Annotated in this window: 104 protein-coding genes and 7 pseudogenes (1 of these 111 running past the window's edge); 35 read left to right on the top strand and 76 right to left on the bottom strand. The window is 41.5% G+C overall.

Translation table 11 applies throughout. The features are described 5' to 3' along the window. From FTU91_RS00570 to FTU91_RS00590, 5 genes and pseudogenes are all read right to left on the bottom strand, one after another. Positions 1–156: helix-turn-helix domain-containing protein (locus FTU91_RS00570; protein ID WP_180080239.1), on the bottom strand; the 156-nt coding region annotated here is incomplete at its 3' end. A gap of 87 nt (positions 157–243) precedes the next feature. Further along, positions 244–888 (bottom strand): annotated as a pseudogene (locus tag FTU91_RS00575) (peptidase); the annotation flags it as partial. Positions 889–915: 27 nt separating this feature from the next. Further along, positions 916–1,695, bottom strand: a complete 780-nt coding sequence (locus FTU91_RS00580) for a transglutaminase family protein (RefSeq protein ID WP_180042980.1) — start codon at positions 1,693–1,695, stop codon at positions 916–918. Further along, a complete protein-coding gene (locus FTU91_RS00585) occupies positions 1,692–2,294 on the bottom strand; it encodes an alpha-E domain-containing protein (protein WP_180042979.1) in 603 nt (200 codons plus the stop codon). Before FTU91_RS00585 ends, FTU91_RS00580 begins: the two co-directional genes overlap by 4 nt. A 24-nt stretch (positions 2,295–2,318) precedes the next feature. After that, a complete protein-coding gene (locus FTU91_RS00590) occupies positions 2,319–3,878 on the bottom strand; it encodes a circularly permuted type 2 ATP-grasp protein (RefSeq protein ID WP_166168961.1) in 1,560 nt (519 codons plus the stop codon). 234 nt (positions 3,879–4,112) lie between these two features. On the opposite strand from FTU91_RS00590, the gene FTU91_RS00595 reads away from it, so the two are divergent. Then, complete coding sequence (locus tag FTU91_RS00595; RefSeq protein ID WP_180080245.1) at positions 4,113–5,114, top strand: YafY family protein; 1,002 nt, start codon at positions 4,113–4,115, stop codon at positions 5,112–5,114. 530 nt (positions 5,115–5,644) lie between these two features. Further along, positions 5,645–7,315, top strand: a complete 1,671-nt coding sequence (locus FTU91_RS00600; protein ID WP_180080248.1) for an FMN-binding glutamate synthase family protein — start codon at positions 5,645–5,647, stop codon at positions 7,313–7,315. Positions 7,316–7,396: 81 nt separating this feature from the next. On the opposite strand, the gene FTU91_RS00605 is transcribed toward FTU91_RS00600, so the two are convergent. The 4 genes from FTU91_RS00605 to FTU91_RS00620 are packed head-to-tail and all read right to left on the bottom strand — an operon-like array spanning position 7,397 to position 11,145. Next, positions 7,397–8,440 (bottom strand): alpha/beta hydrolase, encoded by a 1,044-nt coding sequence (locus tag FTU91_RS00605; protein WP_180080252.1) that lies wholly within the window; start codon positions 8,438–8,440, stop codon positions 7,397–7,399. Beyond that, the gene (locus FTU91_RS00610) at positions 8,440–9,567 is read right to left on the bottom strand and encodes an ElyC/SanA/YdcF family protein (protein WP_180080255.1); all 1,128 of its coding nucleotides are present in this window, start codon (positions 9,565–9,567) and stop codon (positions 8,440–8,442) included. The genes FTU91_RS00605 and FTU91_RS00610 overlap by 1 nt, the downstream gene beginning before the upstream one ends. A 6-nt stretch (positions 9,568–9,573) precedes the next feature. After that, on the bottom strand, positions 9,574–10,608 hold the full coding sequence (gene murB / locus FTU91_RS00615; protein WP_180080258.1) for a UDP-N-acetylmuramate dehydrogenase: 1,035 nt from the start codon (positions 10,606–10,608) through the stop codon (positions 9,574–9,576). Between the two features lie 12 nt (positions 10,609–10,620). Further along, a complete protein-coding gene (locus FTU91_RS00620; protein WP_180080261.1) occupies positions 10,621–11,145 on the bottom strand; it encodes a low molecular weight protein-tyrosine-phosphatase in 525 nt (174 codons plus the stop codon). Between the two features lie 116 nt (positions 11,146–11,261). Here FTU91_RS00620 and FTU91_RS00625 point away from each other — a divergent pair, with 116 nt between their 5' ends. After that, positions 11,262–12,422 (top strand): iron-containing alcohol dehydrogenase, encoded by a 1,161-nt coding sequence (locus FTU91_RS00625; RefSeq protein ID WP_180080265.1) that lies wholly within the window; start codon positions 11,262–11,264, stop codon positions 12,420–12,422. A gap of 165 nt (positions 12,423–12,587) precedes the next feature. Next, positions 12,588–13,025, top strand: coding sequence for a thioesterase family protein (locus FTU91_RS00630; protein WP_180042992.1), 438 nt, complete (start codon positions 12,588–12,590; stop codon positions 13,023–13,025). A gap of 2 nt (positions 13,026–13,027) precedes the next feature. On the opposite strand, the gene dnaX is transcribed toward FTU91_RS00630, so the two are convergent. The 5 genes and pseudogenes from dnaX to FTU91_RS00655 all read right to left on the bottom strand — a co-directional run bounded on the left by dnaX (position 13,028) and on the right by FTU91_RS00655 (position 19,547). Next, on the bottom strand, positions 13,028–15,160 hold the full coding sequence (gene dnaX, locus FTU91_RS00635) for a DNA polymerase III subunit gamma/tau (protein WP_180080267.1): 2,133 nt from the start codon (positions 15,158–15,160) through the stop codon (positions 13,028–13,030). Between the two features lie 134 nt (positions 15,161–15,294). Beyond that, positions 15,295–15,744 carry a copper resistance protein NlpE N-terminal domain-containing protein gene (locus FTU91_RS00640; RefSeq protein ID WP_180080270.1) on the bottom strand — a complete coding sequence of 150 codons (450 nt, stop codon included), beginning with the start codon at positions 15,742–15,744 and terminating at the stop codon, positions 15,295–15,297. 76 nt (positions 15,745–15,820) lie between these two features. Beyond that, a pseudogene (locus FTU91_RS00645) lies at positions 15,821–17,084 on the bottom strand (serine hydrolase domain-containing protein). Between the two features lie 77 nt (positions 17,085–17,161). Continuing rightward, the gene (locus FTU91_RS00650) at positions 17,162–18,016 is read right to left on the bottom strand and encodes a MaoC/PaaZ C-terminal domain-containing protein (RefSeq protein WP_180080273.1); all 855 of its coding nucleotides are present in this window, start codon (positions 18,014–18,016) and stop codon (positions 17,162–17,164) included. 139 nt (positions 18,017–18,155) lie between these two features. Next, on the bottom strand, positions 18,156–19,547 hold the full coding sequence (locus FTU91_RS00655; protein ID WP_180080276.1) for a 3-oxoacyl-ACP reductase: 1,392 nt from the start codon (positions 19,545–19,547) through the stop codon (positions 18,156–18,158). 240 nt (positions 19,548–19,787) lie between these two features. On the opposite strand from FTU91_RS00655, the gene FTU91_RS00660 reads away from it, so the two are divergent. Beyond that, a complete protein-coding gene (locus FTU91_RS00660) occupies positions 19,788–21,305 on the top strand; it encodes an acetyl-CoA C-acetyltransferase (protein ID WP_180080280.1) in 1,518 nt (505 codons plus the stop codon). 170 nt (positions 21,306–21,475) lie between these two features. On the opposite strand, the gene aceI is transcribed toward FTU91_RS00660, so the two are convergent. Next, entirely contained in the window at positions 21,476–21,910 is a 435-nt protein-coding gene (aceI, locus tag FTU91_RS00665; protein WP_180080284.1) for a chlorhexidine efflux PACE transporter AceI, read from the bottom strand. Between the two features lie 84 nt (positions 21,911–21,994). Between aceI and FTU91_RS00670 the strand changes: the two genes are divergently transcribed. The 4 genes from FTU91_RS00670 to FTU91_RS00685 all read left to right on the top strand — a co-directional run bounded on the left by FTU91_RS00670 (position 21,995) and on the right by FTU91_RS00685 (position 26,012). Further along, the gene (locus FTU91_RS00670; RefSeq protein ID WP_180080287.1) at positions 21,995–22,885 is read left to right on the top strand and encodes a LysR family transcriptional regulator; all 891 of its coding nucleotides are present in this window, start codon (positions 21,995–21,997) and stop codon (positions 22,883–22,885) included. An 88-nt stretch (positions 22,886–22,973) separates the two neighbouring features. After that, positions 22,974–23,963: a transaldolase gene (gene tal, locus FTU91_RS00675; protein WP_180080290.1), complete on the top strand. Its 990-nt coding sequence runs from the start codon at positions 22,974–22,976 to the stop codon at positions 23,961–23,963. An 80-nt stretch (positions 23,964–24,043) separates the two neighbouring features. Continuing rightward, on the top strand, positions 24,044–24,694 hold the full coding sequence (gene leuE / locus FTU91_RS00680) for a leucine efflux protein LeuE (protein WP_180080293.1): 651 nt from the start codon (positions 24,044–24,046) through the stop codon (positions 24,692–24,694). Between the two features lie 136 nt (positions 24,695–24,830). Continuing rightward, a complete protein-coding gene (locus FTU91_RS00685; protein ID WP_180080296.1) occupies positions 24,831–26,012 on the top strand; it encodes a benzoate/H(+) symporter BenE family transporter in 1,182 nt (393 codons plus the stop codon). A gap of 349 nt (positions 26,013–26,361) precedes the next feature. Here the strand turns inward: FTU91_RS00685 and FTU91_RS00690 are convergent, their stop codons facing one another. After that, positions 26,362–27,405, bottom strand: coding sequence for an alpha/beta hydrolase (locus FTU91_RS00690; protein WP_180080416.1), 1,044 nt, complete (start codon positions 27,403–27,405; stop codon positions 26,362–26,364). Positions 27,406–27,630: 225 nt separating this feature from the next. On the opposite strand from FTU91_RS00690, the gene FTU91_RS00695 reads away from it, so the two are divergent. Together FTU91_RS00695 and FTU91_RS00700 are read left to right on the top strand one after the other, a co-directional pair. Beyond that, the gene (locus FTU91_RS00695; RefSeq protein WP_166168925.1) at positions 27,631–28,074 is read left to right on the top strand and encodes a universal stress protein; all 444 of its coding nucleotides are present in this window, start codon (positions 27,631–27,633) and stop codon (positions 28,072–28,074) included. Positions 28,075–28,205: 131 nt separating this feature from the next. Next, positions 28,206–28,649, top strand: coding sequence for a universal stress protein (locus FTU91_RS00700; RefSeq protein WP_131274561.1), 444 nt, complete (start codon positions 28,206–28,208; stop codon positions 28,647–28,649). A 165-nt stretch (positions 28,650–28,814) separates the two neighbouring features. On the opposite strand, the gene FTU91_RS00705 is transcribed toward FTU91_RS00700, so the two are convergent. After that, entirely contained in the window at positions 28,815–29,030 is a 216-nt protein-coding gene (locus tag FTU91_RS00705) for a hypothetical protein (protein WP_086195449.1), read from the bottom strand. 297 nt (positions 29,031–29,327) lie between these two features. Next, positions 29,328–31,934: an aminopeptidase N gene (gene pepN / locus FTU91_RS00710; protein WP_180080299.1), complete on the bottom strand. Its 2,607-nt coding sequence runs from the start codon at positions 31,932–31,934 to the stop codon at positions 29,328–29,330. Positions 31,935–32,367: 433 nt separating this feature from the next. On the opposite strand from pepN, the gene FTU91_RS00715 reads away from it, so the two are divergent. The 3 genes from FTU91_RS00715 (at position 32,368) to thiM (ending at position 34,947) form a co-directional block, all read left to right on the top strand. Further along, positions 32,368–32,631, top strand: coding sequence for a hypothetical protein (locus FTU91_RS00715; RefSeq protein WP_180042958.1), 264 nt, complete (start codon positions 32,368–32,370; stop codon positions 32,629–32,631). A 255-nt stretch (positions 32,632–32,886) separates the two neighbouring features. Next, a complete protein-coding gene (locus tag FTU91_RS00720; protein ID WP_086195452.1) occupies positions 32,887–34,050 on the top strand; it encodes a hypothetical protein in 1,164 nt (387 codons plus the stop codon). 75 nt (positions 34,051–34,125) lie between these two features. Next, positions 34,126–34,947: a hydroxyethylthiazole kinase gene (gene thiM, locus FTU91_RS00725; RefSeq protein WP_086195453.1), complete on the top strand. Its 822-nt coding sequence runs from the start codon at positions 34,126–34,128 to the stop codon at positions 34,945–34,947. 111 nt (positions 34,948–35,058) lie between these two features. Here the strand turns inward: thiM and FTU91_RS00730 are convergent, their stop codons facing one another. Then, positions 35,059–35,790, bottom strand: coding sequence for a hypothetical protein (locus FTU91_RS00730; protein WP_086195454.1), 732 nt, complete (start codon positions 35,788–35,790; stop codon positions 35,059–35,061). Positions 35,791–36,068: 278 nt separating this feature from the next. Next, positions 36,069–37,595: a transporter associated domain-containing protein gene (locus FTU91_RS00735; protein ID WP_180080303.1), complete on the bottom strand. Its 1,527-nt coding sequence runs from the start codon at positions 37,593–37,595 to the stop codon at positions 36,069–36,071. Positions 37,596–38,487: 892 nt separating this feature from the next. Here FTU91_RS00735 and FTU91_RS00740 point away from each other — a divergent pair. The 3 genes and pseudogenes from FTU91_RS00740 to FTU91_RS00750 all read left to right on the top strand — a co-directional run bounded on the left by FTU91_RS00740 (position 38,488) and on the right by FTU91_RS00750 (position 40,182). After that, on the top strand, positions 38,488–38,955 hold the full coding sequence (locus FTU91_RS00740) for a MarR family winged helix-turn-helix transcriptional regulator (protein ID WP_086195456.1): 468 nt from the start codon (positions 38,488–38,490) through the stop codon (positions 38,953–38,955). A 145-nt stretch (positions 38,956–39,100) separates the two neighbouring features. Beyond that, positions 39,101–39,565, top strand: coding sequence for a MarR family winged helix-turn-helix transcriptional regulator (locus FTU91_RS00745; protein ID WP_166168911.1), 465 nt, complete (start codon positions 39,101–39,103; stop codon positions 39,563–39,565). Positions 39,566–39,718: 153 nt separating this feature from the next. After that, positions 39,719–40,182: pseudogene (locus tag FTU91_RS00750) on the top strand (MarR family winged helix-turn-helix transcriptional regulator). Positions 40,183–40,192: 10 nt separating this feature from the next. Here the strand turns inward: FTU91_RS00750 and FTU91_RS00755 are convergent. The 5 genes and pseudogenes from FTU91_RS00755 to FTU91_RS00775 form a co-directional block, all read right to left on the bottom strand. Further along, the gene (locus FTU91_RS00755) at positions 40,193–40,852 is read right to left on the bottom strand and encodes an SOS response-associated peptidase family protein (protein WP_180080306.1); all 660 of its coding nucleotides are present in this window, start codon (positions 40,850–40,852) and stop codon (positions 40,193–40,195) included. A 53-nt stretch (positions 40,853–40,905) separates the two neighbouring features. Beyond that, a pseudogene (locus FTU91_RS00760) lies at positions 40,906–42,363 on the bottom strand (aldehyde dehydrogenase family protein). 142 nt (positions 42,364–42,505) lie between these two features. Then, complete coding sequence (locus tag FTU91_RS00765) at positions 42,506–44,668, bottom strand: malate synthase G (RefSeq protein WP_180044572.1); 2,163 nt, start codon at positions 44,666–44,668, stop codon at positions 42,506–42,508. A 361-nt stretch (positions 44,669–45,029) separates the two neighbouring features. Continuing rightward, entirely contained in the window at positions 45,030–46,178 is a 1,149-nt protein-coding gene (gene zapE / locus FTU91_RS00770) for a cell division protein ZapE (RefSeq protein WP_180080310.1), read from the bottom strand. A 96-nt stretch (positions 46,179–46,274) separates the two neighbouring features. Next, a complete protein-coding gene (locus FTU91_RS00775) occupies positions 46,275–47,282 on the bottom strand; it encodes an AraC family transcriptional regulator (RefSeq protein ID WP_086195463.1) in 1,008 nt (335 codons plus the stop codon). A gap of 184 nt (positions 47,283–47,466) precedes the next feature. Here FTU91_RS00775 and FTU91_RS00780 point away from each other — a divergent pair, with 184 nt between their 5' ends. Both FTU91_RS00780 and FTU91_RS00785 read left to right on the top strand, forming a co-directional pair. Continuing rightward, positions 47,467–48,951 carry an NAD(P)/FAD-dependent oxidoreductase gene (locus FTU91_RS00780; RefSeq protein ID WP_257221630.1) on the top strand — a complete coding sequence of 495 codons (1,485 nt, stop codon included), beginning with the start codon at positions 47,467–47,469 and terminating at the stop codon, positions 48,949–48,951. A 49-nt stretch (positions 48,952–49,000) separates the two neighbouring features. Beyond that, entirely contained in the window at positions 49,001–49,909 is a 909-nt protein-coding gene (locus FTU91_RS00785) for a lysine exporter LysO family protein (protein WP_180080316.1), read from the top strand. A 127-nt stretch (positions 49,910–50,036) separates the two neighbouring features. Here FTU91_RS00785 and pyrF read toward each other — a convergent pair whose 3' ends face one another. The 28 genes from pyrF to FTU91_RS00925 all read right to left on the bottom strand — a co-directional run bounded on the left by pyrF (position 50,037) and on the right by FTU91_RS00925 (position 72,239). Next, positions 50,037–50,717, bottom strand: a complete 681-nt coding sequence (gene pyrF / locus FTU91_RS00790) for an orotidine-5'-phosphate decarboxylase (RefSeq protein WP_086195465.1) — start codon at positions 50,715–50,717, stop codon at positions 50,037–50,039. 237 nt (positions 50,718–50,954) lie between these two features. After that, positions 50,955–51,320 carry a lipopolysaccharide assembly protein LapA domain-containing protein gene (locus FTU91_RS00795; RefSeq protein WP_086195466.1) on the bottom strand — a complete coding sequence of 122 codons (366 nt, stop codon included), beginning with the start codon at positions 51,318–51,320 and terminating at the stop codon, positions 50,955–50,957. A 21-nt stretch (positions 51,321–51,341) separates the two neighbouring features. Then, complete coding sequence (locus tag FTU91_RS00800) at positions 51,342–51,644, bottom strand: integration host factor subunit beta (RefSeq protein ID WP_180041642.1); 303 nt, start codon at positions 51,642–51,644, stop codon at positions 51,342–51,344. Positions 51,645–51,804: 160 nt separating this feature from the next. Then, positions 51,805–53,481 carry a 30S ribosomal protein S1 gene (gene rpsA, locus FTU91_RS00805; RefSeq protein ID WP_086195468.1) on the bottom strand — a complete coding sequence of 559 codons (1,677 nt, stop codon included), beginning with the start codon at positions 53,479–53,481 and terminating at the stop codon, positions 51,805–51,807. Positions 53,482–53,587: 106 nt separating this feature from the next. Next, positions 53,588–54,271 carry a (d)CMP kinase gene (gene cmk, locus FTU91_RS00810; RefSeq protein ID WP_180080319.1) on the bottom strand — a complete coding sequence of 228 codons (684 nt, stop codon included), beginning with the start codon at positions 54,269–54,271 and terminating at the stop codon, positions 53,588–53,590. Between the two features lie 17 nt (positions 54,272–54,288). Then, complete coding sequence (locus FTU91_RS00815; protein ID WP_166168897.1) at positions 54,289–54,720, bottom strand: SRPBCC family protein; 432 nt, start codon at positions 54,718–54,720, stop codon at positions 54,289–54,291. A gap of 58 nt (positions 54,721–54,778) precedes the next feature. After that, positions 54,779–55,300, bottom strand: coding sequence for a tRNA adenosine(34) deaminase TadA (gene tadA, locus FTU91_RS00820; protein ID WP_180080322.1), 522 nt, complete (start codon positions 55,298–55,300; stop codon positions 54,779–54,781). Between the two features lie 4 nt (positions 55,301–55,304). Next, a complete protein-coding gene (locus FTU91_RS00825) occupies positions 55,305–56,429 on the bottom strand; it encodes an enoyl-CoA hydratase/isomerase family protein (protein ID WP_086195472.1) in 1,125 nt (374 codons plus the stop codon). Further along, complete coding sequence (gene ung, locus FTU91_RS00830; RefSeq protein WP_180080325.1) at positions 56,426–57,139, bottom strand: uracil-DNA glycosylase; 714 nt, start codon at positions 57,137–57,139, stop codon at positions 56,426–56,428. Before ung ends, FTU91_RS00825 begins: the two co-directional genes overlap by 4 nt. A gap of 48 nt (positions 57,140–57,187) precedes the next feature. Continuing rightward, positions 57,188–57,784, bottom strand: coding sequence for a 6-carboxytetrahydropterin synthase (locus FTU91_RS00835; RefSeq protein WP_180080328.1), 597 nt, complete (start codon positions 57,782–57,784; stop codon positions 57,188–57,190). Between the two features lie 172 nt (positions 57,785–57,956). Further along, complete coding sequence (gene gspK / locus FTU91_RS00840; protein ID WP_180080419.1) at positions 57,957–58,904, bottom strand: type II secretion system minor pseudopilin GspK; 948 nt, start codon at positions 58,902–58,904, stop codon at positions 57,957–57,959. An 18-nt stretch (positions 58,905–58,922) separates the two neighbouring features. Continuing rightward, the gene (gspJ, locus tag FTU91_RS00845; RefSeq protein ID WP_180080331.1) at positions 58,923–59,606 is read right to left on the bottom strand and encodes a type II secretion system minor pseudopilin GspJ; all 684 of its coding nucleotides are present in this window, start codon (positions 59,604–59,606) and stop codon (positions 58,923–58,925) included. Further along, complete coding sequence (gene gspI / locus FTU91_RS00850; protein WP_300043586.1) at positions 59,603–59,998, bottom strand: type II secretion system minor pseudopilin GspI; 396 nt, start codon at positions 59,996–59,998, stop codon at positions 59,603–59,605. The genes gspJ and gspI overlap by 4 nt, the downstream gene beginning before the upstream one ends. Positions 59,999–60,125: 127 nt before the next feature. After that, entirely contained in the window at positions 60,126–60,686 is a 561-nt protein-coding gene (locus tag FTU91_RS00855; protein ID WP_086195476.1) for a type II secretion system protein, read from the bottom strand. A gap of 9 nt (positions 60,687–60,695) precedes the next feature. Continuing rightward, a complete protein-coding gene (locus tag FTU91_RS00860; protein ID WP_086195477.1) occupies positions 60,696–61,310 on the bottom strand; it encodes a TetR/AcrR family transcriptional regulator in 615 nt (204 codons plus the stop codon). A gap of 45 nt (positions 61,311–61,355) precedes the next feature. Continuing rightward, a complete protein-coding gene (locus tag FTU91_RS00865) occupies positions 61,356–62,129 on the bottom strand; it encodes a TatD family hydrolase (protein WP_180080334.1) in 774 nt (257 codons plus the stop codon). 26 nt (positions 62,130–62,155) lie between these two features. Further along, positions 62,156–62,497 carry a PilZ domain-containing protein gene (locus FTU91_RS00870; RefSeq protein ID WP_180080337.1) on the bottom strand — a complete coding sequence of 114 codons (342 nt, stop codon included), beginning with the start codon at positions 62,495–62,497 and terminating at the stop codon, positions 62,156–62,158. A 21-nt stretch (positions 62,498–62,518) separates the two neighbouring features. Then, a complete protein-coding gene (locus tag FTU91_RS00875) occupies positions 62,519–63,502 on the bottom strand; it encodes a DNA polymerase III subunit delta' (protein ID WP_180080340.1) in 984 nt (327 codons plus the stop codon). A 13-nt stretch (positions 63,503–63,515) separates the two neighbouring features. Beyond that, a complete protein-coding gene (kdsB, locus tag FTU91_RS00880) occupies positions 63,516–64,277 on the bottom strand; it encodes a 3-deoxy-manno-octulosonate cytidylyltransferase (RefSeq protein ID WP_180080343.1) in 762 nt (253 codons plus the stop codon). A 12-nt stretch (positions 64,278–64,289) separates the two neighbouring features. After that, a complete protein-coding gene (gene lpxK, locus FTU91_RS00885; RefSeq protein WP_180080345.1) occupies positions 64,290–65,297 on the bottom strand; it encodes a tetraacyldisaccharide 4'-kinase in 1,008 nt (335 codons plus the stop codon). A 3-nt stretch (positions 65,298–65,300) separates the two neighbouring features. After that, complete coding sequence (gene msbA / locus FTU91_RS00890; protein WP_180080347.1) at positions 65,301–67,028, bottom strand: lipid A export permease/ATP-binding protein MsbA; 1,728 nt, start codon at positions 67,026–67,028, stop codon at positions 65,301–65,303. Beyond that, entirely contained in the window at positions 67,025–67,450 is a 426-nt protein-coding gene (locus tag FTU91_RS00895; protein WP_092818364.1) for a biopolymer transporter ExbD, read from the bottom strand. The genes msbA and FTU91_RS00895 overlap by 4 nt, the downstream gene beginning before the upstream one ends. Before the next feature lie 11 nt (positions 67,451–67,461). After that, positions 67,462–68,100 carry a MotA/TolQ/ExbB proton channel family protein gene (locus FTU91_RS00900; protein WP_180080352.1) on the bottom strand — a complete coding sequence of 213 codons (639 nt, stop codon included), beginning with the start codon at positions 68,098–68,100 and terminating at the stop codon, positions 67,462–67,464. Between the two features lie 28 nt (positions 68,101–68,128). Continuing rightward, a complete protein-coding gene (locus FTU91_RS00905) occupies positions 68,129–69,016 on the bottom strand; it encodes a ParB/RepB/Spo0J family partition protein (RefSeq protein ID WP_086195486.1) in 888 nt (295 codons plus the stop codon). Continuing rightward, positions 69,013–69,795: a ParA family protein gene (locus tag FTU91_RS00910; RefSeq protein ID WP_180080356.1), complete on the bottom strand. Its 783-nt coding sequence runs from the start codon at positions 69,793–69,795 to the stop codon at positions 69,013–69,015. Before FTU91_RS00910 ends, FTU91_RS00905 begins: the two co-directional genes overlap by 4 nt. A 24-nt stretch (positions 69,796–69,819) precedes the next feature. After that, complete coding sequence (rsmG, locus tag FTU91_RS00915; RefSeq protein ID WP_180080359.1) at positions 69,820–70,452, bottom strand: 16S rRNA (guanine(527)-N(7))-methyltransferase RsmG; 633 nt, start codon at positions 70,450–70,452, stop codon at positions 69,820–69,822. An 84-nt stretch (positions 70,453–70,536) separates the two neighbouring features. Continuing rightward, the gene (gene murU, locus FTU91_RS00920) at positions 70,537–71,226 is read right to left on the bottom strand and encodes an N-acetylmuramate alpha-1-phosphate uridylyltransferase MurU (RefSeq protein ID WP_180080362.1); all 690 of its coding nucleotides are present in this window, start codon (positions 71,224–71,226) and stop codon (positions 70,537–70,539) included. Further along, positions 71,226–72,239 (bottom strand): aminoglycoside phosphotransferase family protein, encoded by a 1,014-nt coding sequence (locus tag FTU91_RS00925; RefSeq protein ID WP_180080365.1) that lies wholly within the window; start codon positions 72,237–72,239, stop codon positions 71,226–71,228. The genes murU and FTU91_RS00925 overlap by 1 nt, the downstream gene beginning before the upstream one ends. A gap of 120 nt (positions 72,240–72,359) precedes the next feature. Between FTU91_RS00925 and FTU91_RS00930 the strand changes: the two genes are divergently transcribed. Together FTU91_RS00930 and FTU91_RS00935 are read left to right on the top strand one after the other, a co-directional pair. Next, the gene (locus tag FTU91_RS00930) at positions 72,360–74,807 is read left to right on the top strand and encodes an LPS-assembly protein LptD (protein WP_180080368.1); all 2,448 of its coding nucleotides are present in this window, start codon (positions 72,360–72,362) and stop codon (positions 74,805–74,807) included. Continuing rightward, entirely contained in the window at positions 74,807–76,117 is a 1,311-nt protein-coding gene (locus FTU91_RS00935; RefSeq protein WP_180080371.1) for a peptidylprolyl isomerase, read from the top strand. Before FTU91_RS00930 ends, FTU91_RS00935 begins: the two co-directional genes overlap by 1 nt. Positions 76,118–76,327: 210 nt before the next feature. Here the strand turns inward: FTU91_RS00935 and hfq are convergent, their stop codons facing one another. From hfq to tsaE, 4 genes are all read right to left on the bottom strand, one after another. Continuing rightward, positions 76,328–76,843: an RNA chaperone Hfq gene (gene hfq, locus FTU91_RS00940; protein ID WP_086195493.1), complete on the bottom strand. Its 516-nt coding sequence runs from the start codon at positions 76,841–76,843 to the stop codon at positions 76,328–76,330. Between the two features lie 90 nt (positions 76,844–76,933). Beyond that, positions 76,934–77,878: a tRNA (adenosine(37)-N6)-dimethylallyltransferase MiaA gene (gene miaA, locus FTU91_RS00945; protein ID WP_180080374.1), complete on the bottom strand. Its 945-nt coding sequence runs from the start codon at positions 77,876–77,878 to the stop codon at positions 76,934–76,936. Positions 77,879–77,884: 6 nt separating this feature from the next. Next, positions 77,885–79,858, bottom strand: a complete 1,974-nt coding sequence (gene mutL, locus FTU91_RS00950) for a DNA mismatch repair endonuclease MutL (RefSeq protein WP_180080377.1) — start codon at positions 79,856–79,858, stop codon at positions 77,885–77,887. Beyond that, on the bottom strand, positions 79,851–80,327 hold the full coding sequence (gene tsaE / locus FTU91_RS00955) for a tRNA (adenosine(37)-N6)-threonylcarbamoyltransferase complex ATPase subunit type 1 TsaE (protein ID WP_180080434.1): 477 nt from the start codon (positions 80,325–80,327) through the stop codon (positions 79,851–79,853). Before tsaE ends, mutL begins: the two co-directional genes overlap by 8 nt. A 150-nt stretch (positions 80,328–80,477) precedes the next feature. Between tsaE and FTU91_RS00960 the strand changes: the two genes are divergently transcribed. The 3 genes from FTU91_RS00960 to FTU91_RS00970 all read left to right on the top strand — a co-directional run bounded on the left by FTU91_RS00960 (position 80,478) and on the right by FTU91_RS00970 (position 82,370). Then, positions 80,478–81,383 (top strand): pseudouridine synthase, encoded by a 906-nt coding sequence (locus FTU91_RS00960; protein WP_180080380.1) that lies wholly within the window; start codon positions 80,478–80,480, stop codon positions 81,381–81,383. A 115-nt stretch (positions 81,384–81,498) separates the two neighbouring features. After that, entirely contained in the window at positions 81,499–81,834 is a 336-nt protein-coding gene (locus FTU91_RS00965; protein WP_180080382.1) for a type II toxin-antitoxin system RelB/DinJ family antitoxin, read from the top strand. 92 nt (positions 81,835–81,926) lie between these two features. Next, a complete protein-coding gene (locus FTU91_RS00970) occupies positions 81,927–82,370 on the top strand; it encodes an N-acetyltransferase (RefSeq protein WP_180080386.1) in 444 nt (147 codons plus the stop codon). 3 nt (positions 82,371–82,373) lie between these two features. Here FTU91_RS00970 and FTU91_RS00975 read toward each other — a convergent pair whose 3' ends face one another. After that, a complete protein-coding gene (locus tag FTU91_RS00975; protein WP_180080413.1) occupies positions 82,374–83,084 on the bottom strand; it encodes a pseudouridine synthase in 711 nt (236 codons plus the stop codon). Between the two features lie 136 nt (positions 83,085–83,220). Here FTU91_RS00975 and FTU91_RS00980 point away from each other — a divergent pair, with 136 nt between their 5' ends. Next, positions 83,221–83,676 carry a DUF441 domain-containing protein gene (locus tag FTU91_RS00980; RefSeq protein ID WP_180041859.1) on the top strand — a complete coding sequence of 152 codons (456 nt, stop codon included), beginning with the start codon at positions 83,221–83,223 and terminating at the stop codon, positions 83,674–83,676. A gap of 53 nt (positions 83,677–83,729) precedes the next feature. On the opposite strand, the gene FTU91_RS00985 is transcribed toward FTU91_RS00980, so the two are convergent. Together FTU91_RS00985 and FTU91_RS00990 are read right to left on the bottom strand one after the other, a co-directional pair. Continuing rightward, on the bottom strand, positions 83,730–84,896 hold the full coding sequence (locus tag FTU91_RS00985; RefSeq protein WP_257221633.1) for a CynX/NimT family MFS transporter: 1,167 nt from the start codon (positions 84,894–84,896) through the stop codon (positions 83,730–83,732). Positions 84,897–85,073: 177 nt separating this feature from the next. Further along, positions 85,074–85,994 carry a LysR family transcriptional regulator gene (locus FTU91_RS00990; protein WP_086195502.1) on the bottom strand — a complete coding sequence of 307 codons (921 nt, stop codon included), beginning with the start codon at positions 85,992–85,994 and terminating at the stop codon, positions 85,074–85,076. Between the two features lie 177 nt (positions 85,995–86,171). On the opposite strand from FTU91_RS00990, the gene metE reads away from it, so the two are divergent. Further along, positions 86,172–88,463, top strand: a complete 2,292-nt coding sequence (metE, locus tag FTU91_RS00995; protein WP_180041701.1) for a 5-methyltetrahydropteroyltriglutamate--homocysteine S-methyltransferase — start codon at positions 86,172–86,174, stop codon at positions 88,461–88,463. A gap of 65 nt (positions 88,464–88,528) precedes the next feature. Here the strand turns inward: metE and FTU91_RS01000 are convergent, their stop codons facing one another. From FTU91_RS01000 to hrpA, 7 genes are all read right to left on the bottom strand, one after another. Next, positions 88,529–88,891, bottom strand: a complete 363-nt coding sequence (locus tag FTU91_RS01000; RefSeq protein WP_180041704.1) for a hypothetical protein — start codon at positions 88,889–88,891, stop codon at positions 88,529–88,531. A 181-nt stretch (positions 88,892–89,072) separates the two neighbouring features. Then, positions 89,073–90,056 carry an ion transporter gene (locus tag FTU91_RS01005; protein WP_086195505.1) on the bottom strand — a complete coding sequence of 328 codons (984 nt, stop codon included), beginning with the start codon at positions 90,054–90,056 and terminating at the stop codon, positions 89,073–89,075. Between the two features lie 110 nt (positions 90,057–90,166). Continuing rightward, entirely contained in the window at positions 90,167–91,882 is a 1,716-nt protein-coding gene (locus tag FTU91_RS01010) for an AAA family ATPase (protein ID WP_180041706.1), read from the bottom strand. 88 nt (positions 91,883–91,970) lie between these two features. Continuing rightward, on the bottom strand, positions 91,971–93,977 hold the full coding sequence (locus FTU91_RS01015) for a hypothetical protein (protein ID WP_180080443.1): 2,007 nt from the start codon (positions 93,975–93,977) through the stop codon (positions 91,971–91,973). Between the two features lie 217 nt (positions 93,978–94,194). Then, on the bottom strand, positions 94,195–94,953 hold the full coding sequence (locus FTU91_RS01020; RefSeq protein ID WP_180041708.1) for a lysophospholipid acyltransferase family protein: 759 nt from the start codon (positions 94,951–94,953) through the stop codon (positions 94,195–94,197). An 11-nt stretch (positions 94,954–94,964) separates the two neighbouring features. Continuing rightward, on the bottom strand, positions 94,965–96,074 hold the full coding sequence (locus tag FTU91_RS01025) for a beta-ketoacyl-ACP synthase III (RefSeq protein WP_086195508.1): 1,110 nt from the start codon (positions 96,072–96,074) through the stop codon (positions 94,965–94,967). Between the two features lie 28 nt (positions 96,075–96,102). Then, a complete protein-coding gene (hrpA, locus tag FTU91_RS01030) occupies positions 96,103–100,023 on the bottom strand; it encodes an ATP-dependent RNA helicase HrpA (RefSeq protein ID WP_180041710.1) in 3,921 nt (1,306 codons plus the stop codon). A gap of 517 nt (positions 100,024–100,540) precedes the next feature. Between hrpA and ahpC the strand changes: the two genes are divergently transcribed. Then, the gene (gene ahpC / locus FTU91_RS01035) at positions 100,541–101,104 is read left to right on the top strand and encodes an alkyl hydroperoxide reductase subunit C (protein WP_166168833.1); all 564 of its coding nucleotides are present in this window, start codon (positions 100,541–100,543) and stop codon (positions 101,102–101,104) included. A gap of 375 nt (positions 101,105–101,479) precedes the next feature. Continuing rightward, entirely contained in the window at positions 101,480–101,686 is a 207-nt protein-coding gene (locus FTU91_RS01040) for a KTSC domain-containing protein (protein WP_086195511.1), read from the top strand. A 48-nt stretch (positions 101,687–101,734) separates the two neighbouring features. On the opposite strand, the pseudogene FTU91_RS01045 reads toward FTU91_RS01040, so the two are convergent. Both FTU91_RS01045 and FTU91_RS01050 read right to left on the bottom strand, forming a co-directional pair. Next, positions 101,735–102,325 (bottom strand): annotated as a pseudogene (locus tag FTU91_RS01045) (O-methyltransferase). Between the two features lie 62 nt (positions 102,326–102,387). Continuing rightward, entirely contained in the window at positions 102,388–102,609 is a 222-nt protein-coding gene (locus tag FTU91_RS01050; RefSeq protein WP_131288113.1) for a DUF1653 domain-containing protein, read from the bottom strand. Between the two features lie 263 nt (positions 102,610–102,872). On the opposite strand from FTU91_RS01050, the gene ahpF reads away from it, so the two are divergent. From ahpF to FTU91_RS01065, 4 genes and pseudogenes are all read left to right on the top strand, one after another. Next, positions 102,873–104,438 (top strand): alkyl hydroperoxide reductase subunit F, encoded by a 1,566-nt coding sequence (ahpF, locus tag FTU91_RS01055; protein WP_180041712.1) that lies wholly within the window; start codon positions 102,873–102,875, stop codon positions 104,436–104,438. Between the two features lie 188 nt (positions 104,439–104,626). Further along, positions 104,627–104,971 (top strand): hypothetical protein, encoded by a 345-nt coding sequence (locus FTU91_RS01060; RefSeq protein ID WP_131288119.1) that lies wholly within the window; start codon positions 104,627–104,629, stop codon positions 104,969–104,971. Between the two features lie 120 nt (positions 104,972–105,091). Further along, a pseudogene (locus tag FTU91_RS16515) lies at positions 105,092–105,247 on the top strand (VIT family protein); the annotation flags it as partial. Beyond that, a pseudogene (locus FTU91_RS01065) lies at positions 105,241–105,426 on the top strand (YeeE/YedE thiosulfate transporter family protein); the annotation flags it as partial. The pseudogenes FTU91_RS16515 and FTU91_RS01065, both read left to right, overlap by 7 nt. 95 nt (positions 105,427–105,521) lie before the next feature. Here FTU91_RS01065 and FTU91_RS01070 read toward each other — a convergent pair. Genes FTU91_RS01070 through FTU91_RS01080 form a run of 3 tightly spaced genes read right to left on the bottom strand, consistent with a single transcriptional unit; the run spans position 105,522 to position 108,131 of the window. After that, positions 105,522–106,040 carry a hypothetical protein gene (locus FTU91_RS01070; protein WP_180041714.1) on the bottom strand — a complete coding sequence of 173 codons (519 nt, stop codon included), beginning with the start codon at positions 106,038–106,040 and terminating at the stop codon, positions 105,522–105,524. A gap of 52 nt (positions 106,041–106,092) precedes the next feature. Continuing rightward, entirely contained in the window at positions 106,093–106,872 is a 780-nt protein-coding gene (locus FTU91_RS01075; RefSeq protein ID WP_180041716.1) for a TIGR03915 family putative DNA repair protein, read from the bottom strand. Then, positions 106,872–108,131, bottom strand: coding sequence for a putative DNA modification/repair radical SAM protein (locus FTU91_RS01080; RefSeq protein ID WP_180041719.1), 1,260 nt, complete (start codon positions 108,129–108,131; stop codon positions 106,872–106,874). Before FTU91_RS01080 ends, FTU91_RS01075 begins: the two co-directional genes overlap by 1 nt. Before the next feature lie 219 nt (positions 108,132–108,350). Here FTU91_RS01080 and FTU91_RS01085 point away from each other — a divergent pair, with 219 nt between their 5' ends. After that, positions 108,351–109,394 carry a nitronate monooxygenase family protein gene (locus FTU91_RS01085; protein ID WP_180041721.1) on the top strand — a complete coding sequence of 348 codons (1,044 nt, stop codon included), beginning with the start codon at positions 108,351–108,353 and terminating at the stop codon, positions 109,392–109,394. Positions 109,395–109,458: 64 nt separating this feature from the next. Here FTU91_RS01085 and FTU91_RS01090 read toward each other — a convergent pair whose 3' ends face one another. Then, a complete protein-coding gene (locus FTU91_RS01090) occupies positions 109,459–110,010 on the bottom strand; it encodes a hypothetical protein (protein WP_257221632.1) in 552 nt (183 codons plus the stop codon). 283 nt (positions 110,011–110,293) lie between these two features. Beyond that, the gene (gene dusB, locus FTU91_RS01095) at positions 110,294–111,319 is read right to left on the bottom strand and encodes a tRNA dihydrouridine synthase DusB (RefSeq protein WP_180041724.1); all 1,026 of its coding nucleotides are present in this window, start codon (positions 111,317–111,319) and stop codon (positions 110,294–110,296) included. 82 nt (positions 111,320–111,401) lie between these two features. Here dusB and FTU91_RS01100 point away from each other — a divergent pair, with 82 nt between their 5' ends. Next, positions 111,402–112,610, top strand: coding sequence for a DUF1615 family protein (locus FTU91_RS01100; RefSeq protein WP_180041726.1), 1,209 nt, complete (start codon positions 111,402–111,404; stop codon positions 112,608–112,610). Continuing rightward, positions 112,577–113,230 carry an HAD-IB family hydrolase gene (locus tag FTU91_RS01105; protein ID WP_180041728.1) on the top strand — a complete coding sequence of 218 codons (654 nt, stop codon included), beginning with the start codon at positions 112,577–112,579 and terminating at the stop codon, positions 113,228–113,230. The genes FTU91_RS01100 and FTU91_RS01105 overlap by 34 nt, the downstream gene beginning before the upstream one ends. 231 nt (positions 113,231–113,461) lie before the next feature. Here the strand turns inward: FTU91_RS01105 and FTU91_RS01110 are convergent, their stop codons facing one another. Together FTU91_RS01110 and FTU91_RS01115 are read right to left on the bottom strand one after the other, a co-directional pair. Beyond that, positions 113,462–114,556, bottom strand: a complete 1,095-nt coding sequence (locus tag FTU91_RS01110) for an acyl-CoA desaturase (RefSeq protein WP_131288163.1) — start codon at positions 114,554–114,556, stop codon at positions 113,462–113,464. A gap of 14 nt (positions 114,557–114,570) precedes the next feature. After that, a protein-coding gene (locus FTU91_RS01115) for a ferredoxin reductase (protein ID WP_131288166.1) crosses the window boundary here: on the bottom strand, positions 114,571–115,343 show its 3' portion. Its footprint extends 298 nt past the window's final position; 773 of the gene's 1,071 nt are visible here — the last part of the coding sequence; the start codon falls outside the window, past its right edge; the stop codon is at positions 114,571–114,573.

Here is a 115,343-nt window from a genome sequence, read left to right on the forward strand (position 1 = left end):
TACAAGATTTGTATTCAATCCATGTTGCAAAGCGACTGAAGCAATTGAAACGTCCGGTGCTTTACAAGCCTGAACGATCTGCTGTTTAAATTCAGCACTGTATGTTCTTCGTTTTTTCGCAAGAGATACGATGGATGTCTGATTATTTGTAGTCATAAATTTAAGTCCCCACTTGTTTCTAAGTGGGGACTAAATTAAGGCTTATAGGATGAATTCAGAAGGTGTGTTCAGCGGACGCTTACCTTCTTCATAAATTCGTTTGCCATTCGGAATATGCAAAGAATCTTTTCTATACACGACCGTATCAAGTGGCATCCCTACAGAAACATTGGAACGCAAGGTAGAATCAAAAGAGATTAAACAACAGCGTACGGCTTCATCTAAAGGCATTTCATAAATTAAAGCCCGGTCGAGTATGGGCTTGCCATATTTACTTTCACCAATCTGAAAATACGGAGTATCTTCTGTGGCACAAATAAAATTGCCTTGCGGGTAAATATTATACAGTTGCATTTCTGACCCTTGAATCTGCCCGCCCAGCAAAATGCTGCAGTAATAATTACTTTGTTCATGCGTGTGAGCATCTTCAACCACATCGGCAATCACTTTTTTCAAGGTATGGCCCACCAGTTCCGCCATCTCAAACATGGTGTTGACACTATATAAGTTCGGTTCCTGTTTAAGTTCCAGATGGTTGTTTAAGTGACCAATCACTGCTTGAGTTGTGGCTAAATTCCCTGATGTTTGGATGGTTAAAAACCGTTCTCCTTCCACACCAAAGATATAGAGCTTGCGAAATACCGAGATGTGATCAACTCCGGCATTGGTACGGGTATCACTTACAAAAACCAAGCCGTCTTTTAACCGTAGCGCACAACAATAAGTCATTAGAAACTCCTTATGACTTTAAAATTTTCAGCAAGCGAGCACTTGAACAATAGAGCTCATGGATTCAATACCTCCACGCTCTCGTATCCCTCGCACTGGCGCAACATCCCAGTAATCCCGGCCTATGGCGACATATATATGTGCATTAGGCGTAAATAACTGGTTGCTGGTATCAAAACAATACCACGTATTTTCAAAAAAAACCTCTGCCCAAGCATGACTGGCAAGATGAGAGGTATAGGGTACAAATAAATAACCTGATACATAACGTGCCGGCAAGCCTAAATATTTACACATGGCAATAAAGACATGGCTGTGATCCTGACATACCCCCTGTCGGCATTGAAAAGCCTCGATTGCAGAGGTATGGACCGAAGTTTGCTCAGGTGTATAGGGAATATAATTCAAGATGGCTTCAGACAGCACAATCAAGTTAGCCCGATTAATGCGAGGAACATAGCAATCTGCAAAACTTTTCATGTCGGCATTGCACAGCGTACTTGTGGTAGGCTGCAAAAATAATTGCGGATTGATGTGTGTATCAATTCCAAATTGCGTCGTAGGATTAATCTCGACAATGCCCTGTGCCATGATGGTCATCTGGCTGTAAGGCTGTCGCTGCGAACTGGTAATCCAGATATTGTTAAAAGCATCACTTTTAATTTCTTTTAACCCCGGCACGCTGACATCCCAACAATGTACCTGCTGATGAGCATTGCTGCCTGGCGTCATTTTAATATACTGAATGCTGTTACAGGCATGATCACTATATTGATAATGCGTTTGGTGATTGATCATCAACTTCATACATCCACCTCAAACAGCTGTTGAATATGATCACTAAAGTGATAAAAATTCATACTATCCGGGTTTAATTTAAGCTGCTGCCAGGCAGCATCCAGCTTATCCCAGCCAATCTGAGCCAGCAGATCAACAATTTTATCAATATTGTCTAAAGTTGTGTTTTGTTCCTGTTTTAGACGAATTTGTCTGTCCAACTGCTCAATATTCTGTCCCAAACTAAAAAACAGAAACACATCTGCCGATTCAGCCTCTATCACATCATGGCAATCTGCTGCCACGTCACATATATAGCTCGCATTCGCATGAGCATTTTTAATTAGCTGATTCAGCTCTGCATAAGTCTTGGCTGAAAGTATGCCACGCAAGTCCTGTATGTTGTCTTTGGCATATTGAAATTGTTGATGAAAAGACGACGGCTGTTCAGCATCCAGCAATAATGCATTGAGTGAACTCGCATCAAAAGCCGGCAAGCAAAAAGCATGGGCATATTGCAATGCCTCCTGATCTTCCACAAACGGAAACTGGCTACAGGTATATTGAATCCGGGTTAAATAACGACCTAACCAAAAAATGTGCTGAGCATTACTATTTAATAAAATCATGATTTCCTTCCCATGGTTAAAGGTCTATGAATGCAGATTATCGACAACCCAGGTGTCTTTAATGCCACCACCTTGTGAAGAATTCACCACTAGCGACCCTGCCTGCATGGCTACCCGTGTCAAGCCACCCGGTACAATCTCGGTTCGATATGGTGAGCTAAGGACGAATGGGCGCAAATCGATATGACGCTCTGCCACGCCAAAATCGGTTAAAGTCGGGCAAACCGATAAATCTAGCGTCGGCTGCGCAATATACAAATGCGGTGCCGCACTAATTTTGTCTCTAAAAGATTCAATCTGGCTGTTTGAGGCATGTGGGCCAATCAACATTCCATAACCGCCTGAACCCTGTGCTTCTTTCACCACCAGTTGTTCCAGATTGGCTAAGACATATTCCAGATCTTCACTTTCCCGACACAGATAAGTCGGTACATTTTTTAAAATGGCCTGCTCGCCCAGATAAAAATGGATCATTTTATCCACGTACGGATAGATCGATTTATCATCAGCCACTCCGGTACCCGGCGCGTTGGCAATCACCACATTGTGATTTAAATAAGCTGACATTAAGCCAGGCACACCCAAGGTGCTATCCGGCAAAAAGCATAAAGGATCGAGATATGCATCATCGACTCGCCGATAAATTACATCAACCCGCTGTCTGCCACGAATCGTTTTGACATAAACCTTATCGTTCTCTACAAAAAGGTCACGTGATGTCACTAAAGGCACATCCATTTCCCTTGCCAAAAAGGAATGTTCATAATATGCGCTGTTATAACGACCCGGAGTCAAGACCACAATAAAAGGCTTATCTACATAGGCATTTTCAACAAGGATCTCTTTGAGTAACTGAGGATATTGTTCAATACCCAAAACGTTATTTTGCTGGAACAGCTGTGGCATTATTTTTTGGCTAATTTTCCGGCTTTCCAGCATATAAGACACACCGGATGGCGTTCTTAAATTATCTTCCAGTACATAAAATTCACCATGACGGTCACGGATAATATCGATCCCACTGATTTGACTGTAAATTTTTCCTTTTAGGTCATGTGCATACATATGTGGCTGATAGGCTTCATGAGCTAACACCTGCAACTCAGGCACAATATTGGCTTTCAAAATGTCCTGTTGATGATAAATATCGTGTAAAAATAAATTCAGCGCGCGCACTCTTTGTGCACAGCCAAGTGACACCTTGTTCCATTGTTTTTTCTCAATGACACGCGGAATCAGATCATAGGGAATGGTTCGTTCAATTCCTTCAGATTCGCCATAGACAGTAAAAGTAATACCATCATATAAAAAATGCTCCTTGGCGGTCTGGTTAAGCGACTTTAACTCTTCCAGAGTATGCTGTGATAACCAATGTTCTATCTTTTGGCAGGTTTCCCCAGACATGGCTCGATCATCAACCAGCTCATTAAAGAAATGTGATTTGAACTGTTGAAATAATGCATTTACCTTATTTTGTGGCTTTACTTGATTTACCGTAGTCACGCTACTATTAGTCCCGATATCACTGTGAGCAAAATTTTCTAATAAAGAAATTGAATTTGTATCTTGATTCTCTTTAAGCATACAAACCTCGTCATTGTTTTCTATTGTGATTAGACTCTAGCAACAAACATGCCAATCATTCTTTAAGTTATTGAGCTATGATGATTTTATGCATTCAACGGCATTTTTTGCATAAATCTGGAGCAAAATATGCAGAGTTACAGACACCCATGCTTGCGAAAATAATTCAGTTTTTTTATTGTGTTCATCATTTAATGGATATATAAACACTCTACTGGTTCTTTAATTTTAGTTATGTCTTCACAAGAAAAAGAAACGTCAAATAGCCTGTATCGTCAGTGGCAAATTTTATCTCGTCTTTCTACCGGGAAATGGATGGGCACCCGTGAATTACAGGAAATTTTACAGCGTGAAGGCATTGATATCAGCCTGCGTACCATTCAACGTGATTTAAATCAAATCTCGCTACGTTTTCCGATTGAAAGCAGTAAAACCGTGCCTCAAGGCTGGCGCTGGCGTTCAGATGCGCCTATTCAAAGTTTGCCGCATATGACCAGCTCGCAAGCAGTCACCTTTATGATGGTCGAAGAACATTTAAAACACCTGTTGCCGCCTAGCCTGATTGAAGAGATGAATCCATGGTTTGATCTGGCACGTCGCAGCTTGTCGACCCAAAACAATGTACGCCAATGGATTAACCGTGTGCGTATTGTCCCGGGGACTCAACCGCTGATTCCCCCTGTCGTCGACAAACTGGCACAACAGTCCATTTATGAAGGCTTGCTGCAAGACAAACAGCTGGAATGTGTTTACCAGGGACGCAGCCATTCTGGCGAAGAAAAAACCTATATTTTAAATCCCTTAGCGTTGGTACAAAAAGGTGCGATTATTTATTTGATTTGTACCCGCCATGATAAAACCGATATTCAGACCTTTGCCCTGCATCGTTTTAAATCGGCTGTAGTGCTAAATTCGCGCGCGATGCATCCGGTTAACTTTGATATTGATGCCTATATTGAATCCGGTGCCTTAGGCTTTAGGGTCGACTATAACAAACCGACCCAAAATGTGACATTAAAACTGACCATGACAGAAGAAGATGCACATTACTTTGATGAAAGCCAGCTCAGCACGGACCAGGTAATTGAAAAATTAGAGAATGGTTTGGCCCAAGTCACTGCAACCGTGCCTTTCACTTCACAATTGGCATGGTGGTTAAGGAGTTTTGGCAACAAGATTCAGCACATCGAGCCAATTGATGTTTCAAATGCAGTTCGTCAAATCGCGGATGAATAAAAGCACTGAAATAAACAATAAAAAAAGTCCCAATCTTTGGGACTATAAAATATTTCTGCTTGGATCTATTTTTAGTATTGTCTGGTAGGCCTCTAGAACATCAAGCTTTATTTTCTCACCCCGACATAAAGCTTGATGGTGACGGATTTTACACGTGGAGAAAAACCTATTGTGCTTTAGCACGCCAGTTCTCCACTGTTATAGCGAATGGATTTCATCGTCATATAAATTACCTCTGTGGCTTAGATAAAACCAATGTAATTCAAACTCTCCGCTTTGTGAAAGCATAAGATCAGCAGTGTTAATCTGATTATTGATTAAGCATTTATTCTGAATTTCTATTTCCCTATGTTTATATACTCTTCTGTAGTGTTCAGTCCGACTTTTATTAAATTCAATAATGCCTGTACTCAACCTTAACAGCTGAGATTTACTCTTATTTCCCCTTAACGGTTTTACAAATCAGAACTTGTACAGTGTATATAAACTAGGCAAATTCATATTATGAACCATTTGATGGAAACATGAAAATGCCAGTTCCAGCCCAAGCCGTCAGACATAGACTTTTAAATACTTTTTTCTCACGATACTCGGTTTGGTTTAGCTGTATTTTTATTACTTTAACGATTAGCTGGTTTCGAATTATCTATGAGCCTCAATCTATTCATTATTTTCTTTCCGATCCCTTTCTGAATTCTTTATGGCTGATTACAGGAATCCTGACCCTTGTTGGCGTATATGATATCTTGCAAAATCAGCATTCAATCCTGAAAAATTATCCCATCATTGGACATTTTCGCTTTATTTTTGAAGAGTTTCGTCCTGAAATCCGGCAATATTTTATTGAAGACGATCAGGATGCCCTGCCATTTTCACGGATGCAACGCAGTCTGGTTTATCAACGTGCCAAGAATAAAAATGCCGATAAACCGTTTGGTTCCCTGATTGATGTCTATCAGCAAGATTATCGCTTTATCACCCATTCCATTACGCCATGCAAACCTGCCGATCCTGAAAGCTTCCGTATTCAAATCGGCAATGATCAATGTCGACAGCCCTATAGCGCCTCCATTATGAATATCTCGGCTCTGAGTTTTGGCAGCCTGAGCGCCAATGCGATTCGGGCGTTGAATCTGGGGGCGAAAATGGGAAATTTTTACCATGATACCGGTGAAGGCAGTATCAGTCCTTACCATCTGGAAAATGGCGGAGATATTGTCTGGGAACTCGGCAGTGCCTACTTTGGCTGCCGTACTCTGGAGGGTCAGTTCGATCCGGAAAAATTTACCAAGCAAGCACGATTACCGCAAATCAAGATGATAGAAATCAAGCTGTCTCAAGGGGCAAAACCGGGTCATGGAGGAATTTTGCCTAAAAGCAAAATTTCAGAAGAAATTGCCCAGATACGCGGAGTGAGTCGGGAACATGATTGCGTATCTCCAGCACAACATTCTACATTTAGCACTCCGATTGAAATGATGCATTTTATACAGCAACTGCGTGAACTGTCTGGCGGTAAACCGGTGGGCTTTAAACTCTGTATTGGCCAGCCTTGGCAATTCATGAGTATCGTCAAAGCCATGCTTGAAACTCAAATTGTGCCGGACTTTATTGTGGTAGATGGCTCTGAAGGTGGTAGTGGTGCTGCCCCGATTGAACTGATTGACCATGTGGGTACGCCTTTACGTGAAGGTTTACTGTTTGTCCATAACACCCTGGTCGGTGCAGGTTTAAGAAATCGAATCAAGATAGGCGCAAGCGGTAAAATTATCAGTGCATTTGACATTGCTAGTACCATGGCAATTGGGGCAGACTGGGTCAATTCAGCACGTGGCTTTATGTTTGCCGTAGGCTGTATTCAGGCGCAAAGTTGTCATACCAACCAATGCCCGGTTGGTGTTACCACCCAGGACCAGGAACGGCAAAAAGCCCTGCATGTTCCCAGCAAGGCAGTTCGTGTTTTGAATTTTCAAAAAAATACCCTGCGTGCCTTATCCGAAATGATTGCAGTCGCAGGCTTAAAACATCCAGCGGATATCAAGCCGCATCATTTAGCCCAGCGCATTAATGACCGGGAAATTAAGAACTATGCCCAGTTACACTTCTGGTTAAAAGAAGGTGAATTACTCAACTGCAAAGCTGAGGATACTGAAAACTTCTATTATCGCATCTGGAATTTAGCCCATGCGGATCGATTTTAATCACGGCACAAATTCAGAGAGACTTATTTAAAAAATAAAGAGGCCCATCTGGCCTCTTTGACGTATTGATGCAATCGAAAATCAATAATAACCAGATGAACTTTGAGCATGTAAAAAAGCTGGAATCAAACCGGTTAAGGCAGCACGAATATCGGCACGTTCATTGATCAACTGATGTGACCCTTCTTCCAGCATCAATAAGGTCTGCAAACGGAACTTGCGACGAATAAACTCGATATTATAACGCCAGTCCACAGTCTGATCCTGCGCTCCCTGTGCCAGCCAGACAGGAATGCGGCAAGCAGGACGCGCTTCCATTTCCTGCATCCATTTTGACATGGCCAGAATCCAGTCCATTCCCATCATACGGGGCTGTAACGGATCTTTTAAACGAACAAAACGCAGAAATTCAGGATTGTGGTTATTGCGTCTAAAATGCCGTGGTACCTGACGCTTAATACGCCGGATAATACCCAGACCGACCGAATTATGCCACCACGCCGTCTTGGCCGGTCGAATCAGGGGTGAAAGCAATAAAACACGGTCTACATAGGGATTTTCACGACGTTGAGCAAATTCCAGCAAATGATGCATCCAGATGGCACCACCCGTACTCTGCCCGATGCCTAACCAAGGTTTCGGCAATTGTTCAGCATTTTTAATGTAGTGATAAACCGCATGCAATACCTGCTGGTAATGGTCAAAATTCTTGATGTTTGCCGGAGAACCATCACTGAGGCCATGACCGGGCAAATCATAAGTAATGACACTAAACCCCTGTTCCAGCAATTCACGAATAATCGGCTGGTAAATTCCGCTATGTTCCAGATAGCCATGCAATAAAAATACCGTACCGCGTATTTTCGGCAAGGCAATTTTTTCCAGATGTGGTTGAAACACCTGTACATGCAATTTAAACAAAGGCATTTGTACATAGCCTTGCCAATGCTCACAATCCAGCAGATGCAAACCATATAACTGGCGATAGGCCTGAATTTCGACTGAAGGCTGATAAAGCTTGTTCAGATTTAATGCTTCAAGTAACTGAGGTGTGGTTTCACGGCTTGGAACGGGTAAATCCAGCTGTTTTAAAATGGCAGGATTTAAGAATGGAATATCGGGCATTAAGGTACCTCTCGGCAATCACTGGAACCAAACCAGATATCACGGATAGTGGCTAACATTTCATAATTGGCACGGCGACTATGATCATAATTCTGTTCACTTGGACGCCACCGGGTCAATTGAGTCGGCATGGGTGCTTCTACGGGTACAGTTTCAATACCATTTAAGGCAAATAAACGACGGGTCCGCGGCATATGATAACGGTCGGTAATCAGAATCACCCGTGGAGCTCCACCTTTTTTCTGCAATAGCAATGAGCTAAAACGCGAATTTTCACAGGTATTCATGCTGCGGTCTTCCAGCAGTTTCGCATCGACATTATATGCTTTTAACCAGCGCTGCATATACGGTGCTTCAACGCCACTCAGCACAATCGGTAAATGGTACTGTTGTTCTATTTCTAAGGTTTTTTCTAAACGCAGACGGGTATATTTGTTTACCACAATATCCTTGCTATTTTTATCCAGTGTCAACCCACCACCCAGGACCACAATCGCATAAGGTTTAGAGCTTTGAGGCTGTGCTTGTTCATTTTGCTCATGAATCAGGGCAATATCCTGATAAATGCTTTCGTCTACCGGTTCTTCAGCGACCTTTTCCGGTTCTATTTCATGCGTGCGCAGAAAATCCAGATATTTTTCCATTAAGGCTTTATTTTCAGTACTGTTCAAATCCAGCAAGTCTTTAACGGTTTGAGTTGGATCTTCTGCTTCAGAGGCAGCTTCGACCGGATTTGCCAGCAGCGGAATTTGCGGTTTGTCCTGTTGTTCTTTTTCCTGGAGTTGTGCATCTTCAATCGTTTGTTGCAAGGCTTTATAACGCGCTTGAATCAATACCAGATCCTGTGAATTATGGCTTTGTATCGCCTCTTCCATCAATTTCAGATAGGCTTGACGGGCAATCCAGACTTTAGAACCAGGTTCCAGATCTTCATGTTCACTTAAAGCTGCCATTTGCTGGCTTTTTGCCGCGACCTGATTCACTTCTACAGGCACAAAACTGTTTAATGCACTCACCACCCAACCAGAATAAAAGGGTGAATAAAGCAAAACCATGAAACAGCCGAACAGTACAAATAGCACTGAAGCAATTTGTACCAGTCGAACCATCCAATGTGATTTCGCCATTGTCTTTTATTCCATATGTGAACGAATTAAGCCTGTTTCATCAAACAAGACTGGTTCTGGTTCTAACAAAATATCAAATTTTTGCTGCACATCGTGTTGTACAGCATGATAGGTGGTCTGAACATCTGCCAGATTGGCCTGATCATAATTGACCAGTACCAAAGCTTGCTTATGGAACATACCCACCACACCCAGTCTTTTACCCTTCCAGCCGGATTGATCGATCAACCAACCTGCTGCAATTTTAACCCCACCTTTGGCCTGAGGGTAATGGGGCAAATTCGGAAATGTCTGTACTAAATGGTCAAAAAGCTGTTCTGAAATAATCGGATTTTTGAAGAAACTTCCCACATTAGGATATTCTTTTGGATCTGGCAATTTGCTTTGACGAATCTGAATAACTTGTTTTTGCAGGTTTTCAGCAGTCTGTTCCTCTCCCACAGCTTGTTTAAGATCCCCATAATTCAACATTAAATGGGCTTGCTTAAGCAACTTAAAAGTCACATGAGTAATCACAAAACGGTTCGGGTCGTCTTTAAAAATACTGTGCCGATAGGAAAAATCACAATCTTGAGCCAGAATGGTGCTGAATTGTTCCAGCTGACGGTCATAAACTTGAACCGACTCGATGAACTCGCCCGCTTCTACTCCATAGGCACCAATATTCTGTACCGGAGATGCACCGACCAAACCTGGAATAAGTGCCAGATTCTGCAGGCCATATAAATGATTTTCTGTAGTCCAGAGTACGAAATCATGCCAGACCTGACCTGCACCCACGCGAATGGTTTTGCTGTAATCATCTTCAGTCACATATTCAATGCCTTGAATATCCATATGAATCACAAGCGCATGGACTTTTTCCGGCAAAAGCATGTTGCTGCCACCGGAGAGAATCAAAACATTTAACTGCTGTTGCTTAGCATAATTTAAAGCATCCACCAATTCAGCTGTGGACTGAACTTTGCAGTAATGCGATGTGGTTGCATCAAGACTTAAGGTATTAAAAGGCTTAAGTTGAATTTGAGTTTGAATATTCATGTGCTTAAACCTTTATTTCACATCGATCTGTTGTTTGAACTGCTGTTTAAAAATGCTGACCCAAGCCAAGCTGCTCGATTCACACTGATCGAGTACACGCTCAAACCCATTTGCTCCGCCATAATAAGGATCTGGCAACGCCTGTTTGGGATAAGTTTGATCGTATTCACTCATCAATGCAATTTTTGCCCGAATCTGGCGGGCCGCATATGCGGTTTGAGTCTGTTTTAAAAGCATTTGAATATTGAATAAATTTTCATGATCCATCGCCAGAATAAGATCAAATTCAAGAAAATCTTGCGCTTTTAACTGGCGCGCCCGTAACGATGATAAATCATAGCCCCGTTTTAAGGCATGTTTCTGGCTACGCTCATCTGGTGCTTTTCCGGGATGGTAATTACTGGTTCCTGCAGAGTCGATCATAATATTCAGTTGCTGTTTATCACAAAAATGTCTAAGAACAACTTCTGCCGTGGGGGAGCGACAAATATTTCCTAAACATACACATAACACCTTATAGGGCGTTTTGGATGACATAACAACCTCAATTACTGCTTTATTTTCAGGTGTCTTATGTTAAGTTATTTACAGGATGAATCCTATAGAACACTAAAACAATAATCTTGATTTTGATATCAAAAAGGAAGCAATAGATGAGCCATTTTCAATTTCAAACCGTCTCGAATATTATTTCAGGACTGGGCTCGATCTATGAGTTAAAGCCATTATTGCAACAACACGCTTGTAAAAAACTGTTGCTGGTCACCGATGCCGGCATCATTCAGCAGCAACTGCATATGCTGATTATTGAAATTTTAGAAACCATTCGACTGCCCTATGCAATTTATTCAAACGTTCAGTCCGATCCTCCTGAACATATTGTATTGGACGCCGTACAATTCGCCAAGAATGAAAAAGCAGACATCATCTTGGGTTTTGGTGGTGGCAGTTCGCTCGATGTCGCGAAAATCATTGCAATACTGGCCCATCCCGAACAGCAGCAAAGCTTGCAAGACTTATACGGGGTTAATAATGCCAAATCACCTCGACTACCTTTGCTTTTAGTCCCGACCACTGCCGGTACAGGTTCCGAAGTCACTCCCATCTCGATTGTCACTACAGCTGAAACCACCAAAACAGGCATCGTTGCTCCAGTTTTATTTGCCGATGTCGCCATTTTAGATGCGACTTTTACCCAAAACTTACCTGCACATATTACCGCGGCAACCGGTATTGATGCGATGGTGCATGCGATTGAAGCCTATACCTCAAAAATCAAAAAGAATCCCTATGCCGACATGTTAGCTAAACAGGCTTTAAGATTACTCAATAAAAATCTAAGTTTAGTCTTAGCAGATGGGCAGAATTTAGAAGCACGTCAAAATATGCTAGTTGGATCAATGCTCGCCGGACAGGCATTTGCCAATGCTCCTGTGGCAGCAATCCATGCACTGGCTTATCCCTTAGGCGGACATTTTCATATTTCACATGGCCATAGCAATGCTCTGGTTTTGACCGAAGTATTAAAATTCAATGCACCAAATGCCAAACAGTACTATGCCGAACTGATGTGCTGGTTGGACCCGAAAAGTACTGGCAGTACAGATGGTTTGTGTGATTTATTTATTGATCATATGCAAAATCACTTAGACCAAAGTGGCCTGATTTTAAAGCTGAAAGATTTAAATGTTCCTGAAAATATGCTGGATCAATTGGCAAGTGATGCGATGCTGCAAACCCGGCTGTTGCAAAATAACCCGCGTGACCTGATTCAACAGGATGCACGGGAAATTTACCAAGCTATTTATGCATAAATTTCTATTTATATTTGTGATAAAAACAGATTTAAGTGATATCAAAATAACCAAATAATGATTTATTACAGGTCATCCCATTTTATTGAGATGATCTATTTTTTCACTTGTATTTTTATGGACTTCACAGTAAAAACAAATGAAATCATCAAAACAACTATGCCAATGAAACAAATACCCAAACATCGTGCCGATTTTTCATACTTTTTACCTATTCAAACCCGCTGGTCGGATAATGATATTTATGGACACGTCAACAATGTGACTTATTACAGTTATTTTGATACAGCTGCCAATGCCTTACTGATTGAAAAGGCCGACTTTGATATTCGCTATTCGCCAGTCATTGGCTTGGTGGTCGATTCGGCATGTAGCTTTTTTCAGGAACTGTCTTATCCTGAAATCATTGAGGTCGGCGTAGCTATTTCGAAACTGGGAAATTCATCCGTACAATATGATTTAGCGATTTTTAAACAGGGTCATGAAGTGGCTTCTGCACAGGGTCATTTCGTACATGTATTTGTAGACCGACAGACACGAAAAAGCACCCCGATTCCAATTAAAATACGGGATGCTTTATATCTATATAATGTGAATGAATAAGCTTATTTGAGCTGGATATTCTGTATTTCACCCTCAAAGTTTTGCAGAAGCTCTTTGACCGCTGGTTCTGCATGCAGTAGCTCTGCCGCACGTGCATAGGCTTTTTCTTTACGCTCACTTTGCATGCTATACGGCGTTGTGGTTTCTACATCTGCATAATGAACCTGAAAATGAGTACTCGACCATTCTGTTTTTAATGCCTGCTCCAAGGCATGCTGCAACTGGGTCAACAGAGCTTCATATTGTTTTGGAATATGGAAGATTGAATCACCATTAATTTGCCCCGTCATCACGCCATGTTGAGCCAATTCTTGGACTGCCGGTGAAAGATCACTGTTACGGAACCAATACTCCCATTTATCCACCGTCCACTCGCCTTCAAGAACTTGAGGCTTTAGTCTTAAAATATCTTGTGGCATCAGTTTCGAGGAAACATCTGACAGATTGCCTTGTACATCTTGATGTGCAGGAACAGCCGGTTCAGCTGCCAAATCAAATAATGAATCTTGTGCTGTTTCTTCTATAGGTTGCTGAACTTGCACCTGAACTTCCGCTGGAGCTTTGACAGGCGTTGATTGATTGGCTGCTAAAGGTACTAAGGGTACTAGTTCATCAAACAGAAAGTCATCACTGCTTGCTTCATCAGCTGTAGTACTTATTGCTTCAGGCTCATCATCAAAGCCAAATAAAGCATCGTCACTCGATGGATCGAAGATAATTTTTTCCGACTGTACTTGAGCTGGATGCAATGAAGAATCTGATGGAGTAGATCGCACTTCAGCTTCTACAGTTTCTTTCTCCAGGAAATCATCCGAACTTGGTTCATCTACAGAAACAGATTGAGCTGTAACTTCATTAAATGAGTCATCATCATACTGAGCATCATCAAAATCATCATATACAGCTGCTGATTCAACAGGTGTGTCCTGTTCTACCATTATATTTTGAGCTGCTTGCTGCTGAACCTCATGTTGAATCGACTGTTGTACTACAGGCTGAACGCTCGGTGTAACAACTTGTTGTACTTGTGATAGCGGAACTTCATTGGGCTGTAATGGACGGAACGCCAATAAGCGCAATACGCACATTTCAAAGCCCTGCTCTTGCGTCACCGCCAGTTGCAGGTCAGCACGGCCTTTACAGGCCACCTGATAATACAATTGCAAATCTTGTGCTGAAATGCGTTGCGACAACTGCATAATCTTTTGATTGATTTCAGCACTGTATTTCAAGCTCAGCTCAGGCAAATACTGCAGTAATGCCAGTTCATGCAGGGTTGAAATCAATTGATCCAGAACCAGTGACACATCCAGCGCCTGTTGTCTAAATTGCATCAGCAATTCACTGACACGGGTTTTCTGGTTCTGATGAATGGCCAAGATCAAATCATAAATGATGGTACGGTCAATCAGACCCAGCATGTCTTTGACATCTTGATGCTGGATTGCGCCCTGACCATAGGCAATGGCCTGATCGGTTAAAGATAAGGCATCACGTAATGACCCCTGGGCAGATTCAGCAATTTGCCAGATGGCATCCTGTTCGGCTTTTATTTCTTCTTTGTTTAAGATACTGGTGAGATGTTCGGTAATTTCATCGACTGCTAGTGGACGCAAAGTAAATTGCAAGCAACGGGAAATAACAGTAATCGGTAATTTTTGTGGATCAGTGGTAGCAAAAAGGAATTTTACATGTTCAGGTGGTTCTTCTAATGTTTTCAGTAAGGCATTAAAGGAATGCGTCGAAAGCATATGCACTTCATCGATCAAGTAAACCTTGAAACGACCTTGCGTAGGCGCATAGGGAACATTATCTAACAATTCACGTGTATCTTCTACTTTGGTACGTGAAGCCGCATCAATCTCGATTAAATCGATAAAACGGCCTTCATTCACCGCTTTACAGGTTGCACACACTTCACAAGGCGTTGAGGTCACGCCAGTTTCGCAGTTCAGACATTTCGCCAAAATACGGGCAATCGTGGTTTTACCTACTCCGCGAGTCCCGGTAAACAAATACGCATGATGCAACCGACCACGTTCCAAGGCACTCGTCAGTGCGCGCGACACATGGTTTTGCCCCACCAATTCATTAAAATTACGTGGACGGTATTTTCGTGCAAGTACTTGATACATGTATGCTCCTTTTTACAGGTCTAAGCATACTGTTTTTTTATAAAATAGTGAAATAAATGGCGGAGGTATGAACAATAAAAATCTTGTATTCTGCCGAAACAAAGACGAAATTTTTATTTATACATTCAATAAAATTAGCTCAGTTTTCCCAAAAGAAAATCACTTTGCATCTGATAGCTTTTACCGCTTTGATCTTCACGAATTTCAAGAACTTTTTCATCTAAATTTACATAGAGTAAATTACGCGTTGCCACATTGATCAGCTCAATTCTTTGCTTTGATTCATCTATAAAACGCAGCTTACCTTTCAAGGTTTCGACTTCACTATGACCACTTAAACTTTCACGGGTTAAGGTATAGGTTTGATCTTCATACAATGCCAAAGTCACAGCCATACCTGGACAATCTTCGCAACGGGATAAACAGCTCATGCACGGTGTTGTACCCTCATATTCTCCTGCCCATGCTGCCAGTTGCTTTTTCGACTCTATAGATGCATTGCCTTGCGTATTCGATTGCTTGGCATCCTGACATCCCAATAATGCAGTACTTGCCAGCAAAGGAATTAACACGACATTTTTCATGAAATATCAACAGCAGCTAGAATCTCAGGCAAAGTAGCATATTTTCCCGTTATTTTCCTCAACAACATGTTGCACATTAAAACCAACCCTTACGACCTGCCAAGATACGATCCGCGCAGCGTAGTGTTTCCTGGGTCAAGCCCCACAGCCGGTAATCGCCTGTGATGGAAGCCGTGGAAAAATTATGGGTATAGGCAAAACTTAAACCACGCTCCGGGTCACACCATGCACCAGAGCCATTAAAGCCCATATGCCCAAACCCTGATGATGATTTGCCTAAAGTTAAAATCCGGTGATAACCCAATCGCCAATGCATCGGTAGTGGCATAATCCGGTCACGTCGGGTGTACTGAATTTGGCTTAACTGTTTAAAGATTTCAGTGCCTATCAACTGCTGCCTTTGCCACTCCCCGCCATTGGCAAGCATGGCATAAATTCGAGCTAGGCTATTGGCACTAAACACACCTGTTGCCGCAGGAATTATAGCTTGTAAACCTTGATCACTAAAAAAGCTGAAATTTTTCATTCCTTTTGGAATCATCGCATCCTGAAAGTCTTGAGGTTTTTGGCCGGATAACTCCAATAATTTATCGAATGGAGATGCTTTGCGTGCCTGTGCAGGTTACTTTAGGTTTGGAATTTTGAAGCTTATCTTTTGAAACTTTTTGTTGAGGAATAATCCTGGCAACTTCAGCCAGTTTTTCCTTCGGCACGCCAAAATAGGCAGCATCTAATTGCAATGGATCAATCAGATAGTGTTGCATCAGTTCTGCCAATGTCTTCCCTGTAGCTTTTTCCAATACCCCGCCCACTTGCCAACCAAAGGTTAAGGGCTGATATGCTGCATCTGTCGCGACTTCAAAACGTGGTTTGGCCTGGGCTATAACAGCAAGCATATGCTGCCAATCCGCCATTTCCGAGGCATCAGCAACAAGATTGCGAATATCATATAAACCGCTTTGATGACTCAGCATATGCCTTAAGGTAATTTGATCTTTACCCTGTTGGGCAAATTCAGGCCAGTAAGTTGCTACTGGAATATCATAATCAACAAAACCTTCACTGACTAAAATATGCGCTAAGGTAGATAAAACCCCTTTCCCGGTGGAATAGCAGAGCGACAAGGTATTTGCTTGCCAGCTTTCGGTTTCAGACTTTTTCCCGGTCCAGATATCAACAACTTTTTGACCCTGAAAATAAATCACCAGAGCAGCGCCACCTAACTCTGTCCGTACATCCTGCATCCGGCTGAACTGTCTGGCAAGGTCGATAAAGCGTTCATCGACGTGACCTTGATAATTTGCCGTATTGGCAAAAAGGTAATCTTTTAGTTGCTGCATCCTTCCATCCCTAGAAATCTGTTTTCCATGAGCTTAAAACAAAAAAGCCTAAATCGACAGTGACTTAGGCTTTGGTCTTAAAGTGCTTTGACACTTCCCGTGACATGCGGTTTTTTGTTTTTACCGTTTCGGATGACAAACTCGGTATCTTGTCCTTCCTGAGCAGTCAAGAACTCCACTTTTGAAGGGAGATACATCGGGAGCTTAAACCAGACATCAGCTTCGTAGGCATCTGGCAAAGTTAAGCTGGCCAGTGCTTTCGCTTTGCTCCACATACCATGGGCAATCGCCTGTTTAAAACCGAATGCTTTTGCCGTGATGGCATGGATATGAATCAGGTTAAAGTCACCAGACGTTAAAGCATAACGGCGACCGGTATTTTCAGATACATTCCATTCGGCATTGAGTTCATAGGCTGGCGTTTTATTGTCTACCAGTTTAGGAGTAGCTTTAACACTGGTTTTTTGACGGGCTAAATAGGTAGTTACCCCTTCCATCACCACGTCATTGCCGACTTTCGCCGTGGTCATAAAGTCAAACTGCACGCCCTTATCATGAGGTTGTACATCACCAAACTTGCAGGACAATGTTAATGCTTCATTAGTACCCACTTTGCGGTTTTGTTTAATCTGGTTGCGAATATGTACCAGACCTAAAATTGCAAATGGGAAAGTCTCAGTCGTCATCATATGCATTTGCAGGCTTTGCGATAGCACCGCTAAATAAATGGCTGGAATATAACCATTATTCTTGAAGCCGCACACTTCGTTATAAGCTTTAAGATGCTTTTGATCGACCTTGAATGAATCCACCACATATTCAACTTGCGGCAGCACTTGTTCACCTTTAGGCTTTTTAAAAATCAAGCCTTGAATCACTTTCGGATAGGCTAAATAAGGTTTTGGAAGTTGACTAAAATGGCGAGTATTCATACTGAACCTTTGGAAGTTTTTCTAATTTATTTAATGGAGTTCTCTCTCCCTCTGGGAGAGAGCTAGAGAGAGGGTTAATAATATATCCCCTTATCTCCCTCTCCTAAATCCTCTCCCCAAGGGAGAGGACTTTAATGTGTTAAGCCCCTAACAAGCTTTGACCACACACACGAACCACGTTACCATTTAAACCTGTAGACGCTGAAGATGCAAATAATGCAATTGTTTCAGCAACATCAACCGGTAGACCGCCTTGACTCATTGAGTTCATACGGCGACCTGCTTCACGAATCGCAAATGGAATTGCCGCTGTCATTTGCGTTTCAATGAAGCCCGGTGCTACGGCATTAATGGTTACGCCATTTTTCAAAATAGGTGCCGTAAATTTCACCACACCAATCACGCCCGCTTTAGAAGCAGCATAGTTGGTTTGCCCTAAATTACCCGCAATACCTGAAATTGACGATACGCAAACAATACGACCGTTGCTGTTCAACCCTGCATTTTCAATAAGGTAATCATTGACACGCTCAATTGCAGACAAGTTAATGTTGATCACCAAATCCCAAAGCTCTGGTTTCATATTGGCCAAAGTTTTGTCACGGGTAATTCCTGCATTATGTACGATGATATCAAGACCGCCCTTCGCCGCTGCTGCAGCCTTAATTTTTTCACCGGCATCCGCAGCCGTGATGTCAATTGCTAAAGTTGAACCGCCAATGGCACCCGCAACACGGTCCAGATCCGCCTGCTGTTGGGGAACGTCCAGGCAAATGACATGTGCGCCATCACGTGAAAGTACATGGGCAATTGCTTCACCAATCCCGCGGCTTGCACCAGTGACTACAGCAGTTTTTCCAGCAAGAGGTTTGGCCCAGTCTACATCGACAACTTCAGCTTTAGAAACCCGAATAACTTGACCAGAAACATAAGCAGAACGCGGAGATAATGCAAAACGCACTGTAGATTCAAGGTTTGCTTCAGCACCTTGATCAACATAAATCAGATTTGCCGCTATACCTTTCTTAAACTCTTTACCGACTGATTTTACAAAACCTTCAAGTGCACGTTGGGCAATGGCCTGTTTTAGCGTTTTTGCAGTCTCAGGGCTAATCCCTACAACGATGACACGGCCTGAAGCCTGGATTTGACGCGCAATCGGGTTAAAGAAGTTATAAAGTTCTTTTAGCTGTTCAGAGTTTTGGATACCAGACGCATCAAAAATGACTGCTTTAAATTTAGACTCTTTATCGCCCGGGTGAAAAGCGCCCAGATTTAAACCTGTTTTTGCAGCTGCTTGCTGTAATTCGGAGTTGTTACCTGCGTAGCTATTGGCATGAATATTGGCCAGAACCTGTGCGATTGCACCAGATAATGTACTTGATGATGCAGCACCAAATAACACCGCCCCTTTCACTACAGGTGTCGCAGACTCAAAACGCTCTAAAAAAGTTGGCGATGGCAAGCCTAAATTTTTGATGACAAATTTACCAATAGGAGATTTTGCAAAGGTTTGGTATTGATCAGTCATATTTATTATCTCTCATACAAATTAATTTTTGATGGTTTTGAAAATATCTTTTTAACTTCAATATGATGTCAGGCACTTATATTTCAATACATCCATCAGTTTCCATAGAATCATACTTGAGTTAAATTATAGATGTCTTGACCTGAATGCTTTGCCTAATGTCATTTTAGTCAATTCAGCTGTTTTTAGATTATGTTAATGTACACGCCAAGAATACTGTAAAATGCTTGGAAAAGCCTGATGAGCAAAACAACTCAAGAAAATCCGGCAGTCGATAATTCTGCTACGGAAACTGTGTCAAAACCATCAAAAAGTACTGCGCGCACAACTAAAACTTCTGGCCCGGCGGCCACGTCAGCAGATGCTGCGCCTAAAACACCCCGTACCCGTTCCACATCGGCACGTAGTAAAACTATAGCTTCAACGACAATAACACCCGAATCTACACCTCAAACGTCTGTTCAACAGGATAACACCATGAGCCAAAACACAGTTCGCCGCGTTGCAATTATCGGTGGTAACCGTATTCCTTTCGCCCGTTCAAACGGTGCTTACTTTACTGCTTCTAACAGCGACATGTTTACTGCAGCATTAAATGGTCTGATTGAGCGTTTTAATTTACAAGGTCAACGTTTAGGCGAAGTCGTTGCCGGCGCAGTTTTAAAACACAGCCGTGACTTTAACATGACCCGTGAGTGCGTGTTAAATACTGAACTTGCTCCAGAAACACCTGCTTACGATATTCAGCAAGCCTGTGGTACAGGCTTGCAAGCAGCATTCCAGATTGCCAACAAAATTGCACTGGGTCAAATTGAAGTCGGTATTGCGGGTGGTGTAGATACGACTTCTGATGCGCCAATTTCTTTCGGTGATGGCTTACGTAAGGCATTGCTTGAACTGAACATTGCGAAAACCGCGAAAGACCGTTTAAAAGCATTAACCAAAATTAATGTTAAAGACTTGATGGATGCCCCTAAAAACGGTGAGCCACGTACCGGTCTTTCTATGGGTGACCATCAGGCGATTACTGCACTTGAATGGGGTATTTCTCGTGAAGCACAGGACGAACTTGCAGCGTCATCTCACCAAAAAATGGCGGCTGCATACGAAGAAGGCTTCTTCGATGACCTGATCACACCATTCATCGGTTTAGAACGTGACAATAACTTACGTGCAGATTCTTCTGTAGAAAAACTTGCAAAACTTAAACCGGCTTTTGGTAAAGGTGATGCACGTACCATGACTGCGGGCAACTCAACTCCACTCACTGATGGTGCATCTTGTGTATTGTTAGCTTCTGAGGAATGGGCTAAAGCCAATGGTCACGAAATTTTAGCTTACTTAACATTCCAGGAAACTGCAGCAGTTGACTTTGTTGAGAAAAAAGAAGGCTTGTTGATGGCACCTGCTTATGCCGTTCCACGTATGCTCGAACGTGCCGGTCTTACCCTGCAAGATTTCGACTACTATGAAATTCATGAAGCATTTGCATCACAGGTTCTTTCTACCCTTAAGGCATGGGAAGACCCAAAATTCTGTAAAGAACGTTTAGGCTTGGATGCTCCACTGGGTTCAATTGACCGTTCCAAGCTTAACGTTAAAGGTTCATCTTTAGCAGCGGGTCACCCATTTGCAGCCACTGGCGGTCGTCTTATCGCAACCGCAGCAAAACTGATTCACCAAAAAGGTTCAGGCCGTGTTTTAGTCTCGATTTGTGCTGCGGGTGGTCAAGGTGTAACAGCAATTATTGAAAAATAATCTGAATCTTTGGTTCAGGAAAGCTCCTCGAGTGAGGGGCTTTTTTATTATCATCTTATTATTTGGCTATTTATATGCTCACTAATATCTTGAATATGCGAAAATACAAATAAGATGAGTGTCTATCAAAAACCATACATCAGCCATGCTTTTTAGATCACAGATTTAAATTAGGCTGTAGATTTCACATGATGACTAATGTTCAATTTAGCTTCAATATAGTCATAACACCACTGGAAAATAAAAGTATAGACCAGAATACACAAAGTCATACTGAGATCAGTCAAAATTGCCTGCCAAATTGACATCTCCAAAGCATAAGCCACCATTGGAATGGTCGCCAGCATCAAACCACCTTCAAAACCAATAGCATGTAAAACACGTACACCGACTGTTCTTTTCAGTTGACGTTTGGCTTCAAAGTTTTCAAAAAAATGATTGAAAGTCATATTCCAAATCACGGAAGTCACGGCCATTGCAACACCTAAGCTACCGGTCACCTCCATAGGCATTTCAAAAATAAAGCTTAATGCAATTGCAATGATCACCAGTAGGATCGTTTCATAGCTTAGCGCATGGATTATCCTTCTTTTTGACATCAACATTTTAAAACTCTTTCATTTGGATGCAGACATTTTATTTTGATAATATTGATTAATCGAATTAGATTCTTTCAAAAGTTTTGATAGATGAATATTAATCAAGAACAACTGATCATATTTAAAACCGTGATTGAAAGCGGCTCATTCTCTGCGGCTGCCAGACAGCTCGGCAAAGTACCTTCGGCAGTTAGTATGTCGATTGCCAATCTGGAAGTTGATCTTAATTTATCCCTCTTCACCCGTGCTGGCCGTGAGCCTGTACCGACCCCACAAGCGCTAACCTTATATGAAAAAACCGAACAGCTCTTAATTGAAATCAATCAATGGAAACAGCAAGCTTTTGCCCTGAGTCAAGGTCTGGAATCTGCTTTAAATATTGTGGTGGTCTCTGAACTGTTGCACACAAAATGGATTGACTATATTTCATTGCTGGAAAAACAGTTTCCAGAACTGCAAATCAATATTTTTTCAGCTCCGCAGGAAGATGCCTTAAAGATGCTGCTCAACCAGACTGCGCAGTTAGCACTCATGTTTGAACGCGAACAGCTGGAAACGCGCGAACAGTTTGTCGAACTCAAGCGTGAGGCTTTGGTGCCGGTTACGGCTATTGATTCCCCCTTGGCCACATTTGAACAGGTGAGCTATGAGCAAATTTTGCAAAGCCGGCAAATTGTAGTGGCAAGTCGCGATCGCAGCATCAAGCCGGAATTGTTATTTTCAAAAAAATACTGGCGTACAGATAACCATTTATCTGCCTGTGCCATGATCCAGCAGGGTCTGGGATGGGGAGTTTTACCTTTAGAAATGCTAAACCAGAATCCGCATATTCAACAACAACTTAAGATTCTTAACTTTTTGGATTTCACTCCAAAATTTGAATATTTTGTTGATCTGGTCTGGAGTCGTGAAAGCCAGCTGGGTGCTGCTGCTCATTTTTTGATTAATCACATCCGAAATTCAAGAAAAAACATAAAATAGACAGGTCTTATACGCGCTTTTTACTTTGGATAACAGGAGATTGTGATATAACAAATAAACGGGAAATAACTTTAAGAACCAGACGACAATGACTCAATCAGCCTTAAATCAATTAAAAAACCTTACTACCATTGTTGCCGACAGTAGCGATTTTTCCGCAATCGAAAAATTTCGCCCTCTTGATGCAACAACAAATCCTTCACTGATTACAGCTGCAGCGAATCAGCCTGAAAATAAAGAACTGATTGAAGCTGCCTTTGAACAGGCGAAATCTGAAGGGTATAGTGGCGATCTTCTGGTTGAACGTACCATCGATATCCTGACAGTCAAGTTTGGTGTGGAAATTCTAAAACTGATTCAAGGACGTGTTTCTACCGAAGTCGATGCAGCACTTTCTTACGATACTGAAGCCACCATTGCCAAAGCCAAAGAACTTCTGGAATTATATAAAACCTATGGGATCGATCAGAACCGTATCCTGATTAAAATCGCTTCCACCTGGGAAGGCATTCAGGCAGCCAAAGCATTAGAAGCTGAAGGCATTCATTGTAACTTGACCCTGTTATTCGGCTTGCATCAGGCTCAAGCCTGTGCGGACGCCAATGTCACCCTGATTTCACCTTTTGTCGGCCGTATTCTGGACTGGTATAAAAAAGCGGAAAATGTCGATCATTATCCAATTGATAAAGACCCGGGTGTACTTTCAGTCAAACAGATTTATCATTTCTACAAGCAGCATTGCATCAAAACAGAAGTAATGGGCGCAAGTTTCCGCAGTATAGATCAGGTACTTGGATTGGCTGGCTGTGATCTGCTTACCGTTTCTCCTAACCTTCTGGCAGAACTGAAACAGGACCAGCGTGAAGTGGTGGCCCAGCTTAGCAACGATCATACTCAGGCCCATTGCCAGCATCAGGTTGAGCCTTTAACCCAAGAAAGCTTTAAAGCTCAGATTGAAAAAGATTTAATGTCTTCTCAACTGTTACAAAGCGGCATTGACGGATTTATTAAAGCGCGTGAACAGTTAAATACCTTACTGCGCCAATCTTTCGGCTTGGATGCTGAAATTAAAGCTTAATTTATTCCTATCTTTCCCTAAAAAAAGCCGATTTTGTTATAGTGAACAGGTCGGCTTTTTTGATGATTTGAGAGTATATTTTGTTCGGCATAACCGATCTTAGCACCTATATTATTGGCACTACCCTAATCGTATTACTACCCGGTCCAAATTCACTGTATGTGATGTCCATCGCTTCACGTTTCGGTATTAAAGCCGGCTATAAAAGTGCTTTTGGTGTCTATACCGGTGACCTGATTTTAATTCTACTGACAGCATTGGGTGCAGCCTCATTACTGCATGCTTTCCCTTGGGTATTTACCTTACTAAAGATTATCGGTGCAATTTACTTAAGTTATTTGGGCATAAAATTGCTGATTGCTGCCTATCACACCTGGAATGTCCTGCACTCCACAACACAAATAGCAACAGTAGAAAAAAATATTGAACAGCTGCAACCCTTTAAAACAGCATTAACCATCAGTATTTTAAACCCCAAAGCCATTTTATTTTATTTGTCCTTTTTTGTGCAGTTTGTCGATCCGGCCTATCCTTATCCGGCCATTACCTTTACTGCACTTGCAGTCATCTTGCAGCTCATTAGCATGAGTTATTTAACCATCCTGATTTTTTCCGGTGCAAAACTGGCATCTTATTTTACTTCGCGTTATAAAGTAACGGCCTCATGTGTAGCAGCTGTGGGACTGTTATTTTGTGGTTTCGGGATTAAACTCGCGACCTCAACCCTGTAGTTCTACGGTCTAAAGAAGCAAATTAAACCTGTAAAAAGCCTATAAATTGAGGCAATAATTTCTTTCCGCTTATTAACCACAGGCGTATGATTATTACACTTTTCAAATTTTAACAAATCCAGCACGCAAAGGATGTATGCACAAATTTCTCCAAGACTTTTCCGTTCCTGCGGTATTTGCAGGTTTCATTACCTTTCTGATTGGTATCAGTGTTTCGGCAGTTTTGGTCATTCAAGCTGCACAAATATTAGGGGTTACGCCAGAGCAAATTAGCTCCTGGTTTTGGGCATTAGGTTTAGGGATTGGACTGTCTGGTTTAATTTTGTCCTGGAAATTTAAATATCCAGTTGCCACGTCATGGTCAACTGCTGGACTGGCCCTGATTTTAGCCACTGGCAATGGTTATAGCTTGCACGAAGCCATCGGTGCATTTCTGGTCTGTGGTTTACTCAGTGCCATTTTAGGTTTTTCGGGTATTTTTCAGAAAATTTTATCTTATATTCCACAAAGCTTAACTAGTGCCATGTTGGCAGGTGTGTTACTCAAATTCGGCATTGCCCTGTTTGCCAGCATGCAAAATGACTGGGGCTTTATCATTTCATTGTTAGCAGCGTATGTTCTGTCTAAACGTCTGTCTCCACGTTACAGCATCGTCATTACCGTGATTGCCGGACTTGTGCTCTGTCCAATGTTTATGCAGTTTCATCCTCCAGTTTTACAATGGAGTTTGGCGCAACCGGTATGGATTAGTCCTGTATTTAGCTGGTCCGCCCTTTTGGGTTTGGCCTTGCCATTATTCGTCATTAACATGGCATCACAATATTTACCCGGTATTGCCATGATCAAAAGCTATGGCTATCAGCCCCATGTCAATCAGCTGATTGGCTGGACCGGAGTTACCCAGACCCTGCTGGCTCCATTTGGCTGTTACACGGTCAATATTGCAGCCATTAGTGCAGCCGTCAGTCTGGATGATCAGGTTCATCCTGACCCAGAGAAACGCTATATTGCCGGCATAAGCTGTGGATTTTTCTATATCTTGATGGGGGTTTTCGCGGCGACACTGACCAGTTTGCTGATGTCTTTCCCAGCCATTTTTATTGTTGCTCTGGCCGGCATTGCCTTACTGGGCACCATTAGCCACAACATAGCTATCGCCTTTCAGGATGTCCGCGAACGAGAAGCCGCATTATTGACCTTTTTATTCAGCGCTTCCGGCATTCAGTTTTTTGGGATTGGTTCAGCCTTCTGGGGTTTAATTTTTGGTATTGTCGTATCCATTATATTCAAGTTTAAAGTAGTGCAATCCTGCAAATAATTTTTGCGGTTTATTAATCAGGCTATGGATATTCCTGCACAGGGTAAGCCAGAATCAGGTTTATAATTGTGTGCTTGACATGCAGGATGATAATTTCTTAATCTTCCTGCTAACCCCGCCCGATGAATTTAGAACACACAATCACCAGCAAACTCGATCCCTGTTTGCCAGAATCTTCCATTTTGAGCAAAAAGTGAGTTCTGTTTCTTCTAAAATAATAGCTAAACCCAGTAAGGGATAAGCTAACAAAACAGAATTCTAATCATCTTTTGCTCAATTTACATTAAAGTATTATTTTAAATAATTTAAGGGCTGTCCCATTTTTAGATATGACCTGTCTAAAACGAAGCTACAAAGCTGAATCACTATATTTTTGAATAAACTGGATGGTTTGCTTAAATGTCTGCTGACTGGCCCTTTTACTCATCATAAACTGATATTCATGGACCAAAAACTCTTTAGACTCAGGATAAAAAACTTCGGTTACCGGTATCTTCTGATTAAGCAAAGCACTTACAAAAGGGATAGACTGAGTCCTGGTCAAAAAGTCTTTATTGCCGCCACTAATGAAAACAGGCGGATAATTCGCAGTTAAATATTGAATGGGAGAAATGCTTTTTAAGAAATCTGTATCATCTTTTTTATTGCCGGTATAGGCCTGAACCAGATTAAACACTCCCCATTCAATCAGTTTTAATTCATCTGGAGCCGTTTTGATAAAGGCATTCATATCATAAATACCACAATGCAGGATCAACCCTTTAATTTGCTCACGCTGGATTAACGGTGAAATCGCAGACTTTCGGGCAAAATCAGGATTACTGAGTAAAGCTGCATAATGACTGACTAAATTTGCACCTGCCGAGTCACCCGCCAGATACAGGTGCTGGGCATTAATATGGTAAGTCTCGGCATGCTCGCTAATGAATTTTAGGGCCTGATTAATTTGCAGCAGCTGCTCAGGATAAATCGTTTGCGGAGCAAATTGGTATTCGACTGAAACCACGTTATAGCCTTGATCAGCAAGACGTTTAAAGTAGCCTCGAGCATGTTGTTTAGAACCGGAAATCCAGCCACCGCCATGAATCCAGACCACCGTCGGCCGGTTTCCCAACTCTGCAATATCACGGGGTTGGTAAAGATCCAGATGCAGCGCCGGATTTTGCAGATATGCAATATTGGTTTGAGCTAAAACTTCAGGAGCATGCCGATCAATAAACTTTTTTTGAACATTGGTCGAGGCATTAAATACACTGGCAATGACCTTGCTATTGCTTTGTATATTCTGGCAAGCACTACTGGATAGTGCAGCAATGAGGCATACACTTAGACTAAAAGATTTCGAATACACAATTTGCCCTATCAACTTTTCCACAAAATTGAGAAAAATCATCATATTTTGCAGCATTTTAATGACTGTTTAAACATTTAGAAATACAAGCCCAAATGTTGATTTTTAAACTCGGTTTTTGAATGTCACAGTGAATACAGTTATATTTATAATTTGTATATAATTTAATGAATTTTAAAACATTTTTTACAGAGTAAATTGATCAATTCAATACAATGTGCTATGTATAAACAATAGCTACATAATAAATGCTAAGGAATCATGCTTATGTCTTATCAAAATATTTTAGTCCCAGTTGATGGCTCAGAAATTTCTTTCTCTGCAGTTAAAAATGCAGCTCAAATTGCTAAAGCATTTTCCAGTCAGTTAACATTGATCAGCTTGGTTACTGAAGACCCATTTTCTCAAGCAGATTTTTATTATCCATCTCCAATCATGAAAGAATATTTTGTGCAGGCTTATGCCAATGCCGAAAAAGCCTTAGAAAAAGCCAAAGCAATTGCCGCTGAAAATGGTGTCATTGCAACACCTCAAATCATTAAGGGCAATATTTCAGAAGAAGGTATTCTGGAAACTGCGGAAAAATTGAAAACTGACCTGATTGTGATGGGTTCTCACGGTCGTAAAGGTTTTCAAAAATTCCTTCTGGGCAGCTTTGCTCAGGATGTTCTAAAAACCACCAAGCTTCCTGTTTTAGTGGTCAAAGAATAAGTTTTTTAATGAGCCTCTCCATAGATGAAAGGCTCATTTTATCAATTTCGGCAATTGGTAAAATGATCATCATAACTGATTATAAATCTCCATCACACTTATCCATTCAGCAATATTCATAAGGTAATTTCATGACTTATAAACATATTTTGGTTCCAGTAGATGAATCTCCTATTTCTTATGCCGCTGTTGAACAGGCTCTGGCTTTGGCCAAACCTTTAAATTGCCAGGTCACCATTACCAGTGTGATTGCGGTTGATCCTTTTGTTGGAGTTGATTTTTATAAAGTCGCACCGGCAATTACCGATTACTTTATCGAAGCTGAAAAAAATGCACAGTTGAACCTGGCAGAAATCAAGCAATCTTTCATTCGTGATGGCATTGCGGTCGATACCAAAATCGTTCGGGGTGTATCACCTGCTGAAGGTATTATGCAGGTTGCCGATGAAGTGGGTGCCGATCTGATTATTATGGGCTCACATGGTCGTACCGGATTTAAGAAATTAGTGTTGGGAAGTGTGGCCCAAGAAGTCTTGACTCAGTCTCCTATTCCAGTACTGATTATGAAAGTCTAAGCAATAAAAAAGTCCCTGTAGTACAGGGACTTTTTTATATAAGCATATCTATCATGTGCTTCTGCTGCCGCCATCCATGCACTTGATCTCAAGCTGGTAAACTGAATGGGGCGTATTTGCCAAAGAAACTGTTTTTAATCAGCATTGAAGTAACCTCAACACCCTTTATGTTTTGGAAATATGTTGATGTAAATTTTGCAGGTAAATTTCTGCTTCAAGTTTGCTGGCAAAGTTTTTTTGATAGCTTCCCGTCGCCTGAATATTATTCGGTGTATATTCAATCAGCACAGCAAAATTTCCGTCAGTCGCATTTTTTGAAACCCGAATTGCAATGATATGCTGAGAATTTAGGTAAAAACCATCTTCAATTTTAACTAACAAAACCAATCTCCAGTCTATTTAGTAAAATGACAGGCTAATGCAATCACAGTCTGTAAATGATAAAAGCTCACCTTAAGATGAGCTTTGACATGGCTATTTTAAGCCATAACAGTGATTTATTCGACACTTTTAAAGTAATTATGCAATATAAATTATGTCTTACTATTCCAGTATTCAACTAAGACAATCTAAACATAAGCAGCATTTTCAGCCCGCACAATACTTGAAATATCAACAAAAAAAGCCTTTTCTTAGTTTGCACCAAGAAAAGGCTTTTCATGATTAATGGATGCTCAGTTAGATACTCAACATACTATTCAAAGTTTCCGATACGTTTTTGGATTTCACTTGTGGCTTTAAGGCTTCCAGTGCATTTTTCACTTCTGTACATTGTGGCTCTGCCAAGGTGTACCAGCGAGAAAGCACTTGTAATAAGCGTGAACCGACAATCGGGTTTTTCTCATCCAGATATTTAGCCAGATCAATAAAGTGTTGCACACCAAAACTCCAGGTATTGACTGGATTGGCATTTAAACCGCCACTTACTGAACGAATACGGTTAGGGTTACCCAAATCATAGTCAGGATGTGAAGTTAAGTATTTGATGGTTTCTGCATTTGCTTTCGGATGCGCTGCCTGAACCATAAACCATTGATCTAACGACAAGGCTTCATCTTCAAAGCGGCTATAGAAGTCTGCTAAAGCTTCTTTGGCTTGTGGCGCATCATTCCAAACCAAGACTTTAAGTGCACCCAAACGTTCAGACATATTGCCTGTATGATACTGTTCATACGCTAAATCAAAGGCAGAGGCATCACCCTGACGTGCAATCATACCAAGCATGATATTTCTGAGGGCACGTACACCCATCGCCTGAGAGAATTCGCTCTGATTATCCGGATCTAAGTCCAGGTAAGTCTGTTTACAGAATGCACCCAAGTCACGTGCCAATGTATCCAACAAAGCATTACGCTGTTCCTGAATTTTAGCAGGTTGATAATCGGTATCAATACGGCTACCCAAATAGCCTTCAGTCGGTACATCAAACAGACGTGAAGCCAAGAGCGGATCTTTTTTAATGACTTCAGGCAAAGTATTTTTCATAGCTTGAATATAAATATCAGCATCATGCTCTTCCAGCAAAATACGTTCCAGCAGGGTTTGAGTGGCCTGCCACTGGTTAAAACCATTGGTTTCATATTGCATCAAGAAGGCCAGTTCTTCATCTGAATAGTTGAATTCAAGATTGACCGGTGCAGAGAAATTACGCAGCAATGACACCACAGGTTTTGCCATTACGCCGCTAAATTCAATGCTTGCCTCATTTTGATCAAATAAATACACGCCATCTTTTACGCCATTTTCAAACAGTGCTTCAGATTGCAAGGTATATTGCTCACCTGTTTCGGCATTAAACAATGCTAATGCAACAGGAATAGGAACCGCTTTGAGGTTAGGATATTTTGCATTCGTTTTTAAACTTTGTTTAAAGCTTAAGCGATAGGTTTGAGTTGCAGCATCATACTCGCCTGTGGCTTGCAGTTTTGGCGTGCCCGGTTGGTTATACCAGATCAGGAATACCGATAAATCCACGCCTGAACCGGCAGTGAGCGCAGCCACCCAGTCCTCAACGGTTACTGCCTGACCGTCATGACGGCGGAAATATTCGTCTGTACCTTGACGGAATTTTTCCTTACCCAGTAAGGTCGACATCATACGGTTAATTTCCGCACCTTTTTCGTACACCGTCGCCGTATAGAAGTTATTAATTTCGACAAAATGATCTGGACGTGGCGGATGCGATAATGGACCAGAATCTTCAGGGAACTGGTGGGCTTTAAGTACAGCTACATCATCAATACGTTGTACCGCTGCGGACTGTAAATCTTCCGAGAAAGACTGATCACGGAATACCGTCAAGCCTTCTTTCAGGCACAACTGGAACCAGTCACGGCAGGTAATCCGATTCCCGGTCCAATTATGGAAGTATTCATGGGCAATGACCGACTGTACTCGCATGATGGCAGCATCGGTGGTGTATTCTTCATCGGCAAGCACACAAGACGTATTGAAAATATTCAGACCTTTATTTTCCATGGCACCCATGTTAAAGGCACTGGTCGCCACAATCATGTAATTGTCCAGGTCATAGGGACGACCATAATGTTCCTCATCCCATTGCATTGAATGTTTCAGGGCTTCCATGGCAATGTGGCATTTTGGAATGTCTTTTTCTTCGGCATAAATTTCCAGCGAAACGTTCCGACCTTCAGAGGTCACATAAGAATCTTTTAGTACCGCCAAATCACCAATCACACAGGCAAACAGATAGCTTGGTTTTTTGGTCGGATCTTGCCAGATAGTATAATGACGACCTTCACCAGCCTCACCAGCTTCCATCAGGTTACCATTGGCTAACAGTACCGGAAATTTTTTATCGGCTTCGACACGGGTAGTAAATACAGACAGGACATCCGGACGGTCTGGATAGAAGGTAATTTTACGGAAACCTTCAGGCTCGTTTTGCGTTACGAATAAATCACCACTGGCCTGATACAAACCTTCAAGCTGGGTATTGCTTTCCGGATGAATGACCACTTCAGTTTCCAGAATGACCTGATCTGGTGCATTGGCAATCACCAATTGTTCTGAATCAAGCGTGTAATCTGCCTCAGTCAGCAACTTGCCGTTTAAAGTAATGGATTTTAATTCCAGATCACGGCCCAGCAGCACCAAATCGCCGGCAGTCTGGCGTTTCATCACCAGGTTTGCATTGACCTGGGTATGATCTGAATAGACTCGAATATCTAAGTTGATTGAATCCACCAAAAAAGAAGGTTTTTGATAGTCTTTTAAATAAACAGTCTGGTCTGCTTCAACCACCGGGTTTGCCGCGATATTCATATAATGTCCTAATCCTGTCGTTCTTAAGCCAAGACGTTGTTGTTGTGAAATGCTTCGATCATACGACAACTTTCGCAATCTGTCTGTGCCATTGATTTAAGTCTTATATGGGCATATTGCTGCCTGTTTTCAATTCAGATTACGCACATTGGTACAATTAATGTCCTCATTGACCACTAAAGATGCATGAGTGCAGTACATGAACCATGTCAATCTTGATATGAACCTCACTTTCCGACATATAACCATCTACGGCGGAAATGATGCTTTCCATATATGTTTGTATAAATTCAATTTTTTCAGATTGACTAAAATGACTTAACCCAAATTGACACTAACTTTCAAGATGACTACATTTTGAGCACGATTTTTGCTTGTATTCATCTGTGTAAAGCGCACTATAAAATTAAAACAAAACGAGAAGAGGTGTATTATGTATTTAAAAGACCATATTGTTCGCGTTGAAAATATCAAAACCATGCAAACGCTTGATGCTGCCGGAATTGATCACAAAGTGATTGCCATGTTTCTAAGCTGTGAAGGTATTCCAATGAAATCAGCGGATATTTGCGCAATTTTAAATAATTACGATGCTCTAGGAAGCAAAAAAGTTCCATCTAAAAAAGTTCAGGCCTTGATTAATGCAAAGCAGCTAGGCGAGGAGGATGAGTCTCTGCCTTGTCCTGCCTCTTATTAACCGAAAACTTACCTTCTGATTCAATCCCATCCTTCTGATGCCCTCTATCCTTTATTGTGGAGATGAAAGATCAGGTCTTCACCTCCACATATTTCAATGTATTGTAAAACTTAGGCTATTTTTTCAGTATCCTACTTTCTGGCCAGCTTGTGCTTAGCGAATTATTTTCCATTCAGTACTATTCCATCACGTCCTGGCAAAAGACAGGTGTATAATCTCTGCAATGATTAACCCGACTTGTGATCGACCCATTCCATGCTTCTTCAAATTCTGCAAAAACAGCTCGATGAAAGTACATCATGTCCTTTATGTCAGGCATCCATGTTCTGGATAGAGGCTGAACAGTACGATCAAGCAATGAATTTTCATGAATGCAGCCACTGTCATCATCGCCTGTTTCAAGATGGACGTGGCAACTGCCACTGTGAAACATGTCTGTCCAAGCGTAAAAAAATGCTGGCTGAAACACGGCTGCAAGAACAGCGTAAGCTGAAGTCCAAAGACAAAGATGCTGTTGAATACCGGCTGGATCAAATCAGTTTTTTAAATAAATTGTTTTTACTCAGTATTCTGGATAATCAGGTTCAGGAACATACTACGCATCATGAATATATAGACTGGGAAAACATTAAATATCATTCCCTTACACCAAATTATCTGTTCCAGAATTATTTGATCAAGCAACTGGTAAAAGAACAGATCCTGATTGCCAAGGATTTTGCATCCGAAGCCCATCATTATTACGTCAATGTCCGTTTGGACGGTTATTCGGAACCGAGTCTGTTCAGTATTACCCAGCAACTGAGAAACTGGTTCTATGAAAATTTAACCTTGGGTGTGCCTTTTAAAAATGCCGATGAAGTCAAAAATACGCTTTATCTGGTGCTGTATCAGGAAATTATTCAGTTCGCCCAGTTTTATTGTCGGACTTGGGGCATTCAAATTGCAGGGAACAACAGCTTTCAGACCTTCTGCTATCGCCTGATGGATTCTCTGGCAGTAGGTCAAATCTACTATTTAGTACAAACTGCTTTAGAATATTTGCATCAGCAAAAAGTACTACAAGCACGCAATGAAAACTTCATTAACACCAATTTGTTAAAGAAAACCTTACAACAATATCGTGAACGTTCCGTAACTGAAAAATGGGAAACCTCCACCCTGCCTCGTCCACACAACATTCCTTTTAGCAAGATGAGCGAAATCCTGTTGTTCCGCTTTCTGGGCTATGATGAAAGTATTTTTTTCCAGCCCATCTGGAAGTTATGGAAAAAAATTGAACCGCGATTAAGTTTTTATTCACAAAAACGCTGTATGTATTGTGGTTCTAATGAACTTACTGTCGATTATGATGCTGAAAATTATGTGACACTCTGCTGTCGAACCTGTAAGCATCAAGACCACTATTTTACCCAATAGAATTTCACCCACTAGATGGTGATTGATATGTCCAGTTTCTCCGACTCTACCCTGTACAATTCAAGGAATAATCCCATGAATCAAACGTCAACATTGGTCGAGCAGATTGTTGAAGCATGGACACAACTGCAAAGCCGGCAGCCTTTGGTGCAATGTATTACTAACAGTGTTGCAGCAAATTATGCAGCCAATGTATTGCTGGCCGCAGGTGCCTCTCCGGCTATGATTGACAATCCATTTGAAGCGGAAAGTTTTACTACGATTGCCGCTGCACTCAGTATTAATCTGGGTACACCCACCCATGAACAGATGCAGGCCATGCAAATTTCTGCACAAACAGCACAGCATACCCATACCCCATGGGTGCTCGACCCAGTAGGTTATGGACCTATTCTAAAATGGCGTTCGGATATGGTAGATAAATTACTGCAATATCATCCCACGGTCATTCGAGGTAATGCTTCAGAAATCAGTACGCTTGCAGGCAACCAGGTAGAATCCAAAGGCGTGGATAGCACTTTGGATAGTGCCGATGTCTATCATCAGGCTAAAGTACTGTTAGCCCATGCTGACTGTATTGCCATTTCTGGTGAATCCGATTTTATTTTGACTAAAGAGCTAGATGTCGTAATTCAGGTCAATGGCGGTTCTTATTTACAGCCCAAAGTCACTGCGACAGGTTGTGCACTGGGTGCATTAATCGCAGCTTATTGCGCTGTTACATCACCAACTATTGCGACGATTGCAGCCCATACCCATTTTGCCATTGCAGGAAAACTGGCCTTCGATCAAGCTCAAACGGTCGGACGTTTTAATGTGGCCTTTATGGATCAAATTCAAAGTTTAAATCCGGATTTAATCCAGCAATATGCGGATCTTAAAATTCTTAGCCTTTAAGTTTAGTCTACATTCCGGTTACTAAGGTTGACCTGGTTCAGATTGTAATGACCGGGTCTGGGCTTATATTCATGCCAGTATCGGTATAAAAAAGTGAATGACGACGGAAATTTAATAGATTTTTCGACCTGTAAATAAATTAAATACCGTTTCCAAAATCGTTGGCAAATCCAATTTGCAGATACAGAGCAAGCCCATGCCATCAAAATAGTCCGGCACATGCTGCATAAAAAAATTGCTATGCGGTGTTGCCTTATTTCTAAGACGTTGAATGTGCTCAGGTGTAGTGCGAGGCATCACATAGGGATAGACAAAAATATCTTCGCGACGTTTATGCACTTCAGATTTACGCTGCTGAATCATCTGTAGAACTTTTAAATATTGTTGGGGAATTTCTTTGCATCTACGTGGAAAGAAATTCTGTGAGCGAGACGCAAAATAAGTATAAATTTTAGGCTGTATGATGGTCGGTACAAACCATAATGGAATGGAGGGATGTCGAATTCGCTGATTGATTGCCACTCGGATTGCGGTTTTAAGTGTTCTGTTACCTTTACGATAAGCGGGTAAAATACTCGCCCGGTAACTCACCACAAAGATAGGCTGTCCCTCTAGAGAAAGCTTAAGCACAGGAATAATATTTTGTCCGACCAGTGTGTCCTTATGGTAATAATGAACGACCAGAACTGAAACAGCATCCTGATCATAGACAAAATTATAAATTTCTTCTTCGCAAGAATCCGGAAAAATGTGCTGATCAAACTCACAGACCAGTTTAAAAAAACGATGCTTTTCTTCAGATGCAAGTTTTGCAAAATCGAAAATCGTTTCTGTAATACGCATCAAATTGATCCAATTTTTTGATATATTAATTATTCCTGATTCCAATCTACTTAAATATCACTAGAAATAGGGATTTAAACTCAATTCATCCATTTTTTATCTTGTTGCAGTATTTCAGGAAATTTTTTGTATAAAAATACGGCAAAGCACAATAAAAAAGCCCAACAGATCGAGTCTATTAGGCTTTTTCAATAGGGAAAAAGAGGGATTAAAAGATATAAATCTCGAGTTTAAATCCTGAATCACCTTCTTTACCAAACTCTACCCAAGCATATTCTCTAAGGATAGGTAATGAGTACGGACTTAATCCGGTTATCTTCCAGTTCAGTCACTTCAAAGTGAATACCGTGATATTCCAGTTGCGCCCCAAGACTGACTTTGCCATGAGTTTTCTCTAAAATCAGACCGGCAAGACTGATATAACCAGCCTCGTCTTCAACTAAATCCAGCATGCCCAGCTCCAGTTCAAGCTGATACACATCAAGCATACCAGAGGCTTTCCAAGTATGATCATCAATTTTTACCAAGTCGAGCTGCTCATCAGCATCCGGGAATTCACCTGCAATCGCCTCAAATACATCCAGAGGAGAAATCAAACCTTGCACATTTCCAAACTCGTCACTCACCAATACCAATGAACCTTTCGAGCTACGCAAGGTATTAATGGCATCAATCACTTTCATTTTTTCAAAAATATAAATCGGACGATGGCGTTTGATTAAAGCCCTGAGCTGTTCTGGCTCTTCAATGACATCAAGGAGTTCTTTGGCACGAACCACACTCAATACTTTATCCAGGCTACCACGACAAACTGGAAACAAGCTATGCGGTACAGCAAGTACCTGTTCACGAATCTGTTCAGCACTGTCATCCAAATTCACCCAGGAAATCTGGCTGCGCGGAGTCATGATCGAAGCAACTGACCTTTCTGCCAGGGTTAATACCCCACCAATCATATAACGCTCTTCATCAGCAAATGCTTCTTGCGCTTCAAAGTGCTGAGCACTGTTAGTGACCGTTTCCATTTTGCCGCCCATCATTTTCAAGATGGAATCTGCAGTACGGTGACGTAATGGAATTTTAGATTCATGTTTGGCTACATTACGTTGACCAAACTGGTTAAATGCTTCAATTGCAATGGCAACACCAATACCTGAATAAATATAACCTTTCGGAATATGGAAACCAAAACCTTCTGCAATTAGGCTAATACCAATCAGCAACAAGAAACTTAAGCACAGAATCACGACAGTCGGATGTCTGTTTACAAAAGTAGTTAACGATTTAGAAGCCAGCAACATCACAGCCATGGCAACAATCATGGCCACCATCATCACATAGATGTTGTCGACCATGCCGATTGCGGTAATCACCGAATCTAGAGAGAATACCGCATCTAGCACTACAATTTGTGTAACAACTGCGGTAAAACTTGCATAAACAATATTGGTGGTAACTTTAACTTCAGGCTTGCCCTCAATTTTTTCATGCAGTTCAGTCACAGCTTTATAGACCAGGAATAAACCACCGAATAAAAGAATAAGATCTCGCCCTGAGAATGTCCAATCAAAGACGGTAATAAGCGGTTTGGTCAAAGTGACTAACCAAGAGATAGCAAACAATAAGCCCAAGCGCATGAATAAAGCGAGGGAAAGACCTACTACACGTGCTTTATCACGTTGTTCTGGAGGAAGTTTTTCGGCCAAAATGGCAATAAATACTAGGTTATCAATACCTAAAACAATTTCTAAAACAATAAGGGTAAGCAAACCAACCCAAATTCCCGGATCTAATAAAAACTCCATTAGTTTATATCTCCGTTTTCAAGAATTTGGTTAAAAAAAATTTAAACCGGCACGGCGACGGATCCATATAAGTGACCTTTTCAACAATAGATAAATTTATTATGCACAATCTATTAAATTTGTAATCAAATTTTTGTATTTTGAACAGTTTCATCTTAGCCTGCCATGCAATTTAGCTTACTTTTGACGCTTTTATTTCGACCTCATCCGATTTTTAGATTAAGAAAATTAAGATTGATCCTTCAATGAATAAATTATTCAAAAAATATTATTAAACAATTATTTATTTAAAGACTTATTTAGAGGATTTACTTGCATACATAGGATTGACTTATTGTATGTACAATCCCAATGTCGAAAATATTTTATTAACAAGACCCGTTCCCCAGCCTTTTTCATTCGAATCAAGGATGATCAAAATTATTGAATTGAATAAATGATAGCTAAACTTAAGATAGGCAAGCTTCTAATTCTATTATTAAAATTTACAGGATGATGTGCAATACCTCATAAATAAGATCATGTTCAGGCATACTGCCCAAAAGTTTGAAATGCTTAAGCCTGCCACTTTACAATACAATATCCCCAGAACAACGTTATCTTCAGAACTTATCAAAATCCTGAAATCTAAGTACACGTATTGAATTTCGTTCAAAATATTGTCGGATTTCATCAAGACCAAGACAGCTCTACCCTGTCTTTTCTAATCCTTATGCTCAAATTTTAATTCTTTTGTAAGGAAATTTATAAATATAAGTTTCCTTATTGCAATATAAAAAACTTGAGATATATTAATAACAATAAAAATAATGTGCGTTGTTAGGCAAAATTGGATTTAAATAAGACGCTTTTCAACAAATTAAATACAACAATCTTAGGGAGGCTTTTCTCCATGACTAAAAAGTACAGTAAATTTTTACCTTCTATTGCAGAAGATTTCTCTCTGGAAAATTTTCCTTATTATTGGGTCACTCAAGTGCATGCCCAATATATACAAAATGTAGATCACGCTTTGAAAAAATACGGACTGGACAATTCACGTCGCCGTATTTTACTGTCACTAAAATCCAAACCTCATGCCAGCGTATCAGATCTCTCAGAAATGGTCATTTCCAAAATGTCGACCACCACCAAAATCGTCTATCGCTTAAAAGATGAAGGACTGGTTGAAACCTATTCATGTGAAGATGATGCCCGTATTACACGAGTTGTCTTAACCGAGAAAGGACAACAAATGGCACATAAGATTAATGACCTGACCAATGTGGTTTTGGAACAATCTTTTGAAGGTCTGACTCCCCTACAAATTGAAAAAATGATGGAAAGTTTAAAATATATTTTTAAAAATTTAGCCCATTAAGTCGGGTTAAATTCGAAAGTAAACAAATGATTTTTAAGTTTTACTTTACAATATTTTAAAAGATATCGTTTTCACTTTAAATTTATTAAAAATAAGTTACAATAATAAAATACAATTACAACAATTATTATTGGGAAGAGTATAGATGACAAAAAAATACAGTAAGTTTTTACCATCTACAGATAATTTTGAGCTGGAAAATTTTCCATATTACTGGGTAAGTCAAGTGCATGCTCAATACGTACAAAATGTTGACCATGCACTGAAAAAATATGGTTTAGACAATTCACGTCGCCGTATCTTGCTCGCTTTAAAATCCAAACCTCGTGCCAGCGTGTCAGATCTATCAGAAATGGTGGTGTCTAAAATGTCAACTACCACCAAAATTGTCTATCGTTTAAAAGATGAAGGACTGGTTGAAACCTATTCATGTGAAGATGATGCCCGGATTACCCGAGTTATCTTAACCGAGAAAGGACAACAAATGGCTCAGAAAATTAATGACCTGACCAATGTGGTTTTGGAACAATCATTCGATGGTTTAACCCCTTTACAAATTGAAAAAATGATGGAAAGCCTGCAACATATTTTTAAAAATTTATCACGATAATGTAATAAAGCTGTAAATTTAAAATTTCGGTTTAATACTGAATTTTTCTTTTGGACTTTACAGATAATATACAATTCATGCATTTTTTACATTTTCTAAAAAATGTTGAAGCAATAAATTATAAATAAAAAATTAATGGGGAGAAAATAAACAATGCCCAAGAAATATAGTAGATTTTTACTTCTATCTGGTGAAAATTTTGATTTAGGAGACTTCCCTTACTACTGGATTACTCAGGTTCATGCACAAAGTGTAAAAAAACTAGATCACGCTTTGAAAAAATATGGTCTGGACAATTCACGTCGCCGTATTTTACTGTCACTAAAATCCAAACCTCATGCCAGCGTGTCAATCTATCCGAAATGGTCATTTCGAAAATGTCGACCACCACAAAAATCGTCTATCGTTTAAAAGATGAAGGACTGGTTGAAACCTATTCATGTGAAGATGATGCCCGTATTACCCGAGTTGTCTTAACCGAGAAAGGACAACGAATGACCCTGAAGATTAAAGATCTGAGCAATATAGTTCTCAAACAATCTTACCAGGGCCTAACTCCATTACAAATTGAAAAAATGATGGAAAGCTTGCAACATATTTTTAAAAATTTATCGTAATCATCTTAGCTTAATCGAAAAAATTAAGTTGGGGACTAATTTTTTCGATTTTTGCCTTTGGAACATGTAAACATTCAAAATCTACCTCCGGAAACCCTTCTACGAAAGAACGAATATCTGATGAATTAAAACTTAGCCATTCCTCTAAACGCTCGTGAGGAATAATAATCACTGAGCGTTTTACATTTCCAGGTTCATGAAAATCTTTCATCATAGGGTGATTTATGGCATCCATCGTAAGCATGGTTGCTGAACGAATAATTTCATCTCCAATTCGGCAAATTTCATAGAGCGCTGCAATATAAAAAGCATGGCCGTCCTTTCGGCGTACCCCCCAACGTTGAGGCTTATTCTCAATATATTTTGACTCATAAAACTCACTCACCGGCATCACGCCAAATTTGCATTTTGAAGCAGCATTTATAAATGTCGGTTTTTGTAGCAAAGTTTCATTTCGAGCATTATAGGTTTTTAGGGCAATAGTTTTATCTTCAGCCCATTTAGGTACCATCCCAAAATTAACCTTGCGCCACTCCAAACCTTGCGCTGATTTGAACAGCAAGGGCAACTCATAATTTGGATAGACCTCATCCGGATATTCAAAAGGAATATCCGGAAGATTCAACTCATGAAGCTGCTTTAAAGTAAGCGGTTTAAAATTAGCGCACATACAATAAGATTTAAATTAAAACTTATTCCATTATAACTTTAATCACATCATTTCTACTTCACATGACTATTCGGAAGCGTTAACCAATGTGTACGGCTGAACTCATCCAATATCCACTGTCCATTAAAGCGCCCCAAGCCTGAATTTCGCTCTCCGCCAAAGGGTGCATTCGGCTGATCTGCCACGGTTATGGAATTGATATGTGTCATACCTGCATCAATCTGCATTGCAAAACGAGTTCCGCGCTCGAGATCGGTGGTACATACTGCGCTGGATAGCCCATAGGCTGTGTTATTAGCCAAACGCAAAGCATCGGCTTCATCTTGAGCCTTAATGATTGGTAAGACTGGCCCAAAACTTTCTTCTTTCGCTAAACTAGATTCAGGATTGACATCAATAAAAATATGCGGTGGCACCACATTATCTTGAATATCGCCTCTCACGATAAGTTTAGTCCCCTCTTTCAGTGCCTGAGCAATAATGTGTTTTATTTTTTCAACTTGTGTCCCATTAATAATCGGACCAATGAGAGTATCCTCTTGCTCAGGGTCACCGTAGACAATGTTTTTAGTGCGAATGACCAGTTTTTCAACAAAAGTATCATAAACTTTAGCATCGACAATCACCCGATTGGTACTCATGCAAATTTGTCCCTGATGCAAAAAACGTCCCACCACAGCGAGTTCCACTGCCAGATCCAGATCAGCATCATCCAGCACCACTAAAGGCGCATTACCGCCCAGTTCCAGCGCCATTCGCTTCAGATGGCTACCACCAACTGCCAATTGCCCGACACGTTTTCCAACTAAGGTTGAACCTGTAAATGAAATCATTTTAGGGGTATCGTGCTCAACAAAGTAATCCCCTATTTCACCACCTAAACCGGCAACCACACTGAATACCCCCTCAGGGAGACCCGCTTCTTCAAAAATTTTGGCAAGTAGCATTCCTCCTGTAATAGGTGTATCACTTGCAGGCTTTAACACCACACAATTTCCAATCGCTAGGGCTGTGACTACAGAACGCATACTAAGATGAAATGGAAAGTTCCAAGGACTAATTACTGCAATCACGCCGAGCGCTTTTCGTACAACATGGCTTTTGCGAGTAGGGTCTATAGATTGCAATTTCTGGATTTCCATTCTTTCAGGAAATGTGATGGCCTCATTGATAATACCCAATACAGCGTCTACTTCAATATTGGCTTTAAAATGTGTGCTGCCAGACTCCTGAATGAGCCAGTCAATGATTTCTTCGCGTCTATTTTTGACCACATCCAAAACTCAGAGGATAATGCTTTTACGCTCGGATGGAAGCGTTTGCGACCAGGTAGTAAAACTACGCTCTGCAGCCGAATAAGCACTATCCACATCGACAAGGCTGGCAGCCTGCAATTTTAAAATAAGTTCTTGAGTATAAGGATTGAGATTATTAAGCGTATGGGTTGACGTTCCTTTTAGCCAGTGCCCTGCTATAAATTGTTCATCATTAAATTGATAAGCTTGCATCATCAAATCCTTTAGTTATTTTGCTTTGAAGATTAATGTATAACTGAATGTATTAAAGTGCCAGAATAAAAGGATTTTTGTTACTTTTAGACAATAAAAAAGCCTCCGAAGAGGCTTTTTTATATGGTAGCTTGATTACGCAGGATTAATCACCTGTGTAACCTTTTAATTTCAAACGGTATGCATGAAGTAGCGGTTCAGTATAACCAGAAGGTTGTTCAGCACCTTTAAAGACTAAGTCATATGCAGCTTTGTAAGCACAGCCATCAAAACCTGGTGCCATTGGTGTATAAGCTGGATCATTTGCGTTTTGCTCATCAACCACTTTAGCCATACGTTGCATCACTTCTTCCACTTGCTCTTTGCTTACAATACCGTGACGCAACCAGTTTGCCACGTGTTGAGAAGAAATACGTAAGGTTGCACGGTCTTCCATCAAGCCAACATCGTTGATGTCTGGCACTTTAGAACAACCTACACCCAGATCAACCCAACGAACTACATAACCCAAAATACCTTGAAGGTTATTTTCAAGCTCTTTAGTTTTCTCTTCAGCAGTCCAGTTAGTATCTGTCGCTAAAGGCGGAGTTAACAAGTCATCTAATGATAACGGCTGAGTATTCAACAATTCTTTTTGACGCTCAGACACGTTGCATTGATGGTAATGGATCGCGTGAATCACAGCGCCAGATGGAGACGGAACCCATGCACAGCTTGCGCCAGCTTCTGGATGCTCAATCTTGGTTTTGTACATGTCTGCAAGCATATCTGGTTTTGGCCACATACCTTTACCGATTTGTGCCTTACCACGTAAACCTGCTTGAAGACCGATCATCACGTTACGGTTTTCATAAGCCGGGAACCAGATTTGTGACTTCACTTCACCTTTACGAACAAATGGACCTGCTTCCATAAACGTATGGATTTCATCGCCTGTACGGTCCATGAAACCGGTGTTAATGAAGATGGTACGGTCTTTCGCCTGAGCGATAGAGTTTTTCAGGTTCACAGATGTACGACGTTCTTCATCCATGATGCCAATTTTTAAAGTTTTCGCAGGTAAACCAAGTGCCTGTTCAGCACGTTCAAATAACTCAACTGCAAATGCAACTTCTTCTGGACCATGCATTTTTGGCTTCACGATATACATAGAACCTTTACGCGAGTTCTTGATCGTGTTTTCGCCTTTAATGTCAGCAAAAGTCAATAACGGCGTGATTAACGCATCCATGATACCTTCGTAGATTTCTTGACCATCTACCAAAATCGCAGGGTTTGTCATCAAGTGACCCACGTTACGAAGCAACATCAATGAACGGCCATGAAGCGTCGTTTCACCACCAATCAGGTTTTTATGAGTACGGTCCTGGTTCAATGTACGAGTCACGGTTTTACCGTTTTTCTCGATTGATTCAGAAAGTGTACCGCGCATCAAGCCCAACCAGTTACGGTAGCCTTCAACTTTCTCTTCAGCGTCTACAGCTGCGATAGAGTCTTCCAAGTCTTGAATAGTGGTTACAGCAGCTTCCAGTACAAGATCTTTTACGCCAGCAGCGTCAGTTTGACCAATCGGGCTGGTTGCATCAATTTCAATAATAACGTGTAAGCCATTGTTTAGAAGTACGATTTCAGTTGGTGCTGCTTCATCACCATTGAAACCTACAAATTGCCCTTCTTTTGCTAAAGTCGTTGTTGAACCATCTTTTAGCATCACAACTAATTTTTTGCCTTCAACCGCATATTTGGTTGCATCTGCATGCGAACCATTTGCCAGAGGGAAGGTTTCATTTAAGAAGTTTTTAGCAAATTCGATAACTTTTGCGCCACGAACCGGGTTATAGCCCTTACCTTTTTCCGCGCCACCTTCTTCAGAGATTACGTCGAAACCGTAAAGCGCATCGTATAGAGAACCCCAACGTGCGTTTGCCGCATTCAAGCAGTAACGTGCATTACGCACAGGTACTACCAATTGCGCACCAGCCAATAATGCGATTTCTTCATCTACATTTTCTGTGCTGATTTGGAAATCTTCTACTTCTGGTAATAAGTAGCCAATTTCAGTAAGGAAAGCTTTGTAAGCTTCGAGTTCAAATTTGTTGTTGCGGTGCCATTCATCAATTTTAGCTTGAAGGTCATCACGCTTAGCCAATAGTGCTTTGTTCTTTGGACTAAGATCGACAACGACTTGTTCAAAGTTTTTCCAGTATGTTTCACTGTCCAAACCAGAACCTGGTAATGCTTCATTTTCGATGAAATCGTAAAGTTCTTTAGCAATCGCTAACTTGCCTTTTTGAATACGTGCAGTCATTGTCTTTCCTGATATTGCTACTTTTTATAACAAGAGATTCTAGTATACCGATTTATACCTAGCTGAATAGTATTATCACATTCCTAAATAATGATCATTTTCTAATAAATGAATGTAAACATCACTCAATAAAATAAAGATCACAAATGCAACATTATTATCTGCCTGAATACCTTTTTATAGTCTATAAAGTTTTTAAAATGTCGAAATTAGACTTAAGTGCAGAATTTTGTTTTAAAACCAACCAAAAACGCTATTTCTATCACTGTCGAGCAAAGATTAAGCCACGAATAGAACAAAATGTCGATAAAACACTCAAACAATTTATGTAAAAAAAAGCGCCTGTTTAGGCGCTTGATCTTTAGCTGGCTTCTGAGGCCGACCCCTGTATTTGTCTATGTTCAGAGTTCAGATAATCGTCAGACTGCATTTCCAGTAAACGTGAACGCGTACGTTCAATTTCAAAGGCCAGTTTTTCACCTTGATAAATGTCAATAATACTGTCTTCCGACGTCAGCAATAGTTTGACCCCACGATCGTAAAACTCATCGACCAGATAGATAAAACGGCGTGTACCTTCCGATAGATAATCGGTCAAATGCGGCACATTACTGACCAGTACAGTATTATAGATATTGGCGATTTCAATAAAGTCAGCCGGACTGCGCGGTTTTAAACACAGCTCTGAATATTCACACCACAACACATCTTCAGTATGACCAATGGTTTCAACAATACGGTTATTGATGATAATCGGTTCTTGGGATTGAGTTTGAGTCTGGGTTAAAGCAGTAAAGCGCTGCGCAATCCAGAGTTTATGCTCATGTGTTAATGGATGTTTAAATAATTGTGCCTGTTTCAGCACACGTAAACGATAATCCACACCGGCATCCACATTGAGAACTACACAATATTTTTTCACCATTTCAATAGTGGGGATAAAACGGTCACGATGGATTCCATTTTTATATAAACCATCGGGTGCAATATTTGAAGTCGCCACCAAGGTAATGCCACGGGTAAACAGTTTCTGGAATAACTCGCTCAGAATCATGGCATCTGTGACATTGGAAACAAAAAATTCATCAAAACAGATGACCACTGCCTGCTGGTAAATCTGGTCTGCAACCTGATCCAGCGGATTTCGCTGCCCTGATAATTTATTCAGCTCACGATGTACATGTTGCATGAAATGATGAAAATGCATGCGCGTTTTACGGCGAAACGGAATCGACTCAAAAAACTGGTCCATTAACCAGGTTTTACCTCGCCCCACACCACCCCACATATATACACCTCGTGGTGAGGTTTGACGACGAAAACGGCGAAACGCTTTTTTTGAAGCTTTGAAACGCTGAATCAACTCTTGCCAAACGCGATCCAGCTCATGTACAGCTTGCGCCTGTGCCTCATCCGGCATGAACTGACCAGACGCGATGGCCTGTGCATAGCGCTCCGCAGGTGATAAGGGAATAAAGGCTGTACTGTGCTTAGAATTTAAATCTGACATAGGATTGAATACTATTTTAGGCTATTGAAAGTATAGCGAAGGTTGAGGTGAAATATATAACACTTTGGCATTAATATACTTAGGCTATTTACAAAACTACTTAAAGTACTGGCGTGGACTTTGTCCAAACCAGCGTTTAAAGGCATGATTGAAAGCTGCAGGCTCTGAATAACCCAGCAACTCTGCAATCATTTCAATGGAATATTCTTTATATTCCATCAATCTTAATGCCTTGTCTTTAATCAATTGTTCACGTATCTGTTTATAACTGCTTTGTAACTGTTGCAGTTGATGCCGCAACGTACGTTCTGGAATTTGCAGCGCTTGTGCCGTCTCTGCCATGCTAGGCATTACACCTGCTTGCAGCTCCAGATAATCTTGCACACGCTGCACCAGGGAGGGTACAGATTTATTCATCTTTAAACGCTCCAACTCAGCAATACATTTGCTCTCATAAAGATTAAAGGTCATTTTATCTGCTGAAGGAATTTGTACATTTAACACGGCATCATCAAACCAGAATGCCGCCGACTCAGCAGCAAACTGTAATTCAGTACCATAGTAATCCTGATAGACATCTAGATCCTGCTGATTTTCAGGCAGCACAAACGGTAGTTCAATCTGCATTCGGGGAATACTTAAGCCCATCATGTTATACAGATCTTGAATAAATTTATAAGTTCCCGATATTTCACATTGTGCTCGCAACAGTCCGAGGTCACTGTTTAAATCTTCAGGTACATAGCACAAAGCCACCTTTTGAGCTTTATATTTTAAACTCAACACACCTGTTAAATGAGTTAATGCCTGATAGCGAATCCCCTGCTCTAAAGCAGTACGGATATTTTCACTGGTAACCAATAACATCAGTAAAGGACCATAACCCGCAAGTGCATAATGCTGCCCAATAAACAGACCTTTTTCTGGTGCCACATCCTGCCCAATAACTTTAAGCACATCCCATTCCAGACCTGGATGAATAATTGAGCTAGGATCCAATGCATCCGCACGCAGTCCAATACTTTGAAGTTTTGGATCAACAGCAATCCCAGCTTTACGCATGCCTTGAATTAAATACATCAAGCCGAGAATGGAACGTTTCATAGCAGGATCACATCAAAATAACTTCTTAATTTTTACTATAATTTTTCATGCTTGCAAATTGCCGAAACTATCAATTTTTCTGTCATGGCTATCATGTCGGTTATCTCACCCTTGCTATAAGATACAAAAATAATAGAAGCAATAAGGCCAATAAAAAATGCACAATCAAACACTGCAGCAATCTATGCCAACACAAACAAAAATCGCTATCATTGGTGCAGGCTTTGGCGGTTTGGCGATGGCTATACGTCTACTACAAAGCAATATGCATGATTTTGTGATCCTGGAAAAAGCCAGTGATGTAGGGGGAACCTGGCGCGAAAACCAATATCCCGGTGCAACCTGCGATGTCCAGTCCCATATGTATTCCCTTTCTTTTGCCCCCAAAAGCGACTGGTCAAAACGCTATGCTGAAGCACCCGAAATCTTTAAATATATACAAGATTTAGTCACTGGCTTTAACCTGGAAAAATATTGCCAATTTAATCGTGAAGTTCTGGCTGCCCAATACAATGAACAAAGTTGTGACTGGAAACTCATCCTCAATAATGAACAAACTTTAATTGCTCAATTTGTGGTTTTTGCATCCGGCCCTTTACATGTACCCCATATCCCTCATATCAAGGGCATTGAAAAGTTTCAGGGTAAAGTTTTTCATTCCTCACAATGGGATCACCAATATGACTTGACAGACAAAAATGTTGCTTCAATTGGGACAGGTGGGAGTGCAATTCAATACATTCCAGAAATTGCAGCTAAAGTTAAGCAACTCTATGTGTTCCAGCGTACTGCGGCTTGGGTCATTCCTAGAGATGAACGCCGCTATTGGAATGTTGAAAAGAAATTATTTAAAAAACTAGACTGGTTTAGGAAACTGCACCGGGCACGCTTATATTGGTCCAATGAATCTCGCGTGGTTCCCATTGTTCAACCTGCAGTGATGAAATACACCCAAAAACTGGCAGAAGCTTTTATCAAGTTTCAGGTCAAAGACAAAAATCTGGTGCAAAAACTGACACCTGATTACATCATGGGATGCAAACGTATTTTGGTATCCAATAAGTACTATCCCACTTTTAACCGAAGCAATGTTGAACTGGTGACCGAGGCTATTCAGGAATTTACTGAAAACAGCATCATTACCAAAGATGGCAAAGAACGTAAGATTGATTGCTTAATTTATGGAACCGGTTTTATTACCGATCCACGCATCTATCTAAAATCATTTCAATGTAGTGGTGAACACGGACAAGATTTGCGCGGTGCCTGGCAGGAGGGTGCAGAAAGCTTCTATGGGATGTGTACCAAAGGCTTTCCCAATTTATTTCAGTTGCTGGGACCTAATACGGTTTTGGCACACAACTCCGTGATTTTTATGATTGAATCTCAGGTGAACTATATTCTACAAATGATTGAACTGGTTAAAAACACGCAAAGTCATGCCATTGTGGTTAAAGATCAGGTACAAGACCGATTCAACCAGCGTGTACAAAAATTGCTTGATGGCACAGTCTGGCAATCTGGCTGTGTGAGCTGGTACCAGCAAGATAGCGGCAAGAACTTTGCCCTGTGGCCTACTTATACCTGGAAATACTGGCTACAGACAAAAAAGCTTAATCCTGCTGACTTCCGTCTGCTAAATAAAACAGCTGGAAGTCGTGCAGCCTAAATATTTAACGGTCATAATAAACAGGTATTTATTAGCTGCTTAATTCTTTATGCAATCCTTTTGGTTGATTTTCCAGTTACTGCTTTGTTTAGTGCTCGGATTTGTTTTGGCAAGACGCTTACCTCACTGGCTTGTGCATCTTGCTTTTAAGATTCTGCCCTATTTTACCTATATTCTGCTGATTGCTATTGCCATTGAGTTTAGGCAAACATTGCATACGGTTGCTCAGCCTTGGCAAATCCTGAATCAGGCCGCTGTTTTAGCCATACTCACCAGTCTCGGCGCATTCCTCTGCTGTTATGTGTTATTCAGGCTTTTGGGTTATCAACCGAGTCACGGCAAAGTGTCTATGAGCCTTGTGAGCAAATCCCTGATCAACATCAGTTATGCTTTTATTGCCTTGGCATTAGGCTATGTACTTTCTGAATCTAAAGCCCACATGGGCTACACATTGCATATAAGTACCTGGAACCTATTGCTGGCGTTCATGTTCATGATTGGCTTGGATCTTGCCTATTCACCCTTAGACCGATCTTGGTTGAATTGGAAAATTTTACTGGTGCCATTGGGCTGTATAGTCGGTTCACTACTGGGTGCTTTCGTTACAACTACACTGATTCAAGACATTAGTTTAAAAGATCTCATCATGCTGTCCCAAGGTTATGGCTTTTATTCCATGACCGGTATTGTGGTCACAGAACTCAAAAATGCCCATCTTGGCAGTATTGCACTGATGAATGACTTGTTTCGAGAAATTCTGGCAATTGTGTTTATGTATATTATCGGTTGGCGTTATCCACGCTCTGCAATTTCTTCAGCAGGAGCAACAGCAATGGATGTCACTTTGCCGATGGTAAAACAGGCATGTGGCAATGATTTCATTCCACACGCCATGGTCAGTGGCTTTATTCTTTCTATACTAGCGCCCATATTGGTGAGTGTGCTGGCAGCAGTTTAATTTTTATATTTATCCCTCTCTTACCTCCTCTCCCAGAAGGAGAACTTGTCCATTTTTACAATAATGAGACGTTCTCTCTCCCTTTGGGAGATGAGGAACACTGCTCCGCAAGGGAGAGGGTGTAAAGTTACAAGGTCGCCAAAATATCTTTTAGCATTTGACGCGGATTGTCCGACTTAGTAATTGGTCGTCCAATCACCAAATGTGTAGAACCATCCAGCATGGCTTGCTTAGGTGTGACAATACGTTTTTGGTCATCTGCCGCAGCACCCGCCGGACGAATGCCCGGAGTGACTAAAGCAAAGCCCTGGCCTAAAGTTTCACGCAGCATTTTGGCTTCCTGAGCAGAACAAACCACCCCATCCAGACCACTTTCCTGAGTGAGTTTTGCAAGACGTTGCACTTGTTCAAATGGTTCAACATCTAAACCAATATCTTTTAAATCTTCACGGCCCATTGAAGTCAACACAGTCACTGCAATCAGCTGCGTATTATAGTTACCCGCTTTTAAGCGCTCTACACAGGTTTCCATCATCTTACGGCCACCTGATGCATGCACATTCACCATCCAAACACCTAGGTCTGCTGCTGCACATACGGCTTGAGCCGTAGTATTGGGAATATCATGAAACTTCAAGTCCAGGAAAACTTCAAAACCCTTGTCATGTAATGCCTTTACCACATTTGGGCCTTCATGAGTAAATAGCTCTTTACCAACTTTCACCCGACATAATGCAGGGTCTAACTGCTCTGCAATCGTTAATGCGTCATATTGGCTTTTAGCATCCAGTGCAACAATGATACTCAAGAGACTTACCTTCGCTCAGACAAAAAAGAAAGCTTATTATAAAAGGTATTCCAAGGTTTAACAAAGTGATAAAAAATTAGTTCATTGACGTTATTGCTTTAAATTTTCCTTATAAGGTTAGCTTGTAAAAATAAAAAACACCCTGAAGCATTTACTTTAGGGTGTCCCAAAATTTATTCAATGTTTCGGTTTCAAGCTGGCTGGCTAAAACCCAAACATTATCACTAACACACAGCACTACAAGGGATTAGACGAACGATCATTCGAATGAATGTCTAAAACTGTTTTTTCATGTCTGCTATGAGCTGCTGCCTCAGCTGCTGCCAGTTGTGCCGCCTGTATTTGTTCTTTTCGAAGATGTTCGATGTCTTTACGTAGTCGCTTAATTTCCCAATTATTTTGAAATACCCGGAAAATTTGTACCCCTAACAACAAACCCAATGCCACACCTAATGCCAAGGTTAATAACAGCAATAAACCTAAACGCATTGCCGGTACCTGTGTAAACAATAGGTCAACTGAAAGTTCAGTACCATTTTGCAGCACAAGAGCCAATGAATAGCCAAAAAGTACAATGAGCAATGCGACTAAAATGTAACGCATAAACACCCCATAAATTTTTTATTACTGTACCGATTCGTTTACTGCATCACGCAATGCTTTGCCAGGTTTAAAATGCGGAACTGCTTTCGCAGCTACTTCAACAGATCGACCTGTTTTAGGATTACGCCCCAAACGTGGATCACGGTGATGCAAAGCAAAACTGCCAAAACCCCGGATTTCAATACGATTATCAGATGATAATGCGGCTATCATTTGATCAATCATAATCTTAACAGCTTCTTCAACCAAAGGTTCTGCCAAGTGTGGATTTTTTAGGGAAATTCGCTCTATTAAGTCAGACTTATTCAGTGCTTCAGTAGTCATCTGCGACCTCTTTAATTATCAAGCTACTTTGTAGATGAAACGATAATAACCTGTTTAAATACAAAACGGTAGCGTAATAAGTTAATACTACGCTACCGTTTACAGTATTTGTGTAAAAAGTATTAGTTAATTTACATTAACAATACATTTTAACATCTACTTAGTTACCCATTTGAGCTTTGATCAAATCACCAATAGTCTTAGGACCATTGTCTTGACCAGCTGCAGCTGTTTTCAAGTTAGCAACCGCTTCTTTCTCTTCAGCTTCGTCTTTCGCTTTGATAGACAAGTTGATAGAGCGAGATTTACGGTCTACATTGATAATCTTAGCTTCAACTTCTTGACCAACTTCAAGGAACTTAGTTGCATCTTCAACGCGGTCGCGGTTGATTTCAGATGCTTTAAGAGTCGCTTCAACTTCGTCAGCTAACTTAACAGTAGCGCCACGAGCGTCAACTGCAGTTACAGTACCTTTAACAAGCGCACCGCGTTCGTTAGCAGCCAAGAAATCGTTGAACGGATCGCTGTTCATTTGTTTGATACCAAGGCTGATACGGTTACCTTCAGCATCTACAGACAGGATAACTGCTTCAACAGTGTCACCTTTCTTGTAACGACGAATCGCTTCTTCGCCTTGTTCGTTCCAAGAGATGTCAGACAAGTGAACTAGACCATCGATACCGCCTGGTAAACCGATGAAGATACCGAAATCAGTGATTGATTTGATCGTACCTGAAACTTTTTCGCCTTTGTCGTGGTCTTTAGCAAACTCTTCCCATGGGTTAGCACGAGTTTGTTTGATACCCAAAGAAATACGACGACGTTCTTCGTCCACTTCAAGAACCATAACATCAACTTCGTCACCGATCTGAACAACTTTAGATGGGTGGATGTTTTTGTTAGTGTGGTCCATTTCTGAAACGTGTACTAAACCTTCAACGCCTTCAGCGATTTCAGCGAAACAACCGTAGTCAGTCAGGTTAGTTACGCGCGCTTTAACGATAGAACCTTTAGGATAACGGTTCATGATCGCTAACCATGGATCTTCGCCTAATTGTTTAAGGCCTAAAGATACGCGGTTACGTTCGCGGTCGAATTTAAGTACTTTAACAGTAACTTCTTGTCCAACTTCAACAACTTCTGAAGGGTGCTTGATACGTTTCCAAGCCATGTCAGTGATGTGAAGAAGACCATCGATACCGCCAAGGTCAACGAACGCGCCGTAATCAGTAAGGTTCTTGATAGTACCAGTAACTGTTTGACCTTCTTCAAGCTGAGCAAGAAGAGCTTCACGGTCAGCTGAAGATTCAGCTTCCATAACAGCACGACGAGATACAACAACGTTGTTACGTTTAGCATCAAGTTTGATTACTTTGAATTCTAACTCTTTGCCTTCAAGGTGAGTTGTATCACGGATAGGACGAGTGTCTACCAAAGAACCTGGCAAGAACGCACGAACTGGACCGATGTCAACAGTGAAACCACCTTTAACTTTACCAGAGATAACACCAGTAACGATTTCGCCGTCTTCAAAGATTTTTTCAAGTTTAGTCCAAGTTTCAGCACGTTTCGCTTTTTCACGTGATAAAACTGTTTGACCCATACCGTTGTCAAGAGCTTCAACAACAACATCAACAGTATCGCCAACTTGAACTTCAAGTTCACGTTGGTCGTTTAAGAATTCAGCGCGGTCAACAATACCTTCTGATTTAAGGCCAGTGTCAACTGTTACCCAGTCAGAGTCGATATTTACTACAACGCCTTGGATGACTGCACCCTTTTCAACGTTGAGGTTTAATTCGCTTTCTTCAAAGAGGGCTGCAAAAGATTCGGTCATGATATACCTGATAAGTCAGCGGTCTTGGATCAGACAAGGCCGGTTTAATTAAGCTTCCACATAGTCCGTAATAAACTGATCTAGCTATGCTTTTGCTGAAAATTCGTTAATTAGCTAACTGCTTGTCGACAAAATGGGTCATCAATTTGAATACTTCATCGATATTCAATTCTGAACTATCAATAATATATGCATCTGCTGCCGGTTTGAGTGGTGCGACCGTGCGCTCCATATCTCTTTTGTCTCGAGCTTGTATATTAGCTAAAATGTCGTTCATTTTAACATCTAGCCCCATCCCCTGCAACTGCTTTACTCGTCGCTCCGCTCGGGATTCAGCCGATGCCGTCAGATAAATTTTTGCTTGAGCTTGCGGAAAAATGGAAGTTGCCATATCCCTGCCATCGGCAACCAGTCCCGGAGCTTGTGCAAATGCATGTTGACGTTCCAATAGCGCTGCTCTAAGCTCAGGAACTACCGCAACTTTTGAAGCAAACTCTCCCACCCGTTCGGTACGGATAGTTTGGGTCACATCTTCACCATCAAGCTCAACTCGGGTACCAGATTCAGTCGTCACAAATTTTATGTCTAAATTTGTTGCAATTTTAATGCACTGCTCCAGTTCGGAATCCAGGCTATCGAGTAAATCCTGTTGATGTAATGACAGCCCGAGCAGACGATATAGAGCACCCGAATCAAGCAAATGAAATTGATAATGTGCTGCCAGTTTAGCCGCAAGTGTGCCTTTCCCGGAACCACTCGGCCCATCTATGGTAATAATTTGAACTGTCATTAATTTTCCACTTTACCCTATACAGTTTTAGCTAATTTCGAAAAACCTAGTTTAATCGCAGATTTAAGCTGTGCAAGGATTAATTTACTGATAAAAGGTGCACGTGCCTGCAATTCAATGGTATAGGTAACCAAGGTTTTGTCATCATCTTTAGCCTCAAACTCGATAATGCCCAAATGGTGTTTCACCAAAGGGTTTTTCACAATCTGGTATTCGATACGCTGATTCGGTTCCAGCAAGGTAATCTGTTCCCGTAAAGGCTTGACGGGACCAAAACCCATACGGCGTACCGAACCCACCCCATCCGGACGCTCAGGATCTGTAGAATCTTTAATCCGTTCAACCTGAATCGGTGCAAAAGCTACATTGTAGGTGGCATGCTTTGATAGCAAATCAAAAACCTGATCGATGGGTGCGTTAAATTCTTTTTTTACTTGAATAGAATTCATGACTTATCCTGATTTTTATTGACAATACTCATTGTCATTATAGTTTATATGATTTTAATTAATGATTTTGATTATTTAGAGATTTTTCTTGTAACTTCTGCAATTTTTTTTGCTCACGGCGCATCTTGAAAAAATTGCTGAGCTGCTGGGAACACTGTTCTTGCATACACCCTGCCTCATACTCGAAAACATGATTGTAGTAACCGGTTTCAAATAATCGACGCACGCTAATTAAGGAACCTGCTTTCGGTTCAGTGGCACCAAACACGACCTTGGAGACCCGTGCATGAATCAAAGCCCCAACACACATGGTACACGGCTCTAAAGTCACATAAAGTACCGCGTCTTCAGGTAATCGGTAGTTATTCAGATTTGTACAGGCTTGGCGTAAAGCCTGAACCTCAGCATGAGCCGTGGGATCATTTAAAGAAATAGGTGCATTATGTCCTGCACCAATAATCTGATTTTGACTGACGATGACTGCACCCACAGGAATCTCCTGTTTTGAAGCGGCAATAGCAGCCTGCTCATACGCAAATTGCATCCAGTATTCATCAGTCAATTGTGTAGCATCAGTCATCTGCTTAACTGATGATACCGTAATGCTTCAACAGATCATTCCAGCTTTGAATATTGGTCACAGGCGGACAGTCAGACAAGATGGTTTTTAAAGAGAAATCACTGCCTTTTATCCATTCCGGAGACAGGTCTTTATCAACCAGACGCGCCCGTACACCTTCGACGAAATCAGGGTGACGAATCTTCCAGTTGGAGATTTGCGTTTCAAGCTCAAAAACTTCATTCCAAGAATGAACACGCTTGCCCCACTGCCATAATAACCAGGTTAATGCTGCTGTAGTAGGCGAACCTTTTTGCAGATTTTCACTCGCTTGACGAAGCCAATCACTGCGTGCATCACTCAGCCCAATAATAGATTCATAGTCATGTTCAAAGTTCACCCCACGGCAAACGCTATGAATGACATCCAGTGAATTTTGTAAAGGTCCGGGACCTACCGGACGGTGCATACTGTTTAAAGTATCATCAATGGCACGAAAATCTCCTGCCGGATAATGCCCCCAATCAATATTCAGCACTTTGTCCAGCACATTATCACGCTGTGCATCACAAATATGGGTTGCCCAGCCAATCCCATATGCACCGGCAGAGGTCATAATGGAACCAGTTAAACCAGTAAACAGACCAATCGCGCCTCGATCGGCCAAGAAGCGTGTCGCACCGACATCCGGATACAGGCCGATATTAATTTCAGGCATTGCCAAACGCGAATAAGGCGTCACCAGGCGGAATGGTGCAGCCATAAACAGGCCCAGACCACCACCCATTACATAACCTTCACCCCAAACCAGTACTGGCTTGGCATAGTTATGCAGCAATAAATCTAGCGCATATTCTTGTTCAAAGAATTTGTTTGCGGTTGCAACTTCATCATTAATGACCAACTGACGAAGTTTACGGACATCACCACCAGCACAGAAAGCCTTCGGGGTGGTCGAATCCAGCCAGATCGCTTTTACCGCATCATCATGGTGAAAATCTTGGAACACTTCTAAGAGTGCAGTAACGATAGATTCATCCAGGGCATGTAGAGATTTCGGCCGGTTCAGGCGAACAATGCGCCAGCCGTTGATTGCTTCCTCTACAATCAGATCAGGATGATAACTTTTTAGTTCAGGAGATTGTGTCATGCGTCCAGCTGCCAATTGATCGGCTTAATGCCATTTTGTTTCAGATAATTATTTGCTTTTGAAAATACTTTACAACCAAAAAAACCACCACGATTTGCTGACAAAGGCGAAGGATGTGCAGCTTTCAATACTAGGTGTTTATTTTGATCGATACGTTGTCCTTTACGTTGTGCATAGGCTCCCCAAAGGATAAACACGATATGTTCACACTGCTCATTTAAAGCATCAATCACATGATCAGTAAAATCCTCCCATCCACGTTTCTGGTGTGATGTCGGTTGTCCTGCTTCAACAGTCAATACCGCATTGAGCAATAACACACCTTGTTCAGCCCAACGGGTTAAATCGCCATGCTTGGGAACAGGAATACCCAGATCAGTATTTAATTCATGGAAAATATTACGTAAAGATGGCGGTAATGCAACCCCTCTTTGTACTGAAAAACTTAATCCATGTGCCTGATTGGGCCCATGATAAGGATCCTGACCCAGAATAACGACTTTAACACGGTTGAAAGGTGTTGTATTTAAGGCATTAAAAATGAGTGAATTAGGGGGATATATAATTTTATCGGCATGTTTTTCAGTCAGCAAGAACTGTTTTAGATCATCCATTTTGGCACTGAGCAAAAAATCGCTCAATGCATTTTTCCAACTTGCATCTAACTGGATTTTATCGAGTTTAGCTTGCTGTTGTTCCGTTAAAGACATACTTGCTTCCTATTTTTTTTTGACCAGCCCAAACTTTTTTCATTTTCTTCAAATTTGTACTTGAAGATCGACCGCTGGATTCTGGAATTTAATGCCTTGTTGTAATTTTTCATACATTCCAGGATCTGCCCATTCCGCTTGGACCTGTTCAGAAAATACAATCTGGTCAAGACTGAGCACGCCCATTTGTTCATTTTCAATATCTTCAATAAAGCTTTGCGCATAACCGGTATCGGTTTCATGCACAATCACCGAATAAACCTCTACGTCGCCTTCCCCATTTTGGGTAATGGTCGATACAAGCACCTGTTGTGCCAGATAGAAGAAAATGCGTGAGAACTGTTCTGCAGAAGGTGAAACAGGTAAAGATACCCAGCGGGCACTAAATTTTTTGCAAGCGGCAATATATTCAGCATCATCATATTGCCAGAAGCAGATCGCATGATCAAAACTGTCAAAAATATCTTTGATTACGCCTTTTAATAATCCGAAATCATAGACCATTTGACCATGATCAAGCTTGGACGCTTTAAGCAACAATTCAACTTTATAGCTATGACCATGAATCGAACGCTTACAGCGATCCGATGTGCAGTTTCGCACAATATGAGCATTTTCAAACTTAAATAACTTACGAATTAACATGTGCCGTGATGCAATCAAAAATCTGTGAATTAAATTTGATTATAAAGCAAAAGTGAAAGTTATAAAGCAAAAGTGAAATTCTGAACATTAATTTTACTGTTCAATAGCATTGGAGAAACACATGCAGTTGAATGGATGTGTTTCTCATTTTTCATCATATCTCGGGATCTGATTAGAATGGAGCCATGCTGCGAGATGCGATATACACCGACTTATCTTTTCGTACCAGATCACTACTGAACTGGCGTTTACGTCCGCCGAGCTGCACTTCAATTTTGGCTTTAAAATACGCAGATTTTACATCTAGCAAATTGCTTGTCTCACTTCTCACATCGGCACCAACCTGACTAAACGGCTCAATACCCCATAACTCATTCACACTGGAAAAATGCTCCAACTTGGCCTGGCGCTGTTGTAAAACCTGCTGCACCGCCTTGATATCCAGCTTGGGATCAAGACTGGCCAACAGCATCGCCGGAGCTGTATTAATGTTTATCTTGCTATCCATGGTTGGAACAGCACTGACATAATCAGCAATTTGCTGATATTTTTTTCCCTCAAAGCCACGTACCAGTTTCAGTTCTTCCACATTATGGAATTTACTGTTTGCCGGTAAATAACCTTGTGCCAATCCCTGATAATAACTGGCTTCTGCACCCATCGAGCCAATGGTTTCATTATCGGCATCTTGCCAGTCAATCACTGCCTCAGTTAACTTTTCAGGTAATCCCACACGTAGCAGCAGTTTTTCAAACCATGCTTTTGCCTGAGGATTGGGCGTACCATCCATATTCACCAAGCTGTTTAAATTAAATTTGCCTGATTGATCCTCTAAAGTGCCCGCAATAAAACCGTCCTCTACAGGAAAAGCCGGCATCGGTTTGGCCCAGTTTTCCTGTAAATGATCAATAGCACCAGCATTTTCAGCATCATCGACCAAAAGCTCTGAAAAAAAGGCTTCAGCACTTTTGGCATATAGCAAGGATTGATTTTGGCGCATTAAATATGCCGTATTTTCAGCTGTATTGGCCTGTCTTTTGGCAATGGTCGCAGCCAGGATGGTGGCTAATGCCACCATGACCAAAATCGTAATTAAGGCAACACCCTGTTGCGACTTTATGTTCAATTGGACCAAACCTTATAATGTAGAGTTATTTGTATTGCTATTTGCATTGTTATTTGAAGTGCCAGTTTGCTGTTTTAAATAATCGGTATTTAATAAACTAAAAATCCACTCATAGGACACATCTTTGACGGTCAGTTTAATTTTAATGCCCTTCGGCAAGATCTGTTTTTGTGTAACATCGTTTAAATCTACCTGACCCTCTGGCCATGCATTGAGTTCATTCGGATTCAACACCACAATTTCAAACTGGTCAACATCATTTAACAGTACACTGGATTCAGGCTGATCCCGCCCTGTACTGTTTAAATTACGGTATTTCAGTCGGTACAGTTTCTTTTCATCGGCACGATATTGATATTCCACACGCTCGTCCGGAGAAATACCTTGCTGTAAAGGATCAGTGACCCCAGTTTTACTAAAATTAAATCGACCATTTTGCAAAACCAAAGCTGGCTGAATATCGCCATTGATATTAGCATTCAGTGGCACAACCTGAACGGTGTCACGCAGAATCTGCTGGTAGGCTTCCTGCAGCTGACCCAAATTGATCTCATGTTCAGCATTACGGTCTTTGACTTTAATTAAATAATCAAAGACTTTCCAGCCCAATGCGGAAAGCACACTAAAGATGGCAATTGCCACCAAAAGTTCAACCAAAGTGAAACCTTTTTTATTTTTCGTAGTCTGCTTTTTCATGCTTTGGCCTTCGGGTTGAAGAAAACCAAATGCGTCACTCCTGATTCAACCTTGCCACTTTCCACATTAAACAAACTGACCTGTACTTCTATGCGTTGTACATTTGGACTAATGGTTGATTGTGCAGATTTGTCAATTTGCCAGGTTTCACCTTGCTGGGTGACCTGTTTGGATTGGGTTCCCTGCAACCATTCCTGATTGATTTCCATCACGGCGACTTCATTCAAGGCCACGAATTGCGCCTTGGTTCTTAAAATGGCATTGGATGTTGCCTGGGTGTATTGCATCGCCACTTTGGTAAAAGCAATTGCAGCAGTGGCAAAAATCGCCAAAGCAACCATGACTTCCAGTAGCGTAAAACCTGAGCAGCGATGAGTGAAACGCTGTTTCACCGCTGCGCAAGACAAAGAGCTATGCTCGGCATGCACATGATTAAGTCGAGTAACACTCGACCTGAACGGTGTCGCCTCGCAAGAAAGTCCGAAAGCTTTATTTGGAGAGCCGTGATGCCTAGAGTATCTAGCTTGCATTGATTTTACCCAGATGATCAATCTCGATTTCTTCGCCAATCGGACGCTGTTCAAAATAAAATTGAATTCGTACCGGCTTGGTCTCACCATTGCCCAGCCACAACAGCTGCGGTGCATTCGAATTCAATAAATCCTCATTATTGGCATTTTCATAAGCATGATCGAGTGAAGTGATGCTAAAAGAAACATGCTCAGGTAAAGCCCTTTGAGCAAATTCCGCATATGGTTGCCATTTTTTGTTTTCTTCAACAATTTGCGGGGCTACGGTTTGAATGGAAGGAATGATGTATTCAACCACCCCGTAACGGAATGGTGATACATCTGTCGCGCTGTGCACATCCAGGGCGAAAATGCGCGCCTGATCATTGGCTTCACGGTTAATCCTGCGTAAATCCATAATAAACACTTCCCGTGCCTGCATCGCTTTACGCTGGTCTACCCCGTTAATATTGGTCAAAATTAAAGAAGCCATGATTGCCATAATCACAATGACCACCATCAACTCGATTAAGGTAAAACCACGAACTGATAATGGTCGGATTGGCTTCATGGCATACCTTTAAGCAAACTGTTCCGCAGAACTGACCTGTTTTGGCATTGCCAGTGCCTGATCAATATAGGCTACGCGCAATGTGTCACGTGAACCCAAATAACGCTGGTAAAAACTGGAATTTAGAATAGCCGCAGCACCATGAGTTAGGGCCCAAATGGAGGCCAGATAATCGCGTGTCGACATGCTGCTTTGAATACTTTCCAGATAGCTTTCAGTCATACGGATAATAATCCGTAAACGCTGTTTTCTCACTTGATACAGTTCACTAAATAGTAGATTGATCCCAATACCGGTCGTAGACAAACGTTCTTCAATTTGATGGAAGAGTACCGTGCGCTCAGGATGATGTAAATGATGCAACATAAAGAATGCCAGATGCTCGGGAAAAGCCTTCTCTGCATCCTTAATCATCTCGAGTAACATGTTCTCATTACGAATAATCAGAAGCATGTACAGTTCATCTTTACTCTGGAAATGCTTATATAGAGTTCCCTTCGCCAAATCGAGTTCTGCTGCCAACGCATCCAGTGTCATCCCTGATTCGCCATTTTCTAACAGCAACTGCTCTGCAACCTGAAAAATTAACGCTTCTCTTGCTCGAAACTGAGCCTGACGATCCATCTTCACTCTGTAATTCTCTTCTGCGCTTATATCAATTTAATTTATTTACTTTAAATTAAGGAGGTTTTCAAAGTTCTGCATTGTAATGAAAGCAATTTCCTCAACAGACTTATCATATACATCACTTAAGGCTTTGGCTACATAAGGCACGTATTTTGGTTCATTAGATTTTCCTCTATATGGCATCGGTGCCAGATAAGGACTATCGGTTTCAATCAGCACCCGATCTAGTGGAACCTGCTTGGCCACATCACGTAAATCCTGCGCATTTTTAAAAGAGACAATGCCGGAAAATGACACATAATAACCACAATCCAGCACAGCTTTCGCGGTTTCCCAGTCTTCAGTAAAACAGTGCAAAATACCATGCGTGGATTTTTCAGCCCGAATGATATCGACTGTATCGTGTTTCGCTGCACGGGTATGCACCACCACCGGTTTTTTTACTGCCTGTGAGGCATAAATATGGCGGGCAAAACATTCTTTTTGTTCAGCAATAAAATCGGTGCTATGAAAATAATCCAGGCCGGTTTCACCAATCGCCCAGACCTTTTCAGGCTTTGCCAGTTCAATCAGATAATCTGTAGTGGCACGTTCCATGACCGCAGGGTCTTCACAGGGATGAACACCGACACTGTAGCCCACATCAGCATGGCGTGAGGCAATTTTAGCCAGCTCGATATGGTCATCCAGATCAACAGAGATCGTCATGAATTTGGATACCCCTGCTTCACGCGCCTGAGCTAATGCCAAGTCCAGATTGCCATCATAAGGTGTTAGATCCAGCATGGTTAAATGGCAGTGAGTATCTACAAACACAGTGATTTCCTAAATCTTTTAAATATCTACATAGTGTAACTAGTTCGACCTTCAGACTTAAGACCTGTAAGCAACTTTTCAGCTTCTGATTTGTAATAAACGCCTTTTTCTCCGGTCAATTGCATGCCAAAACCTTGTAATTTGATGCCATTTTGTTTCTGAGAGACCCAGATGACCTTGCCTGTTAAAGGAATTTTTTGTGATTGTTCGGGTAAGGTTGCCAGCACAAACACTTCTTCACCAAGCTTAACCGGCTGTTTGGTCGGAATAAATAATCCTCCACCGACAACATACGGCATATAACTAGCATACAGAGTTTCTCTATCCGGGATATTGGCATGAATAATACCGCCCATACGTGGTTGCATTTTTATTCCCCTTAAAAATATTTAAATGTTCATTAGTTTTATACACAATTGATCAAGCACTAAATTGCTTTGTACATTTTGCTCAATATATTGTTTAGCTTGCTGCAAATCAGAATAAACCGCAAATAAAAATTCCAAGGTATATTGTTCGGATAATACACTCAAATCAAGATCGGAATTTTTAACTTGCTGACTGAGCTTGACACAAATTAAATCTGACAACAAGTATTCAAACATTTGCGCAAAGTCACTAAAATTTAAGACTTTATTCCACTTGGTTGCGACAGCCATCGGCATATTTTTTTGCGTGACCAGTTTTTGCCAGTCCGTTAAAAATTCTTGTCGCTTATTTAACCACTCCGTTTCAGCTAGCTGCATGGCCTGTAATGGCATCTGATTAGATAAATTCATCAACAGTTGTTTTTGCATTTGATCTAAATTGGGTAAATGCTCGGTTAAATACGCATCTGCTTGCGAAGAAGAAATACGGTCCAGCGCAAAATGCTGCAAGCGGCTACGAATCGTGGCTGGAAGTTTTAAGTAATGATCAGCCAGTAAAATAATCACTACCCGATCACCCGGCTCTTCCAAGGTTTTGAGTAATGCATTGGCAGAGGCGATATTTAAAGCTTCTGCCGGTTCAATCACAATCACACGCCAGCCATCTACAGTTTGCTGCACAAAGGGCAATAAATCACGGATTTTTTCAATCCTGATTTTGGCATTCTGCTTTTTATTGTCTTCATCTGTGCTGATATGAACATAGTTGGGATGGGTATCAGACTTTAACCACAAACAACTGCCACATTCACCACAAGGAGCATTATTTTCATGACGATTGGCACATAGCACCCAAGCCAAAAAATATTGTGCAAAAGCTTCCTTGCCACAGCCTTTTTTACCATAAAAAAGTAGGCCATGCCCCAGTTTGGGAAAGCGTCCGGTCAAAGTCTCCCAAACCGTTTGCTGCCATGGGTAGACTTGTGCCGCAACATTATTTTGCATGGAGGAGTCCACCTTATTCGAAGCAAGAAACATCCATCTGATTTAAACGGTCCAAATCTGCCTGTGTATCGACACCCGGTGGCAAGTTGGCTTCTGCAATGGCAATGGCAATACGGTGACCATTTTCCAGTACACGTAATTGTTCCAGACTTTCCAGTTTTTCCAGCGCACCCATATCCCAGGACACATATTCTTGCAGCAAATTCACACGGTAGGCGTACAAGCCTAAATGACGATATGCCTGCTGATGTAATTGCTGAATTTCTTGTTTGGCACCATCACGATCATAAGGAATCGTGGCACGGCTAAAATACAAAGCCTGGTTATATTTGGACATTACCACTTTTACAATACTGTCGCGCTGAAACTCTTCCAGACTATGAATCGGCTCACAGAGTGTCGACATGGAAGATTCTGGTTGCGATTCCAATAATTGCGCCACCTGCTGCACCAATTGAGCCGGAAGCAGAGGTTCATCACCTTGTACATTGACAATAATGTCTTCGCTGTCCCAGCCTTTAATGCGGGCAACTTCACTTAAACGGTCGGTGCCAGAAGGATGATCTGCACTTGTAATGACAACATCCACGCCTTCTGCACGGCAAACTTCTGCAATACGCTCATCGTCGGTTGCAACACATAAATCATCAAAACCAGCCACTTTTTTTGCCTGGTCGACCACTCGTAGAATCATGGGACGACCATGAATTTCCAATAGCGGCTTGCCCGGCAAACGGGAACTTGCAAAACGTGCTGGAATAACAATATGTTTCATAAACAATGAACCTTAAGAGATTGGAATGCCAAGTTGCTGTAACTGTTGATGCAAGACATCGTAGCATTGCGGTGAAAGCACTGCTTCAACAGGAACCACCCAGATTTCCCGTTTAAAATTTGGATTTTGCTTTAATAGGGGCAGCAGTTTTACCGCATCTTTTTCCGTGGTAATAATAGGATTGTTATCTTCAAACTGCAGATCCGTAATTTCATAATCATAGTGGTCAGGAAATTCATGGCACTGAAACTGGTGAATCCCCATGGAATCCAGGGTGCTGTAAAAACGTTGCGGAAAACCAATACCCACGACAGCATAAAAATTATCCGCCGGATTAAAAGATCTTTCATCTTCCGCATCATTCAGCAAATAAGGCGCAGCGACTTCTAAATGCATATTCAGTTCGGAATTGGGCTGACTGGCATGCTCAATGACCGTCGCTGTTGTTAAGCGGCTTGGCGGTTCGCGCAAATATCCTTCAGGCAATAACTTTTGATTACCCAAACCACGATTCTGATCCAGCACAATCCACTCAATCTGGCGTGCCAAAGCCCAGTGCTGCAAACCGTCATCACTGATAATTAAATCCAGCTCATGTTTAGACAACAGATATTCAATACTACGCTGACGGTTTGAACCTACCACCATGGGCACACCAGTTGACTGCACAATCAGGCAGGGTTCATCTCCCACAATCTCGGGGAGCGATTCCAAATCCACATAGGCTGGAAATGGTCCTTTTCCACCGTAACCGCGACTGATGACACCGACACGGACATTTTGGCTTTGTAGATAATTAACCAACTGAATCAGCAGCGGCGTTTTACCGCTGCCACCAACGGTAATATTACCAATCACCATTACCGGAACTGGAGATTGATAGCTGGCCTTAACGCCACATTGGTACAGTTTTTTATTCAGTAAAAACCCACCACGATAAATCCATGACAAAGGTCTAAGCACAATCAACCACTTGGCCTGTCTATTCCAAGCATCTTGAATAAATTGTGCGAATGACATAAATCAGTGTTCCTCGAAATTACGCTGATGCAATTGATAGTAAGCTCCATGTTGGGCAATCAATTCTGCATGCGTACCTTGTTCGACAATTTTACCGTGATCCATCACCACAATGCGATCCGCATTTTCAATGGTGGATAAACGATGGGCAATCACAATGGTTGTCCGGTCTTGCATGGCTGCATCAAATGCCTTCTGGATAAAATACTCTGATTCATTATCCAGTGCACTGGTGGCTTCATCCAGAATCAGGATCGGTGCATTTTTCAAAATGGCACGTGCAATGGCGATACGCTGGCGCTGTCCACCCGAAAGGTTCAAGCCTTGTGCACCCAGTTGCGTGTCATACCCTTGTGGCAAGCTCATGATAAAGTCATGGGCATAGGCAGCTTTTGCGGCCGCAATGATGTCTGCATCGGTCGCATTTTCAAGCTGGCCGTAGGCAATATTTTCACGTACAGTGCGGTTAAACAATACCACCTGCTGGTTCACCATGGCAATTTGGGTACGTAGGGCATTGATGTCTATATCTTGAATATTCTGCTGGTCCAGATAAATATGGCCAGAACTCAATTCCTGAAAACGTACCAGCAAATTGACCAGAGAACTTTTTCCCGCACCTGAACGACCGACCAATGCAATGGTTTCTCCAGCCTTGACATTCAGGTTGAAATCCTGAATCGCATGATGACCGTCTGGATAAATTAAATTAGCCTGCTGAAATTGAATATTGCCTTTCAGCATTGGCGTAGCCGTACCGGTATTTTGCTCTTCCGGCAAATCCAGCAACTCAAAAACGGAATGTGCTGCAGCCATGCCACGTTGTAATTTTTCATTGACATCGGTTAAAGCTTTAATTGGCTTACTCAACATCCCTGCTGCAGTAATATACGCGACAAATTCACCCGCGCTGGTATCGCGTAAAATTTCTGGCCGCAATGCAATCCAGATAATAATTGCCATGGCAATGGACATAATGAACTGCACAACCGGGCTATTCAGTTGCTGCACCACCACCATTTTCAAACCGCGTCTTAAGTTTTCCAGCGAGTTTTCACGAAAACGCGTTTGTTCATATTCCTGCCCGCCAAAACCCTTAACAATTAAATTCCCATTCACCGTTTCCTGTACCACATGGTTAACATCCCCCATAGTGTCCTGAACTTGCAGGGATAATTTACGCATGCGTTTTGAGGCTTGACGAACCAGAAATCCCATCAGTGGAGCAAAAATCAGAATAATAAAAGTAAGTCGCCAATTACTATATAGCAGATACCCTAACAATCCGAGGGTAATCAGACCTTGCTGGACAAGGGTTTTTAGAGATTCAGATGAAGCAGCCGTTAATTGCTCCACGTTATACATGATTTTAGCGGTAATATGTCCGCTGGTATTATCCAGATAATATTGCGATGGAAGTTTAAGTAATTTTCCAAAAACTTCCTGTCGGATATTAAACACCAGATTACGTGAGATGACTGCGGTATAATAGCCTCCAATAAAGGAACCTAAACCGCGAAAAAACATCAATAAAATAACCAGAAAAGGAAATATAGAAGTAAAGTTCTGGTCTCTGTGCTGGATGGCGGTGATGATTTTTTCCAGTAATTTCGCAATGGAAACCTCAGTCGCTGCACTAATTGCAAAACCGATAAAAACCAGTATTGCCACACCCCAAAAAGGTTTCAGATATCCTAAAAGACGCAGATAGACCTTAAAATCTTGCTTCACTCATAACCCCTAGACGGAACTTTGGTACTAATATTGACGTTCACAAAACCTAACTGTCCTGCTACATCCATCACACGAATGACATCCTGATGCGTTGCCTTGGCATCCGCAGCAATAACAAACATTAAATCACGCCGATCATTGGAAATCTGTTTAATTGCGGTACTTAAGTCGACCACTTCCTTACTGGCAATCGATTGTCCATTAATAGAATAGTGTCCAGAAGCATCTACCACCACTTCAATTTTATGATCATACTGCTTGGGAGGCACCCCTTGCGCATCCGGCAAGGTTAAATTCATGCGGCTAAACTGGTTGAATGTGGTGGATAGCAGTAGAAAAACCAGGATAAACAGCAAACAGTCAATCATGGGTGTCAGGTTAATGTGAATATCTTCAACTTGTGTACGTTTGAATTTCATGTTTCACCACCTTAACCTGCTTTTCTAATATCTTGTTCTTCATCTGTAGAATTTTGATAGAAAAGCGCTGCATGAAATAAGGTCGATTGCTGTTCAAGTTCTGCAATATATTCTTGTACCAAACGCTGAAAATAGCGATAGGCAAACAGTGCCGGAATGGCAATAAACATCCCGGCTGCCGTTGTGATCAACGCTTTTGAAATACCCGGAATCATTAGAGTAGGATTGCTATTGGTGCCTAAATCAATCACCAAGAAGGATTCGATAATACCCAGTACGGTACCCAACAAACCCAATAGTGGTGCTACCGCACTTAAGGTTCCCAAGAAGTTGATGTTTTTTTCCAGATAACCAATTTCTTGAGAAGCAGTGGTTTCCATTTGTGCACGGGCAAATTGTTCATTTTGATTTTTACTTTGATAACCCGCCATAAAAATGCGCCCCAAAGTACTGCTTTGTAAGGCTTGATCCTGCTTTAACTGCTGCATGACCATATCAATATTTTGCACCTGATTTAACAGCAATACCTTAGGCAAGATCATTGTTCTTTTTAACCGAATAAAGCGCTCAATCGTGATTGCTACAGTAAAAATTGAACATAAAACAAGGGGAAGCATGAGCCACCCACCCGCCTTAACTAATTCCCACATATGTTTTCCCCAATAAAAATTTTAAAAATTATTCTGCAAAGCAGATATTTAATATCCCATCCAATTCATCAAGTGAATGGTATTGAATGACAAGCTTCCCCTTGCCTTGTTTATTATGATCAATTTTCACATCTGCGCTGAAACGCTCTGCCAGACGCTGTGTCAGTTGCTGAATATCGGGTGCAATTTCAGCTTTCGGTTTTTCTTGTTTTGGCGTATTCAAGTCGCGCACCAGTTGTTCGGTTTGGCGTACAGATAAACTTTTCTCAATCACATGCTCTGCAACCTTAAGCTGATCTTTAGCCTTTAAAGTCAGAATAGCACGCGCATGCCCCATATCCAGCAAACCTTGCTGCATGAAGTCTTTTACCGATTCAGCCAGTGTCAGTAAACGCAACAAGTTACTGACTGTAGTACGCGCCTTACCGACAGTATCAGCAATTTCCTGATGACTTAAACCGAATTCTTCATGAAAACGCTGGAGTGCCATCGCCTGATCGATCGGGTTTAAATCCTGACGTTGAATGTTTTCAATCAATGCCAAGGCAATGGCAACCTGATCATTCAAATCACGAACAATTGCAGGAACTTCTGTCAAACCCGCCAGTTGTGCTGCACGCCAGCGACGCTCACCGGCAATAATTTCATAGGGATGCTTTTCATCATCAATTGGACGAATCACAATCGGCTGCATCACCCCATGCTTTTCAATCGATGCTGCCAGTTCCTGAAGATCTTGCTCATGAATAAAACGTCGCGGTTGATATTCACCGCGCTTGAGTAAATGGACATTAATCTGTTTCAGCTGACCATGATCTAACGCTTGAGCTTCCATTTGTAATTTTTCTTTCTGGATTGAGCCAAGCAAGGCATCCAGACCACGACCTTTTGCTAATCCGCGTTTTTTTGTGGTCATGCGTTACTTCCTTTTTTTACTTTACTTTTCTTTAACATTTCAGCTGCCAGATTCAGGTAAGCAACTGCACCCTTGGAGCTTTTTTCAAAATAGATAATCGGCAAACCATGTGCAGGAGCTTCAGCTAAACGTACATTACGCGGAATCACCGTATCGTAGAGTTTTTTACCAAAATACTGCTCCAGCTCTTCTGAAACATCACGGGTTAAAGCATTACGTGCATCGTACATAGTGCGCAAAACGCCCACGATTTGCAGATCCGGATTTAGGGCTTGCTGAATACGGTCAATGGTTTGGGTTAAATCCGCCAAACCTTCCAGAGCATAGTATTCACATTGCATCGGAATCATTACACCGTGTACGGCAGCCAAGGCATTCACCGTAATCAGACTTAAGCTGGGCGCACAGTCAACAATAATATAATCAAAAGAAGACTCTATTTCTTGCAATGCTTCACGCAAAATATATTCGCGGCCATCCTGTTCGGCAATCGCCAGTTCTACACCCGCCAAATCGCGGTTAGCCCCGAGAACTTTATAACCGACTTCTGATTTGGTAATTGCAGTCTCAATCGGAACTTCACCCAACAACACATCAGTAACCGAATATAGAAGATCGTTTTTCTGGATCCCGGACCCCATCGTGGCATTGCCTTGTGAATCCATATCCACAAGTAAAACGCGCTTTTTCAAAACAGCTAACGATGCTGCCAAATTTACTGCGGTTGTGGTTTTACCTACGCCACCTTTTTGGTTCGCAATCGCAATAATTTGTGCCATGGTGACCCCAATCCTTCGAAAAAATTAAATATGTTTCAATAAAAGCAAGTGACGTTGTTCGTCTAAACGCGGAACTTTCAGTTCAATAATCTCAAAACTGAATTCATTTTTTAAAGCCTCTACTTCATCCGCAGGGATTAATCCTTTCATCGATGCAATAATACTGTGCGCATGCATAAAAGGTTTAGAAGCGGCAACAAAATCAGTTAAAGAGGCAAATGCTCGACTGGTAATGACATCAAACTGACCCAGCTCCTGAATGCTTTCCTCATTTTCGACACGCGTCTGTACGGCAACCACATTTTTTAGTTTTAAATCGGCAATAAACTGTTTCAGGAAACGGATTTTTTTACCGTTCGAGTCTAGCAACACACACTGACGCTCAGGCTGACATAATGCAATGATCATGCCTGGCATACCTCCACCGGTTCCGATATCCAGCAAACGACCTTGAGGCAAATCTTTCAAAATACTCAAGCTATCCAGCAGATGCTTGACCAGCATTTCTTTCGGATCACGAATCGCGGTCAAGTTATATGCTTTATTCCACAGTACCAAAGCATCCTGGTATTTGAGTAATAAATTTAAAGCCTCATCGCTAAGCTCCAAACCCAAAGCTTGACTACCCTGCTTAAGTTCTTTGAAAAACTGGTGCATATACAAATAACGTCTCGAAAAGTTAATGGCAGTATACCGATTTATACAACAAGTCACAGTAGCTTGTGCTTAGTGAATATGCACTTAATCGTACAAGCCTTGCTTAATTTGTTGATCCAGTACATTTAATCGCTCGGGAGTGCCAACATCTACCCAGACACCCTGCATTTTGGATGCAGTAATTTGCTGTTCAAGCATCGCTTGCTTTAATAAAGGTGCCAGTGGTCGTTTACCATTTTCCAGGCCTGCAAACATCGCAGGATGAATCACCGCAACGCCACTATAAGTCAGTGCTTCACCTTGCTGTGCCTGATCAAAAGTATAAGCCCGGCCATGAGCAAGGATAAAGTCACCGTTGGGATGTTGAGCCGGATTATCGACAAAAACCAGATGAGCAAGGTCATCCTGCAATTTCACATCAAATAAGGTCGCAAAATCCATGGTGGTCCAGACATCACCATTGACCAGAATAAAAGGTTCTTCGCCCAAAAGCGGTAAGGCATTAATAATCCCCCCCGCAGTTTCTAGTCCTTCACCTTCATGTGACCACAAGATATTGACGCCAAACTCTGACCCATCACCCAAAGCTGAGGCCAGTTTTTCGCCCAACCAGGCCGTATTGATGACAATTTCAGTGACGCCAATACTTTGCAGTTTTTCAATATGCCAAACGATCAGGGGCTTTCCACCCACTTCCAGCAAGGGTTTTGGCGTATGCAGGGTCAGTGGACGCATACGGTTACCCAGCCCTGCCGCTAAAATCATGGCTTTCATTATGCAGCAACCTCATAACCACCGTATTTTGCTTCAAATTTCGGCATAACCCTGGCTTCAATAAACTGCATAAACGGCTGTAATTCTGTATAAGGCTTACTTTCTTCAAGTAAATACCACATCACACGAGGTAGGTCTTTTAAATAGCCAGACTTGCCATCACGTTCGAACAGACGCACAAAGATACCCAAAATTTTGATATGACGCTGAATCGCCATCATGTCGGCATCTTTTTTAAACTGCTCAAAATCACGGTCCTGTTTTGCCGATTCAGGCAACAGATCATAGAAGGTTTTAAACCATGTATAAACACGGTCAGCATTCCATTGCACATAGGCATCACGGGTAATTGAAATCAAATCGTAAGTATCTGCACCAATTACAGCATCCTGAAAGTCAATCACACCCAGATCGGTTTCGCCTGCAATTTTCATTAAATTACGGCTATGGAAGTCGCGATGTACAATGACTTGCGGTTGCGCCAAAGCCGCGTTGGCTAAAATAGCAAAGGTTCGTTTAATTAAGGCACTTTCTTCTGCTGTTGGCTGAATCTGCAATGACGGCAACATCCAGTCGGTCAACAGTTCCATTTCAGAAATCAGTTTTTCATAAGAATAATTTGGAAAATGATTTGTCCCATCAATGGCTTGTAATTGAATCAGCTGTTTAAAACTTTGCGCATAATAAGCATCTACAGTTTGCTCATTCAGCAAAGTCGAAAGTAAGACATCACCAAAATCTTCGAGTAGCAAGAAGCCCAATTCCAGGTCTTTGGCAACAATATGCGGCACACGCACACCATTATGATCAAAAAATTCATCGATCGTCACAAAAGGCCCACAATCTTCTTTTTCTGGTGGTGCATCCATGAGCATAAATGTTTTATTATTCAATTTGATTCGTGCATAACGACGGAAGCTTGCATCGCCTGCCAAAAAATGCGTCTCAAATTGATCTGAACCAAGTACAGATGTAATCCATGTTTGTATCAATTGTTCACGTTGTGTATTCATTTGCGATAAATTCTAATACAGGCTGAGTTTTTAAAGTGCTAAGTGTAGCCACTTATCAACTTTTTCTCTATGATGCGAGAATAATTAATTGCGATTAAGCATACTTGGTTAATGATACAAATGAAGCATCAGTTTAAATTTAATCCTTTAGCGACTGCTATTTTAACCCTTTTATGTGGCAGCTCGATCTCAAGCTATGCTGAATCTACAATTCCAGCTTCGACTGTCGACAACCAAAAAATGAAAGACAGTATTCAGGAGTCGTATCCTGGACAACAATTTTTTGAACAATACTATGTAGACAAATCAGCACCTGAAGCTCAACAACGTCAAGGACAGTATTTGAGCTCTGCTTATTGCAAAGGCGCCTGGATTACACCAATCAGTCCGGAGACCAAAGCTGCAGATCCAGACAATGCCACATCTACAGTGACTGCAGATTATGGTCATTTTGACCCGAATGGCGACTCTGTTCTTGAAGGCAATGTATTAATTGACCAGCAAGGCCGCCAAATTCGTGCAGATAAAATTACCATCGACCAGACCCAAACCTACGCCAATGCACAAGGTCGCGTGCAAATGGCACAAGCCGGCTTACTGGCACAAAGTGACCAGATCAATTACAACTTAAAGACCCAGCAAGGCGATTTAAATAACAGCTTTTATATTTCTGAAGAGCAGCATGCACATGGCCGTGCAGAAAAAATTGCCCGCACTTCAGAAAATGTGGTGGTGATGAATAACGCTACCTACAGCACCTGTCCACCCGATGAAAAACCAGGCTGGAAAATTCAGGCTGATAAAATTACCTTAAATAAAGAAACCGGACGCGGTGAAACGCGCGGCACCAAACTTTATGTCAAAGAAGTACCGGTGCTTGCAGTACCTTATTTCAACTTCCCGATTGATGACCGTCGCACTACCGGTATTTTGACCCCAGGTTTTGGATTTACCAACGATGGTGGCGTAGAACTTACAGTTCCTGTTTATTTAAACTTGGCACCTAATTACGATGCAACCCTTACACCGCGCTATATCGGTAATCGCGGCGCAATGCTTGAAGGCGAATTCCGCTATTTAACGGAAAATTACGGCACTGGCAGAGTATCGGGCGGCTACTTGGCTGCAGATAACGAATACAATGACCAAGACCGTAAAGGCTTGCAATTCTTACATAACTGGCAAATCAACAACCAGTTTTCTACCAATATTGAATATAACTATGTTTCAGATAAAGACTATTTCTCTGATTTAAATAACAATCCCAACTCAAAAACAGAATTAAACTTGCGCCGTGCCTGGCAGCTCAATTACGGTAATGGAATTCCAGGATTATCTGCGCAACTCAAAGTTGAAGATTTCCAAACGCTCGATAATACCGTTTCATCTGTAGACCGCCCTTATGCACGTCTACCACAATTTTTATTGAATTATAAAACTGGCAATCCCTTAGGTTTGCAATATGAATTCAATAATGACACCGCTTACTTTAAAAAAGATATTACTGATTTCAATAGCCCAAACAACGAACCAAGCGGTACCCGTATTTACAATGATTTTGCAGTGCGTTACAACTATCGTACTCCTTGGTCATTTATGATTCCTGAGATTTCACTGCGCAATATAAATACCGTATATGATCAAAATACGATTGCTGCTCAGAATATTAGCTCATCAGATGAAACAAAGACCGTCACCGTCCCCCAATTCACTTTAGATACCGGTTTAACCTTTGAAAAAGAAGGTAAATATCTGCAAACACTTACTCCTCGCGCTTTTTATGCCTATGCACCGTATAAAAACCAGGATGGACATCCAAACTTTGACTCGGCTCCTGCCTCCATCAATTATGATCAGTTATTCAGTCCACGTCGTTTCTATGGACATGACCGTTTAGAAGACAATAATTTTCTGTCTTTAGGACTAAGTTATAGTCTGTTTGATGAAGTAGGTTTAGAACGCTTAAAAACCAGCGTGGGTCAAAGCTTCTTTTTTGAAGATCGCCGGGTAACGCTAGAAAATAAAGCTGATCAGTTTGATACTGAACGTCGTACCGGCCCTATTTTAAGTGTCTCTAGCCAACTGTCACAAAATTTCACCGTTGGTGCAAATTCTGCATGGATGTCGAATGGTGATAATGCACAGCGTGATCTGCAATTGTATTACACAGGTAATCAGGGAAATCTTTATAATCTGGGTTATTTCTACCGCAAAGACATTCCGAACCGTCAAGACCAGTATGATCAGGTTGTCGCATCATTCATTCAACCTGTAGCAAATAACTGGCGTATTTTAGGTCATGCACAATATGATATGGACAATAATGTCGCTCGTGAGTATTTACTCGGTGTAAATTATGAGTCCTGTTGCTGGGGCATTTCGGTATATGGCCGCTCTTACTATAATGACCTGGACAACGTGAACGATGATGGTGTTTCACCCAAACGTGCCATTATGGCGGAAATTAGCCTCAAAGGCTTAGGCGGCTTCAACAACAAGCTTTCATCTTTACTAGAAAACCGTATTTTAGGTTTCAATAATATTAATCAATCTTGGACACAACGTTAATGAAGACAATACAGTTAAAACATTTTTTTAAAGCGACTGCGCTTGCTTTAGCCTTATCTTCATCAATGACTACATTTGCTCAATCCTCAGATGAAGTGGTTGCAGTGGTAGATAACAGTGTCATTTTAAAAAGTGATTTAGAACAAGGTATCGCAGAACTCAAACATCAATTAGAAACACAAAAAAAACAGCTGCCACCAGAACAATATTTACAGCAACAGGCACTTGACCAGCTCATTATTCGTCAAGCACAACTTGAACAGGTTAAACGCTACAATATTAAGCCGAATGAAAGAGAACTGAATGAAGCTGTGCTTAAGGTTGCAGGTCAATCTGGAAGCAAAAGTTTAGAAGCCTTCCAGCAAAAGCTTGATGGTATTGCACCGGGGACTTACGAATCCTTGCGCAATCGCATTGCAGAAGATTTAGCAATTAATCGCCTGCGTCAACAAGTGGTGATGTCCCGTATTAAAATTAGCGATCAGGATGTAGAAAACTTCTTAAAGACGCCACAAGGTCAAGCCGCTTTAGGGAACCAAGCGCATGTTATTCATATCCGTGTATCTGGTGATGACCAAGCAGCCTTAGAAAAAACTGCAAAACTTGTCAAAGCTGAACTGAATAACAGCAATGATGTTAAAGCGATTGACCAAAAGTTCACTACCAAGACAGTTAAAGTGAAGGGTGCAGATATGGGCTTTAGAAGCCTGTCTGATATCCCGGCTGAACTGGCAGCCCGTGTAAGTACGTTGCAAGAAGGTCAGACTACAGACCTGATTCCAGTGCGAGACGGTATTCATGTGTTAAAATTGATTGAACGTAAAGGTGGTGCGCAAAAAGCGATCGTATCGCAATACCAGACACGTCACATTCTCATTCAGCCTTCGGAAGTAGTAAGTCCTGAAAATGCCAAACAACAAATTGACAGTATCCATAACCGCTTAAAAGCGGGTGAAGATTTTGCCGTATTGGCATCAACTTTTTCCAATGATCCAGGTTCTGCACGTGATGGCGGCAGCTTAGGTTGGGTGAACCCGGGCGTTATGGTACCTGAATTTGAGGTGCAAATGAAAAACACGGCTGTCGGTCAGATCAGTGCACCCTTCCAGACTCAATTTGGCTGGCACATTCTTCAGGTTACAGATATGCGCCAACAAGATATGACGCGTGAATATCAACAACGCATGGCACGTCAAATTCTGGGTGAACGTCAATTCGATGCTGAACTGGATAGCTGGTTACGTGAAATTCGTAGTAATGCCTTTGTAGAAGTCAAAGACCCAAATCTAGACCGTAAAAAAAATAAATAAGCCTCAATTGATTTGAGCCCAAAAACCAGTTGTTTAAGCAACTGGTTTTTTATTACCCACAAGAAAACTGATTAAGGTTTATTGATATTTCATATATAAATTTATGCCCAAATTGAGCAAGCATAGATGAATTGTCTACAGTCTTTAGTCCATTCATTTGCTTCAAAATAAAAAAGCCTCTCATAAAGAGAGGCTTTTAAGAATTAACAATTAACGATTATTTTCATCGTCTTGAGAATCTTCAAATTTTGTTTCGCCTTCAAAACCTGGGTTTGCTTGACCACCGAAGCCGCCTTGACCACCGAAACCACCTTGGCTACCGAAGCCACCTTGACCACCGAAACCACCTTGGCTACCGAAGCCACCTTGACCACCGAAACCACCTTGATTACCACCGAAGCCACCTTGACCACCGAAGCCACCTTGACCACCGAAGCCACCTTGACCACCGAAGCCACCTTGAGGCTGACCACCACCAAAACCGCCAGCACCTTGAGCACCAGCAGGAGCACCAGCAGGACGTGGATTACGTGCAGGAACAACTGTAGAAATCGCATGTTTGTAAACCATTTGGCTTACAGTATTTTTTAACAAAACTACATATTGGTCAAATGATTCAATATGACCTTGTAATTTAATACCATTCACAAGGAAGATAGAAACAGGAATACGTTCCTTACGGAGAGAATTTAAGAACGGATCTTGTAAAGTTTGACCTTTAGACATGTTATAACTCCAAAAAATTAAAAATCAGCGCAAAAAACTATCTTTATTTCTCAATAAAAATTATAAAAAAGATAGTTATTAAATTTTGCTTTATCCGTAACACTTTCGCAAGTCTTCTTGGGCCTGCTTGACCGTCAAATATGTTTTAAAATTATGCGATTCTTGCAAAGATCTTAACCAAGTATATTGACGTTTTGCCAGTTGTCGTGTTGCAAATAAAGACTTATCCTCCATTTCCTGTCGTTTTTTGATACTTAGATCACTTTTTTGTATAAATTCTAGAGCTTGACGATAACCAACTGAGCGCATGGATGGCAAATTATCATTTAAATCGTATTTTTCAATCAGCCCTTCCACTTCATGTAAAAATCCGATATCCCACATGATTTTTAACCGTTGTTCGATACGCTTGTGTAATTCTACACGATCAGGTAATAAGGCATGATTATGAAATGTGTAGCGATATGGTATATTTTTGGGTTGTTCAGCTTGTAGTTTTGTAATTGGCTGTCCAGTCAGCTTAAATACCTCCAAAGCACGAATGATGCGCTGTTTATCACTGACCTTAAATTTCTGCCCCGCCAGAGCATCAACCTCACATAATTCCTGATAAACCGACTCCCAGCCTTCACGCTCCGCTTTAGCCTCAATTTCTGCACGTACTGCATAATCGGCACTGGGCAAATTACTTGACAATCCCTCTAATAAAGCCTTGAAATACAGCATGGTACCACCCACCAGAATAGGTGTTTTACCACGTGCATGGATATCATCAATTAAGCTACAGCCATCCTCTACAAACTGGGCGGCCGAATACACTTCTAATGGAGTGATAATATCGATTAGATGATGCGGATAACGTGCCTGCTCTTCTTTCGTTGGCTTCGCGGTACCAATGTCCATATCTCGATAAACCAGCGCAGAATCAACAGAGATCAGCTCAAAATGACCCTGCTCATAAAGTTCACATGCCAAAGCGGTTTTACCACTTGCAGTTGGTCCCATTAAATTGATGACCGGCAATTGATTCGACATGTACAACTACTCTCCTCGAGCAAAAAGTTTATCTAATTGTGAAAGTGGAAATGCACGCCAGGTTGGACGTCCATGGTTACACTGACTGGCAAATTCGGTTTGTTCCATCTGGCGCAGCAAGGCATTCATTTCCGAAAGACTTAAAATACGATGCGCACGTACAGCACCATGACAGGCCATACCTGCTAAAATTTGGTCACGCTTTTGCAACAATCCCTGTGCTTCATCATTGGGATCGAGATCATTGAGCAATTCAGGAACCAAAGCAGCAAAATCTGCCTTGTGCAAAATGGCAGGAACTCCGCGCACAATCACCTGCTCATCGCCATATTGATCTATTTCCAAGCCCAAACGTGCCAACTGTTCTTTTAAATCATCCACCCGCATGGCTTGCATACGGCTAATACTAATTACTTTAGGAATCAGCAATTGTTGTGATGTCCAGAATTCAGGCTTATCCCATGCGGCTTTCATTTGCTGCAACACAATGCGTTCATGTGCGGCATGCATATCGACAATAATCAGGCCTTCAGAGTTTTGTGCCAGAATATAAATGCCATGTAACTGTGCAATTGCAATCCCGAGTGGATGCTCATCTACATAGGTCGATTGCAGCTTTTCAATATTATCACTATTACTTAGGCTATTTATTTGAGAAGAAGCAGTATCAATTTCTTCTCTTAACGGTGCCAGATAGCTTTTCAGGGCATTATTCAGCTGTTGTGAACCCACATAGCTATTTGCAGCCGGAGATGAAGCATAATGTACCGTTTGCGGACTGCTGGCATTAAAATCACTGAGCAAATCGGTGGAAATTTGCGCTTCCGGTTGTGGCGTATACGCATCTACCGCTTTATGCAGTTGAAATTGTTCCTGATAACGTGGTTGCGGCTGCAGCGCAGCAATCTGGTCTGCTTCATCCCTTTTCATGGCCGAAGCCAGTTCTGCTGTGGCCGTTTGAAATTCAGACAATTTTTCTTTAGCAAAATGACGTACAAACTCATGTACTTCACGCTGGTTTAAAAAACGGATTTCATGTTTGGTTGGATGCACATTGACATCAATATTTTCAGGATCAACTTCTAAAAACAGCAAATACGCCGGATGTTGATGACCGTGCAAAATACCATCATAGGCCATACGCAAGGCATGTGAGATCGTTTTGTCTTTGACAATCCGACCATTCACATACACATATTGCAAATCGGCTTGAGCACGCGCATCTGAGGGATGCCCTAACCAGCCAGACAAGCGCATATTGATACTGTCAGCATCAATCCAGTACGCATTTTCGGTAAATTGTCGGCCCAAGAGCTGCTGCACACGCTGAAAACGCAGCTCACCGCTATCTGCAACCGGTAAATTGAGACGAATAGTGTTGTTATGCTCCAATACAAAACGGATATCGAAATGGGTCAATGCCAGACGGCGCACGATTTCTTCAATATGACCAAATTCCGTCGCCTGTTTTTTTAAGAATTTTCGACGTGCGGGCACATTAAAAAATAAATCCTGCACCCGAATATGGGTGCCTTTTTGTGCTGCAACCGCCTGAATTTCCTGATGATCAAAAGCTGTGCCATTCACTTCCACCTGATAACCGATACCTTCATCATTTTGACTGCTAATCAGGGTCAGGCGTGACACCGCAGCAATCGATGCCAAAGCTTCACCACGAAAACCCAAGCTAACAATGGCCTGTAAATCCTCTGCTGTCTGGATTTTACTGGTGGCATGCCGCATGACGGCCAAAGCCAAATCGTCAGGATGAACCCCATGACCATTGTCAATGATTTCAATCAGGGTACTGCCGCCTTGCTCAACCCGAATAATAAGCTCCGTCGCACCTGCATCAATTGAATTTTCTAATAATTCTTTGACCACCGATGCTGGACGTTCAATCACCTCACCTGCTGCAATCTGGTTCGCCAGTGCAGGATTAAGGGTATGAATACGACGTTCGCTTAAATTATCACGCATTGTTAAAATGGCTCTCTAATGCTTGGTTTAATGCTGCAGACGAGAAACTTAAACTAGCAGTACGCATCAGTTCATCTTCAGACTTTTCAATATTGATAATCAGGTCAGGCTGTGGAATTTCATCGCCACCTTTGGATGGCCATTCAAATAAAAATAGCGCATTCAGCGTTTCCAAATAGTCACGAATGCCCATCAGTTCCAGTTCATAAGGGTCATTTAAACGGTATAAATCGAAATGGAAGATGTCTTTTCCATGAATATTATACGGTTCCACCAAGGTATAAGTGGGGCTTTTTACCGCCCCTTGATGGCCTAAGCTTTGCAAAAAATAGCGTGTCAGTGTGGTTTTACCCGCGCCTAAATCACCAATTAAATAAATTACACCCGTTGTAAAATGCTGCGCCAAAACCTGTGCTAAATTTTGGGTATCGTCTTCATTGTTTAAAGCCAAATTAAATGAATACTGCATATTACTCACGACAAGATTCAAAAGAACAATTATGATAGCATCGCACCGCTTTATTGCCCATGTTCACACTTCCAAATATGGAACTTTTCCTGCATTTCATTGTAAATAGCAGTGATTTTATGCACAGCAGATTGATCTACGACAAATCACATGACCAGTACTGAATTTCTTCCGCCCATGATTGATGGTGTTAGCGCAAGTAAAGTTTTTCTTCCTAAAACCTCTACTGCACCAGACAGTGTATATCAATATCTTTGTCAGCAATTTCCGCATATCAAGCCTGCTGAATGGCAACAACGTTTTACTGACGCTTTAATTTATGATGCCGCAGGCAATATCTTAACGGTTGATGCACCTTATAATGAAAATAGTCATGTGTTCTATTACCGTTTTTTAGCCCATGAAATACCCGTTCCGTTTGAACATAAAGTTTTATTTGAAAACAAACATTTGCTGGTCATCGATAAACCACATTTTTTAACCATCAGTCCGACGGGGCAATACGTACAGGAAACCCTGCTGGTACGATTAAAAAAACAGACCGGCAATGAATTTCTAACCCCGATTCATCGTTTAGATCGCGAAACTGCCGGTGTGGTTTTATTCTCCAAACAGGTTGCCAGCCGTGCAATCTATCAGGAGATGTTCGCCAAACGTGAGGTAAAAAAAACCTATCACGCTATTGCACCGTTTCATGCCACTTTAACATTTCCATGTTATACACGTTATCGTATGGAAAAAGGTGAACCCTTCTATACCATGCAAGTGGTTGAAGGCAAAATAAATAGTGAAACAGAGATTGATCTGATCGAACATGATAGAGCATGGGGAAAATATGAGCTAAAACCAACCACCGGCAAGCAACACCAACTGCGGCTGCACTTAAGTAGTTTAGGCATTGCCATTAAAAACGATCCCTTTTATCCAACAGTACAACATAAAAGAGAAGATGATTTTTCTGCACCACTGCAACTGTTAGCCAAACATATTGCATTTATTGATCCCCTGAGTGGACAGAACATGACTTTTTCATCCCATTTTGACCTAACATTGTAATATCTTTGTCATTACAAAATATTTTGGTAAATCGAACGTATGAATATTGAAATTACATTCAATTTGATTAAAATAAATGCTGAAAAGTTAAGTAATTAGACGTATTTAAAAAATCATGAGAAAAACCGAAGTTTATCAAATACGACTGGATTCCCAAGAAAAAAAGCATGCTTTTGCAGTATTTAAACAATTGGGCATTACGCCTGCACAAGCAGTCCGACTATTTTTCAAACAAGTTGTTTTAACAAAATCTATTCCATTTTCTATTGAAAATCAGAATATTAACCTTGATCAACTGCAAAAAATCCGAAAATTAAAGCAACAACAAAACACTTCAAACACCTCTACAGAACAGGCTGTTTCTCATGATCAGGACTTTGATCTGGATGACGACCATCTTGACCTTTTTGAAGAACTGAATGCCATTTTGGGTGAAAGTGACAAAACTTAACACTGTCGCATTTACAAACAAAATTTAGAAAAATTCTCATAAAAACTTAGGTATGCTTCATGCAAAGACTATAAAAAAGCATGGAGTATCGCATGATCGTACGACGCGCCTCTTTAGAAGATTTACACCCCCTTGCTGTTTTATTCGATGAATACCGTCAATTTTATGGTGCTTCTTCTAATCTGGATGTATCTTATCAATTTTTAAAGCAGCGATTTCAAAATCAGGAAAGCATCATTTTCATTCATGTAAAAGATGATATTTTTACCGGTTTTATTTTGTTATATCTCGGCTTTTCATCAGTCGCCTGTAGCACCTATTACATTCTGGATGATGTTTACGTCACCCCGACTTTTCGTCGTCAGGGTTCAGCCAAACAGCTCATCGATACTGCGATTTTATTTGCACGTCATGAAAACGCTCAACGTATCAGCCTACAGACGCAAAAGAATAATTATCAATCCTATCAGCTTTATCAAAAAATGGGTTTTGTCAAAGATGATGAATTCCAAACCTATCATTGTTTCCTGAAATAACAATTAAGCTGTCATTCTTGTCTTGGCTAATTCCACCTGTTCGGGGCTTAAATAGATCCAATGCCCTTCTTGTAAATCTGTTAACTCCAAAGCGCCAATCTGCTGACGATGCAATCGCTCTACTTTATTCCCCACTGCGGCCAGCATGCGCTTGACCTGATGATAAACACCCTGATGAATAGTCAGCTGCAATTCATGTTCAGCCAGTAGAATGATATCAGTCGCGGCAAAAATACCCGATTCATTGCGCAATTCCACCCCCTGCTTTAACTGCTGAATTTGCTCTTCCGTTACAGCATCAGCGGTTTGCATACGGTAAACTTTGGCCACATGTTTTTTCGGATGGGTTAAGGCCTGTAGAAATTGTCCATCATCAGTCAATAACAACAATCCACTGGTGTCCTGATCTAGACGACCCACACACTGCAAGCCACGATTCATCAGCACATCATCAAATAAATCAAATACGCTAAAATGATGGGTGGCCTGATGTGAACACTCATAACCTTGCGGCTTGTTTAAGGCAATATACACTTTTTCCCGATAATCAAATGTTTCACCATAGACCGTAAAAGTTAAATCCTTTAAATCCAGTTTATGTTTTGGATTGCTGATGACTTCCCCTTGAATGGCAATCGCTCCGTTTTTAATGAGCTGCTGGCAATGTTTACGCGAACCAAAACCCTGGGATTGCAACATCTTTTCCAACAACATAGACCTAACCTTTTACTCTCACGGAATGCGCATTCTATACTGAAATGAGGGGTATTTTTATTGTTCCTGCTTTTTCGGGCAAATCTTCCATCAAAACCTTATACAATAGTAATGATTTATAAATTTCTCCCTTGAAATAATGTCCCATCTCGATTTAAACCTGATTGTCCTGCTGGTTTTATTGGCCTGTGGTATCTTTAGCCATAATAGTGCCGTAACGATTGCTGCAGGTGTACTGATCGTTTTTCGCATTACCCCGCTGAGTGAATATTTTCCCTATCTGCAACAACATGGTTTAAATATTGGCATCATTATTTTAACTATTGGCGTTCTGACTCCGATTGCCAGTGGCAAAATTCCCGGCGATGCCATTTTAAAATCCTTCTTGAGTTTTAAATCCTTACTTGCCATCGCCATTGGCGTACTGGTCGCATGGCTAGGTGGACGCGGAGTCAAACTGATGAGCAATCAGCCTGACGTGGTTGCAGGCTTGCTGATTGGTACGGTTGCAGGTGTGGCAGTATTGCGCGGCGTTCCTGTCGGCCCTTTAATTGCAGCAGGGATATTAACCCTGTTTATTGGTCATTCTTGATTTTTTATTCTTAAGCCTGACAACGGATGATTGACAGGCTTGATCTGCACACTTTATGCAGCTTTTCGAAATAAAATTCTGGTTAAAAGCATGCCAATCAGGGACATGCTTGCCATTAAAATTCCGACCCAAAACCATCCACCTGTGGCCAGTACAATTGAGGCAATCAAAGGCGGCAACAGAAATTGAGATGTGGCGGAAAATTGCAAGACTAATCCTATTGTAGTGGTAATGGCAATCGGCTTTGCGGAAAAATTTAATACTTGAGAAAACACGACCACTGCGACCAAACCGCCAAATAATGAAAAGCTCAAAACCAATATAAATTGCAGAATAAAGGGCAAAAATTCGCGTAACAGATAAAAACTCAGGGCACAGACCATTAAGGTGGCAAAACCGGTTTGGACTAAAGTTTGAGGCCGCAAACCACGCTGTAACATTAAACCACACACAAAGGTGCCAACAGCATTGGCAATCGCCACGATTGCCGTTAAGGCTCCTGCCACGGCTAAAGGAATTTGATATTGCTGATAAATGCTGGGCAAAAATCCCACCAGACTCAACCATTGTCCGGCATATACACCAAAAATAGCGGCCAGAATCCAGGCTGGAGGATGTTTTAAAGTCAGTTTAATTAAATCAAATACTGCAACCAACTGGGTATGGGTCTGCACTGCGGGAATAACCCTGTAAATCACAGCTGCCAAAGCCAGTGATAATATCCCGAAACATATCCAAACCCCTTGCCAGCCCATACTATTGATCAGGAATGGCGTACACAGTAAGCCTATTCCCATTCCGCCTCCCATATAGGCGCTCCATAGCCCCATCTTGGCTTGTAACTGCTCGAGCGGAACCAGTTGGCGGATAAAAGCAGGACCACTTAAGGTAATCAGTAAAAATCCGAAACCTTCAACCACACGCAGTGCAAGCAACGTCGGGAATTCCTGCACAAAACCACCAGTGAAACTGGCGAATGCGAGTAAACTCAAGCCCAATAGTACACAGCGTTTTAAGCCAATTTTAGCGGTATAACTACCCAGCACGAGTGCCATGCACATACCGGCAACCTGTACCAGAGATAATAAAAAACCGGCTTGCACCAAGCTGATGCCTAACTCGGCTTGGAGTACAGGAACCGCGGGTGGCAACTTGCCTACATGCATGGCAGCGACAAATCCTGCTGCAATAATCCATAAATCTTTGCTGAGCCAACGCATGGCACTCACAACCTTCTCCTTCGGCAATTCCAGCGTTAGACTAGCAAGAATAAAAACGATTATTTATCGTTGATTTGAATAAGCTAAGAGCTTGTAACAATCAATCTAGCATTGACTCGGATCATGAAAAAATTCCCTATAAGGCTTTGATTCTATATAGGATTCAAGCATGATTTTTTAAGCAGAATAATACGGATTACGCTTTTGCGAGAATTTTTCCAGTTGTTTCAGGAAACCCTCAAAATAGCTTTTTTCTTTTTCTTCAGTTCGATAACCCGCATACAAGGTCCGGCGCAAACCACTCGCAGAAACGCAATCCAAACGGCGCGAAGTCACCCATCCCTTTTGTTCATATTCATTCACCACCCAGTCTGGAAGTGCAGCAATACCTCGCCCACTGGCCACCAGTTGAATCAGCATTTGGGTTAAATCCGTGGTCCGGATCTGTTTGGGTTGAATATTGGCAGGAATAAACAGTTTCGCCATGATATCCAGACGGTGCTTATCTACCGGATAAGTAATCAGAGTTTCCTCTGCCAATTCCTGCACGGTAATACGTTCTGCACGAACCAGTGGATGAGTGTTCGACAAGACCAGACGTGATTCATATTCAAAAATCGGAAAATATTCGATGCCTTTTAAGGCAATCGGATCTGCCGTAATTAACAGGTCAAATTCGGCATTTTGCAGCAGTTCATGTGGATTGGCTTCAAAGCCGGAAGCAAAATCCAGATCTACATCTGGATATAAGTGGCGATACTGGTTGAGCAGTGGCATTAACCAGTCAAAACAGCTATGACATTCAGAGGAGAAAATAATACGCCCAGTCTGGCCATGCACAATACGGGTAATATCTGTCTGGGTAATCTGAATTTGTGGCAGTACATCATCTGCCAATTTGAGCAAACGCTGCCCCACATTGGAAAAAGTGACCGGTCGGCTACGGCGATTGACCACCTCTACCCCATACCAGTGATCGAGTTCTTTTAACTGATGTGAAATAGCCGATGGTGTTAAACACAAGTCATTGGCAGCAGCCACCAGTGAACCATGTTCACGCAGAGCAGTCAGTGTTTTTAAATGGCGAATTTCTAACATATTAATAGTCATTCCAACAGAGCATAATTTTTGAGGCCTTGTACGTGAAGCCCAAAAGCAAAAAATCACATAATGAATAAAAATAATTTTAACATGAAAATAATGAGTTTGATTCATCTTTATTTTTGTTCATGATAGTTGCAACAAAATGAGATCATCTATCTCCCTGGAAATATCATGACTTTAACTACACATATTTTGGGCTACCCACGCATTGGTGCAAAACGTGAACTTAAATTTGCAGAAGAAAGCTATTGGAAAGGTGAAATAACTCAAGCAGAATTTTTAGCAAAAGCCCAAGCGCTAGAAGCAAGTAACTGGCAAGCACAAATAGATGCCGGCTTATCTTTGGTGACTGTGGGTGACTTTGTATTTTATGACAGTATTTTAACCCATGCCGTGCGTTTAGGAGTAATTCCAGCCCGCTTTAAAGAAGCTGAAAAGCTAAATCAAGTTGATCAACAGTTCTATTTGGCACGGGGTCGTGCACCCCACTGCACCGATGTTGCTGCACTAGAAATGACCAAATGGTTTGACACCAACTACCACTACTTAGTACCTGAATTAAATTCAGCACAACAGTTTAAAGCTGATTTTTCTGATTTACTGGCGCAAGTCGATCGCGCCAAGGCATTGAATCAACCACTTAAAGTGGTACTCCCTGGTTTAGTCAGCTTTCTGTATTTATCCCGTATTGTCGATGCAAATACAGCAGAAGCAGAAAAACATGCCTGTGAATGTGGAAATGATCATGCTGACATAAGCGCAGATCAGACAAATTTAAAATTTGTAGATGCATTGCTGCCAATTTATGCAGCATTATTCGATGAACTCAAAGCACGCGGCGTAGAATATGTACAGGTCGATGAACCGGCTTTAGTACTTGATCTTGCACCAGAATGGCAAGCTGCATTTGAACAGGTTTATTATCTGTTACAACGTCATGATGGTTTAAAATTGATTGTGGCAAGTTATTTTGAAACTCTAGGTGCCAATTTAAATCTTGCTGTCAATCTTCCAGTTGCAGGCTTACACATTGACATTACCCGTGAAAAAGTGGGTGAGTTTTTCTGGAAAAAAGTCATTGACCAATTACCAACACACAAAATCTTGTCTTTGGGCTTAATCAACGGTCGTAGTGTTTGGGCAAGTGACCTAGTGGCCCTGAATGATATTGTTCAAACAGCACAAAAATCTTTAGGTGAGCGTTTATGGCTTGCTACGGGCTGTTCATTGCTGCACGTGCCGGTTGATCTGCGTTCTGAAACTATTCCTGCTGAAGTAGATGGCAAACTTGCTTTTGCCCGCCAAAAACTAGAGGAGCTTGTCGCCTTAGCAAACGGTCACATTTATGCAAATGGAAAACTTTCTAAAGCTGTGGATGCACCATTTGATTTAGTGGCCCAATCTCGCCAAGCACCGTTTGAAATTCGTTTCAAGGCCCAACAAGAAAAACTGAAGTTGCCTTTGATCCCGACCACGACCATCGGTTCATTCCCACAAACTGCTGAAATTCGTGCAGCACGTGCAGCCTGGAATAACGGAAATTTGACCAACGATGCCTATGAAGCAGCAATGAAAAAAGAAATCGCATATGCGATTCAACAGCAAGAAGAACTTGGTCTAGATGTTCTGGTACATGGTGAAGCCGAACGTACCGACATGGTTGAATACTTTGCAGGTCTGCTGGACGGCTTCTGGTTATCCAAGTTTGGTTGGGTTCAGTCTTACGGTAGTCGCTGTGTTCGCCCGCCAATCATCGTGGGGGATATCACTCGTCCAAATGCAATGACAGTGAAATGGATTGAGTATGCCAATACCTTATCTGACAAGATTGTCAAAGGCATGTTGACCGGCCCGGTTACTATTCTAAACTGGTCATTCCCTCCTGCGCATCGGACTCGTCGTGAAGTATGTTTACAGCTGGCTGAAGCAATCCGTCAGGAAGTCTCTGATCTGCAAGATGCTGGTGTCGAAATTATCCAGATTGATGAAGCGGCATTCCGTGAAGGTTTACCCCTGCGTAAAGCCGATCAGGCTGAATACTGGGATTGGGCGGTAAAATCGTTCAAACACTGTTCAAGCAGCGCACGTGTGGATACGCAAATTCATACCCACATGTGTTATTCAGACTTTAAAGACTGCCTGCCACAAATCACAGCGATGGATGCAGATGTCATCACGATTGAAACTTCCCGTTCAGGTTTACAGCTGTTAGACGTGTTCCACGAGCAAGGTTATCCCAATGCAGTTGGTCCAGGTGTGTATGACATTCACAGTCCACGTACCCCTACCAGTGACAACATGCGTACCGTGATTGATGGTGCATTAAAAACCATTCCTGCTGAACGTTTATGGGTCAATCCGGACTGCGGCTTAAAAACACGTGGTTGGGCTGAGACGAAAATAGCACTGGCAACGCTAGTGAAAATGGCCAAAGAAGTACGTAAAGAGCTGCAAGCTGCATAATCCAGATTGCACAATAAAAATAGCTCCTTTATCGGAGCTATTTTTAGCATCCAATTCAGGATGAACTAACTAAAATTATAATATTGTCCTGTACTAAAATCATACAGCGTTATGGTCGAGCCAGAAATGGTAATTTCGTAGTAACTTGAGTTGCCATAATGATAGCCTTCGTATTTTTTTATGCCTTTCTTTTTTAAACTGATAAATTCGCTATGACCATAATCATACAGGTTAAACTCACGGCCGGTGTTTCGTCCCTCAAAAACAGCTGATCGGTGATAATCATAAAGTTTTGCCTCGCCCGCATTGACGTTGCCGCTGATTTGAGAATAGGCACTTTCATTGTAATCATAAATATTTGACTTATGATTGCCGAATTCCAGCTTGGCCACCACCAAAGCCAAAGCCGCTCGCTGATACTGTTTCATTTATTTTCCTTTTAATTTTTATTTTAAGTTAATGAAAAAATCATCCTGTTTTTTCAACTTTAAAACTGATACAGATTATTGTTCTTCACAAATAACATAACAAATTATTTTTCTAACTCAAAGTGATGATTTTTTGCAATGCAAGCCATGTATGAAATGTCAACAGAACCTAAATATCAGCTTAATCTGGCAATTTTTTTCCGCAATGTGGGCAATAGGCATATTGCTCGCGTTCTTGCTTCAATGCTTCTTCTCGTTGCTCGCGCAGCAACTGGAAAATAATATTGCGCGTTTGCTCTGAAGTGAGTCCCACCTCTTTACGCATACTTTCTATTTTTTCCTGATCATTGAATAGATCAATTTCAGAACTTTGCAATAACTCTCTAAATTTCAATTCCAGATTCTGCTTACGCTGTTCGAGTTCATAGGTCAGGCCGGTTGCCAAGATACCTGCCGGTAAAGCGGCCAGCCCCACGCCTAAAATGGTAATAATTGCGCCCAAAAAACGCCCCAAAGGAGTAATCGGTGTTACATCTCCATAACCCACAGTGGTCAAGGTCACTACCGCCCACCACATCGATGCTGGAATTGAAGTAAACACCTCAGGTTGAGCTTTACTTTCGACCACGTAAATACAGGCGGCAGCCATCACAATCATGATGCTTAAAATAAAGAGAACCGCCTGAAAAGACCCTTTTTCACGTTCAATCACGCGCAATAGAATTTGCAGGGAGACAAAATAGCGTGTCAACTTTAACAGTCGCATGAGCCGTAAAATTCTCAGGAAGCGTAAATCAATCGGCACCCAGAAATTAATATAAGCTGGCAAGATGGCAAATAAATCAATGATTGCTGCACCACTTTTGACCCAGTTCAGGCGATTCTTCCAGGCACTGTAAAATGGATTTTCTTCGGCAACTGACCAAAAACGGAGTAAATATTCAAGCGAAAAAATGAAGATAGAAAAATATTCGAAAAAATCGAAAAATGCCGCATAGGATTGATACACATCATTTACCGACTCCAATAATATGGCTGCCGCATTACCCAGGATCAATAAAATTAAAAAATAGTTGATCGTCCGACTAAACCTGGTTTCGTAGTCTTCATTATGTAAATTGTTATAAACGAATCTTCTTAGTGTATACCACGTGCTAAATGCCATAGCCGTACATGTTGTAATTTAAAGGCTGTAGTTTAACCCAAGTTGGAAAAGATGTAATGCGTGACAAGCCAAGAAGCCCTCATCACGCATTCATTTTATTTTATTTCAATTTATTCAACAAAAAGCAAAGCTAAACGTACTTGGTCATAGCCCATACGTGGACTGGTCGCTTCTACAATCGGACGCAGCTTAATTGCACCATCCTCACTAAAGTTTTCAGGACTTTGACGTTTCATCAAGCGTTTATAAATTTTACGCACCTGTTCCACCACTTCATCCCCCGGATGAGCCACGGAAATGTCCAAGCCCTGCTCTTTATGTAATTTCGCCAAATGATTGATAATGGTCGCAGGAGTCAAGCCACGCTCAACGGCAATATCCTGAATTTCATAACCTTCTTCAAACAATTCACGAGTTTCATCCAGTGTGGCTGTCGCATAATTGGTTTTGCCACCACTTTTCGCTATTTTCTTTTCATTACGCTGAATTTCAGCTTCATTCAAGGTACCACCACAGTGACGAATAAAAGCTTTATGCTGCGGTGTTAAATCAATCAGTTGGAAGTGATTTTCCGCTTCTTCAGACAGTTCCTGAAAACGTCGATCGGCCTTAATGGCCAAACTGTCCAACTCCAAAGCCTGTTCATTCATACCCAGCAGCTTTAAGCCACTTAATGCTTTTAAACGCGACAACGCCACATAACCCTGACCTTTCTCAAAGGTATGCGCCAGATTAATCTCGGCCGCTTCCAGCGTCATGCCTTGCGACTTATGAATAGTAATGGCCCAAGCCAGACGTAATGGAATCTGCTGAAAACTGGCAATAGTTTTACCTGCATCATTATCGACTGACCAGGTTTCAGGTTCCACCAGCAGTACCGTACCGTCGGTTAATTTTACTTTTGGCAAAATGCCATATTCATCATCTTCTTCAAAGCCAATGACCTCGCCCAGACTGCCGTTAATATAGCCCATATCAAAGTTGTTTTTGACAAACATGACCTTGGCATTTTTCTTTAAAGTCAGGTTTTCAGGCGCACGAACCGAAGATTTTAGGGTTTCAATCAGCTTGTCATTGCCATCACAGATGGCGTCAAACTGCTTGCTTTCGGCATCAATAGCATTCAGATGCTTAAAGTTGATGCTATCCACATCCATATTGTGGGTATATAAACGGGTAAAGGTTTCTCCCACGTTCTGCTGGCGGGTCTGCTCCAAAGCCTGAAGATGTTCGACACTTATACTCTGGTTGCGAATAGCATTTAAAATATCATTTAAATAGTCATTACCTTGTCGGTGCTGCTCGGTCAGATAACAAACGCGAAATTTGGCTTCCACCCACGCATCCGACATAAAGCAGAATTTATCCCGGTTACGTTCTTCATTTTTACCTACCGGTGGCAACTGGAAAAAATCGCCAGCAACGATGACCTGAATCCCGCCAAAGGCTTCATCACTTTCTTTAAAATATTTTAAAACCTGATTGACCAGATTCAGCTGCTTGGCATGCAGCATGGAAATTTCATCAATAATCAGTACCTGGGCATTTTCTAAATGCTCTTTAAGGTACTTGCGCTCTTTCATGTTTTTCAGGTCAGCATCGGATAAAAAATCCTTGATGCCGATTCCCGCCCAGGTATGAATGGTCATGCCATTCATATGCGTTGCAGCAATCCCGGTTGATGCCGTAATCGCCACAGGCACCTTACGGGCTTTTAAATAATTGATGTACTGATTGAGTGTATAGGTTTTCCCTGCACCTGCCGAACCTGTTAAAAAGACATTTTCGCCCGCTTTCAAAAGCTTGAGTGCAGTTTCTTGTTTCATAAGACCTATAACCGTAAATTAACGGCTATAGCCTACCGATTTTTTCCCTAAAAGTTAAGCCCAGAAAAAAGTTTAGCGACAGCCACTGTCACTTAAACGGCGCAAACTGCTGGTTTAACCAGGAGATAAATTGCAACGCAATATTGACAAAAAGATATTCGGTTTTTCTATTATGCGGATATTCCAGCTGGTCATAGATCAGCTGACCTTCTCGCAGGTAGCAGCCTAAGGTCATATGCAGCTTGCCGGTTTGTGAAACCATATGAAAAGCCACATACTCTCTTTCCATAATGCGCTGTGCATAGCTTGCCGCCAGACAATTCTGACATCTCTGCGACTCTTCAATAAGACGGTCCAGATCTGTCAATTCTTCAAAGCTCCAGCTGGAAAAGTACATGAATTTTTCCGGCATCACAGCTTGCCAGACCGACACCGCATAATTTTTCCTGAGCTGGCTGATAATTTCCCGCTTCTGGATGTGATTATGCCAATCCGTGGCCTGATGATAAAACCCGATCCAGCTGGTATTTTTCGCTACAGGCTGATTATCCTTAAAAAACTCAACCAGATAATCTCGCACATAGGAGTCGAACACCGACACCCGGATATTTCGACCACGCAGATAAAAAATCTGCCGGAACTCATCCTGACGCATTTTGTAGTGCTGCAATACGCTATAAAATTCGCGATTTTGATGGGTTTCCGGTCGGATATATGCCATTAAATCATTGCCGAAACCTCGGGTTATTTTGTGCAGATACAACATATAGGCCTGCATCACCCGACTTAAACGCAAATAGATTTTCTTGACTGTTTGCTCATTTCCTTGTGTGACATTGCGCATTAAGTCCATCCATTCATCCAGATACAAAATGGAAGGGCTGATGGCAATGCGATGGTCTTCCAGAGACTGGCTCTGTCCTTTAAGCATCATACTCTGATTATCTTCATGCTCAAACCAGGCTTCCTGCATGGCAAAATAATGACAGCTATGAATAAACATGCGTGCTGAACAATGCTGAAAGTACTGTAAAGTTGCCAAAATGACCTGGGGGTGAACCTGACTGCTATCGATAAAACTGAATGCCGTGACTGCTACCCGGACACTGCTCTGCTGAATATTACGGCTCAGCCAGTCCAGAACCTCGGCAGACTGTTTAAACAGCCAGTTTACCGCTCGCGGATAATCAAATAACGGTAATTTTGCGACTTTTTTTTGCCAGACTACAGTCGAGCAATGCAGAAAATTATGTTTTGAGAGTAAATTATCACGCTGCCAGAGCTCACGCCGCATTAAACGCACAAAGCCAAGCAAGGCAGGTTGTTCCTGGGCATGCCGATAGAGCAAATGGATATCATCCTGATGTTCCATTAACTCATGCAAGTTAAAACGCTCTTCAAATGAAAGTGCCATAATGCGGTACATGGCCACAGGTAAAAACTGTGCAGCGCTAAAACAAAACTCATCCAGCGCTTCCATTAAAGGTTGCAAGGGTAAAAATTCATCTCCGTACACCTTTTGAATGGAACACATCTCTTGTAACAAGTGGATGAGCGTTTCAGGCAATGCAGTTTTATTCATCACATAATCTGTTAAAACAGCAAAAGAATAAATGTTTGCCTTCATCATCAGCTGATCAATAATTTCAGCTTCAAGCAATGAAAGATTTTTCAGATACGCCCTTACCCGCTCGGTGCCCTGCACCCACAAATACACCTGATCCAGCAGTATCTGCCGCAGCTGTTGGGCTTTTTGACGCAAATAGAGGGAATGTTGCGGCTTTAAGTCATTGGTGAGAAAGTACAGATCATGAAGGATAAACTCTTCCAGTAGTTCAGCTTTTTGTCCAAGATAAGTAAAATCACCATGCAAAATGCTTTTCTGCGCAGAGTCAGGGGCATAAAATTGCAACTGAAACAGACCATTGGCCACTTGTACCGTATGCCATTCCTGATCAATACGAAACATATTTTGTGCATTCAGCCCACCGACAATATTGAGCTGATCTTGAAAAATGTCATTTAGACTTTTAGAAATTCTGAGTAACTGTTTCGCAATCCCTTGATATTGCGGTACTAAACGATCCTGTTCCATACTCGCCTCAAATTGAATAATCATCCTAAGATGAATTTAATCATTTTAATCATTTTAATCATTTTAATCATTTTAATCATTTTAATCATATAGTAATCTAGTAAAGATACTGTATGCTGAGTTCAAAATTTAAGCAAATTTACCTGATCAATTGCTAAAACTCAATCACTGCTTCATCCATTTATACTCGTGGAAATGAAACACAGACCAAACCTAGTCAAGCTTTTCTGTGGTCACGTTGTCGTTTTAAATCGTCTAAACCTGCATAAATTTGCTGCTGAATCTGATCACGAAAATCTTTTAATTGTTCCGTATTTTTGATATTCATCAAGCTTTGTCGCGGCATAAATTGAAAATAAAAAGGCAGACGCTTCGGAATGATACTTTTAGGCAAGGATGGAATGACATCACCATGACGCAACAATTTATCCAGTTGCGGCAACTTTAACAATTTTTGAAACCACGCGCTTTCAATAATCCGATTAGCATCGAATCCCAGCTCAAAAACTTCATCGCCTCCTAAAGCCGCAAAAGGGACAATATCATAGTTAAATTCTTGCGCGAGTTTTAGAAAACCGTAACGCTGTTTCCAGATCAACTGATAGGCCTCACCTTTTCTTTTTAAAACTTCTCGCCCGCCTCCTGGAAAGACCAGAATCGAATAGCCCTGCTGCATTGCTGCACGGATATAGGCTTTCTCGCCATCAACTGCACCAAATTTCTTAAACAGGGTACGCCAGCCAGGCAAATAAAAATGGCCATGATCAGCAACACTGACCACAGCCACTTTATGGTGATTATATAAATAATCAATCAAGATTGGTGAATCAAACACCCCATATAGGGTGTGATTCCCGACATACATTGCAGGTTTGGTAGCATCAATCTGTTCAGCCCCTAAAAAGGTTGGGGTGAAATACAGTTTGGACAACGCACTGAGGCATTTAATCCATCTGGCATCATGCTCAACCTGCAATAGATGATTCCTTATGCTACAACGTGTTTTTGCACCAGAACCGAGCCAACAGAATAACCCGCACCGAATGAACAAAGCAGACCATATTCACCATCATTCACTTCATGTGCGGTACGGTGTAATGCAATGATCACACCTGCAGAAGAGGTATTGGCAAACTCATCCAGAATAATCGGCACAAGCGCACGATCAGCATCTTTACCGACTACATATTTCAAGATCAGGTCATTCATGCTGGCATTGGCTTGGTGTAACCAGAAACGTTTCACATTGCTTGGTGCAATGTTGTTTTTCTCCAGCTGTTTGGTAATGATTTTTGCAACCAGCGGGCACACTTCTTTAAACACTTTACGACCGTCCTGACGGAACAGTTTGTCATCTACAACTGCATCTTCACTACGATTTAAATAACCGAAGTTGTTACGGATATTGTTAGAAAATTGCGTAAACAAATGCGTATCTAAAATGTCAAAACCAGTCTTCGTGGTCGTATCTTCAATAATCGATGCTGTCGCCACATCACCAAAAATAAAGTGGCAGTCACGTGAACGGAAATCGGTATGACCAGAGGTAATTTCTACATTGACCAATAAGACACGACGTGCACCGCTTCTGATTGCATCCGCAGCCTGTTTTAAACCAAAGGTTGCAGCCGAACATGCTACATTCATGTCATAGGCATAGCCTTGAATGCCCAAAGCGGTTTGGATCTCAATTGAAACAGCGGGATAAGCACGCTGGATGTTTGAACACGAAAGAATCACAACGTCGATATCTTCAGCTGTAACCCCTGCATTTTCCATCGCCTGTTTAGCAGCAATCACACCCCATTCAGCTTGAATGGAAAGTTCATCATTGCTACGTTCACGTAAACGCGGATATAGACGCTTCGGATCAAGGATACCTGACTTTTCAGCAACATAGCGACTTTTAACACCGGATGCTTTTTCAATAAATTCTGCATCTGAACCGCGACGCGCTTCAATCTCACCCGCTGCAATTTTGTCCGCGTTGTCGTGGTTAAACTGTTCCACATAAGCATTTAAACTTGCAACCAATTCATCATTGCTAATGGATTCTTCTGGATGATAAAGACCGGTACCGGTAATACGAATGCCCATGTAAAACTCCCGTTAATTTTGCGCTCTGTTAATTAATGCCCAATTGATGCCATACTTTTTGCAGGCGGGTTGGAGAAACCGGCATTTTTGTTTTCATTGGTTGTGAGAACAGGGAAATACGAAATTCTTCGACCATAAAGTACAGATCTTTCAGGCGAGCGTCATTTTTAAACTTAAACAATTTTTCCATCCATGGGTCAACTTGCTCAATGGCAGAATTATCCCTTTGCAGGTTATTTGGCAAGCGTTCTAGACGCAAGACCAAGGCCTTTAAATAGCGTGGAAACTCCTGCCATATATCAAAAGATTTGACATACACACAGTTGGAAAGACTCATTAAATCAAGCTGATCTTCAAGATCATCAATATTTTTTCCAAAGATAGAATCGTCTAAAACCAACAATTTTCGACGAATATCCTGCCATTGAATATAAATATCGCTCAGTATAGATAATGCCACTTGACCATGCGTTAGGAAAGATTTTTTTACATTTAAAAGCAAGTTTTGAAACTCTTCAGCATTGACAGGAAGCTCATTTATTGTCATCTGAAGGGTGGCATAAACCAACATTTGCTCCAGCTGAGCCTTATCGCCCAAAGGTGAATAAGCCAAAGCCAGCGGTTTGGAAATCTGTTTTTTCAGCTGGCGTACCAGATCGCCGAGCTGCATATAGACCAGACGAATGATCCCTTCCCGGTGCTGTTTAATCGCTTCAGCCTGATCATTAAAGGTCTGAATCACCACACCAGATTCATCTTTGGCATCTAGTTCTGCAAATGCTTTGGTCGGTACCAGCGCCTGATATTGCTTTACCACAACACCGGTCACCTTTTGTGAAGCTTCAAAAGTGAAATTTTCCGGGAAAACTTTAAATTCGCCTTTGAGCTGCTTGACCGGACTATGTGTTTCGGTACGGCAACGTGCTTTCAGTTCGGGCAGATCACGACCTTTTTCAATCACCCGACCTTTTTCATCAATCACTTTAATCAACGGCAGCAAATACTGCTCGATCCGTTCAAAGGAAAAGTCTTTTTCGCTAATTTGTTCGCCGCGTAGTTGAAAGGCCAAAAACTTGAAAATATGTTCACGCAAATTGACTGCATCTATTGCTTTCATCAGTTTGCGTGCAGTATCCGGAATCGGCACCAGATTGCGGCGCTTGTCTTTAGGCAAGGATTTCAATAAGGCTTCAATCAAGTCCTCACGCCAGCCGGGTATGCCCCATGACCAGATACCTTCATCGACCTGTGGCAAGGCCTGTAGCGGGATTTTAACCGTCGCTCCATCTTCATCATGGCTGGGATCAAAACGGTAGCTCGTTGCCAGACGCAAAGCACCATTATGCAAATAATCCGGAAATTGCTGGGTAGTCGGACGGTCATTCATCCACAGCACATCATCTTCGACAAATAAATAGCGCGGATTTTGCGGCTCAACCGTCGCACGCCAGTCTTCAAAACTACGGCGGCTCGCCACTTCTGGCGGTACTTTCTCGGCATAAAACTGATAGATGGTTTCTTCATCCACCACCAGATCACGACGACGCAGCTTATCTTCTACCCGTTCCACTTCTTCCAGCTTGAGCAGATTATGCTTCAAAAATGGCGGCATAATGCCGAGATTACCTGTGGTTAAGGCATCACGCAGGAAGATTTCATGCGCTGCCGGCTGATCGACTTTTTCATAGTTCATCAAACGCTTCGGTTCAATAATCAGGCCAAACAGGGAAATCTGGTCATAAGCATTGACGATACCGGCTTTTTTCGACCAGTGCGGCTCAAAATAATGATGTTTCAGTAAGTCACGCGCAGCCAGCAGAATCCATTCCGGTTCGATCTTCGCCAAGGTACGCAAATATACCTGAGAGGTTTCCACCATCTCAAAGGCCATTACCCACGGCGTATTGGTTTTATGCAAAGTCGATGCCGGGAAAATACGGGCTTTTTGCTGACGAACGGCCATAAACACATTGCGTTCATCGGTCTTATTGGCAATAAACGAAAGCAAACCGGTCAATAAAGCACGGTGCAAGTTTTCATAACTGGCTTTTTTATCATTAAAGGAAAGCTTTAAGCCTTGCGCCAATTCCGTCAACTGTTCATGGGTTTTCTTCCATTCGCGTAAACGTAACCAGCTTAAAAAATGCTGCCGTGCAAAATTACGACGCTTGTTCTCATTCATCGAGGCACGGTTAGCTTGCAAGGTTTCCCATAACTTGATGTAGAACAAAAAGTCAGAGTCACCTTCTTTAAACAAGGCATGCTTCTGGTCAGCTTGCATCTGTTTATCGGCAGGACGCTCTCGTGGGTCCTGTACAGCCAAAGCTGCGACAATAATCAGCACTTCATTGAGCACACCAAAATGCGCGCCGCCTAAAATCATTCGCGCTAAACGCGGGTCGATTGGCATTTTTGCCATCTGCTGACCGATTTTGGTTAATCCCCCTTGTGTTCCCCCTTTTCCAAAGGGGGAAGAAGTTACAGATTGCTTTTCATCTGTAACTTTAGGGGGATTTTTCTCAGAAAGTGCCCCAAGCTCAATCAACAACTTACGGCCATCATTAACCAAGCGATGATCTGGTGGCTCAATAAAGTCAAAACTTTCCAGATCACCCAGATTTAAACTCTGCATCTGTAAAATAACCGATGCCAGGTTGGTACGTTTAATCTCTGGTTCGGTAAATTCAGGACGGCTTTGGAAATCTTCCTCACTATACAGCCGGATACAAACACCAGGCGCAATACGGCCACAGCGGCCTTTACGCTGGTTGGCAGCCGCCTGTGATACTGCCTCAATCGGTAAACGCTGCACCCGTGAACGGTAGCTATAGCGTGAAATACGGGCAAAACCGCTGTCGATTACATAACGGATGTTGGGTACGGTTAAAGCTGTTTCAGCCACGTTGGTGGCAATAATAATGCGTCGTCCACCACCGCCAGGATTGAAAATCTTTTGCTGTTCAGCTATGGCTAAACGCGCATATAAAGGCAAAATTTCAGTATGCCGTGGACCATGCTTTTGCAAGGTTTCCTGCAATTCACGAATTTCCTGTTCGGTACTGGCAAAAATCAGAATATCGGCATGTTCAGGATGGCCTTTTTGCTGTGCATCGGCAAAACATTCTTCTACCGCTTGTACCACTGCACGCGGCAAGTTTTCTTCAAAGTCATCAAACTCGTCATCATCACTACCGCCAATACTCATTTCTGAAATTGGACGATAACGCACTTCTACCGGATAACTGCGCCCTTCCACTTCAAAAACAGGTGCACCGTTAAAGTAGTTACTAAAACGGTTTACATCTAAAGTTGCGGAAGTAATGATGACTTTTAAATCTTTGCGGCGTGGTAGAAGCTGTTTTAAATAGCCCATGATGAAGTCGATGTTCAATGAACGTTCATGTGCTTCATCAATAATAATGGTGTCGTATTTGGTCAAATAACGGTCATTGACCAGTTCAGCCAGTAAAATACCGTCCGTCATCAAACGAACTATCGAGTCTTGCGACCCCTGTTCGTTAAAACGAATTTTAAAACCAATGGATTCACCCAGCTTCTCCCCCACTTCTTCGGCAATACGCTGCGATACGCTACGCGCAGCCAGTCGACGCGGTTGGGTATGACCAATCATTCCGGTCAACCCACGACCGGCCAGCATGGCAATTTGTGGTAATTGCGTGGTTTTACCTGAACCGGTTTCCCCTGCCACAATAATCACCTGGTGTTGTTGAATCGCTTCAATCAACTTGTCTTTATATTGGGTAACAGGCAGGTCTTGATTGAGTTTGATGTTCGGAACACGGGACAGGCGCTCACGCACTTTATGATTCGATTTTTCTAATAATTCTTGATAGTGTTTTTCGTTGGCATCTTTACCTTTGCGTAGTCGATTTAAACGATGACGGTCACGTGCCATGACCCATTGATCTACATTTAAATGACTTAACACAGATAATTTATCCCAAAACAAAAAATTGAACTGAATATTTTACGCTGTAACGCCGCAGAGAGAAAGACAGGCAAATATTTATTCATGGCGTTTGAGGTAAAGAATATTCAAAAGTATGGGAAATAGATCATCAACCACGCTAAAATCCGCCACGTATAACAAGAGTTACACTATTCACCATCTTTAATGATGTTCACACACATCTTCTGATCACCATTACTCAGCCTAAAAATGATTCGAGCGTCAAAAATAAATTTAATTTAAAAAAATTTACCCTTGAATTTTAAGTCTCAAGCCTTCATGTTCTTAGACAAGCTGAAAAACTGCATATTTGTCATTTAATAATCATCTTTAAATGATTAAATAGATAAAGAATCAGATTTGGTGGAATTGTAGACTTTATATTAGTTAATTCGGTTTTTCCGATTTCAATAATGTAAAAATACTGTTTCAGCAATAAGAAAAAATTCGCTATCCTTTTGGAAATCAAATACAAACCTCAATCATGGAGACAATGATGAGCTTAATTAATACTGAAGTTAAACCATTTAAAGCAACTGCATTCCAAAACGGTCAATTTATTGAAGTGACTGAAGCTGATCTTAAAGGCAAATGGTCTGTTGTATTCTTCTACCCAGCTGACTTTACTTTCGTTTGCCCAACTGAATTAGGTGACCTTGCTGATAACTACGCTGAATTCAAAAAATTAGGCGTTGAAATCTATTCAGTTTCTACTGACACTCACTTCACGCACAAAGCTTGGCATGATTCTTCAGAAGAAATCAAAAAAATTGAATATGTAATGGTTGGTGATCCAACTTGGACTCTAGCTAAAAACTTTGACGTATTAATCGAAGCTGCTGGTCTTGCTGACCGTGGTACTTTCGTTATCGATCCTGAAGGCAAAATCCAAATCGTTGAAATCAACGCTGGTGGTGTTGGCCGTGATGCTCAAGAACTTCTTCGTAAAGTTAAAGCAGCTCAATACGTTCATGCTCACCCAGGTGAAGTTTGCCCAGCTAAATGGAAAGAAGGCGACGCTACTCTAGCTCCTTCAATCGACCTAGTAGGTAAAATCTAATCTCTATTTAGATTGAACTGATGTAAAAAACCACGCTCTTTTGCGTGGTTTTATACATTTTGAATAAAACACTGTTTTCAAATATCTTTAGTATTTCCTATAATTGTCAACATAACAGAATTTATATTTTTTACTTCAACAATAAAAAGCTGAATAGCGTACAGCCCTATTCTTCAATACAAAATATATCTATCTATAATTCATCAATTTAATATATTTATTTCTATTATATTTTGTCACTTTTTATTGTAATGTAAGTCTTATACAGGTTTGTGACGAATGTTTTACAAGGCTGCTCTACAGCGCATAACCTCTATAGCTTCACGTCAAATGACAGACAAAATCTGTGAAACATAATATAAAAAAGGAGTGCTTATGGGATCAATACTTACTGTAACTTCCTATACTTACAGTTCTTCATCACGTTATCTTAAAATTTTTTATAACAATGGTTCAGCAGAACTGTACCATCCAGTTCCGGAATTTATTTATAACAACATGCTCCGATGTCATGACAAGGCTGCTTTTGTACATAAATATTTAGAATATGACTTACATTTTACTCGCATTTCCATGGCTTGAATGATCAGGGCTCTGCCCTGATTCACAGATATTTTTATTCATACAAATTTATTTATAGCAAAGCATCAACAGACCTGAGCCAATCGATAAAGTCATACTCATAAAACGTTCATCACTTTTCACCAGTGCAATAAATTGCTGAACTTCTGCTGCATGTGATATGACATTGTCGACAAATATGACGCCATTTTTAGGATGCAGCATATGCGGCAAATACTGCCAGTAATCCATATAGGCATCCCGTTCAGCATCTAACAAAATAAAGTCATATTGCTGTTCGGCCTTTTCAAGAAAACTTTGTGCATCCCCTACCCAAAAATCAATCACTTCACTCAATTGTAGTTCATTGGCATATTGCTGAGCTTGCTGGGTACGTGCCGGATCAATTTCCAAAGTAGTGACATGACCTTGTGAAGTCTGTGCTGCATTCGCCAGCCATAAAGTCGAATAACCTGTTGAAGTGCCAATCTACAAAATATTTTTAGATTGTTGGATGCGCACTTGCATGGCTAAAAATAATGCAGAATCCGGTTCTATATTTCGATAACGTTGAATACGGTCTTTTTGTAAGGCATCAAATTTAATAAAACTTTGATGCAACTCCTGCATTCGCTTCTGGAATATTTCACTCATGCTCATCACAGCTATTCCTGTCTTGTTATTCTGTTGAGTCTAGCGTTTATTGATGTCGTTAATCTAGTTCATGAAGTTGCTTGAATTAATTTAAATCGTGGAACAACTGTACCATTATCGAGTGTGACCATTTCCTGAAACATTTCCAGGGGACGTACCCACATTGAATAATCGCCATACAAACATTGATATACCACCAGTTTCTCAGCTGTTTCACTATGCGTAGCAACATGAAAGACCTGATATAACTTGCCTTTATAGTGTTGATAAATCCCGACTTTGAATTGCATTTTTATAACCTTGTTAAAACATAGGGTCATCATAATCAAAATTACCCAGAAATATGCAGCAATTTATTAAAAATGCTCTAATTTCAACTTAATACTTGAATATTCACACTAAATCAGCATTTACTTAAGACAGTATTTTTGTAAAAAACCCATCAATCTATTAAACCGATTGTTTTTATAAAAATGAAATGTTTTACCTATTTAAATATTTAGCCTACTATAGCTTTATTAAATCAGCATTTACTCCCTTGGAGACATTAGCCATGTTAGACCAAAATACTTCAGCACAACTTAAAACACTCTTGGAACGTCTGGAAAGCCCGATTGAACTGGTCGCAACTCTAGATGGTTCAGATAAATCTGACAAGATTAAAGAACTGGTGACTGAAGTTGCAGCCTTATCTGATTTAGTCACTGCACGCTTCGACGGTACAAATAAACGTGCCCCAAGCTTTGGGGTGGCAAAACAAGGTGAAGAACCGCGTGTCTTCTTTGCCGGCTTGCCGATGGGACATGAATTTACTTCCCTGATTCTGGCCTTGTTACAAGTGTCGGGTTATGCCCCGAAAGTGTCGGATGAAGTCCTGGCACAGATCAAGGGTTTAAATTTAACAGCTGATTTTGAAGTGTTTGTCTCGCTCAGCTGCCATAACTGTCCTGATGTGGTACAGGCTCTAAACCTGATCGCCATCTATAACCCGGGCACCACGGCCACCATGATTGACGGTGCATTTTTCCAGGATGAAGTGGAACAGCGCAAGATCATGGCGGTACCAATGGTGTTCCAGGACAACGCCCACATCGGTCAGGGCCGTATGACGCTGGAAGAAATCATTGCCAAACTGGATAGCAATTCTGCAGCCAAAGATGCAGCAAAGTTAAATGCCAAAGACGCGTTTGATGTGCTGGTGATTGGTGGCGGTCCTGCAGGTAACACCGCAGCGATTTATGCGGCGCGTAAAGGCATTAAAACCGGAATCGTAGCGGAACGTATGGGCGGTCAGGTCATGGATACCATGGACATTGAAAACTTCACTTCCGTGCAGAAAACCCAGGGTCCGAAATTTGCCGCCGAGATGGAAGCACATGTACGTGAGTATGGTGTGGACATCATGAACCTGCAACGTGTATCCAACATCAAAGGTGCGGATGAAACGGCGAATGGCCTAGTTGAAGTCACTTTGGAAAATGGGGCGAAGTTAGAATCCAAAACCATCATTCTATCGACCGGTGCACGCTGGAGAGAGATGAACGTTCCGGGTGAGCAGGAATATAAAACCCGTGGTGTAGCATACTGTCCGCACTGTGATGGTCCACTGTTTAAAGGCAAACCCGTTGCAGTCATCGGTGGCGGTAACTCGGGTGTTGAAGCGGCGATTGACCTGGCCGGGATTGTCGAGCATGTAACTTTGGTGGAGTTTGATACCAAACTGCGTGCCGATCAGGTCTTACAAGACAAGCTTAACAGCTTGCCAAATACCACTGTGATCAAGAATGCGCTGTCGACTGAAGTAGTCGGTGATGGTTCACAGGTCACTGCACTGAAATACAAGGACCGTGCAACGGATGAAGAACATACGATTGAACTGGCGGGAATTTTTGTACAGATCGGTTTGTTGCCAAACACGGACTTCCTGAAAGAAACAGCTGTTGAACTGACCAATCGTGGCGAGATCGTGATTAACGAGCGCAATGAAACCAATGTCAAGGGTGTGTTTGCTGCCGGTGACTGTACTACCGTGCCGTACAAGCAAATCATCATTGCTACAGGTGAAGGTGCCAAGGCATCGCTATCTGCCTTTGATTACATTATCCGTTCGGGACAGTAATCTATATTCAGCATAAATAGTTTGATCTGGCTTATATCACAATGTGGTATAAGCCTTTTTTTTCCCTCATTTTTTCATAAAAAATAATTACATTTAATTAACAATTTTAGCTCATAATTTGTGCATTTTTTTAGCTATATTCAAAATACCCCTATTTAGGTGGGTGCCACAATTAAAAGGAAATGAAAATGAATAAATTGCTTATTGCTTTAGGTCTTGCTGCTAGCGTTGCCCTGGTGGGTTGTAATAAACAAGAAGCACCAGAAACAGGTGCAACTACTGGCGAACATCTTGAAAATGCAGCCAATCAAGCAGGTCATGATATTTCTGATGCCACAAAGGAAGCTGAAGCTAAAACTCAAGCTGCTGCTAATGAAGCTACCTCTAAAATTGAGGCAGCAGGTGATGAAGCTGCTGCTAAAACTGAAGCCGCAGCAAAAGATATTAAAAATGCAGCGAAAGAAGCTACTGCAAAAACTGCCGGTGCTGTGGAAGAAGGTGCTTCAAATGTTCGAGAAAAAGCTCAACAATAATGTGAATGGTTGAAATAAAAAAGCTCCTTTAAAAAGGAGCTTTTTTATTGAAAAATCTGACTTTTTATGCACATTACTTCGATGATAGTTGCAAGAAATAATGATTCAAAGCATGTTCACATACCATATTCATATCTTCATGAAAAATATTATGTTCAAAGAACAGGTAGATTATTACGTACTGTAGTATTAGGAGCAAATGACGGAATTATTTCCGTGACCAGCTTAATTATGGGTATGGCTACCAGTAGTGCATATCTGCATACTTTATTGCTGCGCTAGTTGGAGAATTACTGCTCGGATACGGTGTCCGTCCCACATATGACTGTATATCTGGTGCTTACTTCAGTGGTATTTCTTCAGGTAGTTTGCATGGCTGGTTATGGTTGATCTTTGCCTTCCTGGGTAACAGTATTGGCATGAAACTTCGTCCCATTTTCTTTCCGGACGAATGACCACAACCAGGAAAATTAACCGGTTATTAAATCCAAATTTCAACCTATGAAAAAGCCCATCATTGAATGGGCTTTTTTGTTTATCCTATTTTTAATTAATGCAGCGCTGCTTTTAAATTACAACCAAAACCCATAATTTCTTGAGCCTGACGGTATGAGGTATAACGGTTTAAAATAAAGTCATAAAACTGGTCTGCATCCGCAAAATTTTTGCTTAAGTTTTCACCCTGTGCATGGGGTAATTTCACATGTCCAATGATATTCAGATTTTGATGACCCAACTGATACATTTCGGCAAAATAGCCATTCATCATTTGACAATACGCCTGTTTGACCGGTTTTAAGGAAGTACTACTCACCGCATGCAGGTTTAAAGTCTGCAACTGATTTACATCAAGCAGCGACTGGTCTGAAAAGGCAATATTGTTGCTTTTTTTAAAAGCCTGATAATCTTTAGATAGCTGTTGATTTAAGGTTTCAAAACGCTGCTGCAAGCTGGCTGCATCCTGCACCTTATATTTTTGAGGATCAATCTGGATTTTTTGCTGTTCGGAAGATGAACATGCTGAAAGTACTACGCTTAAAATTAAAGTCGCCAAAACGAACGGCTTCATTATAAATTGTCCTCATCACTAAATCTTGCAATAGTATGCCTGAAATATGCAGCTATATTGATTTTTCATTCATATAACGCCAGTAACGCTTCGGCACATACTGAATATGCAGTTTCATATTTTGCCGAACCTGAATATTGATACTGCGGAAATAATCTTTCCACAGCTGGTCATACAGTAATTCCTGTTCATCCAGTTCTACAGTAAACGCCTGACTATAACCACTCGCGAATGTGGCATCGACCTGATGAGCGTCCATTTCAATTTGATGCACCTGCTGCAAATCATAATAAATGCCATATTTACGCTTTTCATCATAAATCAGCCAGCGTTGATCCTGATAACGTGCCTTAAAATGCCGTTCAATCAGCGGCAACACATTAAAATCAGGCCGAACCAGACTTAAAAACAGACTATCCTGACATTTCTTGAAGCGTACAAAGGCTTCCATACGATGCTTTTCACGGCCAACCTGCTTCGCCCATTGCGATAAAGCCAGCACATCAGCATGCCCATAGTTTTCATCGACCTTGTAGCGAGTTTGAAAAACATAGAGGCAATAGTTAAACAGATGTTGATAAGCAGTTTGATTTTCAGATAGAAAAGTATAGTAAAAATTACGCTGACTCTGACCCGATGTTTTTTGCTTCAATCCCCGCCAGACCCGCTGGGCATGCTCTTCATTCGATGCGACCTGTATAAAATCATCAAACAAACCCTTTTGAGCATGTGGATTGCTCGTCACCTGTACCCGAAACTCTTTAAATTGAAAGGCACGAAATACACAGCTTAACAGGCCGTTCATGCTGCCATCAAAACAGTAAGTTGCCATTAAAAAGCAAAACCCAATTGTGGCGATAACTGCTGCACATATTTGGACTGTCCCGACTGCAAAATCTGACTTCGAATCTGGCCTGGCAACTGCTCCTTGATAAATTTTGGCGTATCGGCACAGCAGATAAAATGCTGCGCACGGTTATATGCAACGCCCATACGCTTCAGTTGATCGATATGAATTTTGCCAAAGCAACGTGCCTGGACAATTTTTTTCGCTGAGCGCACACCAATACCCGGAACACGTAAAATCATGCGGTAATCCGCCCGGTTCAGATCCACTGGAAACTGCTCAGGATGACGTAAAGCCCAGGCTAATTTTGGATCAACGTCCAGGTCCAGATTGGGGTGTTTTTCATCGACCAGTTCTGTCGCCTCAAAACCATAAAAGCGCATCAACCAGTCGCTTTGATACAAGCGATTTTCTCTTAATAAGGGGGGTGCTGAACCAATCGCAGGCAAGGCTTTTTCCTGTTCATTAATTGGAATATAACCCGAGTAATACACCCGTTTCAGTTTAAATTCCTTGTAATGCCGGTCTGCCATTAAAATAATGTCTTGATCGCTTTCGCTATGTGCTCCCACCACCATTTGCGTGGTTTGCCCTGCCGGAACAAATTTAGGAACTGAGCGGATCATCTTGCGTTCATCTTTAAACTGGATTAAACGGTCACGAACAATACCTAAGTCTTTCTGTACTTCGGCATGTGTTTTCTCAGGAGCAAATTTTTGCAAGCCTGCTTCAGTCGGCATTTCTAAATTAATACTCATCCGATCAACATACAGCCCCGCTTCAGTAATGATTTCCTGCGATGCGCCGGGAATGGTTTTTAAGTGAATATAACCGTTAAAATTTTCTTCCAGACGTAATTTTTTCACCACTTGCAGCATCCGCTCCATGGTGTAATCTGCCGATTTAAAAATCCCTGAACTTAAAAACAAACCTTCAATATAATTCCGGCGATAGAAGTTCATGGTTAAATCTACTACTTCCTGAACGGTAAAAGCCGCCCGTTTTACATCATTGGAACGACGTGACACGCAGTAAGCACAATCATAAATACAGACATTGGAAAACAGAATTTTAAGCAGTGATACACAGTGCCCATCTTCAGTATAGCTATGACAGATACCGGAACCGGTATTTCCTACCCCTTTGTCCTTGTTTTTTCGGTTACTGCCACTTGAGGAACAGGAGACATCATATTTGGCAGCATCGGCTAAAATTTGCAGTTTTTCACGGATACGATCAGACATGTGTAATCAGCACTAAAAAATGAATAAGTATTATAAAATTTTCAACTCAAGCCGCGTGTTCACTGATCTTTTATGCGACATGGTTTGACGCCTTATTGATCATTGCATTTTCATTTATTTTTAGGTGTAAAAAACTTTTTATTTCATAAAAAAATAACGAATATTATTTGCTTAATTTATAGGGCTTGGGCAAAGTGATGAGATGCATAGGAGCCAAATATGACTTTATTAGAACAACTTGAAATTAAACATCCTATTTTCCTGGCACCGATGGCAGGTGTTTCTACTCCTCAACTGGCAGCTGAGGTTTCCAATCAAGGCGGTTTGGGTTCATTGGGTTTGGGTGCTAGTACAGTTGCAGCAGCGCGTCAACAAATTTTAGAAACGCAAGCACTTACTCATAAACCATTTCAGGTCAATTTCTTCTGTCATCAAAGCGCCACGCTCGACAAAAATGTAGCAGATCAGTGGATTAAATATTTATCCCCTCAATTTCAGAAGTATCATGCAACTCCGCCGACAGAATTAAAATGTATCTATCCCAGCTTTCTCGATAACGATGACTATTTAAACCTGGTTTTAGAAACTCGACCTCAGGCAGTAAGCTTTCACTTCGGCATTCCACATCCTCATCAAATTCAGGCCTTAAAACAGGCCGGTATCCTGACGATGGTTTCAGCGACCAATCTGGCTGAAGCACTGCAGATTGAAGCGGCTGGGATTGATATCATTATTGCGCAAGGCATTGAAGCCGGTGGGCACCGTGGCATTTTTAATGAAACATTTGACAGCGCAGTCAAGACTTCTGATCTGGTACAATTGTTAAAACAGTACTGTAGCAAGCCTGTTGTGGCTGCGGGCGGGATCATGAATGGCACCCAGGCTCAGCTCTTAATCCAGTTAGGTGCCGAAGCTGTTCAATTGGGCACCGCTTTCGTACAGTGCAAAAGTTCCAATGCCAACACGGCCTATCGACAAGCCCTGTTTAGCAAACCAATTACCCAAATGACTGCCAGCATTTCCGGACGACCTGCTCGCGGTCTAATTAACCACTGGCATACCCAAATCGATCAGCCTGAACGTCCTCCAGTTGCCACTTACCCCTATTGCTATGACTTGGGTAAACAACTGCATGCCGCAGCATCTGCACAAGGTGACCATGATTTTGGGGCATTTTGGGCGGGAACCAATGTTGCCCAAATTCGGGAGATGGAAGCTGCAGATTTAATTAATCAGCTGGTTCTGGAAATCAGTCAAGCCTAATCTTCTGGCATAAATATGCTGTAAAAAAACCTCTCAGTTGAGAGGTTTTTTGCTCAACGTTCATCTAGCATGGAGCACGAAGCCATGCATCCTTGGCAGCATATTTTGCTTGCTCCCAATCTAAACGGGATGGGCCTTTGATTGCTTCCCATTGGGTTCGCAATTCAGTTTCTACCTGTTCAAAATGTGTATCACTGTCGAACAAAGGACGTTTCTTATATCCCACCTCATAGGCACTGCGATAATCCCTGTCATAATCTAAATCATCATAGGTACTTCGGCTTTCATGGAAATAAGGACTGTCGCGGTGCTGCTCTCTCCAATAGGCATCTTCTTCGACTGGATTGATGGCATCGGCAGCTTCATTACCCGCCACACCACCAATAATACCACCGACAATACCGCCAACTACCGCACCTGCAGAACCAGCTGCTACACCACCCACTGTACCAATACTTGTACCCACAGGGTGATCATTTGCTTCATTCATATCTGGTACCTGATTACTTTCCTTATCGGTAATCGAATCAGCATTCACATCTGTTCTTGGTTCTTCTGGACGTTTATTTGGATGAGTAAGATCAGCTTCCATCATAAGACGATTTATATTGACCATTCTCTTTCTCCTTCTGTCCTATCTATATACAAAATATTTAGAGAAGCCGCTTATTTAAGCTTTAGAAGAATTCAGCTTAAAGCTCTTCTGAATAAGCTATGTCTTATAAATGTGCTAAATGGGTGATGAGATGTTGTAGGGTGTAATTCTTTTAGTATTGTTTTATACAAATTACGCAAAAAAAGTCTCGATAAAGAAAATTCACTACTCTTTTTTGAATGGAATCTTTTAAAATAAAGAGCAGTGACCTATTTGAAACATGGAATAGAAAACGAATAAAAGGCTATTTGGTTTCAAGCAGGTTAACCTGCTCCACCTGCACATCACTCATAATTTTCCCCTGAGCAAGAAGCTGGTTAAAATAATCTTCTACGACATTAAACTGCTCGGCCGTGCTTTCAACCTTATACATATTCTGGCGGAATTCATTGCTTGAACGTAAACCTTTGGTATACCAGGCAATATGTTTACGAGAAATACGGCAACCTGAGTATTCACCATAGAAATCATAAAGTTCAGATAAATGTCCCAATAACACATCTTTCACTTCAGCAATACTGGGTGCAGCCAGCTGTTCACCTGTTTTTAAATAATGTGCTATTTCACGGAAAATCCAGGGACGACCTTGTGCTGCACGTCCAATCATCACAGCATCCGCACCCGTATAATCGAGCACATATTTGGCTTTTTCAGGACTGTCTATATCACCATTGGCGATAATAGGAATATTCAACATTTCTTTGACTTCTTTAATCAAAGAATAACGTGCTGTATTCAAGTACATATCTTCACGGGTACGGCCATGCAGTGCCAATGCAGCAATCCCGGCTTCTTCAGCACGCTTGGCAACCCGCAGGATATTTTCATGCCCATTTAGATATCCTAAACGGGTTTTTAAAGTCACAGGCACATCGACTGCCGCAACTACCGTATCTAGAATTCGTGCCACCAGATCTTCATCTTTTAATAATGCAGAACCTGCTAATTTATTACAGACTTTTTTGGCCGGGCATCCCATATTGATATCGACAATTTGTGCACCATTCGCCACCTGATAGCGTGCCGCTTCTGCCAGCTCGCCGGGTTCAGAACCGGCAATCTGCGCAGAGATAGGCGCCAGTTCGCCGTCAAAATTGGCACGGTACAGACTTTTCTTGCTCATACGTAAGGTCTGGTCCGAAGTCATCATTTCACTGACGGCATGGCCTGCACCAAAATATTTACACAACGTCCGGAAAGGACGATCCGTAACACCTGCCATGGGAGCAACAATTAAATTATTTGACAGTTGATATGGACCAATATACATATAAATTCATCACTTTTTCGACCGGCATAGTATACTGCATATGCTGTATAGGCTCATCCTTTTGGAACATGTTTTCATCATTATGAAAAAAACTCTTTTTACTTCATCTCGGTTTAAATCTTTGAGTATCCTGGCTTTTTCTTTGAGCCTGATGGCATGTGGGGATAACTCGTGGTGGTCAAAAAACAATGAACCAACCCTAGAAGAAGATCAAGTCAAACGGCTTATTCCACCACGTGTTAATGACCGTAGTTCTTGGGCCAAAGACATTTACGGCATTACCGATCAGCTCGGTATTCCTCAAACCAAAGAAAATATTTGCAGTATTGTGGCTGTGGTGGATCAGGAATCCAACTTCGTTGCTGACCCGCAAGTTCCCGGTTTAGGTGAAAAAGCGGTGAAAGAAGTTCAAGATCGGCTGGATGAAAAATTTAAAGATAAATTGGGCGATACTCTGGGCGGAACCATGGCCGGTTATTTTGAGCAGGTTCTGAAAAATCAGCCCACCCCTGAAAATAATTATTTAAGTCAAATGCGTCGCGTGAAAACCGAGCGTGAACTAGATGAACTCTATCGTGAAATTTTTGACTATATGTCAAAACATTATCATGTCAGTGCCTTAACCGGTGCGGCCAAACTGGTCGGTCAAGACATGGGCGAAAAATTAAATCCGATTACCACTTTAGGTTCCATGCAGGTTCATATTGGCTATGCCAAAGAACATAAACGCCAAGGCGGCAATATGGCCGAATTACGTACTGATTTATATAGTCAATATGGTGGCTTGTATTACGGTATCCACCGTTTGATGATGTACCCTGCCGATTATGATAAAGCGATTTATCGTTTTGCAGATTATAACTCTGGCATGTATTCAAGTCGCAACGCAGCTTTTCAAAGCATGCTCAATGACTTGACGGCAACAGAGCTTGACCTGGATGGTGATTTGTTGCTTTACACTAAAGATGGCTCAGTCCGTTCTGCAGCCAGTCAGTCCGAACGTGAACTGATTAGTGTATTTGCAGCCAACAATATTCTTGTTACACCACGACAGATTCGTTCTGACTTAAAAAAAGAAAAAGAGAAAGATTTCGAAGATACAGCAACTTATCGTGCGGTAACCAAGCTCTACCAAGAGAAAACAGGCAAAGAGCCAATTTATGCTATTATGCCTGAAGTGGTCATTTCTGGCCCTAAACTGAGTCGTGATTATAATACCAACTGGTTTGCAACGCGCGTAAATGGAAGATATCAATCATGTATGCAACGGGCAAAAAGAATAAAAATTTAGCGCTCTTTGATTTTGATGGAACCCTGTGTAAAAAGGACAGTTTCACGGGGTTTATCTTCTATGCTTTATCCAAACGCCATATTGTCAAACAAGGTATTAAAATTCTGCCTTGGATTCAAGCTTATTATTTGAATGTCTATTCTGCACCTGCCATGCGCTCCAAATTGTTTCGTGCCATGTTTAGCAATGCCAATGCCTTAGAACTACAACAAATGGCACAGGAATATGCAGTAAATTTAATGAATCAATTAAATCAGCCTTTGCTTAAGCAGCTTAAACAGCATCAAGCCTTGGGCGATGATGTTGTATTGGTTTCGGCATCGGTCGATGTCTATCTCAAGCCTGTCTGTGAGTTATTAAATATTGATTTAATTTGCACTCATACTGAACAAGTCAATAATATCTATACGGGACAATACACCACACCCGATTGCAGTTCGGAACAGAAAAGACAACGAATTTTAGAAAAATATCATTTAACTGATTATGCTGTAATTTATGCCTATGGTAATAGTCATGAAGATAAGGAAATGCTTGCGATGGCCCATTATGCTTACATGGTGGGTATCAATGAGACTATTCCTGCATTGCCAAAAAAGATACAACAAATCGCCATTTAAGAGCTGCAAAATTATTCAAAGGTATAGATATCCGTTTTGGCAAAAATTCATTTGTTCTATTGTCCTTATTTTCTTATTAGGCAAGTCGTAAAAGCTGGACTCAACAGAAAATTTGTCAGGTCATGACTATGGCAAATAATGGAAATTACATGAACTTAACAAAAACACTTAAAGCTTATATACATCAGTAAAAAGCCACTTGAATAGAAGTGGCTTTTTATGAATACAAGATTATTTCTTAAACGGGAACGCATATTTAACGATACGTTTAAGCACACTGCCATACTGTTTAACCAAGCTGGCGTTATTGTAATTTAAACCATATTTTTCACAAACTGCCTGAACTTTAGGCGCCATTTTACGATAACGGCGCGCCGGAATATCCGGATATAAGTGATGCTCGATTTGATGACTTAAGTGACCTGTCAAAATATGGAATGCTTCTGAACCTGTCAAGTTTGATGAGCCACGAATCTGGCGCATATACCAATGACCGCGACTTTCATTTTCCAGTACCGATTTCGGGAACACTTCCACATCTTTAGTAAAATGACCACAGAAAATAATACTGAATGTCCAGATGTTACGGATACCATTCGCCACCAGGTTACCTGTAAATACAGGTAAAGCTGCTGGACCGGCAATCAACGGGAAGAATACATAATCTTTAAACAATTGCTTGCCAATTTTTTTCTGCATGGGTTGCCATTCTTTCTTGGCCTGTTCCTTAGATTTACGTCCTTTCCAAACCTTACCAATTTCAAGATTCTGGATGGCTACGCCCCACTGGAACAGCAGGCAAAATGGAATGCTATAAATTGGCTGCAATAAATAACCCGGCTTCCAGCGCTGCTCAGGAAACAGACGAAGTAAACCATAACCGATATCATCATCCATCCCTTTAATATTGGTATAGGTATGGTGCTTATAGTTATGGGTTTGGCGCCAGTTATCTGCTGTCCCGACAATATCCCACTCAAACGTTGGACCATAGAATTTAGGATCATTCATCCAGTCATATTGACCATGCATGACATTATGCCCCAGCTCCATATTTTCCATGATTTTGGCAAAGCCCAGTAAACCGGTACCTAATACCCATGCTGGCGGGAACCAGCCTGCAAATAAACAGGCACGTCCGGCAATGGAAGCATACCGGATGGTTGAATAAACTCGGCGGATATATTCCGCATCCTTTTCGCCGATATCATCAAGCACTTCTTGTTTAATCGCATCCAGTTCACGAGCCAAATCATCTAATTGAGATTGTGTGAGCTCACCATTTTTCGGATTTTTAAAATATTCTATTTTAACAGGCATATTCATGATATTTATCTCACTTATAAATCAATGACAAGGTCAGACTGTGCTGAATTGACACAGATTTTTAATAAATTACCAGGTTCGGAGTTTTGACTACCATTCACTAGATCTTTAGTTGAACCTTCAACTTTATTACACACACATTTATGACAAATGCCCATGCGACAACCATGAGTAGGTTTAATATTTTGTTGTTCCAGACTGCTCAGAATAGACTGACCTTTAGGGATGACCAGTACTTTATTGGATTTCAATAAGGTTATGTTAACAAAGCCAATATCCGAATTTTCAACCGGGGTCATACTGAAAGCTTCACTTTTGAAACTCTGTGCATTTGCAAACAGCTGTTCCGCCTGTGCAACAAATCCGGATGGACCGCAAGCATACACCAGACTATTTTCAATATTATTCACCAAAGCCAAATGGTCCTGGTTTAAGCGTTTGCCCGCATCTTCTTCCTGAGTATAAAAAACCTGAAAAGAAAAATTCGGATATTGTTCAGCCAGTTGTTCAAAACGTGCTTTAAAAGCAACATCAGCATATTGCTTAACCCAATACAACAGCTGGATTGGTGCTTGAGTCATGCGATCTGTTTTAGAGAGTGCTTTGAGTAAACTTAGCATTGGGGTAATACCACTACCCGCCGCAAGCAATATCATCGGTTGAGCCTGCTCTGGTAACAGCATATCCCCATAAGGCTGACCAAATTCAAGAATATCGCCAACTTGAGCATGTTCAACCAGCCAGGAGCTGACTTTGCCCTGATCAACTTTTTTAACTGTTAATAAGA

It is taken from the genome of Acinetobacter sp. YH12201, assembly GCF_013418145.1.
In the GTDB taxonomy this organism is placed as follows: Bacteria; Pseudomonadota; Gammaproteobacteria; order Pseudomonadales; family Moraxellaceae; genus Acinetobacter.

Bases quoted from the DNA above. Each gene is read 5' to 3' on its own strand.
- FTU91_RS00935 (WP_180080371.1), top strand. From the start codon at position 74,807: ATGAAGACAATACAGTTAAAACATTTTTTTAAAGCGACTGCGCTTGCT.
- FTU91_RS01070 (WP_180041714.1), bottom strand. From the start codon at position 106,040: ATGAAGCCGTTCGTTTTGGCGACTTTAATTTTAAGCGTAGTACTTTCA.
- FTU91_RS00600 (WP_180080248.1), top strand. From the start codon at position 5,645: ATGCCAGTTCCAGCCCAAGCCGTCAGACATAGACTTTTAAATACTTTT.
- FTU91_RS01010 (WP_180041706.1), bottom strand. From the start codon at position 91,882: ATGAAACAAGAAACTGCACTCAAGCTTTTGAAAGCGGGCGAAAATGTC.
- FTU91_RS00630 (WP_180042992.1), top strand. From the start codon at position 12,588: ATGAAACAAATACCCAAACATCGTGCCGATTTTTCATACTTTTTACCT.
- rpsA (WP_086195468.1), bottom strand. From the start codon at position 53,481: ATGACCGAATCTTTTGCAGCCCTCTTTGAAGAAAGCGAATTAAACCTC.
- FTU91_RS01085 (WP_180041721.1), top strand. From the start codon at position 108,351: ATGACTTTATTAGAACAACTTGAAATTAAACATCCTATTTTCCTGGCA.
- FTU91_RS01080 (WP_180041719.1), bottom strand. From the start codon at position 108,131: ATGTCTGATCGTATCCGTGAAAAACTGCAAATTTTAGCCGATGCTGCC.
- FTU91_RS00785 (WP_180080316.1), top strand. From the start codon at position 49,001: ATGCAATCCTTTTGGTTGATTTTCCAGTTACTGCTTTGTTTAGTGCTC.
- FTU91_RS00650 (WP_180080273.1), bottom strand. From the start codon at position 18,016: ATGAATACTCGCCATTTTAGTCAACTTCCAAAACCTTATTTAGCCTAT.
- ahpC (WP_166168833.1), top strand. From the start codon at position 100,541: ATGAGCTTAATTAATACTGAAGTTAAACCATTTAAAGCAACTGCATTC.
- tsaE (WP_180080434.1), bottom strand. From the start codon at position 80,327: ATGCAGTATTCATTTAATTTGGCTTTAAACAATGAAGACGATACCCAA.
- FTU91_RS00610 (WP_180080255.1), bottom strand. From the start codon at position 9,567: ATGGCGAAATCACATTGGATGGTTCGACTGGTACAAATTGCTTCAGTG.
- FTU91_RS01025 (WP_086195508.1), bottom strand. From the start codon at position 96,074: ATGGGCATTCGTATTACCGGTACCGGTCTTTATCATCCAGAAGAATCC.
- FTU91_RS00985 (WP_257221633.1), bottom strand. From the start codon at position 84,896: ATGCGTTGGCTCAGCAAAGATTTATGGATTATTGCAGCAGGATTTGTC.
- FTU91_RS00925 (WP_180080365.1), bottom strand. From the start codon at position 72,239: ATGAATACACAACGTGAACAATTGATACAAACATGGATTACATCTGTA.
- FTU91_RS00835 (WP_180080328.1), bottom strand. From the start codon at position 57,784: ATGTTAATTCGTAAGTTATTTAAGTTTGAAAATGCTCATATTGTGCGA.
- FTU91_RS00640 (WP_180080270.1), bottom strand. From the start codon at position 15,744: ATGAAAAATGTCGTGTTAATTCCTTTGCTGGCAAGTACTGCATTATTG.
- FTU91_RS00870 (WP_180080337.1), bottom strand. From the start codon at position 62,497: ATGCAACCACGTATGGGCGGTATTATTCATGCCAATATCCCGGATAGA.
- FTU91_RS00800 (WP_180041642.1), bottom strand. From the start codon at position 51,644: ATGACTACTGAAGCACTGAATAAGTCTGACTTAATAGAGCGAATTTCC.
- FTU91_RS00775 (WP_086195463.1), bottom strand. From the start codon at position 47,282: ATGAAACGTTCCATTCTCGGCTTGATGTATTTAATTCAAGGCATGCGT.
- FTU91_RS00620 (WP_180080261.1), bottom strand. From the start codon at position 11,145: ATGTCATCCAAAACGCCCTATAAGGTGTTATGTGTATGTTTAGGAAAT.
- FTU91_RS00765 (WP_180044572.1), bottom strand. From the start codon at position 44,668: ATGACTGCACGTATTCAAAAAGGCAAGTTAGCGATTGCTAAAGAACTT.
- FTU91_RS00720 (WP_086195452.1), top strand. From the start codon at position 32,887: ATGCTTCTTCAAATTCTGCAAAAACAGCTCGATGAAAGTACATCATGT.
- rsmG (WP_180080359.1), bottom strand. From the start codon at position 70,452: ATGCACCAGTTTTTCAAAGAACTTAAGCAGGGTAGTCAAGCTTTGGGT.
- FTU91_RS00825 (WP_086195472.1), bottom strand. From the start codon at position 56,429: ATGACACAATCTCCTGAACTAAAAAGTTATCATCCTGATCTGATTGTA.
- FTU91_RS00815 (WP_166168897.1), bottom strand. From the start codon at position 54,720: ATGAATTCTATTCAAGTAAAAAAAGAATTTAACGCACCCATCGATCAG.
- FTU91_RS00690 (WP_180080416.1), bottom strand. From the start codon at position 27,405: ATGATTTTTCTCAATTTTGTGGAAAAGTTGATAGGGCAAATTGTGTAT.
- FTU91_RS00780 (WP_257221630.1), top strand. From the start codon at position 47,467: ATGCCAACACAAACAAAAATCGCTATCATTGGTGCAGGCTTTGGCGGT.
- FTU91_RS01005 (WP_086195505.1), bottom strand. From the start codon at position 90,056: ATGGCATTTAGCACGTGGTATACACTAAGAAGATTCGTTTATAACAAT.
- aceI (WP_180080284.1), bottom strand. From the start codon at position 21,910: ATGTTGATGTCAAAAAGAAGGATAATCCATGCGCTAAGCTATGAAACG.
- FTU91_RS00970 (WP_180080386.1), top strand. From the start codon at position 81,927: ATGATCGTACGACGCGCCTCTTTAGAAGATTTACACCCCCTTGCTGTT.
- FTU91_RS00590 (WP_166168961.1), bottom strand. From the start codon at position 3,878: ATGCTTAAAGAGAATCAAGATACAAATTCAATTTCTTTATTAGAAAAT.
- FTU91_RS00625 (WP_180080265.1), top strand. From the start codon at position 11,262: ATGAGCCATTTTCAATTTCAAACCGTCTCGAATATTATTTCAGGACTG.
- FTU91_RS00975 (WP_180080413.1), bottom strand. From the start codon at position 83,084: ATGTTGTTGGAAAAGATGTTGCAATCCCAGGGTTTTGGTTCGCGTAAA.
- FTU91_RS00875 (WP_180080340.1), bottom strand. From the start codon at position 63,502: ATGCAAAATAATGTTGCGGCACAAGTCTACCCATGGCAGCAAACGGTT.
- FTU91_RS00695 (WP_166168925.1), top strand. From the start codon at position 27,631: ATGTCTTATCAAAATATTTTAGTCCCAGTTGATGGCTCAGAAATTTCT.
- gspJ (WP_180080331.1), bottom strand. From the start codon at position 59,606: ATGAAAAAGCAGACTACGAAAAATAAAAAAGGTTTCACTTTGGTTGAA.
- FTU91_RS01105 (WP_180041728.1), top strand. From the start codon at position 112,577: ATGTATGCAACGGGCAAAAAGAATAAAAATTTAGCGCTCTTTGATTTT.
- FTU91_RS01000 (WP_180041704.1), bottom strand. From the start codon at position 88,891: ATGAAACAGTATCAGCGAGCGGCTTTGGCTTTGGTGGTGGCCAAGCTG.
- ahpF (WP_180041712.1), top strand. From the start codon at position 102,873: ATGTTAGACCAAAATACTTCAGCACAACTTAAAACACTCTTGGAACGT.
- FTU91_RS00990 (WP_086195502.1), bottom strand. From the start codon at position 85,994: ATGTTAGAAATTCGCCATTTAAAAACACTGACTGCTCTGCGTGAACAT.
- FTU91_RS01015 (WP_180080443.1), bottom strand. From the start codon at position 93,977: ATGGAACAGGATCGTTTAGTACCGCAATATCAAGGGATTGCGAAACAG.
- FTU91_RS00715 (WP_180042958.1), top strand. From the start codon at position 32,368: ATGTATTTAAAAGACCATATTGTTCGCGTTGAAAATATCAAAACCATG.
- FTU91_RS01110 (WP_131288163.1), bottom strand. From the start codon at position 114,556: ATGAATATGCCTGTTAAAATAGAATATTTTAAAAATCCGAAAAATGGT.
- murU (WP_180080362.1), bottom strand. From the start codon at position 71,226: ATGAAAGCCATGATTTTAGCGGCAGGGCTGGGTAACCGTATGCGTCCA.
- FTU91_RS00745 (WP_166168911.1), top strand. From the start codon at position 39,101: ATGACAAAAAAATACAGTAAGTTTTTACCATCTACAGATAATTTTGAG.
- FTU91_RS01040 (WP_086195511.1), top strand. From the start codon at position 101,480: ATGGGATCAATACTTACTGTAACTTCCTATACTTACAGTTCTTCATCA.
- FTU91_RS00905 (WP_086195486.1), bottom strand. From the start codon at position 69,016: ATGACCACAAAAAAACGCGGATTAGCAAAAGGTCGTGGTCTGGATGCC.
- FTU91_RS00740 (WP_086195456.1), top strand. From the start codon at position 38,488: ATGACTAAAAAGTACAGTAAATTTTTACCTTCTATTGCAGAAGATTTC.
- murB (WP_180080258.1), bottom strand. From the start codon at position 10,608: ATGAATATTCAAACTCAAATTCAACTTAAGCCTTTTAATACCTTAAGT.
- FTU91_RS00730 (WP_086195454.1), bottom strand. From the start codon at position 35,790: ATGCGTATTACAGAAACGATTTTCGATTTTGCAAAACTTGCATCTGAA.
- cmk (WP_180080319.1), bottom strand. From the start codon at position 54,271: ATGACAGTTCAAATTATTACCATAGATGGGCCGAGTGGTTCCGGGAAA.
- FTU91_RS00685 (WP_180080296.1), top strand. From the start codon at position 24,831: ATGCACAAATTTCTCCAAGACTTTTCCGTTCCTGCGGTATTTGCAGGT.
- FTU91_RS00755 (WP_180080306.1), bottom strand. From the start codon at position 40,852: ATGTGCGCTAATTTTAAACCGCTTACTTTAAAGCAGCTTCATGAGTTG.
- thiM (WP_086195453.1), top strand. From the start codon at position 34,126: ATGAATCAAACGTCAACATTGGTCGAGCAGATTGTTGAAGCATGGACA.
- FTU91_RS00735 (WP_180080303.1), bottom strand. From the start codon at position 37,595: ATGGAGTTTTTATTAGATCCGGGAATTTGGGTTGGTTTGCTTACCCTT.
- miaA (WP_180080374.1), bottom strand. From the start codon at position 77,878: ATGTCGAATCAATTGCCGGTCATCAATTTAATGGGACCAACTGCAAGT.
- mutL (WP_180080377.1), bottom strand. From the start codon at position 79,858: ATGCGTGATAATTTAAGCGAACGTCGTATTCATACCCTTAATCCTGCA.
- hfq (WP_086195493.1), bottom strand. From the start codon at position 76,843: ATGTCTAAAGGTCAAACTTTACAAGATCCGTTCTTAAATTCTCTCCGT.
- dnaX (WP_180080267.1), bottom strand. From the start codon at position 15,160: ATGTATCAAGTACTTGCACGAAAATACCGTCCACGTAATTTTAATGAA.
- FTU91_RS00660 (WP_180080280.1), top strand. From the start codon at position 19,788: ATGAGCAAAACAACTCAAGAAAATCCGGCAGTCGATAATTCTGCTACG.
- FTU91_RS01100 (WP_180041726.1), top strand. From the start codon at position 111,402: ATGAAAAAAACTCTTTTTACTTCATCTCGGTTTAAATCTTTGAGTATC.
- tadA (WP_180080322.1), bottom strand. From the start codon at position 55,300: ATGACTGATGCTACACAATTGACTGATGAATACTGGATGCAATTTGCG.
- FTU91_RS00910 (WP_180080356.1), bottom strand. From the start codon at position 69,795: ATGGCACAAATTATTGCGATTGCGAACCAAAAAGGTGGCGTAGGTAAA.
- dusB (WP_180041724.1), bottom strand. From the start codon at position 111,319: ATGTATATTGGTCCATATCAACTGTCAAATAATTTAATTGTTGCTCCC.
- FTU91_RS00580 (WP_180042980.1), bottom strand. From the start codon at position 1,695: ATGAAGTTGATGATCAATCACCAAACGCATTATCAATATAGTGATCAT.
- tal (WP_180080290.1), top strand. From the start codon at position 22,974: ATGACTCAATCAGCCTTAAATCAATTAAAAAACCTTACTACCATTGTT.
- FTU91_RS00655 (WP_180080276.1), bottom strand. From the start codon at position 19,547: ATGACTGATCAATACCAAACCTTTGCAAAATCTCCTATTGGTAAATTT.
- FTU91_RS00595 (WP_180080245.1), top strand. From the start codon at position 4,113: ATGTCTTCACAAGAAAAAGAAACGTCAAATAGCCTGTATCGTCAGTGG.
- FTU91_RS00965 (WP_180080382.1), top strand. From the start codon at position 81,499: ATGAGAAAAACCGAAGTTTATCAAATACGACTGGATTCCCAAGAAAAA.
- FTU91_RS01075 (WP_180041716.1), bottom strand. From the start codon at position 106,872: ATGGCAACTTACTGTTTTGATGGCAGCATGAACGGCCTGTTAAGCTGT.
- FTU91_RS00585 (WP_180042979.1), bottom strand. From the start codon at position 2,294: ATGATTTTATTAAATAGTAATGCTCAGCACATTTTTTGGTTAGGTCGT.
- FTU91_RS00855 (WP_086195476.1), bottom strand. From the start codon at position 60,686: ATGAAGCCAATCCGACCATTATCAGTTCGTGGTTTTACCTTAATCGAG.
- FTU91_RS00930 (WP_180080368.1), top strand. From the start codon at position 72,360: ATGAAGCATCAGTTTAAATTTAATCCTTTAGCGACTGCTATTTTAACC.
- FTU91_RS01060 (WP_131288119.1), top strand. From the start codon at position 104,627: ATGAATAAATTGCTTATTGCTTTAGGTCTTGCTGCTAGCGTTGCCCTG.
- FTU91_RS00960 (WP_180080380.1), top strand. From the start codon at position 80,478: ATGACCAGTACTGAATTTCTTCCGCCCATGATTGATGGTGTTAGCGCA.
- FTU91_RS00605 (WP_180080252.1), bottom strand. From the start codon at position 8,440: ATGCCCGATATTCCATTCTTAAATCCTGCCATTTTAAAACAGCTGGAT.
- ung (WP_180080325.1), bottom strand. From the start codon at position 57,139: ATGTCTTTAACGGAACAACAGCAAGCTAAACTCGATAAAATCCAGTTA.
- FTU91_RS00900 (WP_180080352.1), bottom strand. From the start codon at position 68,100: ATGTGGGAATTAGTTAAGGCGGGTGGGTGGCTCATGCTTCCCCTTGTT.
- FTU91_RS00700 (WP_131274561.1), top strand. From the start codon at position 28,206: ATGACTTATAAACATATTTTGGTTCCAGTAGATGAATCTCCTATTTCT.
- lpxK (WP_180080345.1), bottom strand. From the start codon at position 65,297: ATGTCATTCGCACAATTTATTCAAGATGCTTGGAATAGACAGGCCAAG.
- FTU91_RS00860 (WP_086195477.1), bottom strand. From the start codon at position 61,310: ATGGATCGTCAGGCTCAGTTTCGAGCAAGAGAAGCGTTAATTTTTCAG.
- FTU91_RS01050 (WP_131288113.1), bottom strand. From the start codon at position 102,609: ATGCAATTCAAAGTCGGGATTTATCAACACTATAAAGGCAAGTTATAT.
- FTU91_RS01090 (WP_257221632.1), bottom strand. From the start codon at position 110,010: ATGGTCAATATAAATCGTCTTATGATGGAAGCTGATCTTACTCATCCA.
- FTU91_RS00795 (WP_086195466.1), bottom strand. From the start codon at position 51,320: ATGCGTTACATTTTAGTCGCATTGCTCATTGTACTTTTTGGCTATTCA.
- kdsB (WP_180080343.1), bottom strand. From the start codon at position 64,277: ATGAAACATATTGTTATTCCAGCACGTTTTGCAAGTTCCCGTTTGCCG.
- metE (WP_180041701.1), top strand. From the start codon at position 86,172: ATGACTTTAACTACACATATTTTGGGCTACCCACGCATTGGTGCAAAA.
- FTU91_RS00895 (WP_092818364.1), bottom strand. From the start codon at position 67,450: ATGAAATTCAAACGTACACAAGTTGAAGATATTCACATTAACCTGACA.
- FTU91_RS00670 (WP_180080287.1), top strand. From the start codon at position 21,995: ATGAATATTAATCAAGAACAACTGATCATATTTAAAACCGTGATTGAA.
- zapE (WP_180080310.1), bottom strand. From the start codon at position 46,178: ATGTCAGATTTAAATTCTAAGCACAGTACAGCCTTTATTCCCTTATCA.
- pepN (WP_180080299.1), bottom strand. From the start codon at position 31,934: ATGAATATCGCGGCAAACCCGGTGGTTGAAGCAGACCAGACTGTTTAT.